Here is a 115343-nt window from a genome sequence, read left to right on the forward strand (position 1 = left end):
ATATCGTAAACTTCTACGTAGTATTGGTCTTTTGGCTCTGTTATTTCAACTCTTAGTTCTACATCTTTTATATTATTCTCTTCTGGTATAACTTCTTTTGGACCTGTTGATATGGATATCTCTATTTGAGAATCCTTGGCAACTCTTGTACCGGCAGCTATTGACTGGCTCATTACTAGACCTTGTTGGGTGTTATCGCTATTGTTGTAGTTGACATTTGCAACAGTTAGACCTGCTTGGTTTAAAATAGCTCTAGCATCTTTTTCAGTGTAACCTAGGACATTTGGAACCTCAATAGTTTCAACTCTGCCATCCGGGCCTGTACTTACTGTAACGTCTATTTCACTTCCAGCTTGAAGTTTACTATAAGATCTTGGATCTTGACTTATGATTAAGTCCTTATCTACATTGTCGCTTTTTTGTGTCATAGTACGACCGAGTCTAAGACCAGCTTCTTTTAGGACTTCTTCAGCCTGGGCTATGGTCATATTTCTAAGGTCTGGAACTTCGACTTCTCTGCCCTTACTTATGACTAGGTTTACTTGACTTCCCCTATCAACCTTGGTATTTGGGCTTGGGTCTTGGCTCATTACCTTGCCAATTTCGTACTCATCACTTTCTTCTGTTAGTGAAATGTTTGCCTTAAGACCTCTTCTCTCAAGTTCATTTATTGCTTGAGATTGGTTGAGGTTTAATACCGTTGGTACTTCTATTTGCTTGCTGCTAGTCCTATTTCTTAAAAAATATACAGCTGATAATAGGACTAAAGCTATAAGTAGAAGTGGCCAAAGTTTTTTAGCCTTTTTATCCTTTTTAGAAGATTTTTCCTTGTCAGGATTTGAAATATAAACTGCTTCTTTTTCCTTTTCCTCTTCTTCTTGTTCATAGTTTTGCTGGTAAACTTTGCTAGTCACATTATCTTTTGGAACAACAATAGGAATCGGGGCAGTTTCTGTAAGATCTTCTTCGTCATAAATATAGTTTTCATCTTCCAATGCATCTATCAGTTCTCTAGCATTTAAAAATCTTTCTGAGGCTTCCTTTTTGAGAAGCTTCATTATTATATAATTCAAGTGATCTGATAAATCTGGATTAAGTTCTTTGGCACTAGTTGGTTCATCTTGTATATGCATAAGCGCTATGCCTACAGAATTGTCAGCATCAAATGGCACCTTTCCAGTAGCCATCTCATACATTACAGCTCCTAGAGAATAAAGGTCGCTCTTCTCGTCAACTATATTACCCTTGGCTTGTTCAGGTGAAATGTAATGCACTGTACCAAGTATTGAACTAGTGTATGTTATAGTAGCATTTGATGAAACTCTTGCTATACCAAAATCTGTAACCTTCAATAGACCATAATTATCAATTAGAATGTTTTGGGGCTTAATATCCCTATGGATTATCCCAGCATTGTGGGCCATCCTAAGAGCTTTAGCTATTTGAACAGAATAATCTATTATTTCTTGGTTAGAAAGTTTGCCCTTTGATAAAATCAAGTCTTTAAGGGTTTGACCTTCTACATATTCCATTACTATGTAATATATTCTCTGTCCCTTGTATAAGTCCTCGCCTATATCAAAGACATTTACAATATTTACATGAGATAATTTGGCAGCAGATTGGGCTTCGTTATTAAATTTTTTGAGAAATTCACTATCTTCTGCGTATTGGTCTTTTAGAACTTTGATAGCTACAAATCGGTCTAGAAGTCTATCCTTGGCCTTGTAAACTTTGGCCATACCTCCTACGCCTATTTGCTCTATAATTTCATACCTTTCGTCTAAAACTAATTTTTCCATAACCACCCTCTTAGATCTTAACAGTAGTAACCGTCACATTGTCTCGGCCACCCTTATCAATTGCCTTATCCACTAAGTTCATTGAAATATCAAAAACATCATCATAATTTTTGATTACTTCAACAATATCCTTAGGCTCTAGCTCGTTGGTAAGCCCATCCGTTACTAATAAGATTATGTCGTCTTTCTCATATGCTAGAGATTTATTATCTGGCATAATATCAGAGCTAACACCAACAGCCCTTGTGACTGCAGCCTTATTGGCAAAGTGATTTGCTTCTTCTTCGTTAAGGGCACCACTATCTATAAGTTCATTTATAAGTGAGTGGTCTTTGGTTAGCTGGTTAAGCTCACAAGCTCTGTATAAGTAAATCCTAGAATCACCAACATGGGCGATGTGTAGGCTGTTTTCTATATAGTCGATGCAAAGGCAAACTATGGTCGTGCCCATTTTCTCATTTTTTTCTGTGGCCAACTTATAAACTTCATTATTGGCATAGAGTATTGCCTTTTCTTGAAAATCAACGATACTTTCAAAGTCTTCAACTTTAGAATTCTCTATAAAATCTGTAAATGATGTGCATGCCAGGCTACTTGCTAGCTCTCCATCGCTGTGGCCACCCATACCATCGGCAACCACAAAAAAATCGTAATTTTCTATAGAAATATTTCCGTAGGAATCTTCATTTGTTTTTCTAACCTTTCCAATATTGGAAATTGTACTAAATTTCATTATTACCTCGCGTAGTTATTCCTTAATTGTCCACAGCTAGCATCTATATCTTGGCCCATAGAATATCTAACTGTGGCATTTAGCCCATTTCTTGTAAGTTTTTCCTTAAAATCATTTATAATCTTATTTGTCGTCTTCCCATGCTTAAATTCTTCGATTGGGTTTAGTGGGATAAGATTAATATGTATATTTTTACCCATTAGAAGCTTTTTTAGATTATCGATATCGCTATCAAGGTTGTTGACACCATCTATTACAACATATTCAAAAGAAACTCTTCTTTTGGTCTTATCTAGATAGTAGTCAGTTGCTTTAATTAGTCCCTTTATATCATACTTCTTAGCAACAGGCATATATTTTTTTCTTTTCTCATCTGTTGCATAGTGAAGACTAACAGCAAGATTTATATCAAGGCCAGAATCAGCAAGGTCATATATTTTTGGAGTCAATCCAGATGTAGACAATGTGATAGATCTATGAGATAGATTTCTACCATTTTCATCTGTTATAATTTCTAAAAACTTTGTAATATTCTTATAATTATCAAGTGGCTCGCCAATACCCATTATTACAATATTGTTGATATCTCCATTTAATCTTTCAAGTGTGTAAACTTCTTCTATTAATTCTGAAGCAGTCATATGTCTTTCTAGACCATTTTTGGTGGAAGCACAGAAAGTACATCCCATCCTACAACCAACTTGTGATGAGATGCATATAGTTTTTCTATCCTTATAGTCCATGAAAACTGCTTCAATTATATTGCCATCTTTAAGTTCAAACAAATATTTTTTAGTCGAATCAATCTTTGATTCAAAAGTTTTTAATAAACTAACCTTATCGATTTCAAATTCATTTGATAAACTTTCTCTCATATCCTTAGAAAGATCAGTCATTTGACTAAAATCATTGACTTTATTTACGTGAATTTGCCTAAAAACCTGTTTGGCTCTAAACTTTTGATAGCCTTTTTCTAGGAAAATATCTTCTAATTCTTTAATTGTCTTGTCATTTATACTTTGTTTCATATTATATCTTCTTAAATTTACTTATAAAAAATCCGTCAGTTTCATCCTCAAAGTTTACATATTCTATATAATCTTTGCCATCTATAGGTATTAATTCAAGGTCGTTCATAGACCTTAAGTATTCAAAATTCTCTATATTTTCAATGTTACCTATGGTGCAAGTAGAGTATAGGAGCTTTCCATCAGTCCTTAAGTATTTGACTGCATTAGCTAAAATATCTCTTTGAAGTTTTGCTAGGATTTTTATATCTTCTATACTTCTATTATAACGTATTTCTGCTTTTCTTCCCATAACCCCAAGGCCCGAACAAGGTGCATCAACTAGGACATAATCAAAGGCATCTATATACCTATCTTGAAAAATAGTCGCATCAAATGATCTAAGCTCGATATTTTTTAGTCCCAGCCTATCAATATTTTCTTTGATTAAGGGAAGTTTTTGTTCTAATAGGTCGTTGGCTATGATCTTTCCATCATTTTCAATGTATTCACCTATATATGAGGTCTTTGTACCTGGCGCTGCACATAAGTCTAAAATCTTTGCACCTTTTTTAGGATCTAGTACCTCTATAGTTTTCATAGAAGATTCTTGTTGGATGGTAAAAAGTCCATTTTTAAAATCTATACTTTCAGCTAATCCAGCTGGATTTAAGACTCTTAAAGCATTTTTAGAAATTTTCCCATCTTCTATTTGGTATCCAAGAGCTTTTAGCTTTTCTGTTAATTCTTTCTTGTTTGTTTTTAGATTATTTACCCTAATAGAAATAACTTGTTCACTATTTATATATCTTAAAAATTTTTTAGTATAGTCCATGCCATAGTTTTGATAAATATAATTTGTAAGTTCTACTGGCAAGGAATATCTGATGGATAGGGCTTTTATGTCATCTCTTTCATATATAGTTGCAATTTCTTTTTCGTCTCTTATAAAATTTCTCAAAATCGCATTTACAAAACCCTTTGATCTCTTATCTACACTCTTAGTTAGATTAACCAGTTCGTTAACCACAGCATAGTCCTTTTTTTCTAGGAAATGAATATTATAGACTCCCATCTCTAGGATTATTAGAATTTTGGGGTTGATTTTTTTTAGCCTTATATTCGAAAGCTTCCTAATCATATAATCTAGGTAAAGCTTATTTTCTAATACTCCATAGATAATTTTTGTTGCTAAAGGTAGATTATCAGTCTCTTTTGCAAAAAAATTTATCTCTTCGTTTGATTTGCAATCCTGGTATAGGACTTTATAGAGAATATTTAAAGGTATTTCAAATTCATTCATCAAAGAGTAATTCCTTTTTCAAAGTCATTGCCCATCAAGAATGCTTTTGTTTCCATGGCTTTTTTGCCAGGGAATTGAAGTTTGTTTATCTTTATGGCAGAATCTCCTGTTCCAATGATAATGCCTTTTTTGCTATCTGCTTGGTAGACAAATCCAGGATTTGGATCATAAGAATCGATGATTTCTGCTTCTAAAACTTTTACATTTTTATCCTCATAGGCAAAATAAGCTGTAGGATAATCTATCAAGGCTCTGATTTGATTATAAATCTTAATGCTATCATCATTCCAATCGATCTTGCCCATTTCTTTGGTGATTTTTTTGGTAAATGTAGCTTCACTATGGTCTTGTTTGATTCTATTTTTATAAAGCTCATCAAAGTTAATAAGTGTATCTCTTATAGCCCTGGATCCATATTCTGACATTTTTTCTTCTAGAGAATAATAGTTGTCATTCATATCTACATCTACTATCTCTTGCATTAATATATCTCCACTGTCCATGCCTTTTTCAATTAGCATAGTTGTTGGAGATGTTTCTTTCTCTCCATTTAGCAAAGTGAACTGCATAGGAGCTGCTCCCCTATATTTTGGTAGGATTGAAGGGTGAAGGTTTATTATCCTGTCTTTATATCTTTCTAATAATACACCACCTATAAATTGGCCAAATGCAACTACAACTATAAAATCTATTTCAAGTTTTTCTAGTTGATTTACAAATTCTTCGGTATTTACAGAATCTGGAGTTACTACGTCTATGCCATGGTCTGTGGCATATTTTTTGATCTCTGTAGGTGTTACCTTATTTCTTGATCTCTTCTTATCTTTGGCAGTTACTACTAGTTTTACATCAAAATTTTCATCATTATAAAGAATATCCAAAGTCTGCACAGCAAACTTTGGAGTTCCCATAAAACATATATTAAGCATTTTCAACGTCGTATTTAACCTCATCTATATACTTATCCCTAAATAAAATACCATCTAAGTGGTCTATTTCGTGGGAAAGTACTACTGCTGGAAAGCCGTGAGCATCCCAGATTTTTTCATTACCATCTTCGTCTAAGTATTTTACTTTGACATGCTCCGGTCTTTTAACTGTTCCATTAAATTCTGGTATTGAAAGACATCCTTCAACGCCAATTTGCTCTCCATCTGCTTCTATTATCTCTGGATTTACAAGTTTAACTAGACCAGTTTCTTCATCACGTGGATCTACAACTATCACGCGTTTTAATATACCAACTTGAGGTGCAGCAAGGCCTACGCCGTCAGCCACATACATGGTCTCTGCCATATCATCAAGTAGTACTTTGATTCTATCTGTAATTTGAGGGACCTTTTTAGAAATTTTTCTAAGTATTGGGTCTCCTTCAATTCTAATATTTCTAATTGCCATAGACTCTCCTTTGCCTATATTTTACTTTTTGACCTTGATTTTTCAATTTTCATCAAAGTCAATGGAATATATCTGACTTATACCATCATCGTCAATTGTAATTCCATGAATCTTTTCTGCCAATTGCATGGTTGTTTGCCTGTGGGTTATCATGATAAACTGAGAATTTTCTGATAGTAATTTCAAATACTCTATATATCTTTTGATATTTGTCTCATCAAGAGCTGCATCTATCTCATCTAGTATTGCAAACGGTGCTGGATTGGTCTCAAATATTGCAAACAAAAGAGCAACTGCAGTAAGGGCCTTTTCTCCTCCAGATAATAGTGATATAGATTTGAAAGACTTGGAAGGTGGTCTTGCAATGATATCAACACCTGCAAGTAGCTCATCATCACTGTCAAGCTTTAGCCTAGCTTCGCCACCAATGAAAAGGGTTTGGAATATCCTTTGAAATTTTTCATTGATTATTTCAAAGTTCTTTTTGAATTCCTCTTTCATCTCTACTTCAAGAGATTCTATCATTTTGATGATATTATCCTTTGACTCCTTCAAGTCATTAAGTTGCTTATTGGTAAATTCAAATTCTTCTTTTATCTCTTGGTATTCTTTTAGTGAGTCTAATGTAAAATAGCCTATGTTATTTATGGATTTTTGTAAATTTACCATGTCATTTTTATTAGGGGATATGATTTCTCTATCCTTATAGCTTTCTTCAAGTTCGCCAATTGTTTTTGTTATAAAGGGCTCAATCTCATCACTTAGATTTTGATAATCTTTTTTGTATCCTTCAAGGCTATAGTCAAGTTTGACTTTATCTAGGTTGATTTTTGAAATCTCTTCTTCGATTTTTTTCAAATCTTTGATTAGACTCTGATTTTCACTTTCTATTTCTTTTAGCTTTGCTTGCCCTTTGCTTAAACTGATATTAATTTCATCAATCTCTATTTTTGACTTTTTGATGCTTTCTATATAGGAATTATTTTCTTTTTTTATTTTTTCAATCAAGGATATATTCTCTGTCTTTGATTTAGCCTCATATTTTTGACTATAGACCAAGTTGCTAAGCTCATCTTTAAGTTTTCCTATAGAATTTGTTAGCATATTGATATCACGGCTGTTGCTTTCAAGGGAATTTTTATCTGTTGCAAGTACTAAAGACAGATCACTTTTCTTTGTTTCAAGCGCCTTAAGCTCTTCTTCTAAATCCGCAATATTTAGCTTGTTAAGTTTTTCTTTTAATGCGTCAATATCAAGGTCTTCTATTTTTTCAAGACTTGATGATAATTTACTCTCAAGGTCAGTTTTTTGAGTTGATAGGTTTTCTATCTTATAAGTGAGATTTGTTATATTTGCCTTTGTCTCGCTTATTTTTTCTTGGTTCTGAGCCAAAGCTTGATTTGAATTAGATATATTTGCCTTTGTATAATCTAAATTTTTATATAAGTTCTTTAGGGCCTTGTCCAAGTTTATAGACTTAGCACGGAGATTTTGGATATTAATTTTGCTTTCCTCTAGTTTTTGCCTACGATTTAAAATTCCTGTATTTGATTTTTTGTTTTTATTGGAACCTGCAGCCATAGATCCCCAACTATTTATTACATCCAAATCTAGGGTTATAATCCTAAAACCTGTGATTTTCTTGGAAAGACTTATAGCCTGGTCTATATCTTTTACTACAACAGTTGATCCAAGGAAGTGATTTATTATATTTTTCAGATTTTTGTCATAAGAAACTAGCTCATAGGCCATGGCTATGACTTCAGCCTCATTGGGCTTATTTTTTCTATAGGACTTTATGGAATCAATTGGTAGAAAAGTTATCCTACCTAGATGATTTTTGTTGACAAATTTTATTAGATCTCTTGTTTCATCCTTAGTTCTAGTTACTATGTTTTGTAGGGCACTTCCTATCAAATTGTCTATTATTTCTTCATATCCTTTATTAATTGTAATAAGATTTGCTAGTGTATCTTCATAAAGATGGGATAGGTGCTTGGTTTTGTTCAAAAAATCACTTACTGAATAAAAATATCCCTCATTTCTTTCAATCAAGTTTTTCTTAAACTTATATTCGTTAATGGCTGTCTTTAGTTCGATATTATTCTTTGCAATATCATTTTCTATAGCCTTGATAGCCATAGAATCTTTTTTTAAATCATCGTTTAACTTTTCTATAGTAGATCTTAGTTTTAAGTTTTCGTCTAGTAAACTTTCCTTATCTTTATTATGAGCATCCAATTCTTTTGCTATTAGCTCTATTTCGCTCTCAATTTGATATAGTTTTTCCTTCTTTTCTTTATCTTCCTGGCTACGTTTTTGCTCCAAGATTTCCCTAGTTTTGCTTGTGATCTCATAGTCATAGATAATCTTATCTAGCTTTTCTTTTTCTTCTCTTCTCTTTGCTAAGCTAGTAGACTTTTCATCAATCAATTTGTTAATGTCAAGAATTTGCTTTTCATTATCAGCAATTTTTGTTTTCAGGTCACTTATTAGGGCATTTTTCTCATCTAAATTCTTATTTTCCAAATCTAGATCAGCTTTCAAAGCTTGAGACTTCTTGTCGTTTTGGCCTAGATTCAATCTGACCCTGTCCAAATCTTTTTGGGTGTAGTCTAGCTTTTGTTTGTTTAAATCTAGATTGTTTTTTGAGGACTCCACCTTTCTTTCTAGAGTCCTTAGCTTTGTTTGGTAAGCTTCAATGTCAGAAGTCAATTCTTTATATTCTATTTCAAAAGGTTGGCTTTTTTTGCTTAATCCCGCAAGCCTTTGAGATTTTTCTTTATGAAGATCAGAAATTTCAGCAATTTTATTGTTTGTCTGATCTATTTTTTCAATTAATTTTTGAGATTTGTTTTTGAAGTAAGAATAGGATTTGAAATCCAAATCACTAGTTAATTCTTGCCATTTTTGGTAGTTTGCTGCTTGATTTTTAAGTTTTTCTAAGTCCTTGGACTTATATTCCCACTCGTATTCAATAACTTCCAAGTCTTCAGTAACCCTATCAAGCTTTTTTACTGCCTCATCTCTCCTGTACTTGTGTTTTGATATACCACTAGCTTCTTCAAATATGGCGCGTCTTTCTAGGTTTGATGAAGATATAATCTCGTCAATCCTACCTTGGCCAATGAGGGTATAGCCTTCTTTACCTATACCTGTATCAAGAAATAGTTCTCTGATATCTTTTAGCCTAACTTTCTTGCCATTGATCTTGTATTCATTTTCACCATCTCTAAAAATTCTTCTAGTAATCACAACTTTTTCATAGTCGATATCTAGACTATGGTCTTTGTTGGAAAAAGTAAGATTGACTTCAGCTAAATTTAGGGGGCTCTTCTTCTCCCCACCCTGGTAAATGACATCATTCATCTTGCCACCACGAAGGGATTTGGCTGATTGCTCACCCAAGACCCACCTTATGGCATCGGAAATGTTTGACTTGCCCGATCCATTTGGTCCAACTATGGCAGTTATTTGATTATCAAATTTTATTGTAGTTTTGTTTGCAAAGGACTTAAATCCCTTAAGTTCAATACTTTCTAATCTAATAGTAAATCACCACCGTAGTTTTTTTCCACATAATTTTTAATAAATAAATCGAGATCAAAATCAATCTTCCTGTCCTCATAAAGAATATATTGGTCTTTGGAAGAGTTAAATTTGATTTTGATTTTGTACTTATCATAAAAATACTTTTTATTTGACTTATTATTTCCCGCTGTCAAAGAAATATTCCTATCATTTGTAAAGATAGTCAATTCATCTTGCAATTGTTCATTACAAATAATTTCTTCAAGATAAGTCCTATAAATATTTGCTTCCACAAGCTGTCTGAAAGCCGGATGAAAAGGTCCTCCTATTACATCCCTGCCTTCGTTTATATTTTCTGTAGGCTGTAGACCAATTCTTATAATATCTATATCCTTATACATATAAAGCATGGCAATCTCACTTGATATTTCGATTGCCTCATCTAGGTCTAAAGGTTTATAAATACCAGCTTCATATAGATTAGCCAGCTTAGTATCCTTTATAACTAGGGTAGGATAAATCCTTACCATATCAGGTCCTATTTTTATAGACTCTATTGCCGTATTTATCATCTTTTCTTTAGTATCAGCGAAAAGGCCTGGCATTATTTGATGACCTAGTTTTATTCCATAGGATTTTATTAAACGAGATGCTTTCTCGCTTGCACTTACACTATGGCCACGTTCATTGGCATCTAGGACATCTTGGCTTAAGGATTGGATGCCAAGCTCAACAATGTCTACTCCGTAATCTTTTAGTGTATCAAGAATGAAATTATTTATATAATCAGGTCTAGTTGAAAGTCTGATTCTATCAATAATTCCCTTCTCCTTGTATTCTTTTGCTATTTTTAAGTATCCAGTCATTACATCATAATCAAGTCCTGTAAATGATCCACCAAAAAAAGCAATTTCTTTTATATTGTCATTTGCTGGAAAATAGGCTAGATTTTTTTCTATCTCAGAAATGACCTTAGATGGTTCCATCTTGTCCTTATAATTTGTGATTTTCACTTGGTTACAAAATGCACAATCGTGCGGGCAACCCAAAAACGGTATAAATATTGGAATAATATATTCTTTCTTAGCCATTTTTTATCATCTCATAAGCATTCTTTGCAGCATCTTGTTCGGCTTTTTTCTTGTTTTTACCCATACCTGTTGCAAGGGTTCTCTTTCCCTCTATAACAGCCATGGTAAATAGCTTGTCATGCTCTGGACCTTCTTCTTTTATGAGTGTATATTTTAAAATCTTCTTGCCATGGGAATTGTAATACTCTTGTAGCCTAGTCTTATAATCGTTGAAAAGTGAATCATCTTCTATGATCTCAAGGGCTTCAACTTTGAAATGTTCAACCAAGAAGTCGTACAAAAACTCATATCCAGCATCAAGGTAAATTGCAGCGCAAACTGCTTCAAAAGTGTCAGCTTTTACGTGCTTTTTTAATTTACCACCCTGCTTTTTTTCTCCTTTGCCAAAGTTTAAAAAGCTAGTCAAATCATACTTTTCGCTTGCCTTAGAAAAAGAATCTGTACACACTAATCTTGACCTGGTCTTGGTTAGCCAGCCTTCTGGCTTATTGTTGTAATTTTTGAACAAAATCTCGCTTACAACCATATCTAAGACACTATCTCCCAAGAACTCAAGTCTTTCATTGCTTTTTGCACCCTTTTTAGCTTCATTTATAAAGGATGAATGAGTAAAGGCTACATCGATCAACTTTTTATCATTGAAAGTGTAGCCAATCCTGTCTTCAAATTCTTTTATTTGAGCAAGTCTAATATTGCTTAGTCCCATTAATTTTTGCTTTCTATTAGTTCAGCGATATCGCCTAGGGTTTCAATCTCGTCTAGCTCATCTTCTTCAAATTCTATTTCAAATTTTTCTTCTATAAGCATGATAAAATCGAGCATATCGATTGAATCAATGTCTAAATCAGATAATTTGGTAGTCATTTCCATTTCGCTAAAGTCAATATCAAGATTTTCATTGGCTAGAGCTATTAGTTCATCTCTAATCATTTTATTTCTCCTTCGATTTTTTCAATTGTATTTCTTTCTATATAATTCATTAATCCTAAAATAGCATTGGAAAATGCAAGTTCATTAGTATTTCCATGTGCCTTATATACATAAGACTTTACCCCAAGAAGTGGAGCTCCTCCAACTTCGTCGGATGAAAATTTGTTGGTCATAGCTTTAAGGTCATTTTTTAATAAGGCTCCAGCAATTTTATTCTTTGTGGACTTGTAGATAGTTGACTTTATTTGGGAGCCCATAAGCTTTAATACTCCTTCAGCTGTTTTTATGGCTATATTTCCATCAAAACCATCTGCAAGAAGTATGTTTACCTTGCCAGTAAATAAGTCTCTTGATTCTACATTGCCTACAAAGTTTAATTTGCTCTCCTTTAATAGAGCATATGTTTCTTTAGAAAGCTTATTTCCCTTATGCTCTTCTACCCCAACATTTAAAAGACCAATACTTGGATTTGCTATTCCCATTGTATTTTCAAGGTATATCGAACCCATTAGGGCAAATTCGTATAGGTATTCTGCCTTGCAATCCATATTTGCCCCTGTATCCATTAGTAGGCAAATATTGTCATTTATTGATGGAATATTTGCCGCAAGGCAGGCTCTTTTGATTCCCTCTATCCTTCCTGCTAGGAAAAGTCCTCCAGCAAGCAAGGCTCCAGTTGATCCTGCGGATACTAGTCCATGGTAGCCCTCTTCTTTTGATTTCTCATAAGCGAGCACAATGGAAGCGTCCTTTTTCCTTCTAATGGCCCTTACTGGGTCCTCATCATTTGATATGAAACTATCAGTAGGAATTATTTCATAATCAGAAATCCTACCATCAATATTTTCTTTTATTTCTTTTTCATTACCCACAAAGACAGGTGTGAAGTTTCTTTTTTCTTTTGCAAGAATTGTTCCATCAACTATTACATTGCTTCCAGAATCTGCTCCATAGGTGTCAATTAGTATTCTCATATATCCTCTTTTGGGTATAAAAAAAGATAGTGCAAAAACACTACCTTAATTAGCATCAATTATTGCTTTGCCTTTGTATTCTCCACAGTTTGGGCAAACTCTGTGTTGAAGTTTTGGCTCGTGGCAATTTGGACACTCAACGTAATTTGATCTATTCAAAGTATAAGCTGAGGCTCTTCTTTTGTTTTTTCTTGTTTTTGATGTTCTTCTCTTTGGTACTGCCATCCTTACACCTCCTCTTATCAGTTTTAGCAATCTTTAATATTATATATTGAGTGCTCTTCATTGTCAAGAGAATTATTTAACTAAATTTTTAGTATCTCTTGCGATCATTAGCTCTTCATTTGTAGCTATAACCATAATCTTAACTTTTGAATCATCTGTTGAAATCACGTGTTCTCCGCCACGTACATTGTTCTTTTCAGGGTCTATTTTGATTCCGAATTGTTCAAAACCTTTTAGGATATCTTCTCTCATTTCGATTGAGTTTTCACCTATACCACCAGTAAATACAATAGCATCAACTTTTTCAATTTCTGCCATGTAGCCTGCTATATATCTTTTTGCTCTTGTAGCAAACATATCAAGGGCAAACTTAGCTCTCTCATTGCCTTCTTTAGCTGCATCTTCTAGGTCTCTAAAGTCTGAGCTTACTCCTGATACTCCAAGTACACCTGATTGTTTGTTTAGGATATTGTTCATGTCACTTGGAGAAACTCCATCTTTTTCTTCGATGTATGTTACTACAGCTGGGTCTAGATCTCCTGATCTTGTTCCCATTACAAGTCCTTCAAGTGGTGTAAGCCCCATTGTTGTATCAAAAGATTTACCTTCTTTTACTGCTGTAATTGATGAACCATTTCCTAGGTGAGCTGAGATGATATTTGTCTCTTCTAATGGTTTTTCAAGTAATTCTGCTGCTCTATTTGTAATGTAATTGTGACTTGTTCCGTGGAATCCATATTTTCTGATGCCATCTTCTTCATAGTATTTGTAGTCAATACCGTAAAGATATGTTTTTGCTGGCATAGTTTGGTGGAAAGCTGTATCAAATACTGCTACATTTGGTACATTTGGTAGAAGTTCTTCACAAGCTTTTAGGCCCATAAGGTTAGCTGGGTTGTGAAGTGGTGCAAATTTTGCAGAATCTTCGATGATAGCTTTTACTTCATCATTGATAAGTGCTGATTTTGTAGCTTTTTCTCCACCGTGAACAAATCTATGTCCTACAGCATCGATTTCATCTAGGCTTTCAATAACACCATTTTCGCTATCTACTAGGGCATCAAAAACATGTCCTACAGCTTCTGTATGGTTTGCCATTGGTTCTTCGATGATATATTTATCACCATCTTTTTTTTGAACTAGACGGCTTCCTTCGATTCCAATTCTTTCAACAAGTCCTTGTACTAATACGTCTTCATTTTCCATGTCAAATAGTTGATATTTTAGTGAAGATGATCCACAGTTAATTACTAAAATTTTCATTTTGGCTCCTTTTATTTTTAGTTTCTATAAGTATTATACCAAATAAGTACTTTTTACAAAGCTAATATGTATGTCTTATTTCAATTCTTAGACGATTTTTGTCAAATTCTTCATCATTTCCATCTTTTTTATCAAAAACTTTTATATATATTTCACTATCAGCCTTTGATTCACCAACACTTACCCTATTTAAAAATATCAAATAAAGTCCATTTATTTCTTTTCTAGCTCTGTTTCCGATTCTAGAGATATGGATATTGTATTTTTTATCCTTGTAGGTATATGGTAGGCTTTCTAAGCTTTCTGTTTTGATCTCATCATTTGTTATTCCTTCATTATTTTTCTTTTTTTCTTGATCATCATAATGTTTTAAAATAATCTTAGCTACTTGATCACTATTTTCTTCCATAAAAGAATTCATTATAGATTCAGCCAAATATTGAGCTTGTTTTTTCTCATACAAGCCCTTGGCATAGGAAGCCGAATTTTTCTGCTGGTTATAGATATAGGTGATGGTCAAGGAGATAATAAATAAAACTATAAGAGTATAAACTGAGATAAATGCCTTTTTCATAATCTATTTCCCAAGTAAATCTTACTTTCGTATCTAAACTTTTGGCTATTTTCATTAATTATTATATGTATGATATTTCCTTCTTCATAGGTGATCTTTGCAGATTGGCATTTAGAAATTTTTGATGGCGAATGATTTCTTCCATTCTGGCTGATAAGATTAGTATCACTTGTAGCAGCTGAAATATTATTCATGTATACCACAAGCTCACCACTGTCATCAGCATTTTGCCTAAAATCAAATACATATGTATCAAATTTATTCCCTTCATTAGGATTTTTGACATAGGCAACAAAGTTTGTTACTTCGTTTGGTTTGTCTAATAGGTCGATTTTATAGGCACTTCTTACAATATTGTCCACAAATAGGCAGGCATAGGAATATTCCTTATAATCAAGCTCATCTTCGTAGGATTTTTGGGTCAAATTTATAGATATAGAAAAAATTGAAGATACAACAAGTATTAGCACTGAAATTATGGCAAGGCTTGCAAGGATTTCAATTAGTGTAAAACCACGTTTTTTCATTTATAACCTCTATAACTTCAAGTTCAAAATTCTCATAATTTACCCTTATATAATCTAAATTATCACTATAACTTTGCCTATAAATAGAAATATCATAGCCATTGATGTATTTAACCTTTGATCCATACGGACTATCCATTATAGACTTTTCCTCTTCGATAGCAGCCTGGAGGGCATATACTATCTTTGCTTGATCTTTAAATTTCTTAGAATTTTCATTGAGTTTACTTAATGCTGGCAGTAAAAACATAGCTATAAGGGCTAATAATCCTAAGGCGATAATAGTTTCAATTAGAGTAAATCCTGATTTTTTATTTTTTGTACCTAACATAACCCAGACCAACCCTTACTCTTAATTCAACAAGCTTATCGTCATCAGCGCTTTCAGGCACTTCAATTTTTACTTTATCAACTTCTTTAATTTCTACTTTTCCAGCATAAGACACCGTTCCACTTTTAGTGAATCTAATTTCACTTTTTGGCATATTATGATAAGAAAAATAAATATTATCTAGATTTCTTCTTATTGGTGCTTTAGTAGAAGAAGTAGAGGCCCCAACAATGTAATAGTAATGCTTGCCAAAATTCAATATATATTCTTCCCCGGTACTTATAGCCTTCATCTTGGCATAATCACAATCATTAATAAGTGTCTGCAATTCGATATTTGCCTTGAAATTGTCGATTATATTAAATCTTGTAATTGCAATTGCACTTACTATAGAAATTATTACCAGAACAGCCACCAATTCTATTAGGGTAAATCCACGTTTTTTCATATAGGATATCCTCTAAATAAGACTATAAGCAAAAAGGCCATAAAAATAAAAATACAAAATGGTATTTCAATTTTTACGGACTTATGTTTTAAGAATACAAAAACACCATAGATTGCACCAATCCATATTGATATTAGTACAAACCGTCCAATATACTCATTTTCTATAAAGAGGAATAAGGCAAGATAGAAATATATATCCCCATCGCCAATTCCTTTCTTGGAGATTAAATATATTAGTAAATAGCTTATGGAAAATCCCAGTATTATGTAGAAAAATTTTATATCAAATCCAATTGACATATACCTATAAATAATTCCCATTATAGCTAGTATGGCAACTTGATTCATGTAGATATCATAGGTCTTTAAATCTATCAAGGCTATAATAAGGGCAAACATCAGTCCCGAAAAAATCAAAATAGATCCTAGAATATTAGTAAAATCAAAAATCACTACTAGTAATATACCTAAGATAAGTTCTACCATAAAAGATTCTATCGGGATTTTGCTTTTACAATACCTGCACTTGCCTCTCAAAAATATGTAAGATATTATCGGAAATAAATCTACTGCTTTTAATTTATGACCACAAGAATCGCAATGGCTTGGTGGATAAACTATGCTTTCTCCTCTGATAGTTCTTAGAACTACAAGATTTGCAAAGGAAGCAAAAATACTTCCTATTGCAAATATCAACATATAATAGAAAAACATTTATTTTCTATTATCTTTTTCTTCTATAATTTGTTCTGGAGTAACTGTAATACTACCATCTTTAGTTATCGTCACTTTATAACCTGTGCCCTCATTAAATAAACCTTCCGGTACTTTAGGCCAGTTTTGAACGTAATCTTTTGCTTCATCAGCTTTTTCCCAAGTTTCACTCTCTGTTTTAAGCCCATCAGCTAGCCTCATAGTAGCAGCTGATTCTAGCATATGTACGTTGGCATTGTGAGCGGCCACTGCAGCTTGATGTTTTGATTGTTGGTACTTTGGTACAGCTATGGCAAGAAGTATGCCAATAATTGCAATAACTATGACAAGTTCAATTAACGTAAAACCTTTTTTCTTTTTATTTTTCATATAAGCTCCTTTTTATATTGTATTCACTGAGTCAAATATTGGTATGGCAATTGAAAAAACTACAAATCCAACTATGATACTCATAAAAATAATCATAATTGGTTCTGCAAGATTTGCTATTCTCTTTAATTTATATATGTAATCGTTGGCATAATATTGGCTTGATCTTTTCAAGGCCTCTAGCAAATTTCCACTATCCTCCCCTATCTTAATCATTGATTTAAAAAGCGGACTAAAATCTTTTTTATCTTCAATACTGTTTGATAGAGTCATACCACAATCTAGGTCTTTGATGATTTTATCTATTTCATCCTTTACATATGTATTTTTAAATGATTCTTTGACTAGCCTTAGCGAGTCATTTATTTCAATATCGCCAGATCTTAGTATAAAAAGCAAGGATGATATTTGGTATTCTAACTTCTCCTGCCTAAGATTTCTAAAGGGAAAGTGTTTATAATGAAACTTATCTATCTTATAAGCAAGATCCTTATCTCTTTTTAGTATTAGTATAGAAAGTACTATAAATATGATGAAAAGCAGAATTATAAATCCATAGTTATTAATAAATTCACTCATAGCTAATAATATTTTCGTAGTAGTTGGTAGACTTTGGCCACTTTCTGCAAAAAGATTTTGAAATGTTGGCAAAACGAAGTTTAAAATTAGTACAACTATCAAAATCGTCATAAAAAAAAGTATCACAGGATAGGTCAAAGCTTCTTTGATAGTGGACTTATTCTTATCTTCCTCGCCAATATAAGCTGAAAGGTCATCCAAAATCTCAGAAAACTTGCCACTTTTATCCCCACTTTTTATAAAGGCTATAATCATAGGATTAAAATATTTTTCATTATTAGTAAAGGCCTCATATATGGATAAGCCCCTATCTAAGTCTAGATTCACATTTGCCAAGGCTTTGGTAATGTTCTTGTCAATTTTCTGATTTTCAATGATTTTTAAACTGGTATCAATTGATATACCAGAATTTAGCAACAATGATAATTGTTTTAAAAACAAGGACATAACCCTGCTGTTAACTTTTTGAGGGATAATGTCCTTGTTTAATATATCTTTTATTTTATTAAGATCATTCACTTTTTATACAGATAATAACTCTTGGTTTTTCTTATCAGAGATTTCTTCTAGTAATTTGATATTTTTATCTGTAATATTTTGAAGCTCTTCTTCTAGTGAAAATCTATCGTCTTCTGTAATATCTCCAGATTTTTCTGCTTTTTTAACTTCATCCATTGCATCGCGTCTTTTGTTTCTTACAGCTATTTTGGCTTCCTCTGCATACTTGTCAACTTCTTTGGTATATTCTTTACGTCTTTCTTCTGTAAGTGCTGGGAAAGGAAGTCTTATCACTTCACCATCATTTTGTGGAGTGATTCCAATATTAGCTTTCAAAATAGCATTTTCTATTGGGCCAATATTGTTCCTATCCCATGGTTTGATAGCTAAAAGTCTAGCTTCTGGGATAGAAATAGTTGCAGCTTGATTGATTGGTGTTTCAGTTCCATAATATGAAAATGTAATACCATCCAAAATAGATTCGCTTGCACGACCTGCCTTAATATTTGCTATTCTTGTCTCAAAAGATTCAACAGCTTGCTTCATTTCTTTATTAGCTGTATTTTTAATCTGATCGTAATTCATTAAAATTTCTCCTTTACAATTGTACCTATATCTTCTTCCTCGGTAAAAATCTTTACCATATTTTTAGGATCATCTATGCCAAATGCTATAAGTGGCATACTATTATCCATAGCAAGGCTTGATGCAGTTGTATCCATAATTTTTATTTCTTGTTGGAGGATTTCTTTATAGGTTAGCCTATCGTATTTGATGGCATCGTCATAAACATTTGGATCCTTGTCATAAATTGCATCAGTACCAGTCTTACCTAGAAGTATTACATCGGCATCTATCTCAAGAGCTCGTAAACTTGCAGTAGTATCAGTTGAAAAATATGGTAGACCTGTTCCAGCTGAAAAGATAACAACCCTTCCCTTTTCCAAATGTCTAATAGCACGTCTTCTAATATATGGTTCTGCAACTTCTTTCATATCTATGGCAGTCATAAGACGAGTATCAAGTCCCATTTCTTCAAGAGAACCCTGAATCCTAAGACCATTCATAACTGTTCCAAGCATTCCAATATTATCAGAGCTTGCCCTATCGATAGTAGTACCAGATCTTCCCCTCCAGAAGTTTCCACCACCAACTACAATTGCTATTTCAACACCTAGTAAATGTAGTTTTTTGATCGATTGGCAAATATCTTCAATAACTTTATCATCAAAGCCAAAGCCCCTATCACCTGCTAGGGCTTCACCACTTAGTTTTAATACAACTCTTTTAAATTTTTGCAAAACATCCTCCTATTAATATAAATTATAACCTATTTTGAAAATTTTTAACAGAGTAAAAGATAAATTATTTTATTATATCTTAAATTATTATTAAAATTCATATGATTTATTTAAGATTTTCAATATTACTAATGGTCCATTTTTATTTAACCAAAATATACTATATGCTATAATTATATTGCCTATTAATTAATAGGTGAAAGGTGGTGATTAAACTTGTTTACTTCCATCTTGGAAAATTTTATTTTTCCCTTGCTAGTAGGAATAATATTAATTGCAATAAGCAACTATCATTCCAAAAACAAGTAAAACAAGAAAAAGACAGTAGTGGCAGCTACTGTCTTTTTTGTGGTAATTTACCATTGTTTACTTCCTATTCTTGATAAATATCAAGAGCTTTTTTAGACCAAGAGGTGGCTTCTCTTAAAATCATTATATTACAATAAACTTATTTTTCAATTAGTATAAAACAAAATAATAAAAAAAGTAACCATTGAAAACCAACGATTACTTTCACATTATGGTGCGGGATAAAGGACTTGAACCTTCACGAGAAATTCTCACTAGATCCTAAGTCTAGCGCGTCTGCCAATTCCGCCAATCCCGCATGGGGTGAGTAGTGAGATTCGAACTCACGGCCTCCTGGGCCACAACCAGGTGTCTTAACCAACTGGACCATACCCACCAGGTCATTACCCTATCTAGTATACACTATATAAAATATATGTCAAGTATTTATTAAAAATATTTAACAATAGTTTTACTAACAAAAGGCCTTAATATTTAACTGCAAAATATATTATATAATCTTATTTCTTATGTGTCAAGTTTTATATAAGATTTTTTGTTTAAATGTAATTTAAACTTTTAGTAGTAAAATAAATCTAGAGGTGAGATAATGAAAAATAAGAAAACATTACTTAAAATTTTTGCAATAGTTATAGCTATAGCTATGGTTGCACCAATCATATATAATGCTTATATGTCAATAGCCAGCATATGATTATTGAAAAAATAGATTATTCAGATAAATACAATCTAATAGTCCTAACCATTGCTGGTGAAGAATTTTCTTTGACTTATGATTTTTTTAATGACTTGAATTTATCTTTAGAAGATGAGGTCGATTTTGATACATATAAAGAAATTTTAAAAGAAAATCAATACAATATGGCCAAAAATTTTGCACTAGCAAAAATATCCTATAGTCAAAAAACTTCTTTTGAGCTTATTAAGTTATTAAGAGATAATGATTATGATGAAGATGCTATTAGTAAGACTATAGAATTTTTAGAATCTTACAATTTGATAGATGACAGTGCATATGTAAAATCTTTTATCAATGATAAAAATAATATTTCAAAATGGTCAAAAAATAAAATTCGCTATGCCCTAAGGTCAAGGAAAATCGATAATCATCTTATAGAAACTTATATATCGGATATATCTGATGACGAAGAATACCAAAAAGCCTATGATTTTGCAATTAAAAAATCACGTGGCAAGAATGACTATTATACTAAAGAAAAAGTTTATAGGTACCTTGCTTCAAAGGCTTTTGATTACGATATTATTTCAAGGGTCATAGGAGAAATTTTCATATGACTTATGGATATGTTTATATCTTAAGATGTAAAGACGATTCTTTATACACTGGTTGGTGCATAGATCTTGAAAAAAGGCTAGCTCTTCATAATTCTGGTAAGGGTGCCAAGTACACCAGATCAAAAAGGCCATGTAAGCTTGTTTATTATGAGGAGATTAGTAATAAGTCTGAGGCTTTAAAAAGGGAAATAGCTATAAAAAAATTAACAAAATCAAAAAAAGAGGACTTGGTTCGAAGTTTTAATAAATCATAACTTCAAACAAGTCCTTTTTATTATTTTCTAAAGCTCATTTTTAATTTTTCAAAAAATCCTAATTTTGCTATTGCAACGGCATTGCCATTAATTAAATTTTCTATAACATCCTTGAAATACTGTCCATTTTTTACTGTTCCTAAAAACCTAGCAGATTTTGCATCTATAGCTTGCTTATCATTTCTGATATCATAATCATCACTTGCTTTGTTTATAAAAAATGTATCAGCAGTAAATGTACTATTTACTTGATTTTGGTTTATTATTTCTACAGTCGTTTTTTCATTTAGAAAGTCTGGATTTACTTCATCTAAGATTACATAATCATATGAGATTTCGGATAAAAGTTTATTTAAATCCTCTCTTGTTAAATCATATTTATCTTCCAAAAGCGGGCTTATTATAAAGTCTAGATTATCAGTTTCATGGACTATAATTTTATCTAGAGTTGCCAAAGAAGAGAAATAATCAGCTAAATCATAGGTAATCATCCCATCTTTCTGAAAGAAATCTTCAATATTAGAATTAGCATTTCTTTTGGCCTGAACTAATAACACCTTGCCGTTTTTTTGTAGGTATTCGGCAAGATTTACTGCAAAATCAGTTTTACCTATTCCATTTTCACCTTTTATAACGTATGCTTTCATATCCCCCCCTTATTATCATCAAGATTTTCCATATTTTGGTTGTTGCCATTAATCTCGTTTGTAATATCGGTAATATTATTATCTAAGTTTTCAATCAAATTCCCGCCTTGGTCTGGGACGTTATCGCCAAACTGAGCAGTATCTACATTATCTGTGCTTTCATTTTGATTTGATGAGTAAACATTCAAATCAAAATATTTGGCCACTATATCTCTCATTATAGGAGATACATTGTAAGAAGTATCACCTTGGGTTAGAATGATACTTATTGCTATTTCTGGATCATCATATGGTGCAAATCCTACCATCCATGCATAGGAATCATATCCTACACCATCAGCGTTTTTACCCTCTACTTCTGCAGTACCAGTCTTGATACCTATTTCTACTGGAAGTTCACTTAGTATCTTGTTGTTTTGTGCTACAAGTAAGGCTCCATATTTGATATCTTCTAGGTATTTTCTATCTTTTAATTCTATCCTTGTTCCCTCAGTGACATTATCAAATAAAACATCTCCTGAATCGTGATTAGTTACCTTATCTACAAGGGTGAATTTATTTAGATATCCTCCGTTTGTAAGCGTAGCTATGGCCCTATTCATTTGAAGTGGAGTATAGGCATTCTGACCTTGGCCTATAACGATATTTAACATATCTGTTATGTCCCACTCAGCTTGATTTAGGTAGGTGTATTTGATTGTATCGGCAAGTCCTGCTCTCTCCCCTTCAAGGATAAGTTCAGGGTCGTAGCCTCTTTCATCTAGGAACTCTATAATCTTATTTCGATTCCATTCTTTTGGAGCATCTGTGAAGTTTACTATGTCTAGAACATCATTTTCAAATTCGCTTCTTGATTTTTTGACTTCATCTTTTAGGTGAAGAGGAAGATTTTCATCAAGATATGATTTTAGCATGGTCCTTGTTATCTGAATTTTCTTATCAATTGATGGAATATTTCCAGAAGATTCTTTTGGTATATTTATTTCTACACCTGTTACTTGGTCTAGACCAAGTTTTTCCGCCGCAATTCTAATATCATTTAGTTCAAGCTTGGTTCCTATTGACTTACCATCTCTAGGGTTTTCACCTAGGGCTAGAACGTAGAAATAGAAGTTATTAGAATCTCTTATGGCTCCATACAAGTTTTCCTCACCTTGGGTGATTCCATATTCTGTCCATGCAAGGTTGTTAAATCGTCTGTTTCCAATTTCTATATATCCATAGTCAGTGATTACCGCTTGAGGATCTAGGCCATTTTCCAAGGCGGCAAGAGCTGTTACAAGTTTGAAGGTGGACCCTGGAACAACCGCACTTTGACTTGCAATATTAAGCATAGGTCTTGGTACTAGTGGTCCACTATCTTCTGGGACTTGTAAGCTTTCCCAATCCGATTGGGAAATACCCGTTGAAAATAGGTTTGGATCGTAATCTGGCAAACTTGCCATAGCCAAAACTTCACCAGTTTTGACATTAGATACTACTACTGCCCCACTTTGGGCATATGCTGCTCGCCTTAGTGGTCTAAATACTCCATATTCTGATTGGTAGTCTGTTCCTTCTCTAATAGCCTTTAAAACTCCTGCAAGAGACTTTTCGGCTTGTTGTTGAAGATCAGCATCAATGGATAAGTATAGGTCATCACCTGGTTCGGATGGTGATTGGGATATGGTTTGTTTTCTATTGCCTGCTGAGTCAACAGTCACTAGGCTCTTGCCATTTTTGCCCTTTAGGTTATCTTGATAGGACTCTTCTATACCAGTTTTGCCTATGATTTCATCTCTCAAATAGTCTCTTTTTTTGACATATTTGTCCATTTCTTCTTCTGTTGCAATTGGTCCCATGTAGCCTAAGATATGACTTGCTAGGTATCTATTTGGATATGACCTTATTGGAATAGTATTTACATCTATGCCAGATGTTGCTTTGATATTTTCTTCGATCTTTAATACGGTTGATTCGTCGATATTATATACCAAGCTTATAGGCCTATAGCCAAAGTTTCCTTGTCTGTTAACTTGGTTGTCAATAGTAAGGACACCTACAGCTTCTAGATCTGAGAATTTTTCCAAACCATTGATCTTCTTAAGATAATTTAGTATTTCTTTGGGATCTTTTTCTTTGTTCAAAACTTCAACAATTTTTTTTCTAGAATTAACTTTATCTTTTGCTGCATAATAAGTGTAGAAATTATCTTTTTCTATATTAAAGGTATAATCCCAATCTTTAGGGTCATCTTCACTTACATCTATGTTTGGATAAATATTTTTTCTTGTATTGGCATTTTGAGCCATATATTTTATATCTTCTGATAGTATGAGTGGTTTTAATAGTCCATGTTCATCTGCAAGCCTTGCCAGTTCATCTACTGGGGAACCAGCTTGTGCATTTCTAAATTTAACATTTACCGTATAGAGATTCCTATCATCTTCCGTTTCTGTTATAACCTCAGTATCAAAGTTTGCATAAATACCCTTATTTTCTAGCTCTTGGATTAGGATATCTGCAGGTATTACATAAGCCCCGTCGTCTTTTACTATAGCTTGGGTCAAAACGTCCTTGATTGTAGAGGATTTTACTATCTCATAGAAATCGTCACTAGGAGATGTTTTAAGGTTAATCTCAGGATAAGCTTTGGAAAGTTTTGCCTTTTTTTCAATTAACTCCTCATCAGCTTTTATAGCATAATCTTTTAGGGTCAAACTACCTAATAGGTCTCTTTCCTTTAATATATTATAGGCAAGAATTCTCGCATTTGAGTTTTCAAGTATGGATAATAAAACAGATTTGTCATTGCCAACAGCTCTTACTACTACATCTATAGGGTTTTCATCTATAGAATAACCAGAAGCCTTTAATTTTTCTTCAGAATTTTCCTTAAAAGTAACTTCTAAGTTTCCCTCTTTTTGGCTTACGTGAACTGGTATATCAATACCACGTTTTTTTAAGGCTAAAAGGGCTGTCTTTATTGTTTCATATTCTATATTCTCATCCTTAAGTGTGGATGTTAGAAATTCGTAGATTAAATCGTTGTCGATAAGAGTTGATACAACAAGTTCATTAGGCATTTGCCCTAAGATAAAATAGTCTTCATTTCTCTTGTAGGCAAAAGAATTTAGCTTTATCGCAAAGCCATCAGTGTAGTTTACTCCATCTTCTTCTAGGATATCTACTAGCTTTGATAGGCTATCAATCCTATCTTCATCATCAAGCTTTAGTAGCTGGTCCTTGTAAATCTGTACAGCAAAAGCAGGTACACTTGTTGCTAAAACTTTGCCATTTCTATCATAGATATTTCCACGGCTAGCAATCTCGTCTACCTCTTTTACTTTTCTATTATCTGATAAGTCTCTGTAATAATCTCCTTGGCTAATCATAACTGTGTATAGCCTTGCTACAATAGCTATTAGGGCGATTACTACTAGGACTTCGATAAGTATTAATCGTCTTTCTTTTTGTTTTCTCACTTAAAGACCACCCCTACATCCTATATGTTGGTAAATACATAACTTTTTTTACTAGATTTATATAAATTAAGTAAATCAATGAATTTAGTAAGGCTTCAACAAGCAATGGTATTGGTAAATATGTAGCCAATGTAGTTTTGCTCGTAAAGATATAGTAAATCAAATTAATCAAAAAGAAATTAAATATACTAGCAAAAAATGTTGATATGGCTCCACTTGGCTTATCTTTACTAATATTCATAAGATTACTTGAAACAAAAGATCCTATCAAAAAATATGACAAGGCTCTCACACCAATAAAGCTAGTAAATAAAAAGTCTTCAACAAGGCCAATAATCAAAGCACCAAATCCACCGACCTTATATCCTAATATTTGAGATATTGCTACTATAGCTGGGATAATGATGTTGATATTTGCACCAAATATATTTATCTTAGAAAAAATGGTGGTTTGTATGATAAATGATATAAGTAAAATCAAAAATGTTTTAAATTTATTCATTTATTCCTCCATCTTCTTTATCTTCTGTATTCGCTTGGTCAGATTTATATTCGTTGTTGCCACTTAATACCAAAACCCTATATAGGTGGTTAAAGTCTACTGGTGAATCTATGGTTATATTTTTCCTAAGTGAATCTTGACTCATTGAAACATTTGAAATTGTCCCAATGTAGATGCCATATGGATAGACTCCTCCTAAACCTGATGTCAAAAGTACATCTGAGTTTTTAGCTCCGCTATCAACATCTAGCATATAACCTTGGATAGTTTTTGATGTAAACTTATCTATAACTCCATAGTCATTGCTTCTAGCATTGATAAATGAAACGTCATTTGCTTCATTATTTATAGTTACTACTCTTGATGTATTTTCAAAGACTTCAGTAACCTTGCCAACAAGGCCTGTATAATAGTCACTTTCTCCTATAGCTTGAAGGATAATATCATTCTTTTTGACTCCATCTTTTTTGCCCTTATCGATGGTAAAATTGGATGTCATTGAGTTTAAGTCTGTATTTACAACACTTGCCTTCAAGTATTGATTACCAGAAGAACTTATTGCGTCTCTTTCTTCTTTTAGGAATTCTTCCTTGTTTATAATGGTATTTAGCCTAGCATTTTCTATTTCAAGGGCCTTATTTTCTGCTTCTAACTTTTCAACTTGGCTTCTAGTTTCTCTTGATCCAACAGTCCTTTCAACTTGGCCCATAATCTCTGACGATATGGAATAAGTTACTTTTTCTATTGGCTTGAAGATTGTATTTGCCAAGTTTGACCCAGCACCAGATATGGTATCGTTTTGGGATGAAATCATTATTAGCAAAACTAATATACCTATAGTTATTAAAAAAGATTTGTTGTTTTTCTTTACTCTTTTATAGACCATTTTTACCTACTTACGATATTTCAAAAATCTATCAGGTTCTTCTAGGATTTTTCCTGCTCCAAGTATTGCATCAGAACCAGGATTTTCCGATATGTAAGAAGAAATCTTAAGCTTGGCTTCTATATATTCTCTGATTCCCTTAAGATTTGCAAAGCCACCAGACAAATAGAATCCATCTCTTCTAATATCTCCTGTTAGCTCTGGCGGAGTCTTTTCTAAAACTTCATAGATCATATTCATTACTTCATCAGCATAAGAAATCACAGCCTCAACTAGGTCACGACTTTTTGCTTCTACTGTCTTTGGGCTTGCTGAAATCATATCCCTGCCATCAACATCCATTGACAAATCTCCATCTTTGATTCTAAGACTTAGGATATTATTTTTGATATTTTCAGCAGTATTTTTTCCAATATCTAACTTCTTATTTTTCTTAAACAAATCAATAATGGCCTCATCTATATAGTCTCCTCCCTTTTTAAGAGAAGCATTGGTCACTATGCCATTTAAGGAAAGGACAGATACTTCTGTAGTACCAGCTCCCATACTAACCATAAGTATGGCTCTAGGATCGTCTGGAGATAGGCCCATGCCAAAGGCTTGAGCTAAGGTTTGTGGGGCTAAAATTATTTCCCTACTACCAGCATGCAAGGCTGCATCTTCTATAGCTCTAGTCTCTATATCAGTAATCCCATCTGGTATTGAAATAACAACCTTTGGTTGGATAAGGCTCATTCCAGGATTGATTTTATCAAAAAAATAATTTAACATAGCTTCAGTTAAGTTAAAATCAGTTATAACACCATTAACTATTGGTTTTACAACATGAATATTAGATGGAGTTTTACCAAGCATTTCCTTAGCTTCGTTTCCTACAGCCAAAACTTTTGTAGAGTTCTCATCTAATACCATCAAGGAAGGCTCAGTTAAAACCAAACCTTCATTTTTTTTGTATACTGAAACATTGCTTGTTCCTAAATCAATTGCAAAATCATTTGCAATCATCCTAAATTTCATTTATTATTTGCTCCTATATGTCATTCTCTTTTTTAAAACTATAATAATCATTTTCTCCTATTATTATATGGTCAAGAACATTAATATCTAATAAATTGCCAGCATCTACAAGTCTTCTGGTAATATTGTAATCTTCTTCCGAAGGCCTTGGATTTCCACTTGGATGGTTGTGGGCAAAAATTATAGATTTTGCAGATTTTTTGATAGCTGGTCTAAATGCTTCCCTTGGGTGGACAAGAGATGCATCCAAGGTCCCCTTAGTTATTAGTTCTTTAGATATTATAACATTTTTTGTATCAAGAAGGATAGCATAAAAGAACTCATTTTTCTTATCAGCTAGCTCTTCTTTAAGAAAATTGTATATATCTTCGCTTTTTTCTATCTTTGTTATAGATCTTTGATTGACTCTTTTGGCTATTCTCTTGCCAAATTTTAAGGATGCGACAATTTTGCTGGCCTTGGCAGATTTTATTCCATTTATCTTAGTAAGTTCATTTACCTCTATGTCGTATAGTTCCTGGTAGGAAAAATTTGCTAGTATTTCTCTTGCTAGTTCTATGGCGTTTTTTTCTTTAGTTCCAGTAGATAATATTATGGCCAAGAGTTCTTCATCACTTAGCGAATCTGAACTTTCTTTGATTAACTTTTCCCTCGGCCTGTCAGATAAATCAAAATCTTTAATTGTCTTTCTCATTATTTATGTCTCCAAGATTTAATTTCTTCATATGGCTAGTCACGTAATTTACGCTTAGTCCAACAAAAAAGCTTGTGAAAACCCCCATTATTACAAGGGCTGGAAAATATATAATCATCTTTACATTGCCCATAAATACCATAGCAACTAGTATCTGTCCAAGGTTGTGGAAAAATGCACCAATCTCACTTATACCTATAAAACTTGCAACTTTTGATAGGTATTTTAGAGAGATTGCCATAGCTATGGCTGATAAGATTGCTCCTGCTAAAGAATAGAAGAAGGCAGAAACTGATCCTGTTATTAGCATCAAAAGAAAGGATTTTAAAACCCCTACTATTAGTGCTGATTTAAAACCGTACATATATAGGGTGATTAAAATAATCATATTTGAAAAACCTAGCTTAGCCCCCGGTATTGGAACTGGCAGTGGAATCATATGCTCAAGCAAAGATATAGCTAGAGCCATAGCTGTAAGCAAGGCTATATTTGTTACATTTCTTATATCTTTCATCGGTTTACCCTATCTATACTATCGTCTTCTTTTGACTTATCTATTACTTCTACATAAACTCTATTTGGCAAGCATATGATTGTTTCACCATCAACATTAATCTCCCTCATATGAACGCAAATTTGATCCCTACAATTTGCTTCTTTCATAAAGGCCTTGCCATCTTTGATGATAACCTTGTTATACTTACCATCACCATCTAGCACTATCTCTTTATCAACATCAAGCGGGTATTCTCCCACAAGTTTTGAATTCTGTTCTATCCTAATATACTGGCCTTTTTCCTTGCTATTAAAGCTTTGAAAATACATAGCCAATAAGAAACTTAATATTAATAATCCTAGGGATATAAAAATATCTCCTTTTTTAATTTTCATATAAATACCTCATTATATGAGTTTACATTTTATATAATTTAATGTCAATTTTAAGTCCTATACGAAGGCAAAAAAATAAACCGGATAACCGGCTTATTTTTGCTAATTAATTAAAAACTTCAATACATTTGTTTGGACACTTTTCTGCTGCTGCTTTTAATAATTCTATGTCCAAATCTGGATTGATATTTTCTACTGATAAGTTTTTCTTCATTTCAAAAGCTTCAGGATAAGTTTTGGCGCAAAGTGTACAAGCAATACATGCTTTGTCACATTTTTTCCTAGCGTCCTTACCTTTTTCTTGGTTTGAACATAAAACTACAGCTTTTTGATCATATGGTACAAGGGTTATGATGTCTTTTGGGCATGCTTTCACACACTTACCACATGCTACACATTTATCACGGTCTACTTTGGCAACTCCATTATGTACATGGATTGCATCAAATGGACATACATTTTCACAAGTTCCACAACCAAGGCAGCCAAAGTTACATTCTTTTTTACCACCAAATAAAGCTATTTGAGCTCTACAATCGGTAAGTCCAGAATATTCAAACATATCTTTTGCACTGTCGCAGTCACCATTACATTTTACAACGGCAACTTGTCTGTTGTCACTTCCTGTAGCTTCCACTCCCATTGCACTTGCTACCAAGCTTGTTGTGGAAGGTCCACCTATTACACAGGCATTTACAGGAGCTTCACCTTTTGCTATAGCTGCTGCACATCCATCACATCCTGGATAACCACAGGCACCACAGTTGGCACCTGGTAAGGCATTTCTTACGGCTTCTTCTGTAACAGAAGTTTCTACTTTAAATTTTGTACTTATCAGTCCAAGAGCAGTAGCAAATAAAAATCCTAAGCCCCCTAGAACTACAACTGGTAATAATATCTCATTCATAAATGACTCCTATAATCCTGCAAAGCCCATAAATGCTATTGACATAAGTCCTAGAGTAATAAGACTCATTGGCGCACCCTTAAAGGCTTCTGGAGTATCATTTTCGGCAATTCTTTCTCTTATGTATGATAGAATCATCATGGCTAGCATAAATCCTAATGATGCTGCTAGGGCATAAACAATAGTTTGAAGCAAATCATATTGGTTTGTAATTGTTTTTATAGCTACGCCTAGTACTACACAGTTAGTTGTAATAAGCGGTAAGAACACACCCAACGCTCCATATAAGCTAGGCATATTTTTCTTCATTACAGCCTCTACTGATTGTACTAAAGATGCTATAACTAAGATAAATACTACAGTTTGTAGATACTCAATATTTAGTGGTTCTAGTAAGTAATATTGGATAAACCAAGTTACTATAGAAGCTAAAGTTATTACAAATATTACAGCAAAACTCATACCACGAGCTGTTTCAACTTTACCGGTTACCCCTAAAGTAGGACAAATTCCTAAGAATTGTCCCAATACATAGTTTGATACAAATATTGCACCAATTATTATTGATATTAAATCTGACATATACACTCCTATTTAGCTAAAGCAGCTTTACGTTCTTTTTTGTTAGTATAAGCTGCATATGCTGCAAATAATATACCTAGTACTATAAATGATGATGCTGGTTGTTGCAAGAATCCAATTGTGTAATCTGATGGAATAATAGTTTTTCCTAAAACTGTTCCTGCTCCTAATAATTCTCTAAAAAACGCTAGCACAGATATTGCTAATGTATATCCCAATCCTTGACCTAATCCATCAACAATAGATGCTACAGGACCATTTTTTGAAGCAAATCCTTCTGCACGAGCAAGGATTACACAGTTTACTACAATTAGTGGAACAAATATACCTAAAGACTTATATAAAGAAGGTACATATGCCCTAAGTACTAACTGAACTATAGTTACAAAGCCTGCAATAATTACGATAAATGATGGAATTCTAATTTCATCTTTTATAAAGTTTCTAAGTAAAGATACTACAAGATTACTCATCACTAATACAAATATAACTGATAATCCCATACCAATAGCATTTTGTAAAGTTGATGAAACCCCTAGTACTGAACACATTCCAACTAATTGGACAAATACTGGATTATTTTTAAATATACCATCGGAAAATACCTTACCTAGGTTTACTTTCTGTTTTCTTTTACTATCTACCTTTGTATTTTCGTCTACAAGAGGTCTGTCTATTTGTTGTTCCATAATAACTCCTACTCTAGACTAGCTAGTACTTCCCTAGCATCGTTAATTCCTTTTACAATAGTTTGAGTTGAATATGTTGCTCCAGAAATACCTACTATTTCATTTTCACCACCAGCTTCTGAATAGCCAACTTCATTATCCATATTTACTCCAACCATTCCCTCTTTAAAGAAATCTTGTTCCATTTCAGCACCAAATCCTGGTGACTCTGAGTGGGCTAATGGAGCAAATCCTGTTATATTATGGTCTGGATCAACACCGATTAGATATTCGATATCCCCTCCATAACCACCAGGAGAATTGATTTGGAATACATATCCTTCCCCATCAGCTGTAATGGCTTTATAAACATTTTCTACTGTTTCTGGTTTATCCACTTCTAATTCTTCATATGAATCTGCAGGATACACTACAGATAGAGATTTTTTTAATTCTTGTGCTTGATTTTCTGCAACTACTGGAGCTGTCAGACTATTTGTAAATGCAAGAGCTAGTGCTACTACTGCTGTTATAACAAATAATCTTAAACCTAATTTTAAATTATTCATTTGCTACTCCTTTTTGTTTGCTATAATCCACACCAAATACCTTTGGCATAGTATATTTTTCAATTATTGGTACTACAAGGTTTGCAAGTAAGATTGAATAGCTTACCCCTTCTGGATATCCACCAAAGGCTCTAATAACAGCTGTGATAAGTCCTGCTAGTGCTGCATATATTATTTGTCCCTTTGGAGTAACAGGGCTTGTAGTGTAGTCAGTTAACATGAAAAATCCACCAAGTAATAGACCACCAGATAAAATATCTTTTAAAATATTATCAAATCCTGTAAATAGTCCGGATAAAATTGTAGCGGTTGCTATGTAAATAAGTGGCATTTTGAAGCTTACTACTCTTCTTATTAATAGGTAAATAAAACCTATAATTAGTGCAAGTGCTGATACCTCACCAAGTGACCCTGGTATATTTCCTAAAAATAAGTCCATAAGAGAATATGCATTTGGATCAGAAAGTGGTGTTGCAGCAGATACTGATGCAATGTCACTAACGTGTTTTAGTGTTGCTACTCTTTGTGGTGGAACGAAATTGCTCATATTGCTTGACCATGAAGCTAGCAAAAATGCTCTAGCTGCTAGAGCTGGGTTTACAATGTTTTGTCCAAGTCCACCAAAGGCCATTTTAACTACAACAATTGCAAATATTGCGCCGATTACTATTTGCCAAACTGGTAGAGTAAATGGAACGTTGTAGGCAAGCAAAATCCCTGTTACAACTGCTGATAGGTCATGTATTGTGTTTTCTTTCCTTCTTGCTTTGTTAAATATAGTTTCTGCTAATACGCAAGTTAAAACTGAAGCTAGAATCAATACTAAGGACCTATATCCAAAGTAATAAAATGCTGCAATTCCCGCTGGAATAAGGGCAATTATTACATCTAGCATTTCTTTTCTAACATTTCGATTACTTCTCACATGTGGAGAAGATGTAACTAATAGTTTTTTTGTATCTTCCATATATCTCCTCCTATTTACCTGCTTGTCTTATTTGTCTCTTACCAAATCTAATTGCTTCTACAAGAGGTCTCTTTGATGGGCAAATATAAGAACATGATCCACATTCTATGCAATCCATAATTCTTAGTTCTTCTGCCTTGTCAAATTTCTCTTTTAGTGAATACTTATGAATATATAGAGGTAGTAGGTTTACTGGACATACTTCTACACATCTTGAACATCTGATACATGGTTCTGTAACTGGTGGAATTGCTTCCTCTGTTGTTTGAACTAGTATACAGTTAGTTGCTTTTTCTATTGGTAAGTCTGTCTTTGGTTGGGCAATACCCATCATTGGTCCACCATTTATAAGTTTTCCAATTTCTCCCTTGCTACCACCTGCCGCTTCTAGGGCAAAATCAAATGGAGTACCAATTTTAACAAGCATATTTGTAGGATTAGCAACATTGTGACCTGTAACTGTCATAACTCTTTCAATTAGAGGCTTGTCATAATAAATAGCTTCGTAAACTGCATTAACAGTTGATACGTTAGAAACTATTACTCCTGCATCCATTGGAAGACCACCTGATGGAACTACTCTATTTAGAGTTGCATCAATTAATCTCTTTTCGTCACCTTGAGGGTATTTTGTAGCAAGTTTTACTACTTTTAATTTTGGCATATTAGTTGCATTATTTGCATAATCCTTAAGATAATCTGCTATAACTTCATAAGCCTTTGCCTTATTATCTTCAATTGCTATGATTCCCTCTTTAGCTCCAGCCGCTGTTACTAAGAGCTCTAGACCTTTTACTATTGCTTCTGGTCTATTTTTTAATATGTAATCATCACAGGTAACATATGGTTCGCATTCTGCACCATTTACTATAACTGTGTCTACAGCTTTTGCCGGTGTGTATTTGATATGTGTTGGGAATGCTGCTCCACCCATGCCAACTATTCCAGCTTCTTTTATCTTAGCTACTATTTCTTCTTTTTGTAAGCTAATATTCTCATTTAATATGTACTCTTTTTCTTGATCATATCCCTCAGTATCAATCACTACTGCTTGTGAATTTTTACCTGAGGCAGTTTGGATATCGATGATATCGCTTACAACACCTGCTACTGATGAGTGGATATTTGCTGAGAAATTACCAACAGCCTGGCCGATTAAATCGCCAATTGCCACTTCATCTTTTTTGTTAACCAAACATTTGCTTGGGGCACCTATGTGTTGAGTCAATGGAATTACCACAGTTTTTGGCACTTCTAGTTTTAATAAATCACTATTTTCAGATAGTTCTTTAAACTCATCTATATGTACACCCTTTTTAAATGTTAAAACATCTTGGGCCATAAAAATCTCCTTTTTATTTTCTTTCATTAACTATTATAAATTAGTTTTAACTATTGAGCAACTAATTAGGCAATATCATCTATAATATTGCCCAAAAAAACCATAAAATTATTGTAAGCTAGCTGCCCTAAATCTGACAATTCTAAATTTGATGGAAGTCCATCTTTGTAAAAAGTCTTGTAAACTTCATAATTTGCCATAACTTTTGTCACATATTGTCTAGTTTCATCGAAAGGTATCTTTGAGATATCTGGATTTTCTTTATCAAGAATTCCTTGATCTATCCATTTGTCGACATTTCCTACCCCACCATTGTAGGCTGCAAGGGCTAATTCCTTATTGTTGTAATAATTATATAGGAAGTTGTAATAGCCAACACCAAGTTTTAAGTTATAATCAATGTCATTTAGCTTATCTGGATAGTAGTCTTCTCCTATCACTTCTGCTGAGTGTTTGGCAGTTTCATCTAATAACTGCATCAAACCCTTGGCTCCTTGGTGGCTTTGTGCATCATTATCAAAATCTGACTCAACTTTTATAATAGAAGCTGTCAGCAATGGATCGACATTGTATTTATTTGAATACTCATTTATCTGATCTTGGTAATTTATCTGAGTCCTAGATGTTTGGTAAGCAATTACCCCATAGCTTATTGCCACTAGGGTAAGGATTGTCAGAAGAATAAATCCTAAGACTTTTCCTATAAATTTTAAAACTTTCATAATAAATCCTTTTTTTCCAAAACAATTTTTAATTCTTTAATCAAATCTGCTACAGAACCGCTGTTGTCAAAAACTACATCGCTTTGCTCTTGCATTTGAATTTGCTCTTTTTGTTTTTCTATCTTTTCTTTGGCATAGGATGAATCTATATTATCTCGATCCATCAGTCTTTCTACTTGGGTATCATGTTTTGCAGTAACAAGCCAAACTTCATCACAAGCAAATTTCTCTTTCATTTGAAAATATAGAGGAATTTCTACAAATACCACTTTTTCATCCAGGCTATCAATAGCTTTTTCTAGCTCGTTAATAATGTTTTTGTGAGTTAATTGATTTAATTCCAATAATTTATCTTCATCAGAAAAAATAATTTTTGCTAATTTTTTCTTATCTAAATTCTCACCAATAAATGCATCATCAAAAGAAGGTGAGTTTTTGATAGCTTGATAATTCCTACCACCAACTTCTAGTAATTTCCTATTGATTTCATCAGCGGATAGGACTGTAAAACCCAAATCGGTTAATAAGCTTGATAAGGTAGACTTGCCAGAGGCTATAGTTCCTGTGATTACTATTTTACTTGGATTCATACATACTTTCTCCAGTATCTATATCAACTAAAAGTGGTACAGAAAGTTTTGCCGCTGATTCCATTGACTCTCGTAATATTTCTATAGCTTGGTCTTTATCATCAAGACTTGATTCAAGAATAATCTCATCATGAATTTGTAGGATAATTCTAGCATCAAGACCAGATTTTTTGAGATTCTCGTAAGTTTTGATCATGGCTATTTTTATGATATCTGCTGCTGTCCCTTGGATTGGAGTATTTAAGGCAACCCTCTCTCCAAAGCTTCTTACATTGAAGTTTCTTGACGAAATCTCCGGTATATACCTTCTCCTGTGAAATAGGGTTTCAGTATAGCCCTCTTCTCTTGCTTCCTTGATGATATTTTCCATATATTTTTTGATATTTGGATAACTCGCCTTGTAGTTTTCTATATAATCTTTGGCTACTTTTCTAGGAATATTTAAGTTTTGGGAAAGACCGTAGTCACTTATGCCATAAATTATCCCAAAGTTTACAGCCTTGGCATTGTATCTTTGAACTTTAGTAACCTCATCAAGCGGCGTATCAAAAACTTCTGACGCTGTCTTTGTGTGTATATCTACTCCATTTATGAAGGCATCTATCATATTTTGATCTTCTGATAGGGAGGCTAGAATCCTAAGCTCGATTTGCGAATAGTCAGCATCTATCAAAATCATTCCTGGACTTGCCTTGAAGGCCTTTCTAATTTTTCTGCCCTCTTCAGTCCTTATAGGTAGATTTTGAAGATTTGGCTCAGTTGATGAAAGTCTGCCAGTCGATGCAATATTTTGCCTAAAAGTAGATCTTATCCTGCCATCTTCATCTATAGAGTTTTCAAGGCCTTCGATATAGGTTGAACGAAGTTTGTACATTTCCCTATATTGTTCGATTTTTGGGATTATTTGGTGCTTATCCCTAAGTTTCTCTAGCACTGATGCATCAGTAGAAAATCCTGTTTTAGTTTTCTTGATAACAGGTAAGTCCAAATCAGTAAACAATACTTCTCCTAGCTGCTTGGTAGAATTTATATTAAATTCAGAGCCTGCTAGTTCATATATCTCCGTGGTAAGCTTATCGATAATTTCATCTATTTCAGCTTTTAAAGCTTCTAAGACCTCTCTATCTGTCACAAATCCAGCAATTTCCATCTCTGATAAAACCTTGGATAATTTAATTTCTATATCCTCATAAAGGTCATACATTTGATAATCTTTAAGTTCATCAATCAGCTTATTCTTAGTATTTTCCAATGTGTATAGGACAGATCCTAGGTAGTTATTCAAAGCGTCCTGGTCGATATCCCCATATGATTTGGTTTTTGCTCCCTTTCCTATGAGATCAACCGTACTTATAACTTCGTAATCAGAATAAGCTTGGCTTAAGGTTTTTACATCATAAGATGACCTAGAAGGATCTATCAGATAATGCATGAGCATTAGGTCATGGTAAGGTAATTCCATATTTATGCCGATTTTGTCAAGCAAAACTATATCTTCTTTGATATCAAATGAATTTTTTATTATCTCTCCATCTGCAAATATTTCTCTAAAAGCATCAACAAAATCTTTATCTGGATCTACAATAAATGTTTTGGAATCTTTTGTCTTTATAGCAATCTTATAAATATTTGAGTGGATGTAGTTATCCCCATCATATATGGACTTAAAAGTAAATTCTTTGGCACTTTCTATCTTATCAACTAAAGCTTTTAAGTCATTTGTAGTATCTATGTCAAAAGATTTTTCTTCTACTTGTGTGTCAGTATTTTTATCTAAGTTCTCGATAAATTTATTAAAGTTATACTTAGAAAATTTTTCTCTTAGATTTTTCTCATCAACTTGACCTAATTTCAAAGCATCTAATTCAATATCAACCGGAGCATTTGTAACTATGGTTCCGATTTTCTTGCTCATATAGGCAATATGCTCACTGTCGATTAGGTTTTGCTTAGTCTTTTTGCCAGAAATTTCATCTATATGTTCGTAAAGACCCTCTATTGACCCATAGTCTTTTATAAATCCTATAGCTTTTTTAGGACCGATTCCATCAACGCCTGGTATATTATCTGACTTATCTCCCTCAAGTCCCTTAACATCTATAAGTTGTTTTGGACTTAGACCAAATTCTTCTTTAATGGTAAATACATTGTATTCGACCATATCTGAAATACCCTTTTTAGTGAGGTAAACAGTAATATTATCATCAACCAATTGTAGATAGTCCCTATCTCCAGTTATTATTACAACTTCATAGCCTGCTTCTTGACCCACCTTAGCATAGGTACCGACTATATCATCAGCTTCGTAACCATCAAGGTCAGTATATTGTACCCCCATTGAATCAAGGATATCTTTTAGAATTCCAAATTGATAAGAAAGTTCTGATGGCATCTTATCTCTAGTCGCCTTGTAATCTTTAAATTCGTCATGACGGAAAGTTTTCCCAGATCTGTCAAAAGCAACAAGTACTGAATCTGGTTTATAAGTATCAAAGGCATTTTGGTACATGGTCAAAAATCCATAGACACCATTAGTCATGACCCCATCATTATTTGTAAGATTGGGCAGAGCAAAAAAAGCCCTAAATATTAAACTTGATCCATCAATTAACATTAGTGTTTTTGTCATAAGAACTCCTTAGTAATAGTATAACTCATATGGTTGATATTTTAAAGATTGCATTAAAAAAAGCCCATAATCTACTGATTATGAGCTTAGTTTTTTTGTTTTGCACTCCATTATCCGGACGGGCCTTGTGCTCTCGCACAACCATTCCGTGGTGGGTCCTCTTTCGGCCGGACGGGCCTACTATAATTGTGCCTTCGGCAGTTTTTAGGTCCTCACTTCGTTGCGGCTTTTCGTGCCTGTTGGGCACGACCCCTCTTTGCGCCGGGGAGGCGTGTTGTGGTGCCGGTGGTGGGACTCGAACCCACACGCCCTGGTGGACAACAGAGTTTGAGTCTGTCTCGTCTGCCAATTCCAACACACCGGCAAAATGGTTACTAAAATAGTATACCATATTTTATTTACCTTGTAAATGGTGTTTTTTATAATAATCTGAAAAATAAAACTTCATAGAAAATATTCCTATTATTATGCCAAGTATTATTCCAGCTATTACATCTGATGGGAAGTGGACGTGTAGGTATAGCCTACTAAATGAGATAAAAATAGCTAGGATTAATGTAAATCTCTTGAGCAATTTTGATTTGCCCATAAATAATATTATCGTAACAAATGTGGCAGCATATGAGCTGTGGCCAGATGGAAATGAGGCATTGCCTACTTTTGGTATTAGTAATTCTAGTCCTTTTACATATTCATAGGGTCTTGTTCTATTGACTACATTTTTTAAACCCAAGTTTATGATTATTAAGTTACCTATAAAGGCAATTATCATTATTTGGGCCATTTTTTTGTATTCCTTTGTTGATAGGAATACTATTATTAAACATATCCAAATTATGGCTGCATTTCCTAGAGAAGATATGGCAACCATAAATTCATCTAGGAATGGATTTCTAATACTTTGTATAGCATCTAATATAGAAAGTTCAAAACTTGTAAAAGAATTCATTCTAATTTCCCTTATCTATAGTCTCAACAGTCATGTCATAGGCTTGTTGGATTCTCGATCTTTGGTAGTCATTGACTTGGTCATAGTATTTTCCACCATCTAGGAAATCTTCTGCCATATGACTTTGAACACTTGTTCCATAATCATTATGATTTACACCTACCCAAATTGGGTGAGCTTCAATATTTTCAATAGATGTAGATCCATTTTTAGGATCTTTGGTCAAATCTATTTCATAGCTTACTGATTGTTCAGTCCTAATGTCATTGTTGTTTTCAAGATTTTGGAAACTTATGAAATTGCCTAGAGCGTAGGCTATAAAGCCAGTCCTACCATCACTAGCTTCGTAGTATTCGTACGGCTCAACAACGTGTGGGTGATTACCTATGACAAGGTCAGCTCCCCATTCAATCATATTTCTGCCTAATTCTACTTGGTCGCTACTTGGATCAGAATGATATTCTATGCCCCAATGTGGATATACTATTACAAAATCAGCACCATTAGCCTTTGCCTCTTTGATATCGGATTTTATTTCTTCTGGGTGAAGGTAGTTTAGTTCTGCTATTTCTTCTCTAACTTGAACTAGGTCAACTAGGCCATTTGCCCCATAAGTATAGGCTAAAAAGGCTAATTTTATCCCATTGACATTTTTATACAAAATCCTACTTTGGCCAGATTTTTTTGAGCCTACATGGTCAATTCCCAATTCATCCATAGCTTCAATTGTTGTAAATAATCCTTCAACTTCTGTGTCAAGTGAGTGGTTGTTGGCTGTAGTCAGTACATCAAAGCCTGCATCTTTAATGGCTGATAGATATTCTTTTGGCGCATTAAATCTTGGAAAGCCAGCATATGCTAGATTTGGATTGGTTGTTGTTTCATAATTACCTATGGAAATATCTGCATCGCTAATATAATCACTGACATATGAAAAGGAATCTGAGAAATCATAGGTCCCACCACCCTTGTTGTAGGCATATTGAATTTGTGCAAGGTGAGCCATTATATCCCCAAAAGTTTTGATTTTAACTGTATTTAGTTTCTGATCTTCTAGCTCTTCTTGATTAGCTTCTGTTGCTTTTTTATCAACTTCCTGTCCATTTTCTTCTGTTACCTGCTCACTTTGACTACTTTCATCAACGCTTTCATCACTTTGGCTTTGGTTGATATTTTCAATCAAGTCAGCTGTTCTAACTACTTCTTTATCACTAGTAGGACGAGCTTCTTTGTTAGAACAAGCTACCAAAAAAACACTAAGAAATAATACACTAAAAATTTTTCTATTTATTTTCACTAAATGCTCCTATTATTTAAATATTATAATTATACTATATTCTATAGTATTTTACGCTTTAAGGGTATAAGTATCTAATGTACGGAGGAATTTATGACATTTACTGATACTTTAGGTGTAGAAATACATGAAATAAATGAGCAAAATTTGGAGATGAGAATCCCCTTTAAAGATGAATATAAAAATGAACTAGGAGCTGTTCATGGAGCTATAATTATGGCTCTTGCTGATATTGCAACTGGTATTTTAGCCAATCAATTAAAATATACTGCCCCGACTCAAAGTTCATATACTAATTTTTTAAGGCCAATTTTGGATACCAAATATATTTATGCCAAATCTGAAATTATTAAAAGAGGAAAAAGAACTGTTACTGTAGATTGCAAGATATGGTCCGATGATACAAAACTCGCTGCTGTAAATAGGTCAGAATATACCATAGTTGATAATATAGATAGGAAACCATCCAAACTTACAGAAAGTTTAAAATCAGGTAATTATAAAAGATATTAAAAAAAACTTACAGCTGCACAGAAAAGGAAAATGAGTATATAAAGTCTGAAAACAAAATGGATGCCACCTACAAAATATAGGTTAGCATCCACTACAACTAATTAATTAAATATTGTGTCCAGTTTTATGTGTAAACTTCAAATTTTGGAAGCTTCTATAAATTATTAAACTGTTCCCATCAATTTTAATACAATATTTGCAATAACAGCTGAGCCTATATAAGTTCCTAATAGGGCACATAATGTTATTACTACTATTTTTAGACCTTGTTTTTTGAATGAATCTAATTCTTTTGCTGATGAAATTCCAGCATATGCCAAAATTGGTGTACAAAGTGGCAATAAATCTAGATGAGTCATAGCTTCATTGAAAGGTGCTGCCACTGGTGAAATTCCAGGAATTGATGCGAAAGATGCTAAAAATGCTATATATAGAATTGTTGGTAAATTTATGTGAACTTTTTGAAGTAAAAGATCCAAAATTAAACCAATTACAGTAATACCAAATAACCAAAGCATTCCAACTAAAACATCTGCCATAGTTGAATCTGATCCCATTCTAATACTTGAAACGTAAAGACCAGCTATAGAAATTACTGCTGTTATACATAAAACTCCTAAATATTTTGAAAGAGTTTTTCCAAAGCCTAAATTTGCTTCTTTTTCATCCTTTTTTTCAATATGACGAGTTGGAGCAAGAGCAGCTTTTTCTGCTTCATATTTTTCTTTTCCTTTACAAATTTTATATAGCCATTCTGCTATAGGAATTCCTAAGAAAAATGCAACATAAACAGTATCAACTGCTGATAAAACTTGACTTGTAGCACCATATCCCATTAAAGCTTGTTCTTTTTCTGGAAAAGCTTCAATAATTGGAGCAATAGCTCCACTCATCATAGATGCAGATCCAGTTCCTGCAGCCATAGATAATGATTCAGGACTAAACCATGGTATATTTACAAAAATTGATGAAATTATAGAAAATGCAATTGTTCCAAGAAGTGTTCCTGTTATGTATGAACCCATAACTCCACGACCTTCTGGAGAATCTAATCCATATAAATTTGCAACAATTCCAAGTCCTTCTTCTCTAGAAATAGAAAAACCAGAACCAATAGCTGTTCTATCCATTTTAAATACAAAAACTGCAATTGGAATAGAAATAAAAATTGTACCAAGGTTACCAAATTCTTGTAAGATTAAAGCAGGTCCTGCCTTAATAACAGTAGAAATATTTGGTCCAATAGCTGTTGCCATAAAAGCAATCAAGAACAAACAAGAAATGCTGACATATTCACCAGCTCTTGCCATATCACGTTCTGAAATAGAACTTTTACTTAGTCTACGAGCTACAAAAATTCCAATAATAAGTGCGTAGATCATTGGTAGAAGCTTAAATTTAACAATTCCAAGATCAAATGGAATAATTCCAATAGCTTCTGCTGCAATAACTACTAATAAAATAATAATATGTAGTCTCATATTGATATGTACCCTCTTTACTGGACAAACCAGTAAGGAGGGTATTTTTATGAAATATAGTTATGAATTCAAAAAAGAATGCGTACAATTGTATAGAGAAGGTAAATGGCCTGATACACCTGAAGGAGCTAAAGAAAAAAACTTTCATGATTCAATTAGAACATGGTTTAAGTTAGAAGAACTTCATGGACCAGAAATTTTAAAACACGGAAATAATATTAATTGGACTGCTGATGAGAAATTAGAAATGATATCTAAAGTGTTAGCTGGAAATTCCATAAAATCTATAGCAATCGAAAATGGAATCAATGATGGACAACTTTATTCATGGGTTAACAAGTATAAAAATTATGGATATAATGGTCTTGTGAATAAAAAGAAAGGCCGTAAATCTAAAAATACAAGTATGAAAAATAATAATAACCATAAAGCAAAAGAACTTAATGAATCTGAAAGAGAAGAACTAATAAAACTTAGAGCAGAAAATGAATATATAAAAGCAGAAAACGAAATAATAAAAAAAGAGATCGCCTTGAGAGAAGAACGTTACGCTGCGCAACTCAAGGCGAAAAAGCAGCGATTGTCAAAGAACTCAAAGAAGAAGGATACAGACTAAAATATCTTTTAAAAGCTATTGATATGCCAAGATCAACATACTATTTTGAAATAAACAAAGTTGATAATATAAAGATTAAGAATAGTCATATTGCAGATAAAATAACTCAAATATTTAACTTACACAAAGGAAGATATGGAGTAAGAAGAGTATATATGGATCTGATAAATCAAGGTTATGTCATAAATCATAAAAGAGTTCAAAGAATAATGCATGAGCTAAAACTATTTGGAAAAAGATCTAAGGAAAAATATCACTCATATAAGGGGAAGGTAGGTAAAGTAGCTGATAATATAATAAATAGAGATTTCAAGGCAGATAGACCTCTACAAAAATGGACTACTGATGTGTCAGAATTTAAATTCTCTTGGGGTAAGTGCTACATATCTCCAATACTTGATATGTATACCAATGAGATTATTTCTTACGACCTATCCTTAAGTCCCAACTTAAATCAGATATCAAATATGTTAGAAAAAGCATTTAATAAATTTCCAAAACTAGATAACTTAATTCTACATTCAGATCAAGGTTGGCAATACCAACATGAATATTATGTAAATGAGCTTAAAAGACATGGTATAAGACAATCCATGTCAAGAAAAGGGAATTGCTATGATAACTCCATAATGGAAACATTCTTTGGAAGGCTAAAAAATGAAGTTTATTATGGATATGAAAAGAGCTATAGCTCTTTTGAAGAATTTTCAAAAGTAATAGAGGAATATATTTACTATTACAACAACGAAAGGATTCAATCAAAAACAAAATGGATGCCGCCTACAAAATATAGGTTAGCATCCACTAATAATTAATTAAATATTGTGTCCAGTTTTATGGGTACACATCATATCCGTAAGAATACTTTTCTTTTTCATTTTTACCTCCTTATGTAATTAACAGAAAAGGCAAATGAACAAACCTTTTCTTGAAACCGATTTGTCACTTTAATTTGTAAAAATCAAGCTTACAAACCGTCCAATGAATAGATTAGCATCAATAATGTTATTTGTCAATAAAGTAAAAAGAAATATTTTTATCATTCATTTATAAAAATTCTTAGAAATTGATTAATATACTTTAATCTGTTTTAATTATTTCAAAATAATTATAGAAATTATAATTTCTACTTATCTATTATAGATTTTTATTAAAATATTTATTAAAAAATATCATTTATTTTTTTCTAAATAAGAATTCTTCATATGTAAAATTCATGAGCTAAGAACTCTTTATAAGTATATAATTTGGTAAATAAATTAAATATGTATTCTAAAATAACTAAAAGACGGAGAAACTTCCTTTGGATCTGAAGTTATTAATAAGATTAATAAATTTAAAAAAATGAGTTAAGTAATAATTGGAAACAGGTATGATAATTTTCTATATTATTTCATAGATAAATTTTATACCAGAAATATTTTCAAAAGAGATTAAAAAAACATCTAGAATTAGACTAGATGTTTTCTTTTATATACTTCAAAGCATCACGTTTTCCCTTGCTATTAGTTATTAGAAAAACTCCTATAGCAAAGAGTAATATAAGAAATGAGTTAAAGTATTTTATATATTCTTCTTGGATTATCGTATTGCTTTTGAATAAAAAATAAAAGCTTAGGCTTAATATGATTATTAAAATCCCAATAATTAAATCACGTCTAAAAATCTTATTAACCTCTATAGATCTATCATCCACATAGTCATAAGCTGCAACTGTGTACTTTGTCTTATTTTTATGCTTAAGTGAGCTGATTTTATAATTGCTTACTACTATCATCAATAAGCCAAGAGCTGCAATAATTATAGTAGATATGTATTTATTTTCTGCTTGTTGACTTTCAATAATAAGCAAAGGTATGAATGATATAATAACTAATAAAATTCCTATAGATAAAAATAATGTTGCAAGATTATAATTTTTGATAAATTTTTTCGCTACACTTGTATCCTTATAATTTGAAATATCTGTCATAATAACTCCTTTAAGGAGATTATACCCCAGCTTCTATGATTTATAGATCTTTCTTAAAATATTTATACTAAAACATAATAAAGAATATAAAAAACTTCCCAATCTTTTTGAGACTAGGAAGTTTGTAATCCATTATTCTATTTTTGCTCCTGCTGGTATTCTATTGCTTACCATTAGAACATTTAGACCTTCTTCACCATTTTGTTCATGGATTGCTGATAGAATCATACCGTTAGATTCTTCTCCCATCATAGCTCTTGGTGGAAGATTTACTATAGCTACAAGGTTTTTGCCTATTAATTCTTCTGGATTGTAATATTGTTTGATACCAGATAGGATAATTCTATCTTCTCCACTACCATCATCCAAAGTGAATTTTAATAGTTTCTTTGATTTTGGTACTTCTTCACAATTTTTAACTTTAACTACTCTAAAGTCACAAGCAGCAAAATTATCAAAGTCTATGTCATCATAGAATTCTTCTGTTTTCACACCTGTGAAATCTATAACTTCTTCTTCGTGATCAATAGTTTGAACACTTGCTTCTTTGTTTTCAACAGCGTTTTTGCCTGTTGGTTTCATTGTTGGGAAAATCCTCTCTGCCTTAGATAATTGTCTAAATCTCTATAAAAGTCTATTTTATGGTACTTCTCCATTTACGACAATTTGCTAACTCTCTATAAGTGCCTATAGATTTCTAGCAAATTGTCGTAAATTTGTCGTAAGCTGTCGTAAATTCTAAAATATAAATTTCATCGCTTTTTCAAATTCTCCCATCTGTTCTATCTTAAAATCTTCTGTTGCATCTACATATATATCCATTGTTGTACTAATATCAGAATGACCTAGAATAGACTGCATTGCTTTTGTATTTATATTTTGTTCATTAAGCCTTGTAGTAAAGGTGTGTCTGAAAATGTGATTGCTTAAATGTGGAACTAGTAGAATATCATTAGAGTTCGATTTATTTTTATCCATTATACTTAAATTGCAATCTCTAACAATTCTTCTTAAAGCTTTATTAAGTGTTCCATTATTGTGAACCTTTCCGAATCTGTTTAAAAATACAAAGTCTTTAAATCCATCGATTGAATCACAACATTTGATTCCAAAAGTCTTTTGTAACTCTCTTTCCATAAGAAAAGCATCTTTTACTTTTTGAACCATAGGAATACTTCGCTTACCTGATTCTGTCTTCGGTGTATTAATAGCATATCTATTGTTTAATCCTTTACCTTTACTATAATATACCAAAGTCCTATTTACATTTATAAGACCATTATCAAAATCTAGATCGTCCCATTGCAATCCTGTAACTTCTCCAACTCTCATTCCTGTCCAAAGCATAACAATGAATATTGGATACCATTTTTTATATTCATCACTATTAGATAAATATTCTTCAAATAGCACCTGTTCTTCTATTGTCATGGCTTTTTTCTTCGGAGATTCATTTCGATAAGCTACTTTCAATTCCTTCAAAGCATTGTCAGATGGATTAAACCTTATATATTCGTCATCCACTGCTAATTCTAATACCTGATGTAAGACAGTATGGACACAATCTATGGTAGAAACCATCAATCCCTGATCTTCCTTTAATCTGTTATAAAAACTTCTAACATCAGATCTTTTAATATCAGATAGTTTAATGCGACCAAAAGTCGGTTCGACAAATTGTTTATACATATAGATGTAATTTTTAAAGGTATTATCTTTTAAACCTCTTTTTACCTTTGTCCATAGCTTAAAAGTATCATTTACAGATAAGCTACTTCCTTCGTTGTTGATTCCATCTATAGTATTGCGTAAAATATCTAATTCCTTTTCTCTTAATTCTTTTAGAGATTTCGCATAGATAGATTTTCTACGACCTATTTTGTCTTGCCACTTAAATTCATAAGTGCCATTTGATCTTTGATATTCACCGTCTTTTAAAACAACCCCTTTACTATCTTTGCGTCTTTTTACCATAAAAATTCTCCTTTTTTGATAAAAGAACACGCTATAATTATTATACCGCATTAAGCGTGTTTTATATATAGTTTTAGATTAGATAGAGAACTGTCTATTTAAATATTCTTCCATTAACTTTTTCTTAATAAGACGCTTACTACCATTAAATAATACAAAATCGCAATCATTTTCATCCGTTAATTGTCTAACTTTATCTTGACCAATATTAAAATATTCAGATGCTTCTTTTAATGTTAGAAATGCTTTCTCAGAAACACGAACACCTTTTATATTTTCGTTAATCATAAATCCTCCAAATAATATATTTAAAATATTTATTTTAATATTTTTAAAGTTTTTTGACATTGACAAGTGCCTTGGATTAGCAACATAGGAATCTCACCTCCGCCTCTGTTCAGGATGAGCCGGCTTCAACCTTAGAAGTATCATTATCCTCATTTTCTTCATAGCGAATAGGGTATCCCTCCCTATATTCAAACTCTTACTTATCGCTCCCTTTCTTCTTACCTTGCTTTAAGCTTAGCAGTACTTGTTTTGCCGAATTATTCAGCAGAAAGATCTTGGCGGATAGGTTATTACGCTCCAAAAATGATTAATGTCTTGTCTTGGTCTATTCAATTGTTAAGGTTCAAATATCATTTAGATTTCTTTTAAAGTAGAAAGAGGACAAAACTCCCCTCACTTTATAAAGGAAAATTTGCCCTCTTTGGTAACCAGAAATTATATTTCTTCTATAAGTTTCTTTAGTTTTTCTAAAATCTTATCTCGCCTTTTTATTAAAGCAGGATGTGATATATTTTGAGTCTTCGCTACTGCACGAAGTGTTTCATCATTGAAATATAATCTTTCAATTATTTCCCGTTCCTCCTCATTTAACTTTGACATAGCATTTCTTAGTGCTTCAATCATCATTTGTGTTGCGACAACTTTTTCTACATCAACATTTTTATCTTCTAGATTATTTTCAAAATTCCCATCGTGATTTAGAGACGAAAAAAATAGCAAGTGGTTTTTCTTGTCCACCTGCTCTAAATATTTTTCGTGTTCTCTTTCTTGCCAGTAGACTTTGTATATCTGCTCACTTACTTTGATTTTTTGCCCACCGACATAAAGGTAATATTCTTTTGTCATTTATGTTTCCTCCATTCTTTTTTGTCTTTATGTTTTCAGACAAAAAAAGGAGGACTCCTGCTCTTGGGCATGGTTAGTCCTCTAGAATGAAAGAAACTCTTTCTAATAGTAATTGTATTTAATTTTTTAACTGAGTTATCTAACTTGTAAATAGCGTAAACCAAAGAAAAAAGGTAAATGTACTTTAATTATATTTATTTGCATATTTCCCTCCATTCTTTTAAATAAACCCACTTATTATTCATTACTTGAATTTTTCAAACTAATTTTATCCATCCTATTTAATTCCCCAAACATCATTACTACACCAGCTATTATCATAATTAAATCAACAAGGGGTTCTGCAAACCATACTGCTTTGACTCCAAATATCATTGGTAAAATAATCATGGCAGGTACGAATAAAAATAACTGTCTTAGCATTACTATTATGCCGGCTTTTTTAGCGTTTCCTATTGATTGGAAGAATGTTATAGTCATTACCATTACTCCATATAGGATAAAGATAGAATAAAATAATCTAAAGTTCCCTATCCCTTGAGTTATAATACTTTCTTCTACTCCAAATAAGGAAAGTATATTCTTTGAAAACGCTAATGCTGGTATCCAAAATATTGATGCAAGAACGAGAGTAATGCCAATATCGATAAAAATCAAAAACAGAAACTTTATCAAGAAAAGAAGTTTAGAGATAAGGAAAAAATTTCTTTTTTATTTCTTCATCGGACTTAATCTTATGAATTTTAACGACTTTACTCTTTTTCAGGAAGTAGTGCAGCGTTACAACCGCCTGAAAAAACTGTGCTGTAATCGTTGCAATGGCAGCACCTTCAATGGCGTATTCACCCATAACTGTCATTAAAATCGGATCAAGAATTATATTCAGTAAAGCTCCAAGTCCCATTATCATCATGGCTTTTTTCATTAGACCTTCGCCACGCATAACCATGTTTGCGGACTGCGTAAAATTTACGAAGAGGGAACCGATAAAGATTACTCTTAGGTATCTGATACCATAAGCTTTGATCTCACCTGTTGCTCCGACCATATCTAAAAAATGTGACGCAAGTAGTATTCCGCCAACCGTTATGATTGCCGAAAACAAAATCACCCAGAAAATAAGGTTGCCCATAATTTTATCTACGGTTTTCTGATCTCCTTTACCAATCGCTCGTGATAAAACAGATGCAGAACCTACACCAAGAAGTGTAGACACCCCGCTGTTAAAAAAAGTAAGTGGCATCGCAACGCCGCAGGCAGTCATTGCAGTTTGCCCTATGATTTTCCCGGCAAATATTCCGTCCATTAACGGATATAATCCAATCACTATCATTCCAATTACTGCTGGAATAGATAGCTGAAAGAGTAAATCTATAGGTCTTTTATTTAGTAACTATTCTTTCATATCTTGTTTCATTTACAGAATTCTCCTTTTTATATTTTTAAATACAGCTAGTTGTCAGATTAAAAAAGATGCTATTTTTTCAATATTATTTTCATTAATATCACCATGACATTTAATCTTCCCATTACTAATAAACAAGATTTCATCAGCTAATTCCGATATAAACTCCAAATCATGGCTTATTACTAACACTACATTATCCCTATTTGCATAGTCTCTTAAAAGTTTGCAGACATTCATCATATTTGTATAATCCATTCCACTTGTCGGTTCATCTGCAATAAATATTTTTCTGCTAGATGCTATTCCTGCCGCAATCGAAACTCTTTGCTTTTCTCCACCTGATAAAGACTGTGGATGCTCATCTTTTTTGTTTAATAAATTGAGATTAAATAATAGATTATCAGTTTTTTTAAATTCATTATTTAACTCAATCTCTTCATGAACACTTGATGTAAAAAGCTGTGAATTAACATTTTGAAAAACTAAATATGAGCTTCTCAATCTATCTTTGCTTGAAATTTTTGTGTTTTTCCAAAAGACCTCATCCTCTTTTGTTTTTAATAATCCAGCTAAACTTTTTACAAAAGTCGACTTTCCTGCACCATTTTTACCAACCAAAAAATAAATTCTACCTGAATATAATTTCAAATTCTCAATATTTATAATTTCTTTTTTCTTAACTACATATCGAAGCTTTTTTATTTCTAACATTTCATTTGAGATGTGTTTTTTTATATTCTGATGTTCTTTAATGTTTGAAAGACATCTTAAGTTAAGCGATTTTCTCTCTTCATCACTTAAATTGTAAAACTCTTTTCCTGTGTAGTTTCTAGAAATTCTACCGTCCTCAATAATGCTTACTGTATCAACTATGCCCTTAAGATAGTTCAAACGGTGTTCACTAATTAAAATTGTCTTATGTAATTCTTTTAACTTTTTTAATATCTCTTTTACTTTTATGATATTTGTCAAATCCAAATTACTTGTTGGTTCATCAAGTACAATAACATCAGAATCCATCATCATAGTACTTGCTAAAGACAAAATCTGCTTTTCACCACCTGAAAGTTCGAATACATTTCTATTCAAAAGATGCTTTATGTCTAGAACTTCTACAACCTTGTTTAATATCTTCTCCATATCATCTATTCGATAGCCTAAATTCTCTAACGGGAATAATAATTCTGATGTTGAATTATCTGTAAAAAATTGAGTTTTGGGATTTTGGTAAACGGATGATACCGCGCTAATTAATTCTCTGACTGTCATATCCGATATATTCTTATTTTTTATAAAAACTTCCCCAGATTTTTCACCTTCAAATAAATTATCTATAATGCCATTTACCATTCTAATTATGCTCGTTTTCCCAGAACCACTCTTTCCAGCTAAAAGATGTACTTCTCCCTTATTTATCACCAAATTAATCGGACCAATTTTATTCTTATTTGGATAAGTAAAAACAGATTTTTTAAATTCAATCATTCTTTTATCTCCTTATCAATAAAAATATAAAAAATATCAAATAAATGAAAATAAGCACATCGCTCTTAGTAAGCTGTGTTGAAAAATATCTTTCCTTTTTGCCATCCAAGCTAATCCCCTTGCTGAATGCTGCTTGCGATAATTCTTCCCCTATGTTTGAAGTTGAAAAAAGAAGTGGTACTAAAAGATATTCAAGCGTTAACTGTGGTGTTTTCAGAGATTTTAATCCAATTTCTATTCCTCTAATTTTCATTGCATTTTTTATATTACTGTACTCATCATTTAACGCTGGCATATACCTAAACATAACTATCAAAGGAATAATTATAGTTTTTGGAATTTTGAGTTTTTCCAAGCTAGCCATCACAGAGCTTATATTGGTAGATAAAATAACATAATATCCAATGCTAAATGGAATCAATAACCTTCTAACAATGAGTGCCCAAGTATGAAACACTTGAGCAACTCCTAACATATTCCTTGTAAAATAATATATTCCTGTTAACACGATAAATCCGAATATTGCTTTTACACAATACTTCCATTTACGAATGCTGAAAAAGAGCAAAAGAATCATTACCATGTTTAATATTTCAAGTTTTGTTGTAAAAAAAATTGTTAGCGTACTTGTGTAAAAAAGTAAAAGTCCAAATTTTGTACCTGTACTCAATTTAAATTTTTTCATTAGTCAATTCCAAATTTTTTAAAATGCTTACTTAATACCTTTGCTCCTATTTGGCCTCCAATTATTGCTCCAATGATTACACTTGCGTAAAGAATAAATAATGACCACAAAGGTAAGCTAGTAATAGCATTCGCATAGGTTTCACCCATCACCCCTACTGTCATTTTATAATATATATCTTTAGCTAAAAAAATCAGCAAAAAAGTATTCATTGACGCCAAGGAAATACATATATGAGATAACTTCATTCCTTTAATCGACTTAAACCCAACTTTCCAACGTACTAGTTCAGCTAACAAAGAACAAATTAAATAATTTATGATAGTTATAGGTGGCATCCCCATGATTAATAGAATAATGCTAGGTAACATTGTAAAAATAAAAGTTAACCATTTCTTAGGGCATTTTGCCATAAAAAACATGGTAACAATCCCACCCACTATTGCATAGCAAAACGGATATGCTAGATATGTGACTACAAGTGCTCCCAATGGCATTCCTACTATCCAGCTTAGTATAAAATACAAACTGGAAAAAACACCTGTCATAATCAAGTCTTTTAATGTAATTTTATTTGATTCCATAATATCCCCCCTTAATTTATTAACTTCCAACTTTCAGATATATTTTTCGCTTCAATTAAGTCTTTATAAAGACCTCCATATTCCATAAGCGTTTTATGATCTCCTCTTTCCTCTATATTTCCTTTATTTAACACTAAGATTTGATCAGCATTTCTAATGGTTTTAAGTCTATGGGCTATCATAATAACAGTCTTATTTTTTGTTAATGATTCTATTGCTTCTTTAAGTTTATCTTCATTTTCTGGGTCTATATTTGCTGTTGCTTCATCAAAGATAATTATATCTGCATCTTTTAGCATGGCTCTTGCTATGGAGATTCTTTGTTTTTCTCCGCCTGATAGACTTGCTCCACCTTCTCCGATGATAGTGTTATATCCTTCTGGTAAAGCTTCTATAAATTCATGACATCTTGCTTTTTTTGCAGCCTCAACCACCTCATCGTGACTTGCATCTTGTTTTCCAAATTTTATATTGTTTTCAATTGTATCTTCAAATAGATATACATCTTGAAATACCATGGAAATAGAATTCATAAGATTTTCTATCTTATAATCCTTAATATTTTTTCCACCTATTAAAATTTCGCCAGATTTTACATCCCAAAATCTTGCAATAAGATTACAAAATGTTGTCTTACCAGATCCAGATGGTCCAACAATAGCAGTCATAGTATTTTCTTTTATCTCTGCTGATACATTTTTTAAAATTGGTCTATCATCATAGGAAAATGATACATTTTTAAAGACTATGTTGTGATTTTTTATTGGCTCTGTAATACTTCCTTCTTTCATATCTTCCATATCATTTACATAAGAATAAGAATCTATTGCATTCTCAACCATTCTTAGCATTGCAATAGCAGATCCAGATGTAATAAGTCCGTCAAATATTACAAAACTTGCTATAAGTATCATAATAGTATTGACTATTTGACCATTTTCAACAAAATATAATTTTATTGAAATAAACAACATCAAACAAATTGTTATAGCTATTATTATTTTAGCTAATAAACTATATGGCATTATAGTTTTTTCTAAATCAAAAGAATATTTACTTGCACCATCAAAGCTTTTATCAAGTTTTTTATTGTTACTTCCTCTTAGATTGTATGATTTTATAATTTGCATTCCTTGCAATGTTGATAAGACTTCTTTGGTAAGTGATACCTGAATCTCATGAATCTTGTCTGCATTTTTAATAGACCTTTTTTGCATACGAGCAATAATCATTAAAAATACAATAGAACCAACTATTGCTACAAGACCTACCTTATAAGAAAACAAAAATAAGGATAAGATAAAAACAATAGCATTAAGCATGCCACCGAAAACCATAATACACAAAGTTGGAACCCAAGTCTCTACATTATCTAAGTTAGTAGTCGCAATAGTTGTTAAATTTCCTAAACTTAAACTTGAGAAGAATCCCATGGGAACTTTTTTTATTTTTTCACCTAATTCAATTCTCTTGTGTCCAGCCATAAAATATCCGGCATGTGTTTGTTTGAGCATAGAAGAATTTTTTGAAATAATTACTCCTGCTATACTAATTAATAAAAATAAACTTGATATTCCTATTGTTTTGATGCTTATATCCTTGTTTACTATCCCAAAAATCGCATAATAAATGGCTGCAAATTGTAGAGCATTAAAAATAGAACCGAAAAAATTAGCAAAGATTGATTTTTTTAGATACACTTGTTCTTCAATAGAAAAATTCCATATTTTTTTAAAAACACTAAGCATTTTCTTCTCCTTTCAAGGCAGTTTCCCAAAGATTGTGATAATCTTTTGATTCCTTCAAAAGCTCTTCATGACTTCCTTTACATGCAAGTTCTCCATTTTTAATTACAAATATATTATCTACATCTGTTATTGTCTTTAAACGATGGGCAATTATAATTAGAGTTTTCCCTTTGACCAGTTCTGATATTGCATCTTGAATCAAGGCTTCATTTTCAGGATCGATATAAGAGGTAGCCTCGTCTAAAATAACTATTGGAGCATTCTTTATCATAGCTCTTGCAATTGATATTCTTTGCCTTTCTCCTCCAGATAAATGTTTACCGGCTTCTCCTACTCTCGTATCATATCCATCTGACAGCTTCATTATAAAATCATGGCAGGCTGCTTTCTTACATACTTCAATTATTTCCTCATCACTAGCATTTTTATTTCCTATTCTGATGTTATCTTTAATTGACATATCAAAAAGAAAATTATCTTGTGCTACATAGGAAATAACAGTAGATAACTTTTCAAGGGACATATCTTTAATATTTACATTTCCTATACTTATAGAACCACTATCTACATCCCAAAATCCTGAAATTAGTTTTGCAATAGTCGACTTTCCCGAACCCGATTCGCCTACTAAAGCATTCACACTTCCTTCTTCTATATTTATATTTATATTGTTTAGGACTTGCTTATCTTTTTCATAAGAAAAATCTACGTTTTTTATCTCTATATTATAATTTTTTATATCCAAATTTTCATTTTTATGAGATAATTCTCTCGCAGAAAGTATATTTTTAATCTCTTCGAAAATAGTTGACATTCTTCCAATATCATCTTCAAAAGTCATTACTCTCATAATATTTTGGATAGTCCCAAAAGAAAGGATTATCAATGTTAAAAATACACCACCATCTAGTGAACCATTCATACAGAAATATAAACCAAATGGTATAATTGTCAAAATACCAACTGGAGCAATAGACATACTTATCGCATAGTCTCTTGTATTTTCTCCCATCCAATCATAATAGTAATTTGCCTTTTTATACACATTGTCCCTGTATTTTCTATAAGATTTTTCGCCTTGATTAAATGTTTTAATAACCTCTATTCCATTTATATATTCAACCACGGAATTATTCATATCTTGGCCAATTTTAACTGCTTGTGGAAACTTTACCTTCATTCTTTTCATCGGCCCTGTCATAAAAAATCCACCAATAACTAATGGAATTAAAGATATTAAACTTAGTCTATAATCTAAAATTAACATGTAAACAAATAATATTATAGGTCCTACTAAATTAGCTGTCATCTCAGGTATCATATGAGCCAATGTTGTTTCAGTATTATCAACTTGATTTACAATTATGTCTTTTAACTTACCAGTAGATTCATTCAATATATCTCCTAATGGCATATTAAATAATTTTTCCATAAGGCTTTTTCTTATATCTCGTATTATTTTATAGGCTGTTTTATGAGAAATCATTGTTGACAAAAACATAAACACTTCTTTGATTATAAGACATGAAAGTATCAAGAAAATTTTATTTATATAGTAATAAAAATCTTGGCTACCATCAATTAATGATATAATCATCTTACTTAGAATAATATATACAAAAAGATTTGAAATTACTCCAAGTATTGCAAACAAGACAGAAATAAAATATGGTGCTTTATTTCTCTTAATGTATTTTTTTAATAGATCCATAAATTTAACTCCTTTCGTCATCTTTTTTCATAACATTTGTAAAATAAGTCCCTATCACTTCAGTTAGATATTTCTTATTTTTTACAAAATTCTCACGTGCATTCAAAATTTCGCAAGCCATCAATCCAGAATTCATAATATTAATCATAAATTCAAATGTTTCATCAGAAGGTAACTCGTTAAACAAAGTAGAAAACAATTCTCTAAATACTTGTATGGACTCTTTTTTTATTTTCACATATAGTTTTTTCAGATCATCATTTTCTTTTAACTCACATAAAAACATAACATAAAGCTTTACATAATCATTATCTGCAAGTATCTTGTCTATAATCATTCTTGAAAACAACTGTGGACTTAATATTAATCCTTCATCATAACTTGATTTTTGAACAATATCTTTTCTATTTAAATTACCTTCCATCATAATGTCGTATAAGATTTCATGCGTAGAACCATAATGATGATACAAGCCACCTCTAGAAAGCCCAGTAGCTTCCATAATGTCATTCATAACTGTATTTCTAAATCCCTTATCCAAAAAGACTTTAATAGCTGCTTGTCTAATCTGCTTTTTTCTTTCATCAGCTTCCATTTTCATTTCATAAATAACCTCCAAACCGACACTCTTGTCGGTATTATTGTATCAGAACTGATAATCATTGTCAATAGCTTCGCTTATACTTCTTTATTAATTTCTTTAAATGCGGTATAATTGGTTATAACTTAATAAACGCTTGACGCTTATAACTTTAATAGCAAGCACAGTAAGTGAGTACCCACTTACGAAAAATTGATGAAGCAGAACCTTTATGGACTGCTTCTTTTTTTATCAATTTTACCTTGTTAGGGAGAACCCTAAGACCCCAATATTTTATGATAAGGAGATATACTATGGATAATAGAAAAAGAAATAATCAGCTTAAAATATATTTAACAGATGAAGAAAAAGAAATCTTTGAAAAGAAAATGAAACTTGCTAATTGCAAAACTATGTCCCACTTTCTTAGAAAATGTGTATTGGAAAAAGAGATTTATGTTGTAGATTTAGAACCATTTAGAAACCTACAATGGCTACTTTCAAATGCAACAAATAACATAAACCAGATTGCAAAAGCAACTAATACAACTGGTGTTATTTACAAAAATGAAATTGAATCAATGAATAAGCAGATAGAAAAATTATCAATAGAAATATGGAAGATCCATTCTCTACTTCTTAATAAATCAAAAGAAAGTTCTGGTGATTAGTATGGCAATTACAAAAATACATCCTATAAAATCAACTCTAAATTTGGCAATAGATTATATAACTAAGAGTGAAAAAACTGATGAAAAAGTCTTGGTTTCTTCATTCAAATGTCATCCATCAACTGCCCATATTCAATTTATGAAAACACGAGAAGATAATGATACGAAAGGTACAGTTTTGGCTAGACATTTAATCCAATCTTTTCTACCAGGAGAGGTTGATCCTATAAAAGCTCACGAAATAGGAATGGAATTATGCAAGAAAATTTTAAAAGAAGATTATGAATTTGTTCTTGCAACTCACATAGATAGAGGACATATCCATAACCATATTATTTTTAATAATGTTAATTACAAGACTGGTAAATGCTACCAATCTAACAAAAAAACTTACCATAAAATCAGGTATCAAAGTGACGAATTATGTAAAGAAAATAAGCTTTCAGTCATTGATGAATATTATGAAGCTTACAAAAGAAAATATAAAACTGCTGGTAAATCTTGGTACGAATATGACCAAAACAAGAAAGGAAATTCTTGGAAATCTAAATTGCAATTTGATATAGACAGAATGATTAATAAATCTAAATCTTGGGAAGAATTTTTAGATAATATGAAATCTATTGATTATGAAATTAAGTTTGGTAAACACATTGCTTTTCGTCATAAAGATAAGCAAAGATTTACAAGAGCTAAGACTATCGGAGAAGATTATACTGAGGAAAAAATCAAAGAAAGAATAGATTTAGCAATTAAAAATAAAGCTAATCTTATTAAAAAACGTGTAGGAAATGTTATTGATTTATCTACTAATAAAAAAGCTCAATCCTCTAAAGGTTATGAAGTTTGGGCAAGAAAATATAATATCAAAACAATGGCTGATTCAATAATTAAATTAAGAGAGCAAGGAATTAATTCCATTACACAACTCGATGATCTAATCAAAAAATCTGCTGATGATAGACAAAACTTGTTAGATAAAATAAAGAAGATTGAAACTGAAATGAAGAGTTTATCTCAAGATATGGAAAATATAAATACTATAAATAAGTATCGTGAAATATATAAATACCACAAGAAAAATCCTGAAGATAAACAATTTGCAGAAGAATATTATAGTGAACTTTCCGTCTATAAAATAGCTGCTCAAAACATACTAAAGAACTATAAAAAGCTACCCAACACAAAAGAAATACTATCAAACCTAGATAAATTGCAAGAAAAAAAGAACACCCTTATGCAAGAGTATTCTTTGAATAAAGAACAATTTTCTGACCTTGTTCAGTATAGGAAAAACTATGAAAATTATTATGGGAAGGAGGTGGAGAGGTAGCTTCTCTCCATCATCATTTATTACCAAGTTGATGGTTTATGTTCTATTCCATACTCAATTAAATCTTCAATATTATCTTTAATATCGCTATAAACATTTTTGCTTGATAAGTATACAGAATCAAAACATTTAACATATTTTGAAAGTTTTTCACCTTCTAATGTTAAATAATCAAAAGGATTGTTGCCCTTATCATCTTGCTCTCCCAATGCATTCTCCAACTTGTGGATATAAATTCCAACAATACCTTTGTTTAACTCGTACGCTTTTTTTATTTCATAATTTATCCATTTTCTATTTGCTGTTTCTTCTCCAATCAAGACAACTAAACATGAACGCTTGTTTAACTGTTCATCAATCCATTCTTTAATTTTGCTTTCAGTTTTTTCTTTTACTTCCTCCCAGTCATTATCTGAAAAGGTAGAACTACTGTCTACTTTCCCCATGTTGCGAACCTGTCCTGCCCTCCAATTATCATTGTCGTAATGAAAGCTAAAAAACACCTGTCTTTTTGCCATTTAAAACTCCTCCTTATTTAATATTTTAACTGCTTGCACTATGTTTTTAATAGACATATCTATATCGCCATCGCATTGTTTATTTGCCTGTTCAATTGCACTTATTATATTTTCATCTGAAATTTCTTGAGTTGTTTTATTATATATTTCTTTAGCTGCCCCACCAGTATGTTCAATAGGCAAACATACTAATCCATGCTTTTTACATAACTCAAATTCATCCATCACTCCATGTGCAATATCTTCTGTTTCTTTATTTCCAAAAATGAATATAGCGATACCACAATTTTCAATCATCTGCTCTCTATTTTCTATATATAGCTTATCTAAATCAATATCTAATGAACTATTTTGAGGAAAAGGCATAAGCGTTAAAAAATCATTTATTTTGGACTTATGAGCCAAACAATAATCTGCAACTCCATTTAATACAAATTCACCGACACCTTTACCATATCCATTCACAATATGATAACCATTTTTTGATAGTTCAAAAGATAGTTTATGAATAAAATTTTCTCCAATTTCCTGAGAATAAGTCGAATAGGAGTACGCACTACCCGATATAAATATTGTTTTCCTTCTAAATCTATCAACAAGAGTACTTAATATTTCAGTGATTTCATCATATTTATTTACTAAACATGTAAAAATACCATATCTATTTAGATCTTCAATTTGTAGCTCCTGTCTTGCTTTTTTGTATTCATAATCCTCATCGGTATCTTGGATCCTTTTCATAATACAATAATGTTTTCTTGTATTCTTTTCATCTAGCAATACCCTTAATCTTCCAATTACATAGTTAAAGTTTGGATCTTCAAAACTAAATCCTAAAAATAGAAATGTCTCGGTAAGCAAATCTCCCTCTAAAACTTCTCTGAATAACTTTCTTTTGTTATATCCAAATTCTTCATAATCACTTCTTGTAAGTACTGCATCTTCAGGAGTTTCTACATCTCCGTGTAGTTTATAAACGATTGCATCAAAATCATGATTTGTACCTCTTAATTGCTCATCTGTTGTTTTTACATAAGGCTTTTTCATATTATCTTCTAAAGCTTTTTCAATTAACTTATCATAATTAGTCGTCCAAAAAGTGGAAATCGGTAACTGTGATAATAGTTTATGATTATCAGTAGGTTTTAGTAATTGAGAAAATTGCACTTTGATCAAGTCATCTATTGATGTTCTCTTCTTTGAATTAGCATAATACTGAGCTAAGCTAACCAAATCATTTTCTTTTTCAACATTTAACCCAATTTCTTTTGCAGGCTCTCTTAGAAGTTCTTTCCAACTACAAAATCCAGCAGGAATTGATAATCCTGCTCCAATAAAAGCTCCCAATTCATCACTTTTAATGGCTTTTTCAATTTCTCTAATCAAATCTTTTTTAGATACTTCACCTTTAATAATAAACACCTCCCCTTATTTTCTCGATCCTAAAAACTTATCTTCATTCATTTGAATTTTCCTTTATCCAATATAAATTAGCTTCCAGCAAATTTACAATATCTTCATCTGTTTCATAACATGTTAAATTTATCTTTTTTATAAGTTTACTATCAATAATTCTCTGAATTAGTGCCGCAGAAAGGATTCCAGAGCCAGCTCCTGGATCAAGAATAGATATTTCATCTCTTTTAATATTTAAGTCAATTAAAGATGCCATAAATTTTGCTGTTTCTTTACTCGTAAAAAACTGTCCTATTCTTTTTCGAGTTTCTTTAGATGCGATCTTAATATATTCATTTGTCTTATCTAAAACATAATCAATCATTTTCATCTTTAACTAACTCCATAATTTCGCAAAGATTACAATTTAATCCTTCACATATTCTTAACAATACGTCAGTTGTAATATTCTCCCCATTTTTCATTTTATAAAATGTACTTCTACTAATATTTGTTTTTTCCATTAATTCTGTGTTATTTAAATCTAGGTCAATCATTTTTTTAAATAGCTTTTTATAGCTGATTTTTAACATGACTATCTCTCCATTCATGAATTCTATATCAATTATATTATAGCATAAATCTTCACTTTTTTCATAATATTATTCACTTTTCTAAAACACAAATACAAAAAAATAAAGGCAGTCCGAAGACTGCCGATACTTATCTCTCATCTCTTTAATTATAGAAAGTAAATAAAGAATTTCCCTAAGATATGGAAAATATAAATACTGTAATAAGCATCGTGAAATGTATAAATACCATACGAAAAATCCTTAAGATAAATCTGTAATGAATACCAATGTTTCTGAATATCTTTTAATTTAAATAATCTTACAGTCCTATATACATGTTTAACAAACTCTATTTTACAATTCGAAAATCTCATCTGCAACTTCGTTCAAAAACTCAATGTCATGGGAAACAATAAAAATTATTTTATCTTTATTTCTATATTTTTTAATCAGTTCGGATATTTTTATCATATTAGCATAATCCATCCCACTAGTTGGCTCATCATAGTAAATAAAAGTAGAGTCTTTACACATTATGGACGCTATTGCAAGTCTTTGCTTTTGTCCTCCTGATAAGCTCATTGGGTGTCTTTCTATAAATTCGTCCAGGCCTAAATCTTTTAATATGATTTTTGCCTCTTCTTCATCAAAATTCTTTACACCTAGGCTAAGCTCTTTGAATACTTCATCTGTAAATAATTGATGATTTACGTCTTGCATAACAAGTGAAGAGTTTTTGAGTCTTTCTTTTTTAGATAGTTTCTCACCTTTAAAATAAATTTCTTCTTTTGATTTTTTCTCAAGGCCAATTAAGCATCTCAAAAGCGTTGACTTTCCTCGTCCATTGGATCCTATTATGCCATAAATTTTTCCAAGCTTAAATGAGATGTCTTTTATACTTAAACACTCATTAGCAGTAAATTTGTAGCTAAGATTTTTTATCTGATATTCTCCACCGTCTTTTAAATAAGGAACTTCTAATTTGCTTAATTCTTTATCCCTTAAACTTAAAGCGTTCAATTCATTTTTATCAAACTTTATAAATTCACTTCTTGTATAAGTTTTTTTAAGTTTACACTTATCTATCAAAAATACACGATCAACTATGTCCATCAAATAATAAATTCTATGCTCTGATACAATTATGCTTATGCCTTTTTCTTTCAGTATTTTAAGCATTTGTGTCAAAACACTTATGCTTTTAATATCCAAATTTGATGAAGGCTCATCCATAACTATAATCTTTGTGCCCGCTATATAAGAAGCAGCAATGCAAAGAATTTGTTTTTCACCGCCGGATAGATTAAATATATTTCTGTTCAAAAGATTTTTTATCGGGAATATTTCAAGCATATCACTTAAACGCTTGCCCATCTCTTCTCTTGCAAGTCCAATATTTTCTAAATAAAACAATAATTCTAATGTCGTATTAACATTAAAGAAATATGTCTTAGGATTTTGAAAAACAGTTGAGACAAGCATTGAGATTTGATAAAGCTCCAACTCTTTTATATTTTTACCATCAATAATTATTTCGCCCTTTGTTTTTGCGTTATCATACCTTACAGCTAGTCCGTTGATAGAATTTATTAAAGATGACTTACCGCTTCCGCTTTTTCCTGTAAATAGCACACACTCTCCCTCGGATATGGATAGTGATATATCGTCCAATATATGTTCTTTTCCATAATCAAGACTTAAATTTTTTATTTTTACCATATTAAGCCTCCCACAATAAGTCCAGCAACTGCGAAAACATAAACAAAATCAATTAGCTGTATCTTTACACTGATATATCTGGTCTTGGCAATTGGATTTTCTATTGCCTTTGTTTCTGCTGCTTTTGCAATGTCATCTGCAATGTTTGAAGATATAATTAGTAGTGGTACTGAAACATATTCAAGATATTTGATTGGGTTTTTAAAATTTATACCTCTTACTCTCATAGCCATTTTGATGTTTTTCTTCTCTTCTTTAAAAGATGGAAAGAACCTAAACATAACCGCAACAGGTATGGAAAGATTTTTTGAAATTTTAAGCTTATCCATTGATGAAATTATTGCACCTACATCAGAGGTTTTTATCATGAAGCTTGCTGCCATAAATGGCAATAAAAACATTCTGAAGATAATAAATAAGCTTAAAAACATCTTAATTATTGGATTTATATTAGATAGCACCATAAAATTAGGTAAAGCATATAATATTGCACATAAAAGTATCCATTTGAAAAGTGTTTTTTTGTATCCATTCAAATAAAATAAAATACCAATAATACAAGCAATTGCTAGCTCAAAACGGATGTTTAAGCTATGCACAACAGTTAAGCCTGTAAGAAATACGACTAATAACTTACTTATTGGGTTGAGATTAAAGGGAGAATTCGAAGAAAAGCTAGGCATTATACAATGCCTGCTTTTTCAAAGTGTTTTTTCAATAGAGCCTTTCCTATATATGCCCCAATAATTCCTCCTAGGAAAGCACCTAAGGCTACTAAAGCCATGTGAGGATAAGTTATTAGATTTTCCAATGCATCAACATAATCTTTTCCCATCACCATAAATAATTCAATATATTTTTCTTTAGCTAAAAGCATTTGCATTAATGATCCACAAATCCACGTACAAAATACTGCATAAGAAAGCATATTATATTTAAATGAATTATAATTACCAATCTTTCTAATTAATTCTGCAACCATCATTACTATCAATGAAAATAATGGCAATACATAAGTATGTCCCATAGCAAACATCACAAGTGGTGATATCATGCCGAGAATAAATAGTGCCCATGGTTTTTGAACCTTAGTCATAAATAACATAACTACAGTCCCTGCGATTATTCCCAAAACTGTTGGGTATATTAAAAACAATATTGGGACCATACCCATCATACCAACACCAAACATCAAGGCGAAATAAATTACGGCAAAAACACCGATGCTTACTAAATCTTTTACTTTTAATTTTTTATTATCCATTTATTCCTCCTAATAAATAAATTCTTCTGCCATTTTTGTCTTTTCTATTAAATTTTTGTAAACTTTTGATTTTTGTAAAAGCTCTTCATGCTTACCTTCGCTTTCTACTTTTCCGTTTTCAAGAACCACTATCTTGTCAGCATTTTCTATGGATTTCATTCTGTGTGAAATGATAACAACAGTTTTATCTTTAACTAAATTATTTAAGGACTCTTGAATCTTTTTCTCGTTGTCAACGTCAAGGCTTGCTACTATCTCATCTAAAATCAATATCGGTGCATCTTTTAAGAAGGCTCTGGCTATTGATAATCTTTGTCTTTCTCCTCCTGATAGTTCAGCTCCGTTCTCACCAATAACTGTATCGAAACCCTTATCCATCTTTTCTATAAAATCTGTACAGTTTGCAAGTTTTGCTGCTCTTTTAACCTCTTCGTCACTTGCATCTTGCTTACCAAGTCTAATATTTTCCATAACGCTTTGATTAAAGAGAACCACATCTTGGAAAACTATTGAGACCTTATCAAAAAGAGATTCTGTTGATATTTCTTTTATATTTTTGCCATCGATTAGGATTTGTCCCTTGTCATAATCATAAAGTCTTGATATAAGTTTCAAGATAGTTGTTTTACCACATCCGCTTGCACCTACCAAAGCAGTAACCTCTCCCTGCTTAGCTTTAAAACTTACACCATTTAAAACTTTTGCGTCTTTATTGTAAGCAAACTCAACATCTTTTAGATCAATATCAAATTTTTTTAAGCTATAGTCATCGCCTTCTTGTAAATCTTGATTTTGAATTTCTTTTAATCTTTCAATTTTTGGCGTTAAATAAAATATTTCCATCAAGCCCGCTTTAGATGCATCTAAAGCGTCTTTTATCTTCATAGCAGCTAGTAAATATCCTATAAGGTAGAGAGAATTTATCTCTTTATTAATAATTAGATTTACGCCGACAAATATCACAACAGCAAGAGATATAAAGCTAAATATTGAAGATATAGACAAAGTTAAAATTGTAGTTACTTCGTACTTTAAGTGTACTCTCTCACTATCTTCCATTTTTTTATATAAATCATCTTTAATATCCTTCGATAAATTATATGCTTTAATCTCCATTTGCATTTCGATATTTTCTTGAAAGCTTTCTGAGTTTTTTCTTAAGACATCATAATGTCTATTCTGTCTATTAACCTGATATTTTTTAGATAAAGGTATAAATATAAAGCTTAAAATAGATGGAATAATTACAGCTAAACCCATCTTGACATTGCCCGCTAGCATCATTACAGACATTAATGGGAAAAACAGTACCATGCCGCCCACCTTTGGTATTGCGTGGCTCATTGCATGCTCTATGCCTGCAATATCAGCCATGATTGTTTGTGAAATGTCGGAAATGTCATGTTTAGAAAAGTAAGATAGAGGTAATTTTGATAAATTCTCCGCTGTCCTTATTCTTAAATCTGCACTTTCTTGATAGGTTGTGTTATATAATTTATCGTATTCGATAGAAAGCAAAATATACATTGCTATCAAAGTCAAAACTGAGAATACTATATAAAAGCCATTGCTTTTGCCCATATTTTCCAAAACTTCCTGAGCAAAAATCATAAGTAATATGGCAGGAAGCATGTTTATACAATAAACGAAAAATGTAGCCAGTGTTGCTTTACTTAAATTTCTTGCTCCTTTATCTGTAAGAGCAAATCTTTTTTTATAAAACTCTTTCATTTGAAACCCTCCATTCATTCGCACTGTTAAACATCTCTTGCAGGCTCTTATACCTTGTATCTTTTGACATTAATTCTTTGTCAGACCCTCTTTCTATAATTTTTCCACTATCCATAACAATAATTTCATCAAGGTCTTTAATTGTAGATAGTCTGTGTGCAATCATGATAACTGTTTTATCCTTCATAAGATTTTTGAAAGCTTTTTGCAATTCAAACTCGTTATCTGGGTCAATAGATGCTGATGCTTCATCCATAATAATAATTTTGGAATCCTTTAAAATTGCTCTAGCAATTGCAATTCTTTGTTTTTCTCCACCGGATAAATAAACACCTTTTGAGCCTATGATTGTATTTTCTCTTTCTGGGAATTTGTCTAATATTAAATCACATCCTGCTAATTTTAAGGCTCTCATAACGTCATCTTTCGTCGCATCTTTATTAGCTAAAGCAACATTATCATAAATGCTCTTCTTGAATAATTTTGAATCTTGAAAAACAAAGGAAACGGCTTTAATTAAGGCTTCATCAGAATATTCACTTATTGCTATCCCGCCTATCTTTATGCTTCCTTCATTAACATTGTAAAAACCTGATATAAGTTTTGCTACTGTTGATTTGCCTGATCCAGATGAACCGACAAGTGCGTAGGACTTTCCTTCTTCTAAATTAAAGGATAAATTTTCAATGACAGCTTTATCATTATAAGCAAAGCTTACATTGTCAAAGTCTATATTATAGTTTTTAAAATTATTGACATTACCATGCACTAATTTGTCTTTTTGCATATCTTCGTAAAGCGCCTCTAAAGTATCTACTGCATAATTCCCTTGAGAAATATACATGGAGTACCACATTATTCTCGTGAATGAAACAAAGAGAACTCCTGATAAAAATATAATCATGATAAGCTCAAGTAAAATCACCTTTGCGCTACCTAAGCTTGTCATAAAATAAACTATAGGAATAATTAAAATTGCAATCAGTCCAAAAAATAACCATTGATATAAAACATAAGGCTTTTTACAAGATAGGGAATAATCATAAGCATACTTTGAGTAATCTTTTATCGCCTTATAAAAGCTTTTAAAAGACTCTACATTTGCTTTAAATATTTTTACAACTTGCATTCCTCTCACATACTCAACAGTTTCAGCACTTAGTTTAGATAGGGCCTCTTGGCATATCTTCATAAATTCTTGCTCGCCCATCATCGCCCCTAAAATTAAGCCGCCAATTATAGTAAGAGCAAGCAAAGTTATACCAACCCTTATACTTACTATAAAGCCAAGTACAAGGACAAGTACGGGTGTAACTATTGCCTGAGTGCTATCTGGAATCATGTGAGCTACAACCTGATGAGTTTGTGCTGCATTATCATCTATGATCTTTCTTATCTGACCAGAGGGATTTAAGTCAAAGAACCTAAAACTTGCTTTCTCTAAGCCATCAATCCCCCTCTTTCTTAAATTTGTTTCAAGCCTAAATCCCAATATATGTGAAAACAGTCCTGAGACAAAATAAAATATCGCTCCACTTGTTAGTGTAATAACAGATTTTAATGCTATGCTCTCTGCACCAGATAAATTTGAATTAATTATTAACCTATCTAAAAATTTGTAGATTAAGTAATATCCATATACCGTAAGCACAGCAGATATAGCAGAAAAAACTATAGCTAAAACCCCAAGATATTTTTTATCCTGTACATAAGCAAATAGTTTTTTGTAAATCTTCATAATCATATCTCCTTTCTTTGATATTCCTTTTAGATATAAATTTGCTTTATTGATAATTACTATCATTGCTTTTCTATTATACATCTGTTATAATGACTAATACAATAGTTTTGAATTAATAAGGCTAATTGGAATATTGTCTAAAAGGGATAGGCGCATTATGACATATTATGATTTTGTAAAAGAATATATGAAGGTAGATGAATGTAAAAACAATAAGAAGTATTCAAGTGCAGGGCACACTTTTTGTTGGAAAAAAGAGGATTTAACCTATGCAGAAGGGCTTTATTGGTTTTATGAGGGAGATGGATTTATTATTGATATCCATAATTTTTATATCAGAGAAGAAATAATTCAAAATAATACTTATAGTATGGCAGATTATGTTTCAATATACACAAGCTACATTGTCAGCGCAAACGGCGAGAGATTTAGTCCTTATCAAACACTTACTGCAAACTCATTATGTACTTTTGACTTTGACAATATAAAAGACGATTTTGTTTTTTTATTACACGAGAATTGTTGTTATCTTGCTGTTTCCATTGTTTTTAAAAAAGAGCTAATAGAAAAACATTTAGCATCTATTAACATTCATCCAGAATCATTTTATTCAGCTTTACTTCAACCGAATCAAATAATTCTTACTAAATCCTTAGAAAAAGTAGCAATGGAAATTTTAAATTGTAAGATGGACCCTCCTGCTGCTGATTTTTTCTTTAAAGCTAAGGCAAATGAGTGGATAAGTATAGTGATAGACACATACTTAAATAGAAAAAAATATAAAATTGAATCTGATGATAATAAAGCACTTGAAGATGTAGCCAGATTTTTAGATAATCATTTCGCCATGAATGTAAATCAGGAAACTCTCGAAAAAATATCTAAAATGAGCGGAACAAAATTAAAAAATTTGTTCAAAGAAAAATATGGTCAAAGCATTACAGAATACACCCAAAGAAAAAGAATGAATGTAGCTGAAACTCTTCTCTTAAATACCAAACTACCTATAAAGGAAATAGCTGAATCTGTTGGATACGCATCCCATAGCAAATTTTCCATTTATTACAAAAGATACAAGGGAAAACTTCCAAGTGAAGTCCGTAATTTAGTTTGCAAGGAGCACAAGTTAAAATGCGATTATTGTGATTAAGTATTTTTTTACAAGCAATATTTTTGTATGAGTTTAAGTGGATATGCATATATGACCTAAATAAATTAGATTAAAAAAATGAGCAAAAAAAATAAAGGCAGTCCGAAGACTGCCGATATTTATCTCTCTGTTCCTTTGCTATGTTCTTTCTTATTTGACTTAGCTTTATCATCTGCCTTAAAGCTTTTTATTTGCCCTAATATGGACTTTTTATCCTTGTCTTGACTCTTTGCTCGTTCTTTTGCTTTTAAGAGTTTAGAAGACAAAATACGGACATTCTTATGATCCTTCCCGTTGTTGTCAATGCTTGTTTTTACTTGACCAAATATTTTAACAAAATCTCCTTGTTTTAGGTTATCTAAATCTTTTATCTTATCTCCATAAGCTGAGCAATTGGTATAAACTTTATTTCCATCTTCATCTTTTGAAACAATTGAAAAATTACTTACCTTGAACTTTTCTCCATTAGCATTTTCTCTTTCAAGATTTTCTACTTCGCCAACTATATTACCCACGAGATTTATGAGGTCGTCTTTTTCTTCAAGTTCATTGGTATTTTCAACAATCTTACCTTGTTCTTTCATATCATCAATCATATAGTCAAAGTCATCACTTAGTAGACCTGTTGTGTCATTGTTCATATATAAAACATAGACTTCTTCAAGTGCCTTTTCATCAGTAACACCTTTTTCTATACTCACAAGTGCTTTTATAAAGTCCTTGTAGTTATCATTCATCATTTCTTCTAAGTTTTCTCTAATATCTTTATATTCCATATTTTCCTCCTTGTACTAAATAAGGAGAGCCTTTCCCCCTCCTCTATCTTTCTTGTCCTTTTTCACTTTTTACTTGATTTTTATCTTTTTCTTCTTCTGATTTAAATTTTGATATTTGTCCCAATATTGATGGCTTCTCTTCCCTTGCGTGAAGATTATCCTCTACATCATAAGTTGATTCAAAGTAATCACTATCTTTAAAATCATTGTCATACCTATCTGGTATTCCATCATTATCAAGATCTTTTGCTAGTGGATCATAGAAGTTTCCATCATTATCTATTTCTAAGCCTAAAGCTTGTTTTAAATCTTCTTCATCAACTGATACCAGATCATCAAAACTTGACATCTTTATGACTTCGGTCATATCTTTAATGGCTTGTGAGTTAGATATATCTTCTTCTACAAAAGATTCTGTTCTAATAGCTACATCATCTACATACTGAGTCCATGTTTTTTCTTCCAAATTTACCTCATATTGGATAGAGTGCTTACCATCAGGTGTTTCTGTATAGGCAAGTCCTATATGGCTTAAATCAGGATATAGCTTGTCAAAGTCTTCATAGCTATTAGATTCCGAAAACTCATAGTTAGAATAATCTACTATCGCCCTCTTTAAATCTTCTAATAGTGGTGATTGGTTTTCTAATTCTTCTACTTCTCCCATATCTAAAAGTTTATTAATCTCAGCTAATCTTAGTGTCTTATCCCTTAACTCATCTGCTTTTTCAAATGGTTTAGTTAATTCTACTTTGGCATTTTCTAAAGATTCTTTATAGTTTTCAAGGTTTTGATTTAACTTCTCAAGTCTTGAAGGTATTTTTTCAATGGCATTATCGAGCCTTGTTATATTACCATCAGTAGAGTTTGAAAACTCTCCAAAGTATTCTGCTTTTCCTAGAAGTTTAAAGGTGTGAGCATTAGTCATAAAGTTATATGAAACTTGTAAGTCTAAATTCCTATATTTACCAATAACCTTACTATCATTTATCTTTACCTTTTTTATTTCTTCTAATAGCTTCTCTCCAGCCTCTTTCTTATCTAAAATCTTATTTGCACCAAGACTTATTGAAGTAAATTTGCTATCTCCTTCTCCTAATTTCTCAACATTTGCAATATCTTCTTTAACTTCTTGTATTTCCATTTCAGTTTTTAAAATACTTTGAGGATAAATTTTATTTACCTTATCTTCAAGCTTATATTTATTAGACTTGTAGTTTGCTTCAAGCATTTTTAATTTTGTAACTTCGTTATCTAAATCCATTTTTTCTTTAATTAGAGGATTCCCCGTAGCTAGAGCCTTAATTTCTGAATAAGATAGGCTTGCTTCATCAACATCTTCTGCAACACGCACAGGTGTCTTGCTTGTCATAATTTGAGAAATGAATTTTTGCTTATTCTCTATTGTCTGCCATAAATAAGCATCGAAGGTATTCTCAGTTACATATCTAAATATATTTACCTTATCATTTTCATTACCTTGACGAACAATTCTACCACTTCTTTGCTCTAGGTCAGATGGTCTCCAAGGGACGTCTAAATCATGTAAGGCTATTAGTTTATTTTGTACATTTGTACCTGCTCCCATTTTTTGTGTAGAGCCTAATAATACTCTTACTTCTCCTCTTCTTACCTTGGAGAATAGTTCATCTTTTTGTTTGTCTGTATCTGCTTCGTGGATAAAGGCTATTTCTTCTTTAGGTATTCCCATATTCACTAGCTTATTTCTAATATCATCATAAATATTAAATTCTCCATCTCCTTTTGGTGTGGACATATCCGAAAATACTAATTGAGTCGATGAATCTTCTTTTGTCTTATCCCAGATTGAAAAGATATTTTTAACACATACATTTACCTTTGAATTAGGATCATCTGGAAGTAATGGATTTATTAATCTTTGGTCAAGGGCAAGTTTTTTACCATCATTTGTAATCTTTAGCATGTTATCTTCTGTTGGTTCGACTTGGTTGTTTCTAACTGCGTCTGCTCTTTCTGAAATAGCTTCTAATATTTCTTTTTGTTCCTCAGTAGGTTTTGTTTTAATAACTTCAAAATTTGCTTCTGGCACTGGCAAATTTAACATATCTGAAGTCTTTATATCTGCTACTTCTTTAAACATGCTCATCAGTTCTGGCAAGTTATAAAACTTTGAAAATCTTGTCTTTTGCCTATATCCAGTGCCTTCTGGAGATAATTCAAATGTGTTTTCTGTTTCTCCAAAAGTAGAAGCCCAGGCATCAAAATGTTCTAATCCTCTTGTTTTTAAATCGTCATATTGAAGGTATCTTTGCATTGTATAAAGCTCTGTCATTGAATTTGATATTGGTGTACCAGTAGCAAATACAACTCCCTTACCATCTGTCATTTCATCCATATACCTACATTTCATATACATATCCGAAGACTTAAAGGCTTCACTCTGACCGATACCCGCAACATTTCTCATCTTTGTATGCAAAAATAGGTTTTTGTAATTATGAGCTTCGTCTATAAATAACTTATCTACTCCTAGCTCTTCAAAGGTTATTACATCATCTTTTTTAAAATCATCATTTAGTTTTTCCAGTCTTACCAAAAGCTTCTTCTTTGTCTTTTCCAGTTGTTTTACTGTGAAATTTTCCCCTCTATTTCTTTTATTCTCATCAATAAAGGAAACTATATCGTCTATTTGGTCTTGTATATGTCTAACTTGGTATTCCTTAGACATTGGTATTTTTTCAAATTGAGAGTGTCCTATGATGACTGCGTCATATTCTCCTGTTGCAATCCTTCCAATAAATCTTTTTCTATTTTTCGGTTGAAAGTCTTTTTTATCGGCCACCATAATGTTTGCTGACGGATATAATTGCATAAACTCCCTACCAATTTGAGTAGTTAGATGGTTAGGAACTACAAATAATGATTTACTTGCAAGTCCTAACTTTTTAGATTCCATAGCAGAAGCTACCATTTCAAAAGTTTTTCCTGCTCCTACTACATGGGCAAGTAGTGTATTTCCACCATAAAGAGTTCTTGCTATGGCGTTTTTTTGATGCTCTCGAAGTCTGATTTCTGTATTCATTCCATCAAAAGTTAAGTTAGAACCATCAAATTCTCTATTTCTAATTGAGTTAAATTTTTCATTATAAATTTTTTCTAACCTATATCTTCTATCAGGATCTTCAAATATCCAATTCTTAAATTCTTCTTTAATCAGTTCTTGCTTCTGACTTGCAAGCATAGTTTCTTTTTTGTTTAATACAGAAGTCTTAGACCCATCATCATTTATTACTTGATCAAATACCTTTGTATCTTTTAGATTAAGAGCATTTTCAATTAGCTTATAGGCATTCACTCTACTTGTACCATAAGTCATGTTAGCAAGGTCATTAGTCGAGTCAACACTTTTACCTTCAATATTCCATTCACTTGTATGTGGCGAAAACCTAACATTTATATTCCACCTATCATAACCTGGCGTTTTTAAAAGATTAAAAGTAAAGTCTTCTAAATCTTTTTGAGGTATCCAAGTTGCTCCTAACCTTACATTTATATCAGAAGCAGTGAGTTCTTCAGGCATAACTTCTTGTAATTTTTCTCTTTGATATTTGAGCTTGCCTAACTCGTTTAATAATGTATCTTTCTTTTCAGAAGGTGCTAAATCTATTACATTTTCAATTTCTCCTATATATGAATTGAGATAACCAATCTTTTCTCTAATATTGCCACTTAGATACTCATCAGCCGATACATATGAAAAGTGAAAGGGATCGTCATTATTAAAGTTTTCAAAGGGCATTCTGTTATTTATTAGGTCTGTGTCCTTAATATCTAAAAAAATCTCGCCCTCAAGCTCACCAATTAAAGTATCGCTATCTTTATTAGTGATAGATTCCATATATTCAAAATCTACATATCCTTTTTGTGAAACTGATAAAACTAAAGCTTCAAGAGAAGTATCTACATGGTCTACTACCTTTGCCTTTGTTATTGTTCTTTTTGAGAATATATCACTCTTAGCTTTGAAATTATCCTCATCATCAAGTATTTCTATTGATGAAACCAAAGAAAAGTTTGAGTCTTCCTTTAAGGCTCTAGTGTTTGATAAGGAATTAATAAAGCCATGTTTCTTTGAAAAGTTATCATAGACCTCATTTAACTTTGCTTGTGACTCTTCTATTTCTTCGTCTGAAAAATCGTCCTTTTGCTTTTCTATTACATCTTTTAAAGCATTCATTACATCAAGATAATCTTTTATCTTTTCTTTATTTTTATCTGATATATTCTGCTTAATTAATACTGAGTTTTCTCTTAGGTAGACTTCTTCATCAATGATGGTATAGGAAAAATTCTTAACATCATCTGTTGCTGGAAGACTTAATTCTTCATCTTCCAATAGCTCGACTTCTTCATATTTTGAATTTGAAGATATTTCCTTACTTGCAAGATCCATTAAATCCTTTAGATTTTCGTCTTCTTTTTCATCACAAGTAATTGTATTTCCAAATCTTCCAGATACTTCTTTCATATCCCCTAATACCATTTGAGGATTATCTACAAAGTATTTATTATAGGTCAAACCCTTTTTATCAGTTGATAGGTGTATCCAATCATCATCTCTTTCTATAACTGAATCTCTCTTCTTTAAGAAAATAATATCTGAAGTAACTTCTGTACCAGCAAGTCCTTTAAATGTTGTATTAGGTAGCCTCATAGCTCCTAAAAATTCACATCTTGCATTAATATATTTTCTAACAGATTCATCTTTTTTATCCATAGTTCCAGATGAAGTTATGAAGGCGATAATTCCTCCATTTCTTACCTTATCTATTGACTTTGCAAAAAAATAATCGTGAATCAGAAAGTTATTTCTGTTATATTCACGATCGTTAACTTTAAAATCTCCAAAGGGAACATTCCCAATTACTAAATCAAAGAAATTGTTTGAGAAGTTTGTTTCTTCAAAGCCTTTAATTTGAATGTTAGCTTCAGGATAAAGTTCTTTTACTATTCTTCCGCTTAGACTATCTTTTTCTACTCCATAGACTTTAGAGTTTCGTATTTCACTTGGCATATTACCAATGAAATTACCAACTCCTGCAGACGGTTCAAGGATATTCCCAGTCTTGAATCCCATATCTGTTAGAATCTTATATATTCCATCCATTACCTCTCTAGGTGTATAAAATGATGTTAGAGTAGACTCTTTAGCATTCAAATACTCTTCATTTGTTAGATTTTCTTTTAAAATATTTCTTGATTCTAGCCATTGACCTCCTTTTTCTTCATCAAAAACATCGGAAAGACCTCCCCAACCTAAATAGTCAGCAAGATAGGCTTGTTCATATTCTCTTGGACTCCTATTTTCATTTTCAAGTCTTTTGAGCATTTTAATAGCTTTGATATTTTTATCTAGTCTTTCTGATGGTGTAAGGTATTCTGAGTAGATATGATTTTTTAAGTCATAATTTCTAGCAAAACTTAGCCTTTCCTTATTAGGTTCATAGCCTAGATTTTTTAAATCCTCTTTACCCCTCAATAAGTTTTCGGCTGCTTCCCTAGGCACATTGTATCTATCCATCATTTGGTCAATTTCTGGATTGTAGTTATCAATAAAGCTTTCTTGTTCTACTTGTCTTTCAATTTGTTTTTCATGCTCAGATAATTTGTATATCTCATAATTTCCACTATCTAAAAGGTCATCAATCTTTCTACTTTCTTCAAATGTTTCACCCTTATATAAGGGGATTTCTTCCCCATTAACTTCCACCTTAGTTCCTGTTTCAATTAAGTTAATTCCATCAAAGATATCCTCATCTTCTAAAATAAATTCCTTACCAACCTTTACTGCTAGTTTTTCTGATGTTTGACTTAGATTTTCAAAGATTTCTTCAAGGTATGAATCGTTTCTATATGGAATTACTTCCGAACCCCTAATCATGCCTCCCATATATTCCATATTATCTCTGATAGTGACAGTTTTAAGTCCTCCACTTAGTTCATCAAAATCTGTAATAGTAAAGTCCTTATCTTTATATCTAACCTGATCACCTATCTTAAATTTAGGTTCTATCTTTTCCTTAATTTCTTCTTGTGAAGCTTTTTCCTCACTTAGTGCAACTTGTTCTTCTAAATATGAAAATTCACGCTCATTTACTTCTTCACCATCACCAAGGTCAATCCTATAATGCTCTACAACTTCGCCGTCTACATAGTGGTCAAAATAGAATTTGAAATATCCGATATAATCATCAGTCATTTCTCCAAATTCATTTTCTCCATAAGTTTGATTATGGTCTTTAACATCAATATCCTTTTGTCTTAGGACATTTATTAATTCTTTGGTTACTATCTGCCCACTATAATCGGGAACTAATTCGTGGTTTTCATTAAATTCTATAATCCAATAATCTTTTCTATTTTCAGTGTTTTTGCCATCAAAAAAAGAAGCTTCATCAGCTTCCTTTTCTTGGCTTATTTCATTTTCTAAGCTTCCACGTATTCCTTGATTGCCATCTTTTTCACTGTTGCCATCAAGTTGTTCATCTGTCCTTGGTATTCCTCTGGATTCTCTCTCATTATCTTCTCTGTCAATCCTTGAGCTTTCATCATTTTGACTTTCTCTCTCTTGATAAAGTCCACTGCCTGATTCTGAATTTCCTTCAGATGATTCAAAAGTGTTTTCTCCTCGTACATTTTCTGAAGTTTCTTCCAGTTCTCCATGTCCTCGCTCCCTACTAGGTAAGACAGTCTTAGAACTGCGTATGTTGGATTCGGAAATTTCTCCATAAATTCCAGATCCTTCTCCATCATGTCCAAGGTTTTCTCTTCGATCTTCATCGCTATTTCTTCTGTCGCTTCCATCTGTGAAAACTCGTCCATCTCTAATTCTTGACCTATCATCTCGTCTATATAAATCATTTTGACCTCCTCTATCTTCATTTATATTTTCTATATCTCTATTATAGTCGGCAGCGGCTCTTTCTGTCAGCAGCCTAGCTCGATCCATTTCCTTAGATTTTTCTATTGTGCTATCTATAATATCTTCACTAACCCTTGATATTACAAGACCTATCTGTTCTAAAGAAATTGTATTAATCCTAGAAAAATTATTTTTTAAATTTTCCATATCCATAGGGTAGACTGTATTAAACCTATTAGCTACTGCACAGGATATTGAGTCCCTCATAAACTTTTCAAAGCTAAGTCTATCCTCTATATCTATTCTCAAATCAGCAAGAGCCAAGTTAATGTATTCATCTCCATAAATTCGACTTAAAGAAAATATATTTTCATTAAGTGAATCACTCGCTTCAAATGAAGAAGCATTTATTATTTCTTTTAAAGCCTCATTATGGTTTTCGTGATCAAACTGCCATAAGCTAACCCCATTAATATTCCTATCCATTGATGTGGTCTGACTAATATCAAAAATGTATGAAACTCTTTGATTTATATCACTTCCAACTAAAATTGGAATACCCTTCTCTCCTCTCATAACAACTCTGCCAAAATATTTCTTCCACATATCAAAAGTCGCACAAGCTCTAGCTTCAGGTTCTTTGTTGTATATACTTAGTTGGCTGAAAAAATCATATTTCTGATTATTGCCTATAACCTTTAAGAGTTTTAAATATTCTTTTTCATCTTGCAAAACTTCATACTTTATAGCTTCTTGTATATTCTTAAAATCATTTACTTGCATTTCCTACCTCCTTTTTAGTGCAATAAAAAAGACGATAGATTATTACTTCTACCGTCTTATTACAGTTACTCATTAAATAAATTTTGTTAAATCTAAATGACTATACTTTCTACTTTCTTTTATAGGTGGAGTATCATATACATAATTAATGAATTGATTCCATGATAACATCTTTGTGTTTTCAAAGACTTCATTTATAACTTCAATTTCGCTAACCTCTAAGCCGTCATAGTGTATTAATTCTTTATCATGTTTAGGTCTTACTATATATTTAATAGTACCAAAATTTGAAAATGTACTTTGAATACTAACTGTCTTATCTTCATCAGCCTCATCAAGCACATCGGATACGTATGGACCATAATGATCGAAATACCATGAAATTTCCGTCATTTGCTTCCCATATTTTTTTGTATATTCCCAATCTATTAAATAGACTAATTTGGTTATTCTCGTTTTTGTTAAATCATCTCCGTAAGGATAATTCTTAACAATATATAGTAAAACATTTCTTAATTTAGTTTTCATAAGACTCATCCTCCTTCAACTTATTACTTATTTCCAGTATCGTAATTAAATGTGGTATTACTAGTTTTTCTAGTTTAAAATTAATTTCTTCAGCTTCAATGTTAAATCTCGAATTCATAGTTTCAATCACTAGAACCCCAACATTTTCCATTCCAGTTCCAGTTATTATCCTTGTAAAGTAGCATCTACTCTTCATATTTAAACTTTTTATACTTTTTTTACTCATACCAGTTTCTTGATTAACCACTCTAACATATCCGTTAATATTTGTTTCTGAGTCAGGGAGTTCTTGTCTATGAAAATATGGCTTTCCATTTCTATTTCCAACACATTTAAATATATATCCTTTATTACCATATTCTCTTCCACTTTTTTCAATATATAGAGGATTTTCGCTATATCTACCAATAATTTTAAAATCATCTTTTTTCATTACATATAAAGATATTCTATCACTATTTTTAAGCTCCATATATTTTGACACAACTCTTAAAAAATCATCTGGTACACTTTCCAATATATCCCCTAGGTTTACAGCTATATCAGTAAGTTTATTTATCTCTTCCTTATACTTTTTCTCTTTTTCTCTATATTTTTTCTCATTAGTATTTATTTCAATAAGTTCCTTTATCTCAAAAAATTCGTTTATTGTAAATAATACTATAAGACTTGCAATACTAATTCCAATATGCTTATTGAATATTTCTAGACAATACGGGTGCATCAGTGCAAAAGGAATTATAAAAAGAATCAACTTAAAAGATGATTTTATTTTATTGTCTTTTACATATCCCCACCACAATAATAATTTAGATTTTAATGAGTTTTCTTCTTTTTTATCCAGCACCAACTTACCTCTTAATGTTATTTACTACAATTATACCATATATTTGCATTAAATAATCATATTTACTTCGTCTATAATAACCATTAAGACATCAACCACAATAGAGTTGCCGGCCTGCTTATATAATTTACTTGATGTGCAATTTTTTCTTCTTGGATGTACTTTCTCTAATTTGTCTATATCACTATCATTAAAACCCATGAGTCTTAAACATTCTCTTTCTGTTAAATACCTATATTTTCCATTCCCTATATCGATTATTCCAGAATTAGGAACTCTCATCTGTTTTGTGGAAATAGTATAAGAAAAATCTTTAATCACTTTTAGTCGCCCTCTAAAACTGTTATCTATACCTTTATTTAAAAATTTCAGCATATAAGGTTGGGTCATTGTATAAAGTTCACTTACATCCTTTTCTAAAAATTCACTTAGTGGTCTTGTTTCTTTCCTCTCCAATTTATTAAAAGAAAAGTTATTTGCTCCTAGACATGAAACAACAAATATCCTCTCCCTTTGTTGAGGTATCCCAAAGTCCATTGCATTTAAAATTTCATACTTACTTTCATATCCAAGGTCTTCTAACTCCTTTAGATAAATAAAAAAGGAGTCCCTCATATTTCTATCAAGGACTCCCTTTACATTTTCCCAAATTATCCATTTAGGTTTTTCTTTCATTTCTTTTATTATTCTAATTGTTTCAAATAGTAAGCTTGATCTAGTTCCTGAATTCTTAACTCCTCCTTGCTTTTTTCCTATTCTTGAAAAGTCTTGGCATGGACTACCATGCATAACTAAGTCTATCTTTTCATTAGGAGCTTTATATCCTACTACTGATTTTGGCTTATAGTCTTCTCCATAAAGTGCGTTGTATGATTTAACACAAGCCTTATCTATTTCTACATAATCAACAACTTCATAAGGTATCTTCAAATTAATAAAAGCCTTTCTAATAGCACCTATGCCACCGAAAAGCTCCAATATTTTTACCTTATTCATTTAGATTATTCTTGTACCTATCTACAAGCTCCCTTATACTATCTTCTATTTCTCTTAAAAAGTCTTCTTTATCAACTTCGCCAAAGCTAATCTTTGCAAGTTTCATTTCCCATTCAGATGTTGTTTCTGCTGATTTAAACTTATCCTCTACAATCGATACAAGCCTATTGCCTTTTTCTGTTACAAGTAAGTTTTTCTTATCTCTTCTTATAAGATCCTTATGAATAAGATTTTCAATAATTCCTGCTCTTGTAGCTGGTGTTCCTAAGCCTTTTCTTTCTACTTCTATGTCTTTATCCAAGGATTCTACTCCTGCACTCTCCATAGCCTTTAAAAGTGTATCTTCATTATAATGGCTTGGAGCTTTTGTAAATTTCTCAGATATATTTTTAGAAGTTAGCTTAATTTTATCTCCAGTCTTTACATCTGGTAATTCATTTTCTTGTCTTTCCTTTCCATAAGTCTTTAGATACTTGGTATAACCTTCATCTATTACCGTCTTGCCACTTGCATTAAAGTTAAATTTATCATATTCATATCTGATTTTTCTACTAGATTCCTTTAAGTTATCCGAACATGAAGCAAGTAATTTATTCTTAATTAGATTATAGATTTTGCTTTCTTTATCAGATATATCTTTAGCTTTTCCAATACCTGATATAGTAGGAATAATTGCATAGTGGTCTGTAACCTTAGATGAATTAAAAATAGACTTAAAGTTTGACTCATTAACCTTAAAATCATCTTCAAGTCCTTCTAATAATTCTTTCATAGTATTAACCATATCATCTGTTAAATACCTGCTATCTGTTCTTGGATATGTGATTAGCTTTTTTTCATACAGACCTTGTGCTAGATTTAAAGTGTCATTTGCTGAATACCCAAAATATTTATTTGCTTCTCTTTGTAAGGTAGTGAGATCATAAGGCTTATCTGGTTTTGTGCTTATATCTTTATCTTCTACATCTGTAATAACTATTTCATCTTCTAGCAAGTTTAATAGTTGTTCTGCAACTTCAAATTCATCAATCCTATCAGATACAAGTTTCAATCCTTCATAAGATAGGTCAACTGTATAATATTTTTGCTTCCTAAATAGGTTTATTTCACTATCTCTTTTAGCTATTAAATATAGGGTTGGTGTTTGTACTCTACCAACTGAATATGTTTCCTTGTAAATGCAAGAATAAAGCCTACTTAAATTCATTCCCACCAGCCAATCTGCAATGGCTCTTGCACTTGCTGTTCTATATAAGTCTTCAAAGTTTTCTCCGTTTTTAAGATTTCTAAAGCCATCTTCAATAGCTTTGTTTTCCATTGAAGATATCCAAAGTCTTTGAATCTTCTTTTTACATTTAGCTTGATTATATACAAGCCTAAAAATAAGTTCTCCCTCTCTTCCAGCATCACAAGCATTTATTACTGTATCGATGTTCTTATCGTTTAAAATTTTCTTTAAAATTCCATATTGTTTTTTAGTGCTTTTAGATACTTCATAAATATATTCTTCTGGAATTATAGGAAGAGTGTCTATTGTCCATTTCTTCCATTTTTCGTCTATCTTATCTGGACTTGCCATTTGAATTAAATGACCTACACACCAAGAAACAATGTATCCATTCCCCTCATAATATCCGTTTTTTCTTGTTCTTGCTCCAATTACTTTTGCAATTGTAACTGCTACACTTGGCTTTTCTGCTATTACTAACTTCATTAATACCTCCATAAATTAAAAAAAGAGCGAAAGATTTCTCTCTCGCTCAAAGTATTTCTCCCGAATATCGTATTATTTTCGGGAGAATTTTATTTTCTTTTTTAATTTTATTTGTTTACTTTCCAATATCCATCTTTAGCACTACCTATATACTCGATTGTTTTTTCATCTGTGAGAATTTTTAAATCTCTTTCTATCGTGCTTACAGACACCAATAATATATGAGATAATTCAATTGTTGTTATGTTTGAATTTTCTTTCATAAGTTTCACTATCTTATTTCGTCTATCTTTTGGTTTTAACTTTTTACCGTCATTTTGACCTTCATTTTCACCCTCATTTTGCCCCTCACTTTGACCGTCATTTTGGGTGACATTTTGAGTGTCATAATTTAAATTCTTTAGAATTGTAGTAAATGAAGATTCTGTTGACTTAAAGACTGGTTTTAAATTTTCTTTATAATTTTCTTCTGTTTCATAAGCTTCTATTATTTTTCTAAGTCCAGATCCTCTCCTTTCCATCAAATCCATTCTAGCAAATACATCCGCTATAATTGGGTTTCTTCTTGTAGAAGATACATTTAATGGATCTAGATCTTGAACAAAAGTTCCATCATACATTCCTCCAGGAGAATATATTTCTAGTCTGTCATCATAGATATCTACATGGACTTCACTTCCTATCACAGAATAATCTCTGTGGATTAATGCGTTTACTAGAGCTTCTTGGACTGCTCTTTCAGGATATTCAGGATATTCTATTCTATAAACTGGACCTTTTTTCCACATCTTTTTAGAATTTCTCTTCACAAAGTCTAAAGAAGCTTTTAAAAGATAAATTATATTTCCTTCAAATTCTATATCATCTAAGGCATCCATTCTCCCATTAGCTTTAGTAAGCCCATTCCACCTAGTACAAAATACCCTTGACTGATAAACTTGATAGTTATCTGCAAATAAAGCTCCTGCTATGGTTAGATTTCCCTCATCATTTACAAGTCCGAAAGATTTCAAATCTTTTTCTTCAAAATCTTTTCCCGTTCTTTCTTTGTACTCGATTTTAAGTTCCTTAAAACTTACATCTTCAATTTTTTTCTTTGACTGAAGTGAATCGTAACTTATATGTTCTCCCTTTAAAGACAAATTAAAAAGATCAATTCGACTTGCAGGGACACTTTGATTTCCTACTCTTTTATAAGCAGTTCTGCTTCCTCCATCAACTACAAAATATGGTGTATTCTTCCCAGCAAATACACTTAAAATCAATATAACTTTTCCATCAAGCTCCTTGATTTCCATATCAAATTCTGGATTCGGATCCATTTTAATTTTTATGATTTCAGAAATATTTTCAGAAACTTCTTGATAGTCACTAAGTCCAAGAATTGTGTTATCTTCTTTTACTCCAAATATTAGTTTCCCACCTCTACCATTAGCAAAAGCTGATACGGACTTTAACCAAGACTTTGGTTTGTTCTTTTCTAATTTTTCTTTTTTATCATATAGATTCGTTTCTCCAAGATAGTCTTTTAAGTCCAAAGTATCCCTCCTCTCTGGCAAACATTATACTTAATTATACCATATTTTTGTATTGTTTATTCGATGATAGGACTTGAGATTTATAATAGTTCATCATCTTCATCTAAAAATTCTTCATGACTTTCTTCATTGTCAGATTCATCTTCTGACTCACTAATATAATCCTCATCATCTTCTTCAAAGTCTTCCAACATTTTATCTTCCTTAGCTTTGACTACTTTAAAATAATATCCTGCTCCTATAACTCCTCCAATTACAAGTGCAACAATTAGAAATGAACCTATTCCACTTTTCTTTTCTTCTTTTACTGGAACAGTCTTAGGTTCTTCTTTTTTTACTTCTTCTTTCTTAGGCTCTTCAACCTTTATAGTATTTTTATCTTCTGATTCAATCATATTAAGTAGGTCTTGCTCTCCTACTTCTGTCAATAGCCTTACATTATCTTGATTTGATGAGTGATCCACTATTAGGTGCATAGTTTTTCCACTTTTAGTTTGAAATGTTAAAAATTGTCTTACATCTACTGGATTTTCTTTATCTTTTTCTGTATCTCCACTTGGTGTAATATCTTTTCCATTCCTATCTACATTTTCAATTACTGAACCTCTTGCCTTATTTTCTTGTGTCGCAAGATTATTTACTGCCTTTGTATTACCACCTTTTACAAGTGGGGTTTTCTTTGGAGGATTATTTGAAGGCTTATTTGCTTCACTTGTATTTCCTGGTATTCTTGGAACATCTTGATAAGGAATCTCTTCTTTTGATGGTGTAAAAACATCATCTTTCAACATTTTTTCAAATTCTTCTTTTTGTGGTTCATATATTGATTCACTTTGATTTTCTATTTGCCCTTCATTTGTCATCGCAAATGTAGTTGCTGGTACTGTAAATGTAAAAAGGAGTAACGCTATGGCTACTCCTCGTTTAATGCTCTTATTCATTTTTCTATCCTTTCTTATTTTACATTTTTAAATACATAGACTGCTTTTCTAGTATTGTCCCATTCTATTGTTTGGTTTTTGCCATCTTTGATATCTCCATGACTTGCTCCAAAATCTTTAGCAATATTTGAAATTGAAGCATGAATTCTTCCGTTTATAATCACTGGCTTAACATCTGAATTGTAGACCTTTCCATCTGAATCTTTCATAACACCAGTATCAATATTTAGTCTTAATGTCTTTTTAGCTAAGATATTATTCTCTTTGTTTGAGAAAATAGCTTCACGAGTAGAGTTGTCATACTCAACATTAAAACCTAGAGTATAAGCGATATATCTTACTGGAATCATAGTTCTTCCTTGATCCACATAAGTTTTTACGTCCATATAGACTGTTGTCTTACCATCTTTGTTGATAATGTTATAGAAGTTTTTGTCTACTTGGAAAACTGCAAATTCTTTTTCATCTTTAACTTGTTTTTTACCTTGTTGTTCCTCTTGCTTTTTCATCTTGTTAAGATCAAATTGATTTAGGATGTTCTTATCATCAGCTTTCAAAAGTTCGTCCCATTTTTTATCTTGAGATTTCTTATCTTCTTTCTTCTCTTTGTTTTCTTTTTGATGTTTTAGAAGTTCATCTAATTTTTTAGATAAGTCTTGATTTAGATTTTTATCTTTTTCATCTTTAGCTTGCTTTTCAAGTTTTTCTTTAGATTTTTTATTTGCTTCCTCGATTAACTTCTTTGCTTCTTCAATTTTCTTATCTAATTCTTCTTTTAGCTTTTTAATTTCTTCTTCAGAAGCTTTTTGTTTTTCTTCTAGTCCTTTAATCTTATCTTCTAATTCTTTTTTTGTATTTTCAGAAGATTCTTTTAAACTATCAATAGCCTTTTGAAGCTCTTCAATTTTCTTAAAGCATTCTGACTTAGAATTTTCTGTCTCTTTCTTTTTAGACTCTAAGTCTTTTATCTTAGTATCTTTTTCATTAAGAGCTTTTTCTAAGTCCTTAATTTTATTATCTTTATCCTCAATTTCTTTAGTCTTCTTTGCAAGTTCTCCTTCTAAAGACTTGAGCTTTTCTTGCATTTCTTTGACTTTATTTTCGTTTTTATCAGTCTTTTCTTTCTCAGCTTCTAACTCCCATTTTGTAGATGAATAATCTTCTTTTAGTTTTGCATTTTCATCTTGTAATCTTTTTAATTCATCTTTAAGCTGAGTAATCTCTGCTATTAGTTCATCATTATTGGAGTTTTTAAGATTCTCAATTTCTTTATTCAATTGAGCAATCTTATTATCTTTATCTCTAATCTCTTCTTCTAACTTAGATTTTTCTTGTTTTAAGTTCTCTCCATTATCTTTGCAAGATTCTAGCTTTTCCTTTAATTCATCTATCTTTGATTGGTCTTCTTGTTTCTTATCATTTAAGTCTTTGATCTGATTTTCTAAATCATTAATATTACTTATAGAACTTTCTATCACTTTTTTACTACCATCTGTATCATCAGCTTTAGCTAGTACATTAGTAGTTGAAGTTGATGTTAAAACTAATAAAAGAGCCATAAAAAAGGCTCTTAGTCTGTTCGTATTAAATTTCTTCATTATGAATATTCTCCTTTTCTTTTAATTTTTCTTCTCTTTTTCTATCATTGATTTTCTCCATTAATTCTTCCAAGCTAATATTGTTACTCCTAAGAGTTACAATTATTTCTTCATTTTCAACTTGTATTTCTTCGTCGCAAATTTCCTTGTATTTTGCATTTAAATCTTTTAACTTCTCTTCTATTTTTTTCTTTTTGTTTCTAATACTTATAAGTTTTCTGTTCACATAATATCTCCCTTCTATCTTGGTCTTCCAAAACCATAAAAGTGTGATTTCCAATATTTTGAATTTATTGATGTGTATTGAATTGGATCTCCTGCGTGAATCATCATTCCGTTACCTGCGTATATTCCTACGTGAGATATTGGTGTTCCACTGTTATATGTTGAGTGGAAAAATATAATATCTCCAGGTTGAGCTTCACTTGGACTTACTGGATTACAATAGTCTTTGTATATTCTCCATGCAGTTGTTCTTGGCATTCTCTTTACACCAGACTTTGTAAATGACCAACATACAAAACCAGAGCAGTCAAAGTTAGATGGTCCACTTGCTCCAAACACATATCTTTTGTCTATATGTTTTTCTGCTTCATTAAAAAGAGCCTTGGCAGTAGCCGAATCAAAAGCAAGACCAGGATTTCCAAAGTTTGGATTATCTACTATTTCTCCTAAGTCCCCATTACCTGATCCAAAAACATCTCCCATATTCCCCTTAGCCTCAAGAAGAGCTTCATAATGAACTATATTGTCTGGATAATCTTTAAATATTTCCCTAACAACTTCATCCATTTCTTTTTTCTTTAAAGTTACAATTAACTTTTTATATTCGTACTCTTCTTTTTCATAGCTAGTATAAGGATTGCCACGACTATCATATCTAGTTCTTGCTACTGTTCTTGTTCTAATTTCAATTTCTTCCTTAAAATCAAGCTTATACATCTTATCGAAAAGTTCTTTTAAAATTCCTTTTACATCAGATGCTGATTTTACTTCTCCACATCTTGAAGTTATATAGGATAAAAGTTCATGGGTGTTATGACCAATTTCTCCTTCTTTGTTTATGATATATTCGTCATATCCAGGGTGACTTGTCTTTACACTTTCGATTTGTGATTGTAGGTCATACTCCATTGATGAAAATTCTTGATTAACTTCACTTAGAACTGTGTCTTGTGATAGGTATGTTGTTGTCATTACTGAGTTTACTGAATTGCTTAGTCCACTCATACCAACACTTCCGCCACCAATCATGATTGATAGCATAAGACCTAGTCCTATTACTAGAAATAAAACCATCTTGCTTTTTCTTACGATTAGCTCTTTAGAAGCCTTACCTAAACTTAAAATAGCTTTTTTAACCCTATCTACAAGTCTTGTTTCGTGCTTTTTAGCTATCATGCTCTTCATTTGCTTTCTCTGGTAAAACTTCTTAAATCTATTTTTCTTTATATAGGCGTCTGACTTTTTTAAATCTTCCAAGCCACTTTTAAACTCCAACTTGCTTTTTCTCTTTCTTATTTTCTTATCTAGTTTAGATAGCTTTTTTAAGGACTTTTTCTTTTTGTCTAGCTTATACTTCCTTATTCCATGCTGAAGTTTAGAGCTTACATTAGCGGTCTTTTCTCCAGATTCTACACCAGTATTGTCAGATCCTGAACTTAAATAATCTCTCACTAATTCTGATGACTTAGCTCCAGATAATAAAACCCCAGAGGATAGACTTCCTTTAGTTTTATTCTTTAAGATATTATCCTTTAGCTTACTTTTAGACTTTTCAAGCTCTCCAATCTTTTTGTCTGAGATAAAATCTTTAACATCTTGTGCTTTCTTAGAATCTTTCGTTGTAACTTTCTTAGATTCATTTTTTAAGTCATCGATTTTCTTTCTAGTAAATTTATCACTCTCATAATTTTTTCTCTTGTAGTAGGTCTTCTTTTTATTAACTTTCTTTTGTTCTGAAGGTTTAAGGCTTGTTTCCTTTTCATCTTTTATAAATTCAAGATTATTGTCTTTAAACTCAGGGTTATCAAAAGTTTTATCTGTATCAACTTCGCTTAGCTTATTTTCTTTATCTATCTCTTTAGAAATTTTTTCCTTATCTCTAAACTTCTTTTCTTGATAAAGCTTTTGCTTTTTATCGATATTAGCATTATTCTCGTTCTTACTTACTTCATCTTTAACAAGCTTTTCTTTTCTATATATTCTCTTACTTTTCTTTGCTTCGATAGGTTTATCTTCACTTGTGTGGATTCGCTTAGACTCTCTCTCGTTAATTTTGTCTTGGAATTTATCCTTACTATGGATAAGTTTATCTTCGTAATTTTTAAGAACTTGTCTTTTACTTGATGCCTTCTTATTGCTTATTACTTCAGAGTTAGCTGAAATATCATCTGTTGTTAATTTATTAGAATTAATATTTCTACTGTTTACACTATCAAAATTTACCTTTTTGAAGTCTACATCTAAGTCTTCATCAAGTTTAAAGCTTTCATCTGTCCTTATTTCAAGATTAGTTTGTTTTGTTTCTTCAGCCTTATTCTTATTATCTAAAACTTCTTTTCTAATTCTTTCCTTGTTTTTAGACTTCTGAAAATCTTTTAGTTTATCTTGTTTTTGATCTTTAGCTAATACATTCTCATGAATAAGTTTAGATTCTTTTTCTGAAATTTTATCTCCGAACCTATCCTTACTCTTAATAATCTTGTTAGTATAATCATCTGAATGAACAAGTTTACTATCCATATTCTTTTCAGGAGCGTCCCTATTTCGTATAATTTTCTTTTGAAAATCTTTTTTTAGTTTTTTATCCATATCACACCTACTTAGTTTCTTCTGGTTTTGTTGTCATTAGCTTATATAGCATGGTGTCTTTAGGGAATTTATCTATAAAGGGAACAATAGTATTTCCGAAGAATAATAGTCCCTCACCTGCATTTGAATTAGTAATATAGTTTAACTGATAAGGCGATATTTTTAATTTCTTAGCAAGAATATCTCTATCTCCAGATGCTTGATTTAACATTAGAACAAAGTCTGTATTATCAAAGATATTTTCAATTTCCTGACTTGTTAAAAGGTCTTTTACGTTTTGAGTTATACCTGTTGGGATACCTCCCCATTTTCTAAATCTTTTCCAGATTTCTACTGAATATGAAGCAGTTTGTGGATCTTTTAATAAAAGGTGGAACTCATCTATATAGTATCTTGTAGACTTGCTTCCTCTATTTAGGGAAACCTTGTTCCAAACCTGGTCTTGAATTACAAGCATACCTATTTTTTTAAGTTGTGTTCCTAGCTCTTTTATATCAAAACAGAGCAGTTGCCTATTTAGGTCAACATTTGACCTATTATTAAAGACATTAAGACTTCCTTTAACATAAATTTCCATTTCTGTTGCGAGTTTTCTACCAACTCCCTCTTCTTGAGAAAGGAGCATATCGTATAAATCTCCTAATATTGGCATATTTTCTGGCTTAGGGTCTTCAAAATATTTTTGGTATATCTTTGGTAAGCATCTATCTATAACAGATTTTTCTGCAGCAGTAAGACCAGATCCTCCTACTACAAGTTCAAGCATAGACATTATGAAGTTTGCCTTATCCTTTAAAGGTGCGTCCCCATCTCCATAGTTCATATTAATATCTAATGGATTTAGGTAGTCCTTTGACTTTGCCGAAACTTTAATAACTTCTCCATTAAATTGTTTTACAAGGTTTGAATACTCGCCTTCAGGATCACAAATAATTACATCATCATCTGTTACGAGAATTGCATTTGCCATCTCTCTCTTTGCCGAGAAAGATTTACCAGAACCTGGTGTACCTAATATTAGTCCGTTAGGGTTCTTTAGTTTCTTCCTATCTGCCATAATCAAGTTTTGGCTAAGGGCATTTAAGCCATAATACAAGGAATTTGCCGAATCAATAAATAGCTCTTCTGTTGTAAAAGGCATAAATACTGCCGTTGATGATGAGGTTAAAAATCTTTTTATTTCAACTTGATTAACTCCTATAGGTAAGACAGAAACAAGTCCCTGTTCTTGTTGATGAGATAATCTTTTTACCTGACAATTATGTCTGTTAGCAATTGATGATATTTGAGCAATGGTATTTTCTAATTTTTGATTAGTCCTAGCAAAATTCATCATTACTATGGTAACTACAAAGAGCCTTTCATCTCTATTTTGTAAGTCAGATAACATGGACTTAACATCAGCTCCAAAAGTATTTATATCTGAAGGGATAATATCCATATCATATCCAGCACGAACTGCTTTCTTTTGTTCTTCAATTTTCATTCTGTCCAGGTCTGTGTTCTTTCTCTTAATGAGTTTAATAGCTTCTGCTTGTTCAACTACATCTATATGAAAAGCTACATAAATATTGTCATCAATATCTAAAAACTCAGATAACATTCTGTCTGATAACTCACTTGCAAGTATTTGAAAATGACTTGTCGCCCCAATGAATTTCCCAAATTTAAAATTGTTTGCTGGTGCAAAATTAAAGATATTGGGAGTTATATGTGATTTTGTAGACTCTTTCTTCTTCAAATCTTTATATGAAAAATCAAAGCTCTTATCTGGATTTAACATATCGTGAACAAGTCTTAGTCTTTCTTCGCCATCAAGGCTCTCTGCTCTTACTCCCATAGATTTAAAGTTAGATAAAATATCTACTTCAAGTCTATTTAACTTTGCTCTTGCTTGCTCTAAGTTATCGGCTTCTGTGGTAAAGGTTATATACTTCATCTTTTTAAGTCCGTTATTGCCCTTTGCAAGTTGAAGCTTTAACATCTCCCTAAACTCTTTTCTTACATCGTCATAGAAATCTCCCTTATCAGCAATTTTAATTGCATCTTGTAGGTCTCTATTTCTTCCTAATTGATTTACATACGAAAGTTCGATGTGTACACTTGGATCAAAAGAATTTAAAAAGTTGGCAAATTGGTTAAAGATTAAATCTCTATCTTCTTCCAATGCCAACTGGTAATTTATATCTTGAAATGAAATTGTCTTTGAATAATTTTTTTCATCTAACTGGCAAATGCCCTCTGATAACATTCTTATATATGGAATTGTATCCTCAACTGTAAATCTCTTTTTCTCTTTCTTTAAAAGAACACTTAGAAGACTATTTTTTGGATCTTTCTTTGTTTTTAGCCTTCTTACTTCCTTTCGGTCTTTTTTTAATTGTTTTTCCCTTAGATTTAAGTCGCTGATTTGCTTTTTTCTTTGCTTCAAGGTATGCCTCCTTTCTTATTCTCTTAGTTGGTTGATAAAACTTATGAAGATAGAAAAATTTAAAATATTTTTCAAAAGTTAAAGTATCTTTTTCATATAAGGTTATAAAAAAGATTGGCAGGGTTACTATTAGCATTACAATGATTGAAACATCATTAGGTAGATATTTCTTCATAAATAAATAGGTTGGTATGCCAATTAGTCCTGCCACAGAAAAACCTATAAGTTGTCTTTTAGTTAAGTTAAAGGCAACCTTTGTTTTAATCTTGTCCAAATCTTTTGGTATTGGTACATACGCCATTTTAATCTCCCTCTACTTCTTCTTTGGAAAGTTCAAGTATATGGTCATAATTAGATGTTGTTTCCTCTTCTAGGTAGCTAATTCTTTCTTCTAATTCTTCTTGTTTTTCTTAATTTCTGTCATTGTATTCTCCTTGATACATAACAAATTCATTGTGACATCTACCGAGTCTATTTATTCTTTTCTTTAAGTTTCTAATCTCTTCATTTCTTTTTTTCTCTTTTAAGATCTCATAAGTTCCTCCCAATAAAATTCCAAGTCCCAATAAAGCACAATTTTTCTTTTTTAACATTTATTCCTCCTAGTGCGTATTCATAATAATTTTCGCAACTGTTCCACTCTTAAACATCATAAGTCCAAGTAGTAGAGCATATCCTAATATACTAAACAAGCTTGCGTGAATATCTGTAATCTGTACCGTTCTTATTAAAACGGTGTAGATACCTAAACATACCATCAAAAACAAACCTTGTAGTCCCAAGGCAAAAAGTCCCTTGATATAATTTGTTCCAATCTGACCCCATTCTTTATTTCCCATAGTAGCAAATGGTATGGATGATACTGATGAGTAGACATATATTTCAAACATACGCCCATATACTATTAAGGTAATAGTTAAAGATATACATTGAATTGCAATCCTTACAAGGCTTGTTTCAACTAATATCATTATTAATGCACCAACATCTTTTTCTTTTAATGTATCAACCATAGCAACTATTTGATCTCCTGAAACAGTGGCAGAAGTAGTGATTACCCCTGCCGCTTTGTTTACAAGATTTTGTGCCACATCAAAGACTGCCATTGAAAATTCAAAGGCATGGCTTGCAAGGTAGACTGCTATAAACATCTTTATAATGTATTTGAAAAACTCAAAAGTATCTGTATCGTGCATATTATTCTTTTGCATAACCATATTTATGAGTTCAATACATAAAACTGCTGTTATGATAAGACCTGCTATTGGAACAATCACATTATCATTAATGTTTTTTATAAAGTTATATACTTCTCCATTCCAACCCATAGGTGTTTTACCAACATCAGTTGCAATAACTCCTACCTTGTCATTTATATCTAAGAACATGGACTCAAGATTTGCTTTGATACCTCCGAGTAGCATATCCTTAAAAAATTCAGTTAGCTTGTCAAAGATACCAAACATAGACTTTCTCCTAATTTAAAACATTTGCAAGTAGTGGAATTAATTTAATACCGATTAGTACAATTCCTCCACCAGCCATAAGCTGCTTAATACCTTGAGATTTAGCACCAGGGTTATCATTACCATAACCTTCCATTAAGTTAATAACTCCCCATGCTCCTAAACCTGCACCAATTGCAGTTACAAGTGTTTTTAAAACTCCAACTCCAGCTGTAAAAAATTCCATATTATTCCTCCTCGTTTTCTTTCTTATTTTCTATTTTGTTTAGTGATTTAACTATAAAATTCTTGTAGACCTTATCTCCTTTTTTGTTTTCTTTGAAATATCCAAAGACATGGATCAGATCTCCTTTTTCAAATTCTTTTGCAATTTCTACCTTTTCTCCATATACTGAGCAATTTGTATATTCTTTGCCTTTTCCATATTTTTTTACAAGAGCAAAATTAGCTACTTGAACACTTTCTCCATCTTTTTCAAATTCTGAAAATTCAGCTTCCTTAACTAAATTTGCATTAATATTTATCATTTCTCTATCCATTAATTTCTTCTCCTTAATCTATAAATTTCAATTAAAAAAGCGACTGGATCTATTTATTTCCAATCGCTATACATTATTCCTTATTAAATTGTTCTAAGTAGGAGCTCTTATCCTTAACATCTTAACCTCCTAATTTTGAGTATAAAAAAAGCAGTAAACTTTATAATTACTGCTTTAATAAAATATCCTATATTATTAATCATTAAATGAACAATCTCGACAAATACCACCTACATCTTCTCGCCTATCCTTAAATCCCTTTCCACATTTAGAGCAAATAAATGCATAATCATTATTGTAATTCTCCTCTTCTAAATAAGAGTCATCGTAGTCTTCTTCATTTTTGTTTATAGAATCTTGATCTATCTGAATTTCAATTATTTCAATATCTGTATATTCTTTATCATTATTAATATAAAAAGAATCTTCTTCGATATCATCTTTATTAATTAATCTTGTGACATTAACTATGACACTTCCACTAAATTCTTGTTCTATTGGTGGTGATTGTATGACTTCTTTTGTATCATCATCACGTCCCCAATAATCAAAGGATACACAACTTAAATTTATTAAATATTCTAGCTCATAAGTTATACTAACAATCTCGTCTGTAAACTCTTCATAAGTATCTAATATCTCATTGAATTCACAATTATTTATATCTAATTCTTCAATACCCTCACTTCCAATAACATACGATTCTAGATAATAATAGTTGTTATTATAAATACTGTCAACTATATCATTAGAAATATCTTGTTTTACTCTTTCTACATATGACACATCTTTTCTATTTAAATCTACATAAACATTAAAATCATATCTATCATATACTTTTGAAGCGAAATTCTGAAACATTCCTGTTGTTAAAAATTCAATATTTACATTTGGATTTTTTTCTTTAAATTCACTTAATAATTTATCGTGAACTACTAAATTATCTTGACTATCCTTACTCCACCAGTCTTCTTTTATATCATTCGTAATAAAAATAATATCTTTTACTGATTTTTCAACTGGTAAATCTAATATCTCTTTCCAAACAAATAAATCTCCAAATTTTTCAACTCCATCTTTATTAATGTCCTCATATCCAGGCGGAATTTTATATTTATACCTAAGTTCACCCTCTCTAATAATTTTTAATTGTTCACTAAACCTTATCCTATTACCTATCCTATTATTTTTTTCTAAATATGAAATAAGATTATCTATATCTTTAATTATTTCAGGAGAATCTGTTGTTATTTCATCATATTCAATACCAACACTATTTTTATAAGATTTGATTATTTGTTTTAATTCAACTAACTTGTTATTTAAATCATTCTCCAAATTTTTTCTTCCAAAATAATTATATTTAGATGATTTAATCAAGACACTCTCTAAATTTTTTTGACTCCTTTCAATTACTCTTAGTAAATCTTTTTCAAAATTTTGATACTTTTTTTTCAATTGTCCGAATACGCTATATTTATTTTTATTAAATTCTTTATACACTTGATTCGGAATCCATATTAAATCCTTACACTCCTTGAAAATTTCTAATATGTTTTTGCTACTGTATAATGAATATCGAGCTAAGTCAAGTATTACATTTGTATCTAATACTATTATAGAGGTTTTTCTATTTATTATTTTTTTAAATTTTTCATAATTCAATTAAAGCACCAACCTTATTATTTAATTACATTCACAAAATTATTAAGTTTTTTCCATTTTCTAATCTTAGTCCTAAATGTTCCAAATGGTGCTACTGTATTTACATGGATAAATTTATATACTTCCCAAGTTGCAGTTTTTGTTGCTTCATCTGCCCATTTTCTCATATGTGGTTTAAATAATTCTTCCTCTGTAAGATTATCTATCAAAGAGTAAATATCTTCTATATTCTGTGATAGTTGTTCTTTTAATTCCTTTAACGATTTATGAGCATAGGTATCTGTAAACCATTGATACAATTCTCCAAGTTGATTCCACTTAAATTTGTCAGATGGCGTTTTAACCTCAATTCCCTTTTTTTCATCTTCTTCCCATTTCAAAACTAAAGTTGTCCAACCTACTTGATAGGCAAGATTTTCAGCTGGTGTCCTATCAACTTGATCTACTCTTTTATCTTTTAATTCTTCTGGGATATTATCAAACTCTGAAATATATTTTCCAAAAGTTTTCTTTATCTCATTTTTTAATTCTTCCTTACTTTCATAAGACCTCATATGCCTACCTCCATGGTTTATATAGATATTATACCAAAAATATTTTTATCCTAGGCTTAATTCATAATCTTGTAATCAAACTGTTCCTGTTTATTTTTATTTTATCTCTATTTGTTAAATACTCTTCCACATCAAACAAGTTTTTCTTATCATAATCTTCCAACAACTTGTAATTCTTATGCTTTGTAATATCGAATTTATCAGATAGAAAAGGTCTTACTCCTCTTAACTGATAAATACACTTACCGCCATCCATTACAGTTATTTCATCTTGACTCATAAGTTCCTTGCCAGTTTTTTGGTAATTTAGACCAAAAGATTTTTGATTGGATCTTGTTTCTGATGTGTTATATAGGTCTATGGTTTCTTTTCCTAAGGTTTCAGATAATTCTTTTACTGTTGTTTTTTCTTTTCCTCCTAAAAAGAGTGTAGAGTCGCAGTTACCAACTATTGTATCTGCATGGTCTTTATAGATTGCTTTTAATTGAGATTGTGCTTGCAGTATTATGCTTGCCGATATTTCTCTTGAACGAATTGTTGCAATCAATTTTTCAAATTTAGGAATTAATCCTATATTTGCAAACTCATCAAGTAGACACCTAACATGAACTGGAAGTCTTCCACCATACACATCATCTGCCTTATCACATAGAAGATTAAATAGTTGAGAATACATTATTGAAACTACAAAGTTAAAGGTATCATCTGTATCTGATATTATTACGAATAAAGCAGTTTTTCTATCTCCAATTTTATCAAGTTCTAATTCATCTTCACTCATTAGTTCTCTAAGTTCTCTTATATCAAAAGGTGCAAGTCTTGCTCCGCATGATATTAAAATTGATTTTGCAGTTTTTCCTGCTGCCAGTTTATATTTCTTATATTGCTTGACTGCAAAATGACTTGGATCTTTCTTTTCAAGAGCTTCAAAGAGCCTATCAATTGGGTTCATATAGGTTTCGTCATCTTCTCTAACTTCACTTGCGTCAATCATATCCAAAAGAGTCTTAAAGTTCTTTTCTTCTTCTGGTGCTTCATAATATATATAACCGATAAGGGCAGTGTAATAGAGCTTTTCAGCTTTTACCCAGAAATCTTCTCCTGCCTTTTCTCCATCTCCCTTGGTGTTAGCAATTATGGTTTGAACAAGCTTTAAAATATCTTTTTCACTTCTCAAATAGGCAAATGGATTGTATTTCATGGATTTTTTAAAGTTTATTGTATTTAAAATCTTTATGTCATATCCATTTTCATAGAGCATTTTTCCACATTCTAACACGAGTGTGCCTTTTGGAAAGATTTGTCAAGGACATAAACAAAATTTCTTTGACAAATTTATATCTTCTCTGTTTCTCTCTTGATTAGCTTTAGTATTTTATCCTTGTATGTTTCCCCTGTACCTTGCTTAAAATGTAGGTTTACAGTATATTTTGTCTTTCCAATATCCATTATCAACTGTTTATGTGGTGGTACTTGTATTTTTCTTTTTTCTTCTTCCATGTATCCTCCTTTCCATTTTTAGGCAAATAAAAAACAGTAAACCTTTTTTGATTTACTGCTTTCGTGTTAGCTTTTATTGACTTGTTAGTTTAGCAAGCTAAAAATATCCTACCTGCAATACTCTTTTATCTTATCTGCATATTCAGTCGAAAGATTCTTTGAATAAATTTTTTCATTTTTTGAATTTCTGACTTCTTTCCAAAGAATAGAGGCTACTTTTAATTTGTTCGAATATTTGCAACTATTTTTGTCTGCACAGAAATCCTTTAAAAATTGGTTCCATTGACAAACTGAATTATCATACTTCGCATAATTTGATTTTCCATAATAAACTTTTAGCATATCTTGAATTGTAAAACTCAAATCATTTTCTCTTTTTACTTTTCTCCAAGCAGTAGCCATATCAGCAGTAAATTTAAATGGCGAAACATCTGTTAAAATTGAGAAATACTCTCTGAAATGTGTGTTAAAGGAGAACCCGCATTCAAGTAATGGAGTATCTAAGGTAATAGTTTCTACTTGTTTCTTTTCATTTTTTATTGATGACTTTTTAATCAAATCACCCTTAAAGTACTGCTCAATAATATAATTGAGTTCCTGTTTTGTACCTCTGTATTCTAATCCTAATGACTTGTATATCCGTGAAAGTTCTTCACGATACCAATAGTATTTATTAAACTCATCAAACGATGTAATTTTGTCAAACTCAGGTCTACTTTCTATCAATATTCTATCTCCTAAAACCAATTTGCTTTTTCATCTCTAAATAATGGTGTTTCACTCTCTTTGTAAGGATTGTAGTTGTTACAATTACAACCAAACTCTTTCAATGCTTTTATCTTATTATCGGCTGTCCAAACAATCAAAGAGATACCGTCAAATTCTTCAACTTTCCCCTCATTCATTTTATTTTTGAAGTGCCATTCTACAATAGTTTGATTATCCTTATGAAAAAATTGCTTTATATCCCACGCAAGAACTTTTCCTCTTGTATTCCACTCATTAAACCAGTGCTTTACTGTTTGCAGATTTTCATACTTAGGACACCAACTCTCAATATAAATCACATCATCTGAAAAAATATCATCTATTCCTAAGTCTTTTTGTGTAAGCCACATATCAAACCATAAACTGTAAATGTCAACCGAAAATTGGTCCACAGTTATTATCGAAAAGTGGTCCACATATAGTAAAGATATTGACCACACTTGTCCTTTCCCCTAGGGGAAAGACTTTTTACATATATTTCATATATTCTTTGACCACTCCATTGTATCTTCCATCCTATAAGATTTTTCTCTAGACATATCCATAATATGGGCCCTATGAGCAAGTCTATCTACTATAGCCCCAGTAAGCATAGGATCTTTAAAAACTTCCTCCCATCTTTCAAAGTTTAAATTCGTTGTTAAAATTATCGAACCCTTATCATTTCTAGATGATAATAGGTTAAAAAGAATCTCACAGCCTATCTTATCAAAGGAAACATAACCTAGCTCATCTAAGATCACCAAGTCATATTTTTCAAATTTCTTCTTGTAGTTAGTAATTTGATTTTTACTCATAGCCTCCTGTAGTTCTATCACAAGGTTAGGAACAGAGGTAAATAGTACATTCTTTCCAGCAATACATGCCTTAATACCTAAGGCAGTTGCATAATGAGTTTTACCACAACCAGGTGTTCCTATCATGATTATGTTTTCTTTGTTATCTATGAATTTTAGTGTTTCAAGATATTCAAATTTTTTGTTTAGTTCTAAAGAATATTTTGTTTTATCAAAGTCTTCTAAGAATTTCTTGTTGATAAATTTGGCATTTCTTATTCTTCTTGCTATGCCGTTGTTTTTCCTTCTTTCTACCTCTCTTTCTAAGAAAAGTTTTAAGAATTCTTCGTTAGATAAGTTTAGATTTGATGATTCTTCTATTAAATCCTCATATGACTCTCTTAGATAAGAGAGCTTAAGTATGTTAGAAGCTTCTTTAATATTCATCTTAGCCTCCAATTACAAGGCAGTCATAGGAGGCAACTATTTTTCTTGCCTTTATTTCTATGTCAGCTTCTTTTTTATCGGTTTTCACTATATCTAATACATCAAGTTCTTTCTTAGTGTTAGAATAGTTATTTAAGATATCAACTATTTGATCAATATCCTTATCTTTGTTAAGCTCTACTAATTCTATGAACTTCTTTGGGTTAGAGGTAAAGTATTTATCGAAGATGTTTTTTAAATCAGGATGACTTTTTAAGGCGAGAGAATTACGAATTGCACCTGGTTTGCGTGCTAATGATTTTAGGTAATGAGTGATGTCAATGCTATATTCATTAGCACCATCTTTTCTTTTATGAACGGCTAGAAGTTTATCATTTACATATATTTTAATTTCCCTAGCATAAGCTCTAACAAGAACAGTTTTTCCTACCATGTAATCTGGTAGTGAATACTTGTTTTTATCAACTTGTATTAAAGAATACTTATCTACCTTAGCAAAAGATACTTTTGATAGTTCATAAGTAGGTCTTAGGACTAGAAGGTGTTTCTTTTCCTCATTAATCTTAGAGTCCTTATTTAACTGGATAAGTTTAGAATTTAAGTACTCTTGTGCTTGATCAATTGAATCAAACTCGTATTTTTCACAAAAAGCATTCTTTCTAATTATCCTAACACTTCCTTCAACATGACCTTTTTCATTTCCTGAAAAACAATTGGTTACATTGACTGAAAAGCCATAGTAGTTGGCAAACTCTATTAATCTTGGGTTAAGTTCTTTTTCATTTCTACCTATGAACTTACTAACAACATTTCTCATATTATCATAGACTATTTCTCTATACATTCCTCCAATCATATTAAAAAATCTTACTTGTGAATCAAAGAATACATCTTGATTTTGACTTGTGTATAGATAAGCCCATCTAAAATTAGATGCTGGGGAACTCATAACAGCCATATTTAAACTAACAAGTTTGCCATCGATTACAAGCTTAAGTTCACCAAAGTCATATTCTAACCTATCAGCAAAATCATATACTTGCTTAATGAAGCATTCTTTAGAAGCTTCTCTTTTCTTTCTAACATAAACTGCTATTGAAGGATAAGATATATCAAAACCCTTATCAACAATCATCTTATGAATCTGAACAACGCTTAAAGCTTGCTTATGATTACCCAAGATAGAATCCTTTCTTTTCTCACTTTCTAAAATCTGATCAAGATACTCATCTACTTCTTTTGTATATTTGATCTTCTTTCTATTAGAAGAATCGTAGGAAGGCGCCTTGGCAATTTCTTCTTGAACTAATGCTCTATCTAAATTAGGATTATCTAAATTCTTAACATCTTCCTGGTACTTATTCCAATATTTAGCTACAGTCTTCCTATTAATCTTAAGTATTCTAGATACTTCTCTATTTGAATATCCTTGATTTTTAAGTCTTATTATTGCATTCTTATCCATTAATTTAATCACCTCACATACCTCCGTACCTATACTTTACATACGGAGTACAAACTAAAACAAGTGGACCATTTTTCGATTAGAATTAATCGATTATTGGACCACTTTTAGTTTATCATTTACATAAACGAATGATTTTCTCTCTTTCATCCATGAATTTAAACACCTCCAAAATCAAATACTTATTTGATATTATACCATTTTTTCACTCAATTTTATAGGTCTAACTCGTTCCTCTTTACCTGTGTTAGTCCTCTGTTTTCTTGTAGTAATTTCTCTATACAGCTTCTAACACTTTCAGCTTGTTTAACTTCCTCTCGTATTTCTAATATTTGATTGTATAGGCTCTTTTTCTCTTTCTTCAAAGTGCTAGCCTCTGATTTCCACTTGGATATATTTAAGGTCTTACTTTCACCTAAATGCTCTTTCAGATATTTCTTGGCACTCTCAAATAGAATAATCTCTGCAGTATGCTCATTATAAAAATCTTCCTGTTTGCTTTTCTTTAATTTGGTATAGGCTTTGTAGATATCTTTATGTTTCAAATATTTCTCGGCTTGGTCGATAAGCTGTGTTTTATCATCAATTCTTTTTTCAATGTCTTTGATAGCTTTTGTGGTCTTGTAATTCTTATCTCTTAAAGTAACTATGCTTTCTTTCAGTTCAGATATGGAAGTGATGTTTTTATCTTTAAGAAGCTGATAACTCTCAATATATTTCTCTAAGTCTGCATTATTGCTATCTGCGTTTTGATTGATAAGATTTTCAAAAATGGATAGTAGATTTTCTTTTGGTGGGATGGTGGATTTTATGTTTTCTGTTTCTGCTGTTTCTTCTTTTCCAATTCCTCTTATCCAATTTAACAAGGCTTTTATTCTTCTTGAGATTTCTCTTAAAATCGCATTTTGATGTTTGATTTCTCGGTTAATATTTCCTCTGTCTGTAGCTATGCCTTTCTTCTCCATTTGTGTTGCTGATTCTCCTAAATGAATGGTCGGTATTTGCTCTATTCCTTGTCTTTGATAGGAACGATGGTCTACTTTTTCCTGTATGCTGTTTTCTTCAAGATATTTGTTTGTAATGTCTGCCCATGCTTTTCGCCACTCTTCCGCTTTTTCTTGCTCATTCCAATCGGTTGTATTGATTTTTCTTGTTTTGTAATTGCCGTTTTTGAGTTTTATCTTTTCTCCGTTTTTATCAAGGATATATTCTTTTTTTGATTTTGCTCCCCATGTTTTATCTTCGTTTAACGGTCGCATGGTAAGTAAGATATGTGCGTGTGGATTTCCGTCATTTTTATCGTGCAAAGCAACATCGGCACACATACCGACTTTCACAAAATTTTCTTTTACATATTTCCTTACAAGCTCTATCTGTTTTTCTCTACTCAGTTCTTTGGGTAAGGCAATTTCGATTTCTCTTGCAAGCTGTGAGTTTTTACTTTTTTCTATTTTCTCAACACTGTTCCACAAGACAGAACGACTTGCAAATTCCTGTGGTGCATTTCGTGGCAATAAAATTTCGGTATGGGCTATTCCGCCTTTCCTTGTAAAGTCGTGGACTATGCCATCATATTCATTTTTTATCTTTTCGCCACTGCGATAGGAAGCTGCCGCAACTGCACTTTTCCCTTTGCCTCTTGATATAATCTTTATACTGAGATGATATATCGCCATAGCTAAAAACCCCCTTTCGTTTTTCTGATACTTTTATGTGGCGATGGATAAGACTTCCTAAAAAAATCGGATAGTTTTTTATCCGATTTCTTTTTGGAAGTACACACGGGGTAGGAAATTTATTTCCGTAGGGGAGTGTAGCTCCCCTGTATCAGCGTTGGCTGATGTGCTCTCTGCAAGAGCCTTCGGAGAACGCACACACCCTTTAGGGTGTATAAGTGCGCCCTTGTAAACAAGGGACTATTCCTATGTGTCGCTTTCTTCCTCTTGGTTTTCTGTATTTTGATTTTCGCTTTGTTCTCTGCTCTCTATAATTTTCTTGATTTTTTGATTTACTAACTCTTTTATATTCGGAAATGTGATTAGCTGATAGAATTCATCTTTGGTAAAATCTTTACTTTCGGTGAAGATACTTTCAAAGACTCCTCCTTTTTCATAAAGGCGTCTATCTCTCTTTTTTCTCTCTTCCTGTTTCTGCTGACTGATGAGTTTCTTTCTTTTGTTTTGTAACTGCTTGATTTCTTCTTCTGCCATTAAAATTTTTTCATCTATATTTTTCATTTTCTGTTTTCCTTTCTTCTTAATTTTGAGCAAGAAAAAAACAGTAAACCTTTTTTGATTTACTGTTCTGTGTTAGTTTTTATTAAATTATCAATTAGTTAAAAATTGATTAACCAGTTTTATCCACTCTAATGGTAAATACGCTGATAAATATCCATGATTATAACCTTTAGCTTCGTAGAGAATACAATCAGGATGCATTTTTTGAAATAGTTTAGCTGATTCCTTAACACAACGCATTTCTTTCTCGCCATAAATATATAGAACCTGTGCTTTGCTTTCTGTAATACTTTCTTTCAATCTATACTTTCCCATATATGTTTTATACATTTTCACTAATGTTTTCATTGGTAATCTTGGCATATCTTCCATATAATAATTTTCTATCTCTTCCGGATAAGCCATATTAGGATAAATTTTTTTCATCAAACTTAATTGAATTTTGCTGGCTGATTTACTAAACATAAGTTTTCCAAATATTTTTACAACAATCGTACTAATTCGTGATAAATTTGGCTGAGGAATACAAATACTACCATCTATTATTGCTTTCTGAGCTATATCACTATTTAGCGATAATAACTCAATGGCAATTTGACCTCCCAAAGAAACACCTCCCACAGCAAACAATTTTCCATCGCAATTGTTTTTTATATAGTCCATAATTTGATGTGCGGAATTTTCAGTTGAAATATACTCTTTTTGATATTCTTCTCCATGACCATCAAGTGTTGGTAAAATTACATGATATTTATCGGATAATATACGAGCTTGTCGAAGATAATTCCACCAGGAATTACCTCCGCCGTGTATTAATAATATATGTGGAAATTTTTTATCACCAAATTCATGAAATATCATATTCCAAAACCTCTAAATTTAAACTTTTTTTGTTTATATTATTTAATATTATACCATTTTTAAGCCATTTTTTCTATATCAGCTTTCTGTGGCACTTGACAGTTGCCTATAAAGTTAAAGTACACATCAACTTGTTGTTTTCTGTCTTTCCCTTTTCTTCCTCCTGTTGCTTCGTGGACTACAACTTTTTCTATATACTCATTTATCATTGGTACTGTCAGTTCTTCAATATCTGTATATTTTTCTATCATTTTTAAGAATTTATCGGTGTCAACTTTTCTCTGATGATAGCTTTCTATTTCATTTTCAAAATACTGTATTTGTTTTTCCAAGTCTTGTTGCTCTGTATCATAGGTATTAAATAATCTGTCAAAATGTTTTACGGGAATTTTTCCAAGTGCGTGGTCTTCATACAGTTTTGTAATAAGGGTTGTTAGTTCTGCATTTCTTGATGACAGTTTTTCTAACTTCTCTTTATCTCCTTGATACTTTTCTTCTCTTTTTTCATCGGATAATTTGTTCATCACTTTTAGGAATTCTTGCTTTTCTTCTTTGGCAAAGTCTGTGATTTCTTTGATTGATTTTAGGAGAATTTCATTTACTGTTTTTACTTTGATGTAGTGCATACTGCAAGTGCCTTTTCTATGTCTGTAATGTTGACATACAAAAGAGTAATCACTATCGTATTTCTTTTCTTTATGTTCTGCCGGCTCTCTGTAGCTTAATTTACCTCCACAATCTGAACAGATTAAAAGCCCTGTAAATGGGTGTGAGGTTGTCCCGTACTTCGGACTTCTTCTTACTGTTTTTCTTAGCCTTTGGGCGTTATTCCATGTTTCTTCATCAATGATGGCTTCATGGGTATTTTTGAAGATAATGAGTTCATCTTCTTTTGCCTTTCTGCGTTTCTTAGTTTTGTAATCAACGCATATTGTTTTACCAAGAACAGTATGACCCATATATTCTCTTTTTTCTAAGATATAGCCTATTGTGGTCGGTGTCCAAAAATACGGGTCTTCTATTCCTCTTTTCTTAGAACTATGGTTATTTTCAGGATAATGTATTTCTGCATAGGCTGATGGAATAAGGACTTTATCTTTGGTTAGTATATCTGCTATCTGTGTTACTCCATATCCCTCTATAACAAGATGGTAAATGCGTTTTACGACCTTTGCACTCTCTTTATCGACAAGTAACTGCTGTTTGTTCTTAGGGTTTCTATAATAGCCGTATGGAACGCTTGGAGATACTCTTTTACCTTCTTCCATTCTTGCTCTGAAGATAGACTGTATTTTTCTTGAGGTATCTCTTGCATACCATTCATTCATAATATTTAGAAATGGGGTAAAGTCGCTTTCTGCTTGTTTTTCGCTATCTATTCCGTTATTGATGGCAATAAATCTTACACCCTTTTCTTTGAAAAGTATTTCGGTATAAAAACCTACTTTGAGATAATCTCTACCAAACCTACTCATATCTTTTACTATCACAGTAGATACTTTGTTTTCTTCTACTGCTTTTATCATCTTTTGAAATCCCTCTCTATCAAAGGTTGTTCCGCTTACTCCATCATCAGTATAGTGATAAATATTTATAAAGCCGTTTCTTTTGGCATAGCTTTCAAGTAGCTGCTTTTGATTGGTGATGGAATTACTTTCTCCTTGCATTTCATCATCACGACTTAAACGCTCATAAAGGGCTGTTTGTCCTGTTCTTTTCGTATTTGACATGAGAATTACCTCCTTTCCAAGTTTTATTATTTTCTCTGTCCCTATGAGGTTAATCCTTTAGGGTCTGTTACTACATAGGAAGAGTGCATTTGCATTAGATTTGGCTTTACATAAAATCTTGTCTTTCCTGATCCAGAACCTCCTATTACTAATACATTTTTATTCCTAGCGTATTTAGGATCTTTAGGTCTTGAGTTCATTGTAAGTCTTTCAGTATTAGTTATAAGAACATTGTTTTCAAACTTAGGGTCAATATATGGAGCAATATCCTTGCTTTCTCCCCATCTTGCAGATCCATACTCTTTACCTTGCCTATATTTCTTTTTGTTTTTTCCTTTGCTATAAACAATTAGCTTAACAAGACCAGCAACTGAAATACCTATTAACAAGTCCCTTGGATTAAAGCTTGGTATATAAGATAAAGTTCCTATATCAGAAATTCCCACCATTATTCTATCAATAATATCTCCTCCAACATAAGAATTGATATGCTTAGAAAAGATATTTCCAATGTAGCAAAATGATAAATAAGGAATGTTTGATAATATAAATTTCTTTGGGTTGTCTATTTTAATTAAGTTTTTAATATCAGAAAGAATGGCTTCTAATATCTTATTCATCGTAGAAACCTTCACTATCTAATAAAATTAGTAGGTAGTGCCTTCCTTTTGGTGTTATAAATGTTTGTATGCCTACAAGTGTACCTAGTGAATCAACCCATTCTTTAACTTCAAAATATCCCTTGTTCTTATCTGCATAAGGTAAGAGTTTCTTTTTCTTATCTCTATAAATTAATCCTTTATCCATTAAAAAGCTTATAAATTGATTTTGTGGTATTCCTAACTCTTTGGCAGTATTTCTAAAGTTTGTAAGTAGGTTATAATCTACTAATTTGTCATAATAATCTGCCTTTGGTCTTAATTCTTCAATCTCTTCTTCTCTTTCGGCAATAATTCTATTGGCTACCAGAATTGCATCTGCAAATAACTCTTCATTAGTTTTCTTTTCTTGACCAGCTATATATCCTCCGTTTTTTCTAATACTAGGTAAGACTTCTCTAGTTACCCAAGCTTTGAATATTTTTGCTTGTGGTAGTTTTGATGAGAGGATAAGTGAATACAATCCTGACTCATTAATTATTGAAATATTCTGTATTCCTCCAGGGGTGTTCCATTTCGTTACACCCTTATCTTCCTCATCTACATGGTCATAAACAGCTTTTCTTGGATTGACATATCCTAACATAGTTGCTACTTCATTTGCTATAAAGAAAAACTCACCGTCTTTTTCTATAACAGTGAGTTTCCCAAAATCCCTATTTTCAAATGTTTTTAAATTACTTATCATAAGCTTTGCTCCTTATGTTTATTTTTAACTTTATCTTTGCTAATTGTGTCCTTAGCCATATTTTTAAACTTATTTATAGTCTTCGTTATTGAATCTTTTCTATCGGCCTTTCTTTCAGAAGCCTTAACTGCTTTTTTAAAGGCGTGTTCCATTACCTTTATATCCTTAGATTGAAAAAACACAGAGTGGTTACCAGTTTCCTTATCTTTCATAACAGAAAACTTCACTCCGTGTTTATTTAAAATTTTCTTTAATTCTTTTAACTCAGGATCTTTTAGATTAATTTCTTCTAACTGTCCCTGTTTAACCATATCTTTTAGTTTTACTTCTTCTCCGTTATTTTTTATTACATTTTTCAAGCCTCCTTGTTCTTCTATTTGCTTGTGTACTTTCTTTAAAGCATCAAGAATTGCTTTACTTGTTGCTTTTGCAAGCCTTACTTCAAGATTAAGACTCGACCTAGATACTTCTTCATTAATCATCTATTCCACCTCCATATAAAAGTAACTCTTTGTATTTTCTTAACTTCTCTTGTTGAATTTTTCTTCTAAAATCTTCTCCCGTAACTTTAACTGGTATTGTCATTTCAAGTATTCTTGAATATATCCTCTGATACTCAAGTTCAATATTAGGATTTTGAATAATTTCCAATGATAAGTTTGTAGTAAAAATTGTCGGCCTACCCTTTAAGTATCTTGAGTTTATAATGTTATATACTTGTTCTCTTGCGTAAGATGTGTCCCTTTCAATTCCAAGGTCATCTAATATTAACAAGGGAATATTTGATAGGTTATCTATAATTTCATTTGAATCTAACTTAAATGCTGATTTTTGTATTTGGTTTATTACCTGAGATAAATTCATAATCTTAACTTTAACTTGTTCTCTTTCAATTAATTCATTTGCAATAGAACAAGCAAGATAAGTTTTTCCACTACCAACATCTCCATAAAATAACAGTCCAACATTGTCTTTCTTCATTTGTTCAAAACTTTTAGCGTAATTAAAGGCAACCTTGTAGGCTTGACCTTTTTCATTTAAGAATTTCTCAAAAGTATATTGGTGCTGGAGCGGCGATGAGAAGCAATCTCTTTTCAATGATGATATTCTCGTTAATATTTCTCTTTCTGCATTTTCCTTATCTCTCTTTATTTCACATTCACATTTAATTCTGGGAATAAACTTTGTAAAGCCAAGGTCAAGTAATTCTCCATCTACTCTTTTACCACATACCTTGCAATAGATATGTCCATTTCTTTCAATATCATTTTCTCTTAATACAAAATCTTTTAAGTTTTTCATAAACTCTCCCCTATATCGTAATTCATTTTTCTTATTGATTTGTCATTAATGCTTTTCGCCTGATCATTAAGATACCAATTGATTATTGTTGCCTTGTGATCTTGATACACTCTGTTATTTGCTTTCATATATGACGACAACCTATCAATGTATTCATTAATTCTACTTCCTAACTCATTTGTTAAGTCCTTATATTCTTCATCAGTCAAAAATATATTTTTATATATTCCATAAGGTTTTTGCCCTTTACTAAAATCATTATTTCTTAACTCATTATTACTAATATTGTTATAGTTACCTTCCGATTTTCGAAAATCTTGACTTTCGATATTCGAATCTCTTGAATTTCGATTATCGAACTTCTGGAATTTTGTTTTTCGAACTTCTTGATTTTTTAATTCCATATTATTAAATATGCTCATAAAGTCTTTAACATAAATTCTATTAGGCTTTCCCAGTCCTTGTCTTTTCTTTTCAATCAGTCCTATTCCTGATTTAATATCAAGTTCAGCTATTAATTTATTTGCTTTTTCACTGGCACAATTAAATTGATCTTTTATACTTTCAATTGTGTAGTAAATAAAGACTTTTCCATCTTCATCTATCCAGCCATTTTTATATGAAAGACCCATTCGATTAAGCATATATGAATACAAAACTTTAGCTTCAATAGAAATGCTCTCGAAAATCTCATCTTCCATTAATACCATAGGTAACCTAATGAAGTTATACATCTCAGATTGCCTATTATAAAAATAATCAAAATTCATTCCTACCTCCTCTCTTTAAAATAAAAAAAGACGACAGAATTATTGCTTTCTATCGTCTACGGTTGTCTTATATTTATTTTTCTTCAAATTGATTTTATTGTATAGTTTAATAATTCTAATAATCCAATAACATATATACCTAATTTAGGTAATCCAAATGGACTAAATAAAAATGCTAATATTAGTGCTTCAATTACAATTTGCTTGTCTCCTTGAAAAATGCTAGCTATTCCAATTATAAAAATCAAAGTAGAAACTACGCTTAACAACGCAGTACTCAAACTTAATATGAAGGTTAAAAAAGCTATGAGCAAACTCAACACTAATCTTATCGGTAATAAAATTATTCTAATTATCCATCTCATACATACTCCTAAAAATTAAACTGGGATTCATAACAAACCCCAGTTTCATAATTAGCGTGTCCTTTAATATAATTTTGATCCTGCTGGAATATTATCATCCAGCATTATTAAGTTAAGTTTTTCTTCACCGTCATACTCACAAATTGCAGATATAATCATACCTTCTGAGTCGATTCCCATCATCTTACGAGGAGGAAGATTACAAATTGCAAGTAGTGTCTTTCCAATTAAGCTCTCTGCGCTGTAATATTCCTTAATACCAGATAAAATAACTCTTTCTTTTTCAGAACCATCATCTAATGTAAATTTCAAAAGTTTTTTTGACTTATGAACTTCTTCGCAGTTTTTAACCTTTACAACTCTAAAATCAGATTTTGAGAAAGTTTCAAAGTCTACCATATCTTCAAATAATGGTTCAACTTTCACTTTTGAAAGGTCAATTTCTTCTGTCGTAAGTTTGTCGTAAGTTTCGTAAGTTTCTTTTGACAAACCCCCATTTTCTGCCTTTTCTAAGCCTATTGGCTTCATTGTTGGGAATAGCAATACGTCACGGATTGAATGTTGGCCTGTAAGAAGCATTATAACTCTATCTATGCCTATACCTAGACCACCTGTTGGAGGAAGTCCTACTTCTAGAGCATTTACAAAGTCATAATCCATCATTTGAGCTTCATCGTCACCTTTTTCACGTTTTGCTACTTGAGCTTCAAATCTTTCCCTTTGGTCAGCTGCATCGTTTAGTTCTGAAAAGGCATTTGCAACTTCTTTTCCGTTGATGAAGGCTTCAAACCTATAGGTTAGTGATTTGTCGTCATTTTTTCTTTTTGCTAGTGGTGAAATTTCCACTGGATAATCAATGATAAATGTTGGTTGGATAAGTTTTTCTTCTACAAATTCTTCAAAGAATTCTGCAATAATTTCGCCACGGCTTTCTTTCACTTCAACATTCTTATCTTTAGCTATAGCAACTGCATCTTCATAGCTAGTAATCTCGTTAAAGTCTATGCCTGTTTCTTCTTTGATGGCATCTATCATTGGAAGTCTTCTCCATGGTGCCTTTAGTTCAATTTCATTGCCATCATATTCGATACTTGTTTTGCCAAGTACGTTTGTAGCGACAGTTTCTACCAAATGTTCAGTAATTTCCATCATATCATCGTAGTCACCATATGCTTGGTATAGTTCCATTGCTGTATATTCTGGGTTATGGGTTGCATCCATTCCTTCGTTTCTGAACATCCTTCCCATTTCATATACCTTGTCAAATCCACCAACGATTAGTCTTTTTAGGTAAAGTTCGTTTGCAATTCTTAGATACATATCAATGTCTAAGGTATTGTGGTGGGTGATAAATGGACGAGCTGTAGCTCCACCTGCTATTGTGTTTAATATAGGTGTTTCAACTTCCAAAAATCCTCTATTGTCCAAGAATTTTCTGATTTCGGAAATAATTTTGCTTCTTAGAACAAAAACTTCTTTTACTTCAGGATTTACTATAAGATCAAGATATCTTTGTCTGTAACGAAGGTCTGGGTCTTTTAGGCCGTGCCATTTTTCTGGAAGCATTTGTAAAGACTTGGTTAGTAGCTGTGGTGTGTGTGTTTCTATTGATATTTCACCTTGGTTAGTTTTGAAAACTTCACCTTCTACTCCAACTATATCACCAATATCGTATTTTTTAACTTCTTTGAACTCATCGCCAATTACATTTTTGCGGTTTACAATTTGTATGATTCCACTTTCATCTTGGATATCCATAAAGCTCATATTACCATGACCACGTTTAGCCATAATACGACCAGCTATTCTTGCTGATTTGCCCTCAAATTCGTCAAAATTATCTTTGATTTCTTTTGATGGTGTACGGTCTTTGAAATTGACAATTTCATGAGGGTCCTTGCCATTTGCTTTTAATTCTTCTAGCTTTTCCCTCTTAATTCGTAGCATTTCATTTAAATCTTGATCTGTCATTTTCTCTCCTTTTTAATTGATGCCTTTTACTGTGAAGTACATTTTTCCATTTGGTGTTACAACTTCAACCCTGTCATCTACTTTCTTACCCAATAGTGCTGCACCAACTGGTGATTCGTTTGAAATAAATCCTTTTACTGGATCACTTTCTGCAGTACCTACGATTTTGTAGTCTAATGTTTCATCAAACTCTTCATCAAAAACTGTTACAGTATTGCCCACTCCTACTACATCAGAGTTTAGGTCAACTTCTATAGTTTTTGCATTTCTAATCATATCTTCAACTTTTGCTATACGACTTTCAACTTCACCTTGTTCATTTTTAGCTTCGTCGTAGTCAGCATTTTCTGATAAGTCTCCAAAAGATCTTGCTATTTTGATTTTTTCTGCTATTTCTGGTCTTCTCTTTGTTTTAAGATATTCCAATTCATCTTCTAGCTTTTCTAGGTACTCTTTTGATAAAATTACTTCTTTATTCTCTGTCATTTTCTTCCTCTAAAACATCCTTATATTCATCTAACAAACTAAATATTTCTTCTTTAGTTTTTAGTGTATTTACTTTTTCTCTAATTTTTGTAGCGTTTGGAAGGCCCTTTATGTACCATCCAACATGCTTTCTCATTTGATTTACTACTAATCTTTCATCCTTATATAGCAAGGAGAGCTCGTATTGTTCTCTTATTTGATCAACTATATCACTTGGACTGACTTTTTGGTATGATCCCTTTGCCAGGTAATCTTTAATATATTTAAACAAGAATGGATTTCCCATGGCTCCTCTAGCAAGCATTACTCCATCAGCCTTTGTGACATCCATTATATTGATAAAATCTTCTACTGTAAAGACATCGCCATTTGCTATTACTGGTATAGACAAATTTTCTTTTAATATTCTTATATCTTCCCAGCTAGCCTTGCCTTGGTAGTGTTGATCTCGTGTCCTTGCATGTAGTATGACATAATCAATGCCGTTAGATTCACAAATTTTACCAACTTCTAGGTAGTTCTTGTGATTATCGTCTACTCCAGTTCTAAACTTAACATTTATTATCTTGTCAGTTGATTTTCTTAAAATTTTTGTTATTTTATCTACTTGGTCTAGGTCTTTCATCAGAGCAGAACCTTCACCATTTTTAAAGATCTTTGGTGCTGGACAGCCCATATTAAAACTTATTTCTTTTACATTTTCTTGTGGATTTATCTTTTCTTTTACTGCCTTTTCAATTCTTTCTAGGTCCCTACCAAAAATTTGTATATTGGCATGTTTTTCCTTATCAGAAATAAACATTATCTCGTCAGTTTGTTTATTATCAAAGGCCATGGCGTTTACACTAACCATTTCAGTAAAAGTTTTGTCTGCTCCATATTTTTCGCAAATAATGCGAAAAGCAGCATCTGTTACCCCTGCAAGGGGAGCTAGCATTATTTCTTTATTTCTTGTTTCGCTCATAAATAATTCTTAGACCATCTAGCATCAAATCAGGCTCGATGATATTAATATATTTTGATTCTACAGAAATAAGCTCAGAATATCCACCAGTTGCAATAACATTTATATCAGTATTTAAATAATACTTACTGCGTAGCTCTTTCATAATTTGTTCAATCAGACCGTCAATCATTGATATATAACCAAAAACTATACCAGCATTCATACTTTCTGTTGTATTCGTAGCAATGGCACTCTTTGGTTCTCTTAGCTCAATTTTTGGTAATTGGGCTGTTGATCCAAACAAACCATCTTGGGCAATCTTTATACCCGGTGCAATCGAACCACCAAGGTATGCTCCATCTTCGGTAATGACATCAAAGGTTATAGCTGTCCCCATATCCACTATGATAGATGGGCCGCCATATTTGTTATAAACTGCAACAGAATCAACAATCCTATCAGCCCCAACTTCTCTTGGAGAGTCATAGTCAATAGTTATTCCTGTATCAGTTTTATAATCAACTATTAAAGCCTCTCTGCCAAAAAGTTTTTTATTGCAAGACTGCCAATTGTACATTATATCTGGCACAACTGAAGAAATAATTGTATCTTCTATCTTGTCCTTATCAACATTGTGAACGCCGAACATATTAAAAAGGGTAGCTACCAATTCATCGCTAGTACGCTTTAAATTTGTAGCCACTCTATACCTAAATAATAATTCATCTTTATCAAATACACCTAGAACTGTATTTGTATTTCCTATATCTACTACAAGTAACATCTTTTCTCCTTAGAGTAAATCACTAAATTTAACTCTAATATAATACGACAAAATCTGATAAAATCAAGCTATTTATTTAGTTTATATTTTCTAATTAGATTATTAATAGCTTCTATATCTTCTTTTTTTACTTTTACAATCTCATTTGAACTTTGATTATCTTTTTTAATTTGTAAAACAAGATCTGAACTTTCCTTATCAAAGCCCCATTTTTTAAGCTCTTTGTAGTTATAAAAATTAGAATTTGCTAGTATGCCATTTTCCCCAATATACATCTTGTTTTTTGAGTATAGGCCAAATATTAGAGCAAGAACAATCATAACTCCTGCAGTTGCCATACTAGTTTTCTCATTTAATTTAAATCCTTGGTAAAAATTAATAATGCCTGTAACTAACAAAACTATCAATAAAGCTATTTCTAATTTTGAAATTTCTCTACCAAATTCATCAAAATTACCATTTAATAGCGACTTATTCTTTTTTGTTCTAAAAATCCTATATGCAAAAAATAAAATAATTGCCACATATAAAATCAAAATAAACATATCCATATTTCCATTCATAATAAAACCTCCTTAAATAAAAAAGGGCCAACAGCCCTAATCTTGCTCGTTTTCATATACAGATCTTTTTAGTACACCAATATATGGGATATTTCTCATTAATTGATTATAATCCAAACCGTAGCCAACTACAAATTCATTTGGTATTTTAAATCCATACCAATCAGCCTTGATATCTACAAGGCGTCTTTCTGGTTTGTCTAGAAGAGTTACAATTTTGATATCTTTAGGATCTCTTTTTGATAAGTTATTTTTTAAGTTTAGCAGAGTGTGGCCAGTATCTATGATATCCTCAACCAAAAGAACACTCTTATCCTTGATATCTGTATCCAAATCTTTTAATATCTTGACATTGCCAGTTGAAGTAGTTCCCTCATATGAAGAAACTGACATAAATTCAATAACCGTATCAACTTTTACATACTTTGCAAGCTCAGACATAAACATAACTGAACCTTTTAGTATACCAACCATTATCAAAGGCCCTTGGCAGTCCGCATAATACTCGTTTATTATCTTTGCAAGTTGCTTGGTACGAATATTAATACTCTCTTCATCTATCAAAACTTTTTCTATCATTGAATTTGTATCGCTAATCATTAGTAACCTCTATTTTCACTATTTTTTTACTATTTTGATCCACCTTAGCATCTTCTGCCAATCTATTGGAAAGTACCCAAATTATTGTTCCTTCTGATATTATAAGTGGTATTGTATCTCTGTCTATTTTATCAATTTTTTCATCAATAAAAAAATCTTTTAACTTTTTACTATGACCAAAACCAAGAGGTTTGAACTTATCCCCATTCTTTCGAGTTCTAATCTCTAGGGGAAAGCTTAGTTTATCATAGTCAAAATATCCTATAGCTTTTGATTTATCTGAAACTTTATCGACAAGCTTAGCTGATATAATATATCCATTGAAAGATTTTTCCTCTCCCAAAGATAAATATATTTTTTCATCTGATGATGAGTTAGCCTTTAACTTTCTTAGATCGTACGACTTGTAAGATTTTGAAAATTCCAAATCGTCTTTTATAATTTTTTTGCCATTGGAAAGATTTGTTAGATTTATAAAATCACTAATATTACTTTTGCTAAAATCCTTAGTTGACCCATTCAAATCCTCAATTGCATATCTTAATATCCTCGCTTGATAAGGGTAAGATAAACTTTCAAATACTCCTTTATCAAAACTAATTTGATCATTTGAAGTACTCTTTATAGTGTCTTTGCTAAGATTTTTTATATTAGCATCTATAATTTCCAAATCATTTTTTACCAAATCAGAAAGTGAAAATATACTATCCTTAAGCCTTGGATTAATTTCTTCCATTCTTGGTATTATTTCATTTCTTACATAATTTCTAGTGTAATCATTGGAAAAATTTGTTTGGTCAAGGGCGTAGGAAATCATATTTTCATTAAGATAGGCTAAAATTTCCTTTTTTTCAAAAGTTAAAATAGGCCTTATAATATCATCCGAACTAAAATCCATACCTGCGAGGCCATCTAGGCCCGTACCTCTGATCATTCTCATAAGGACAGTCTCTGCTTGATCGTCCTTATTGTGGGCAACAGCAATTTTTACTTGGTCAAATTCTTTTGCTATCTCCCTGAAAAATTCATACCTGAGCCTTCTGCCTGCATCTTCTGATGATATTTTTTTCTCCCTTGCAAAATCATCCATGCTAGCCTTTTTGACTCTCACATCAAGCTTGAGCTCTTTACCTGTTTCTATGACTAGATTTTCATCATTAATAGCTTCTTTTCTATGTAGATGGTTGAGATGGGCAAGGATTATATTAAGATTATATTCTTCTTTTATTTGATTTAATAAATAAATTAAAAACTGACTATCCGGCCCTCCACTTGCTCCTACTATTATGCTATCGCCATTTTCTATAAGATTATGTGAAATTATATTATCTTTAAATCTAGTTAGGATTGTCATTATTCTCTTCGTTATTCTCTACATTCTGAGGATTTTCATCACTAGCATTTTCATCATTTTCTTCAGATTCTTTTTTTACCATGCCTAGCCTTTCTTTGGCTACCTTTTCCTTAAATTCATCTGTATTTCTTATATCATAGTCATCTTCAAGGCTAGTGATTTCTTCGTCTAGTTCTTGCATCTTCTTTTTATTTGAAGTCATTTCTT

At 31.6% G+C, this 115343-nt stretch carries 109 protein-coding genes, 3 tRNA genes and 5 pseudogenes (2 of these 117 running past the window's edge); 8 read left to right on the top strand and 109 right to left on the bottom strand.

The features are described from left to right. The 24 genes from pknB to BQ7474_RS05925 all read right to left on the bottom strand — a co-directional run. Window positions 1–1802, bottom strand: the 5' portion of a protein-coding gene (gene pknB / locus BQ7474_RS05810) for a Stk1 family PASTA domain-containing Ser/Thr kinase (protein ID WP_073998020.1). Its footprint begins 166 nt before the window's first position; only the first 1802 of its 1968 coding nucleotides appear in the window; the start codon lies at window positions 1800–1802; its stop codon lies beyond the left edge, outside the window. 10 nt (window positions 1803–1812) lie between these two features. Next, window positions 1813–2535 carry a Stp1/IreP family PP2C-type Ser/Thr phosphatase gene (locus tag BQ7474_RS05815; RefSeq protein ID WP_073998021.1) on the bottom strand — a complete coding sequence of 241 codons (723 nt, stop codon included), beginning with the start codon at window positions 2533–2535 and terminating at the stop codon, window positions 1813–1815. A 2-nt stretch (window positions 2536–2537) separates the two neighbouring features. Next, window positions 2538–3563, bottom strand: a complete 1026-nt coding sequence (rlmN, locus tag BQ7474_RS05820; protein WP_073998022.1) for a dual-specificity RNA methyltransferase RlmN — start codon at window positions 3561–3563, stop codon at window positions 2538–2540. Window position 3564: 1 nt separating this feature from the next. Continuing rightward, on the bottom strand, window positions 3565–4845 hold the full coding sequence (rsmB, locus tag BQ7474_RS05825; RefSeq protein WP_073998023.1) for a 16S rRNA (cytosine(967)-C(5))-methyltransferase RsmB: 1281 nt from the start codon (window positions 4843–4845) through the stop codon (window positions 3565–3567). Beyond that, entirely contained in the window at window positions 4845–5774 is a 930-nt protein-coding gene (fmt, locus tag BQ7474_RS05830) for a methionyl-tRNA formyltransferase (RefSeq protein WP_073998808.1), read from the bottom strand. Before fmt ends, rsmB begins: the two co-directional genes overlap by 1 nt. After that, window positions 5767–6243: a peptide deformylase gene (def, locus tag BQ7474_RS05835; protein ID WP_073998024.1), complete on the bottom strand. Its 477-nt coding sequence runs from the start codon at window positions 6241–6243 to the stop codon at window positions 5767–5769. The genes fmt and def overlap by 8 nt, the downstream gene beginning before the upstream one ends. A gap of 42 nt (window positions 6244–6285) precedes the next feature. Then, window positions 6286–9792 (bottom strand): chromosome segregation protein SMC, encoded by a 3507-nt coding sequence (smc, locus tag BQ7474_RS05840; protein ID WP_073998025.1) that lies wholly within the window; start codon window positions 9790–9792, stop codon window positions 6286–6288. Then, window positions 9783–10865, bottom strand: coding sequence for an elongator complex protein 3 (locus BQ7474_RS05845; RefSeq protein WP_073998026.1), 1083 nt, complete (start codon window positions 10863–10865; stop codon window positions 9783–9785). Before BQ7474_RS05845 ends, smc begins: the two co-directional genes overlap by 10 nt. Beyond that, the gene (gene rnc, locus BQ7474_RS05850; RefSeq protein WP_073998027.1) at window positions 10858–11571 is read right to left on the bottom strand and encodes a ribonuclease III; all 714 of its coding nucleotides are present in this window, start codon (window positions 11569–11571) and stop codon (window positions 10858–10860) included. Before rnc ends, BQ7474_RS05845 begins: the two co-directional genes overlap by 8 nt. After that, entirely contained in the window at window positions 11571–11795 is a 225-nt protein-coding gene (locus BQ7474_RS05855; protein ID WP_044565512.1) for a phosphopantetheine-binding protein, read from the bottom strand. The genes rnc and BQ7474_RS05855 overlap by 1 nt, the downstream gene beginning before the upstream one ends. Next, window positions 11792–12769, bottom strand: coding sequence for a phosphate acyltransferase PlsX (plsX, locus tag BQ7474_RS05860; RefSeq protein WP_073998028.1), 978 nt, complete (start codon window positions 12767–12769; stop codon window positions 11792–11794). The genes BQ7474_RS05855 and plsX overlap by 4 nt, the downstream gene beginning before the upstream one ends. A 45-nt stretch (window positions 12770–12814) precedes the next feature. Beyond that, on the bottom strand, window positions 12815–12994 hold the full coding sequence (rpmF, locus tag BQ7474_RS05865; RefSeq protein WP_073998029.1) for a 50S ribosomal protein L32: 180 nt from the start codon (window positions 12992–12994) through the stop codon (window positions 12815–12817). 72 nt (window positions 12995–13066) lie between these two features. After that, complete coding sequence (locus tag BQ7474_RS05870) at window positions 13067–14257, bottom strand: acetate/propionate family kinase (protein ID WP_073998030.1); 1191 nt, start codon at window positions 14255–14257, stop codon at window positions 13067–13069. Between the two features lie 61 nt (window positions 14258–14318). Beyond that, window positions 14319–14831: a hypothetical protein gene (locus BQ7474_RS05875; RefSeq protein ID WP_073998031.1), complete on the bottom strand. Its 513-nt coding sequence runs from the start codon at window positions 14829–14831 to the stop codon at window positions 14319–14321. After that, on the bottom strand, window positions 14828–15358 hold the full coding sequence (locus BQ7474_RS05880) for a prepilin-type N-terminal cleavage/methylation domain-containing protein (RefSeq protein ID WP_073998032.1): 531 nt from the start codon (window positions 15356–15358) through the stop codon (window positions 14828–14830). The genes BQ7474_RS05875 and BQ7474_RS05880 overlap by 4 nt, the downstream gene beginning before the upstream one ends. Beyond that, entirely contained in the window at window positions 15330–15689 is a 360-nt protein-coding gene (comGE, locus tag BQ7474_RS05885) for a competence type IV pilus minor pilin ComGE (RefSeq protein ID WP_073998033.1), read from the bottom strand. Before comGE ends, BQ7474_RS05880 begins: the two co-directional genes overlap by 29 nt. Beyond that, a complete protein-coding gene (locus BQ7474_RS05890; protein WP_073998034.1) occupies window positions 15670–16137 on the bottom strand; it encodes a prepilin-type N-terminal cleavage/methylation domain-containing protein in 468 nt (155 codons plus the stop codon). The genes comGE and BQ7474_RS05890 overlap by 20 nt, the downstream gene beginning before the upstream one ends. Beyond that, window positions 16134–16853 carry a prepilin peptidase gene (locus BQ7474_RS05895; RefSeq protein ID WP_235821483.1) on the bottom strand — a complete coding sequence of 240 codons (720 nt, stop codon included), beginning with the start codon at window positions 16851–16853 and terminating at the stop codon, window positions 16134–16136. The genes BQ7474_RS05890 and BQ7474_RS05895 overlap by 4 nt, the downstream gene beginning before the upstream one ends. Beyond that, window positions 16854–17222, bottom strand: a complete 369-nt coding sequence (locus BQ7474_RS11000) for a prepilin-type N-terminal cleavage/methylation domain-containing protein (RefSeq protein ID WP_073998035.1) — start codon at window positions 17220–17222, stop codon at window positions 16854–16856. 12 nt (window positions 17223–17234) lie between these two features. After that, the gene (locus BQ7474_RS05905; protein WP_073998036.1) at window positions 17235–18320 is read right to left on the bottom strand and encodes a type II secretion system F family protein; all 1086 of its coding nucleotides are present in this window, start codon (window positions 18318–18320) and stop codon (window positions 17235–17237) included. A 3-nt stretch (window positions 18321–18323) separates the two neighbouring features. Further along, complete coding sequence (frr, locus tag BQ7474_RS05910; protein WP_073998037.1) at window positions 18324–18884, bottom strand: ribosome recycling factor; 561 nt, start codon at window positions 18882–18884, stop codon at window positions 18324–18326. Beyond that, a complete protein-coding gene (pyrH, locus tag BQ7474_RS05915; RefSeq protein ID WP_073998038.1) occupies window positions 18884–19600 on the bottom strand; it encodes a UMP kinase in 717 nt (238 codons plus the stop codon). Before pyrH ends, frr begins: the two co-directional genes overlap by 1 nt. 521 nt (window positions 19601–20121) lie before the next feature. Beyond that, window positions 20122–20207: transfer RNA gene (locus BQ7474_RS05920), tRNA-Leu, on the bottom strand. A gap of 1 nt (window position 20208) precedes the next feature. After that, window positions 20209–20285, bottom strand: a tRNA-His gene (locus BQ7474_RS05925). A gap of 314 nt (window positions 20286–20599) precedes the next feature. Between BQ7474_RS05925 and BQ7474_RS05930 the strand changes: the two genes are divergently transcribed. Both BQ7474_RS05930 and BQ7474_RS05935 read left to right on the top strand, forming a co-directional pair. After that, complete coding sequence (locus BQ7474_RS05930) at window positions 20600–21205, top strand: regulatory protein RecX (RefSeq protein ID WP_073998039.1); 606 nt, start codon at window positions 20600–20602, stop codon at window positions 21203–21205. Next, a complete protein-coding gene (locus BQ7474_RS05935; RefSeq protein WP_073998040.1) occupies window positions 21202–21459 on the top strand; it encodes a GIY-YIG nuclease family protein in 258 nt (85 codons plus the stop codon). The genes BQ7474_RS05930 and BQ7474_RS05935 overlap by 4 nt, the downstream gene beginning before the upstream one ends. Window positions 21460–21479: 20 nt before the next feature. Here BQ7474_RS05935 and BQ7474_RS05940 read toward each other — a convergent pair whose 3' ends face one another. The 20 genes from BQ7474_RS05940 to BQ7474_RS06040 form a co-directional block, all read right to left on the bottom strand. Further along, window positions 21480–22106: a P-loop NTPase family protein gene (locus BQ7474_RS05940; RefSeq protein ID WP_073998041.1), complete on the bottom strand. Its 627-nt coding sequence runs from the start codon at window positions 22104–22106 to the stop codon at window positions 21480–21482. Next, complete coding sequence (locus tag BQ7474_RS05945; protein WP_073998042.1) at window positions 22103–25570, bottom strand: penicillin-binding transpeptidase domain-containing protein; 3468 nt, start codon at window positions 25568–25570, stop codon at window positions 22103–22105. The genes BQ7474_RS05940 and BQ7474_RS05945 overlap by 4 nt, the downstream gene beginning before the upstream one ends. 13 nt (window positions 25571–25583) lie before the next feature. Continuing rightward, window positions 25584–26072: a rod shape-determining protein MreD gene (gene mreD, locus BQ7474_RS05950; RefSeq protein WP_073998043.1), complete on the bottom strand. Its 489-nt coding sequence runs from the start codon at window positions 26070–26072 to the stop codon at window positions 25584–25586. Beyond that, window positions 26065–26958, bottom strand: a complete 894-nt coding sequence (gene mreC, locus BQ7474_RS05955; protein WP_073998044.1) for a rod shape-determining protein MreC — start codon at window positions 26956–26958, stop codon at window positions 26065–26067. Before mreC ends, mreD begins: the two co-directional genes overlap by 8 nt. A 6-nt stretch (window positions 26959–26964) precedes the next feature. Then, a complete protein-coding gene (gene mreB, locus BQ7474_RS05960; RefSeq protein WP_073998045.1) occupies window positions 26965–27975 on the bottom strand; it encodes a rod shape-determining protein in 1011 nt (336 codons plus the stop codon). 13 nt (window positions 27976–27988) lie between these two features. Next, on the bottom strand, window positions 27989–28669 hold the full coding sequence (gene radC, locus BQ7474_RS05965; RefSeq protein WP_073998046.1) for a RadC family protein: 681 nt from the start codon (window positions 28667–28669) through the stop codon (window positions 27989–27991). Next, a complete protein-coding gene (locus tag BQ7474_RS05970; protein WP_073998047.1) occupies window positions 28653–29183 on the bottom strand; it encodes a Gx transporter family protein in 531 nt (176 codons plus the stop codon). The genes radC and BQ7474_RS05970 overlap by 17 nt, the downstream gene beginning before the upstream one ends. Then, the gene (locus BQ7474_RS05975; protein ID WP_073998048.1) at window positions 29180–29560 is read right to left on the bottom strand and encodes a NusG domain II-containing protein; all 381 of its coding nucleotides are present in this window, start codon (window positions 29558–29560) and stop codon (window positions 29180–29182) included. The genes BQ7474_RS05970 and BQ7474_RS05975 overlap by 4 nt, the downstream gene beginning before the upstream one ends. A 106-nt stretch (window positions 29561–29666) precedes the next feature. After that, a complete protein-coding gene (locus BQ7474_RS05980) occupies window positions 29667–30467 on the bottom strand; it encodes an RnfABCDGE type electron transport complex subunit B (RefSeq protein WP_073998049.1) in 801 nt (266 codons plus the stop codon). 9 nt (window positions 30468–30476) lie between these two features. Further along, window positions 30477–31049 carry an electron transport complex protein RnfA gene (locus BQ7474_RS05985; RefSeq protein WP_073998050.1) on the bottom strand — a complete coding sequence of 191 codons (573 nt, stop codon included), beginning with the start codon at window positions 31047–31049 and terminating at the stop codon, window positions 30477–30479. Window positions 31050–31057: 8 nt separating this feature from the next. After that, window positions 31058–31738, bottom strand: a complete 681-nt coding sequence (gene rsxE / locus BQ7474_RS05990; RefSeq protein ID WP_073998051.1) for an electron transport complex subunit RsxE — start codon at window positions 31736–31738, stop codon at window positions 31058–31060. A gap of 8 nt (window positions 31739–31746) precedes the next feature. Continuing rightward, a complete protein-coding gene (locus tag BQ7474_RS05995) occupies window positions 31747–32286 on the bottom strand; it encodes an RnfABCDGE type electron transport complex subunit G (protein ID WP_073998052.1) in 540 nt (179 codons plus the stop codon). Continuing rightward, window positions 32279–33253, bottom strand: a complete 975-nt coding sequence (locus BQ7474_RS06000) for an RnfABCDGE type electron transport complex subunit D (RefSeq protein ID WP_073998053.1) — start codon at window positions 33251–33253, stop codon at window positions 32279–32281. The genes BQ7474_RS05995 and BQ7474_RS06000 overlap by 8 nt, the downstream gene beginning before the upstream one ends. Before the next feature lie 10 nt (window positions 33254–33263). Next, entirely contained in the window at window positions 33264–34595 is a 1332-nt protein-coding gene (rsxC, locus tag BQ7474_RS06005) for an electron transport complex subunit RsxC (RefSeq protein WP_073998054.1), read from the bottom strand. A 65-nt stretch (window positions 34596–34660) separates the two neighbouring features. After that, window positions 34661–35317 carry a lytic transglycosylase domain-containing protein gene (locus BQ7474_RS06010; protein ID WP_073998055.1) on the bottom strand — a complete coding sequence of 219 codons (657 nt, stop codon included), beginning with the start codon at window positions 35315–35317 and terminating at the stop codon, window positions 34661–34663. Beyond that, a complete protein-coding gene (gene coaE, locus BQ7474_RS06015; protein WP_073998056.1) occupies window positions 35314–35907 on the bottom strand; it encodes a dephospho-CoA kinase in 594 nt (197 codons plus the stop codon). The genes BQ7474_RS06010 and coaE overlap by 4 nt, the downstream gene beginning before the upstream one ends. Further along, entirely contained in the window at window positions 35894–38536 is a 2643-nt protein-coding gene (gene polA, locus BQ7474_RS06020) for a DNA polymerase I (protein WP_073998057.1), read from the bottom strand. Before polA ends, coaE begins: the two co-directional genes overlap by 14 nt. A gap of 277 nt (window positions 38537–38813) precedes the next feature. Further along, window positions 38814–38900 (bottom strand) — tRNA-Leu (locus BQ7474_RS06030). 30 nt (window positions 38901–38930) lie between these two features. Beyond that, a complete protein-coding gene (locus BQ7474_RS06035) occupies window positions 38931–39485 on the bottom strand; it encodes a phosphatase PAP2 family protein (RefSeq protein WP_073998059.1) in 555 nt (184 codons plus the stop codon). A gap of 1 nt (window position 39486) precedes the next feature. Further along, a complete protein-coding gene (locus BQ7474_RS06040) occupies window positions 39487–40782 on the bottom strand; it encodes a CapA family protein (protein ID WP_073998060.1) in 1296 nt (431 codons plus the stop codon). A gap of 93 nt (window positions 40783–40875) precedes the next feature. Here BQ7474_RS06040 and BQ7474_RS06045 point away from each other — a divergent pair, with 93 nt between their 5' ends. Next, the gene (locus BQ7474_RS06045) at window positions 40876–41295 is read left to right on the top strand and encodes a PaaI family thioesterase (protein WP_073998061.1); all 420 of its coding nucleotides are present in this window, start codon (window positions 40876–40878) and stop codon (window positions 41293–41295) included. Window positions 41296–41459: 164 nt separating this feature from the next. Here the strand turns inward: BQ7474_RS06045 and BQ7474_RS06050 are convergent, their stop codons facing one another. Then, window positions 41460–42776, bottom strand: coding sequence for a DUF3100 domain-containing protein (locus BQ7474_RS06050; RefSeq protein ID WP_073998062.1), 1317 nt, complete (start codon window positions 42774–42776; stop codon window positions 41460–41462). 49 nt (window positions 42777–42825) lie between these two features. Between BQ7474_RS06050 and BQ7474_RS06055 the strand changes: the two genes are divergently transcribed. Continuing rightward, window positions 42826–43392, top strand: a complete 567-nt coding sequence (locus BQ7474_RS06055; protein ID WP_073997051.1) for a helix-turn-helix domain-containing protein — start codon at window positions 42826–42828, stop codon at window positions 43390–43392. After that, the gene (locus BQ7474_RS06060) at window positions 43356–44207 is read left to right on the top strand and encodes an IS3 family transposase (RefSeq protein ID WP_073997485.1); all 852 of its coding nucleotides are present in this window, start codon (window positions 43356–43358) and stop codon (window positions 44205–44207) included. Before BQ7474_RS06055 ends, BQ7474_RS06060 begins: the two co-directional genes overlap by 37 nt. 641 nt (window positions 44208–44848) lie before the next feature. On the opposite strand, the gene BQ7474_RS06065 is transcribed toward BQ7474_RS06060, so the two are convergent. The 12 genes and pseudogenes from BQ7474_RS06065 to BQ7474_RS06120 form a co-directional block, all read right to left on the bottom strand. Beyond that, complete coding sequence (locus tag BQ7474_RS06065) at window positions 44849–45364, bottom strand: cysteine-rich outer membrane protein (protein ID WP_073998063.1); 516 nt, start codon at window positions 45362–45364, stop codon at window positions 44849–44851. Between the two features lie 132 nt (window positions 45365–45496). Then, window positions 45497–45946, bottom strand: a complete 450-nt coding sequence (gene metG / locus BQ7474_RS06070) for a methionine--tRNA ligase subunit beta (protein ID WP_073998064.1) — start codon at window positions 45944–45946, stop codon at window positions 45497–45499. Between the two features lie 156 nt (window positions 45947–46102). Beyond that, entirely contained in the window at window positions 46103–47338 is a 1236-nt protein-coding gene (locus BQ7474_RS06075) for a tyrosine-type recombinase/integrase (protein ID WP_073998065.1), read from the bottom strand. A gap of 78 nt (window positions 47339–47416) precedes the next feature. After that, the gene (locus BQ7474_RS06080) at window positions 47417–47626 is read right to left on the bottom strand and encodes an excisionase (protein ID WP_009345237.1); all 210 of its coding nucleotides are present in this window, start codon (window positions 47624–47626) and stop codon (window positions 47417–47419) included. Window positions 47627–48061: 435 nt separating this feature from the next. After that, window positions 48062–48472: a sigma factor-like helix-turn-helix DNA-binding protein gene (locus tag BQ7474_RS06085; RefSeq protein WP_073998066.1), complete on the bottom strand. Its 411-nt coding sequence runs from the start codon at window positions 48470–48472 to the stop codon at window positions 48062–48064. Window positions 48473–48709: 237 nt separating this feature from the next. Further along, a pseudogene (locus BQ7474_RS06090) lies at window positions 48710–49847 on the bottom strand (MATE family efflux transporter). Between the two features lie 84 nt (window positions 49848–49931). After that, entirely contained in the window at window positions 49932–51365 is a 1434-nt protein-coding gene (locus tag BQ7474_RS06095; RefSeq protein WP_073998067.1) for an ABC transporter ATP-binding protein, read from the bottom strand. A 4-nt stretch (window positions 51366–51369) separates the two neighbouring features. Next, window positions 51370–52050, bottom strand: coding sequence for an energy-coupling factor transporter transmembrane component T (locus tag BQ7474_RS06100; RefSeq protein ID WP_060929925.1), 681 nt, complete (start codon window positions 52048–52050; stop codon window positions 51370–51372). Next, window positions 52050–52634, bottom strand: a complete 585-nt coding sequence (locus BQ7474_RS06105) for an MptD family putative ECF transporter S component (RefSeq protein ID WP_000445469.1) — start codon at window positions 52632–52634, stop codon at window positions 52050–52052. Before BQ7474_RS06105 ends, BQ7474_RS06100 begins: the two co-directional genes overlap by 1 nt. 11 nt (window positions 52635–52645) lie before the next feature. Beyond that, window positions 52646–54382, bottom strand: coding sequence for an ABC transporter ATP-binding protein (locus BQ7474_RS06110; protein ID WP_073998068.1), 1737 nt, complete (start codon window positions 54380–54382; stop codon window positions 52646–52648). Continuing rightward, window positions 54375–56093 carry an ABC transporter ATP-binding protein gene (locus tag BQ7474_RS06115; RefSeq protein WP_073998069.1) on the bottom strand — a complete coding sequence of 573 codons (1719 nt, stop codon included), beginning with the start codon at window positions 56091–56093 and terminating at the stop codon, window positions 54375–54377. Before BQ7474_RS06115 ends, BQ7474_RS06110 begins: the two co-directional genes overlap by 8 nt. Before the next feature lie 4 nt (window positions 56094–56097). Next, a complete protein-coding gene (locus BQ7474_RS06120) occupies window positions 56098–56694 on the bottom strand; it encodes a TetR/AcrR family transcriptional regulator (RefSeq protein ID WP_073998070.1) in 597 nt (198 codons plus the stop codon). Window positions 56695–56987: 293 nt separating this feature from the next. Here BQ7474_RS06120 and BQ7474_RS06125 point away from each other — a divergent pair, with 293 nt between their 5' ends. Together BQ7474_RS06125 and BQ7474_RS06130 are read left to right on the top strand one after the other, a co-directional pair. Next, window positions 56988–57344 (top strand): plasmid mobilization protein, encoded by a 357-nt coding sequence (locus BQ7474_RS06125; protein WP_073998071.1) that lies wholly within the window; start codon window positions 56988–56990, stop codon window positions 57342–57344. Window position 57345: 1 nt separating this feature from the next. Then, a complete protein-coding gene (locus BQ7474_RS06130) occupies window positions 57346–58677 on the top strand; it encodes a relaxase/mobilization nuclease domain-containing protein (protein ID WP_073998072.1) in 1332 nt (443 codons plus the stop codon). 20 nt (window positions 58678–58697) lie between these two features. On the opposite strand, the gene BQ7474_RS06135 is transcribed toward BQ7474_RS06130, so the two are convergent. The 9 genes from BQ7474_RS06135 to BQ7474_RS06175 form a co-directional block, all read right to left on the bottom strand. Next, entirely contained in the window at window positions 58698–59195 is a 498-nt protein-coding gene (locus tag BQ7474_RS06135) for a TIR domain-containing protein (RefSeq protein ID WP_005399333.1), read from the bottom strand. After that, window positions 59196–60617 carry an SIR2 family protein gene (locus BQ7474_RS06140; protein ID WP_073998073.1) on the bottom strand — a complete coding sequence of 474 codons (1422 nt, stop codon included), beginning with the start codon at window positions 60615–60617 and terminating at the stop codon, window positions 59196–59198. A gap of 34 nt (window positions 60618–60651) precedes the next feature. After that, on the bottom strand, window positions 60652–60981 hold the full coding sequence (locus BQ7474_RS06145) for an N-6 DNA methylase (protein WP_005399335.1): 330 nt from the start codon (window positions 60979–60981) through the stop codon (window positions 60652–60654). Further along, window positions 60968–61183, bottom strand: a complete 216-nt coding sequence (locus BQ7474_RS06150; protein ID WP_005399336.1) for a helix-turn-helix domain-containing protein — start codon at window positions 61181–61183, stop codon at window positions 60968–60970. The genes BQ7474_RS06145 and BQ7474_RS06150 overlap by 14 nt, the downstream gene beginning before the upstream one ends. Before the next feature lie 336 nt (window positions 61184–61519). Next, on the bottom strand, window positions 61520–62884 hold the full coding sequence (locus tag BQ7474_RS06155) for an ABC transporter ATP-binding protein (protein WP_073998074.1): 1365 nt from the start codon (window positions 62882–62884) through the stop codon (window positions 61520–61522). Further along, window positions 62878–63567, bottom strand: a complete 690-nt coding sequence (locus BQ7474_RS06160; RefSeq protein WP_073998075.1) for an energy-coupling factor transporter transmembrane component T family protein — start codon at window positions 63565–63567, stop codon at window positions 62878–62880. The genes BQ7474_RS06155 and BQ7474_RS06160 overlap by 7 nt, the downstream gene beginning before the upstream one ends. After that, the gene (locus BQ7474_RS06165; RefSeq protein WP_073998076.1) at window positions 63567–64148 is read right to left on the bottom strand and encodes an MptD family putative ECF transporter S component; all 582 of its coding nucleotides are present in this window, start codon (window positions 64146–64148) and stop codon (window positions 63567–63569) included. Before BQ7474_RS06165 ends, BQ7474_RS06160 begins: the two co-directional genes overlap by 1 nt. 9 nt (window positions 64149–64157) lie before the next feature. Beyond that, window positions 64158–65879, bottom strand: a complete 1722-nt coding sequence (locus BQ7474_RS06170) for an ABC transporter ATP-binding protein (protein WP_005399340.1) — start codon at window positions 65877–65879, stop codon at window positions 64158–64160. After that, window positions 65863–67617 (bottom strand): ABC transporter ATP-binding protein, encoded by a 1755-nt coding sequence (locus tag BQ7474_RS06175; RefSeq protein ID WP_073998810.1) that lies wholly within the window; start codon window positions 67615–67617, stop codon window positions 65863–65865. Before BQ7474_RS06175 ends, BQ7474_RS06170 begins: the two co-directional genes overlap by 17 nt. A gap of 160 nt (window positions 67618–67777) precedes the next feature. Between BQ7474_RS06175 and BQ7474_RS06180 the strand changes: the two genes are divergently transcribed. Further along, window positions 67778–68770: a helix-turn-helix domain-containing protein gene (locus tag BQ7474_RS06180; protein WP_073998077.1), complete on the top strand. Its 993-nt coding sequence runs from the start codon at window positions 67778–67780 to the stop codon at window positions 68768–68770. Window positions 68771–68889: 119 nt separating this feature from the next. Here the strand turns inward: BQ7474_RS06180 and BQ7474_RS06185 are convergent, their stop codons facing one another. The 43 genes and pseudogenes from BQ7474_RS06185 to BQ7474_RS06395 all read right to left on the bottom strand — a co-directional run. Further along, on the bottom strand, window positions 68890–69546 hold the full coding sequence (locus tag BQ7474_RS06185) for a DNA-binding protein (protein ID WP_073998078.1): 657 nt from the start codon (window positions 69544–69546) through the stop codon (window positions 68890–68892). Between the two features lie 43 nt (window positions 69547–69589). Beyond that, window positions 69590–75433, bottom strand: a pseudogene (locus tag BQ7474_RS06190) (helicase-related protein); the annotation flags it as partial. Window positions 75434–77305: 1872 nt separating this feature from the next. After that, window positions 77306–77761, bottom strand: a complete 456-nt coding sequence (locus tag BQ7474_RS06195; protein ID WP_073998080.1) for a Panacea domain-containing protein — start codon at window positions 77759–77761, stop codon at window positions 77306–77308. Next, the gene (locus BQ7474_RS06200; protein WP_143179987.1) at window positions 77751–78608 is read right to left on the bottom strand and encodes a hypothetical protein; all 858 of its coding nucleotides are present in this window, start codon (window positions 78606–78608) and stop codon (window positions 77751–77753) included. The genes BQ7474_RS06195 and BQ7474_RS06200 overlap by 11 nt, the downstream gene beginning before the upstream one ends. Window positions 78609–78656: 48 nt before the next feature. Further along, window positions 78657–79604: a DNA cytosine methyltransferase gene (locus tag BQ7474_RS06205; protein WP_073998082.1), complete on the bottom strand. Its 948-nt coding sequence runs from the start codon at window positions 79602–79604 to the stop codon at window positions 78657–78659. Beyond that, on the bottom strand, window positions 79597–81318 hold the full coding sequence (locus BQ7474_RS06210) for a DNA topoisomerase 3 (protein ID WP_073998083.1): 1722 nt from the start codon (window positions 81316–81318) through the stop codon (window positions 79597–79599). The genes BQ7474_RS06205 and BQ7474_RS06210 overlap by 8 nt, the downstream gene beginning before the upstream one ends. Before the next feature lie 107 nt (window positions 81319–81425). After that, window positions 81426–82856: an AlbA family DNA-binding domain-containing protein gene (locus BQ7474_RS06215; RefSeq protein WP_073998084.1), complete on the bottom strand. Its 1431-nt coding sequence runs from the start codon at window positions 82854–82856 to the stop codon at window positions 81426–81428. Window positions 82857–82936: 80 nt separating this feature from the next. Then, window positions 82937–83797, bottom strand: coding sequence for a CD1107 family mobile element protein (locus BQ7474_RS06220; protein ID WP_073998085.1), 861 nt, complete (start codon window positions 83795–83797; stop codon window positions 82937–82939). A 14-nt stretch (window positions 83798–83811) separates the two neighbouring features. Then, complete coding sequence (locus tag BQ7474_RS06225) at window positions 83812–85395, bottom strand: stalk domain-containing protein (protein ID WP_073998086.1); 1584 nt, start codon at window positions 85393–85395, stop codon at window positions 83812–83814. Then, complete coding sequence (locus BQ7474_RS06230; RefSeq protein WP_073998087.1) at window positions 85382–85621, bottom strand: hypothetical protein; 240 nt, start codon at window positions 85619–85621, stop codon at window positions 85382–85384. Before BQ7474_RS06230 ends, BQ7474_RS06225 begins: the two co-directional genes overlap by 14 nt. Before the next feature lie 14 nt (window positions 85622–85635). Beyond that, complete coding sequence (locus BQ7474_RS06235; RefSeq protein WP_073998088.1) at window positions 85636–88209, bottom strand: CD1108 family mobile element protein; 2574 nt, start codon at window positions 88207–88209, stop codon at window positions 85636–85638. A gap of 7 nt (window positions 88210–88216) precedes the next feature. Beyond that, window positions 88217–90640 carry a VirB4-like conjugal transfer ATPase, CD1110 family gene (locus BQ7474_RS06240; protein ID WP_082187894.1) on the bottom strand — a complete coding sequence of 808 codons (2424 nt, stop codon included), beginning with the start codon at window positions 90638–90640 and terminating at the stop codon, window positions 88217–88219. After that, a complete protein-coding gene (locus tag BQ7474_RS06245) occupies window positions 90531–90941 on the bottom strand; it encodes a PrgI family protein (protein WP_002838526.1) in 411 nt (136 codons plus the stop codon). The genes BQ7474_RS06240 and BQ7474_RS06245 overlap by 110 nt, the downstream gene beginning before the upstream one ends. A gap of 1 nt (window position 90942) precedes the next feature. Continuing rightward, a pseudogene (locus BQ7474_RS06250) lies at window positions 90943–91233 on the bottom strand (hypothetical protein). A 9-nt stretch (window positions 91234–91242) separates the two neighbouring features. Next, window positions 91243–92106: a VirB6/TrbL-like conjugal transfer protein, CD1112 family gene (locus BQ7474_RS06255; protein ID WP_073998089.1), complete on the bottom strand. Its 864-nt coding sequence runs from the start codon at window positions 92104–92106 to the stop codon at window positions 91243–91245. Between the two features lie 10 nt (window positions 92107–92116). Further along, window positions 92117–92332, bottom strand: coding sequence for a Maff2 family mobile element protein (locus tag BQ7474_RS06260; protein ID WP_012797151.1), 216 nt, complete (start codon window positions 92330–92332; stop codon window positions 92117–92119). Window position 92333: 1 nt separating this feature from the next. Next, on the bottom strand, window positions 92334–92645 hold the full coding sequence (locus tag BQ7474_RS06265; protein ID WP_000373440.1) for a single-stranded DNA-binding protein: 312 nt from the start codon (window positions 92643–92645) through the stop codon (window positions 92334–92336). 195 nt (window positions 92646–92840) lie between these two features. Further along, entirely contained in the window at window positions 92841–94310 is a 1470-nt protein-coding gene (locus tag BQ7474_RS06270; protein ID WP_001105422.1) for a PIN-like domain-containing protein, read from the bottom strand. Between the two features lie 17 nt (window positions 94311–94327). Next, window positions 94328–94864 carry a ClbS/DfsB family four-helix bundle protein gene (locus BQ7474_RS06275; protein ID WP_001258251.1) on the bottom strand — a complete coding sequence of 179 codons (537 nt, stop codon included), beginning with the start codon at window positions 94862–94864 and terminating at the stop codon, window positions 94328–94330. A gap of 61 nt (window positions 94865–94925) precedes the next feature. Continuing rightward, window positions 94926–96158 (bottom strand): annotated as a pseudogene (locus tag BQ7474_RS06280) (VirD4-like conjugal transfer protein, CD1115 family); the annotation flags it as partial. A 41-nt stretch (window positions 96159–96199) separates the two neighbouring features. Further along, complete coding sequence (locus BQ7474_RS06285) at window positions 96200–96364, bottom strand: transposon-encoded TnpW family protein (protein ID WP_019118571.1); 165 nt, start codon at window positions 96362–96364, stop codon at window positions 96200–96202. Between the two features lie 108 nt (window positions 96365–96472). After that, window positions 96473–97090, bottom strand: a complete 618-nt coding sequence (locus BQ7474_RS06290; RefSeq protein ID WP_073998090.1) for an SAP domain-containing protein — start codon at window positions 97088–97090, stop codon at window positions 96473–96475. Window positions 97091–97101: 11 nt separating this feature from the next. Then, window positions 97102–97482, bottom strand: coding sequence for a nuclear transport factor 2 family protein (locus BQ7474_RS06295; protein WP_143179988.1), 381 nt, complete (start codon window positions 97480–97482; stop codon window positions 97102–97104). A 129-nt stretch (window positions 97483–97611) separates the two neighbouring features. After that, the gene (istB, locus tag BQ7474_RS06300) at window positions 97612–98355 is read right to left on the bottom strand and encodes an IS21-like element helper ATPase IstB (protein ID WP_073998005.1); all 744 of its coding nucleotides are present in this window, start codon (window positions 98353–98355) and stop codon (window positions 97612–97614) included. A 1-nt stretch (window position 98356) separates the two neighbouring features. Continuing rightward, the gene (gene istA / locus BQ7474_RS06305; protein WP_073998006.1) at window positions 98357–99820 is read right to left on the bottom strand and encodes an IS21 family transposase; all 1464 of its coding nucleotides are present in this window, start codon (window positions 99818–99820) and stop codon (window positions 98357–98359) included. A 215-nt stretch (window positions 99821–100035) separates the two neighbouring features. Further along, window positions 100036–101496, bottom strand: a complete 1461-nt coding sequence (mobQ, locus tag BQ7474_RS06310; protein WP_023056488.1) for a MobQ family relaxase — start codon at window positions 101494–101496, stop codon at window positions 100036–100038. 246 nt (window positions 101497–101742) lie between these two features. Beyond that, window positions 101743–102057 carry a DUF3847 domain-containing protein gene (locus BQ7474_RS06315; protein ID WP_023056517.1) on the bottom strand — a complete coding sequence of 105 codons (315 nt, stop codon included), beginning with the start codon at window positions 102055–102057 and terminating at the stop codon, window positions 101743–101745. 90 nt (window positions 102058–102147) lie between these two features. After that, window positions 102148–102918 (bottom strand): alpha/beta hydrolase, encoded by a 771-nt coding sequence (locus BQ7474_RS06320; RefSeq protein WP_035112201.1) that lies wholly within the window; start codon window positions 102916–102918, stop codon window positions 102148–102150. Between the two features lie 59 nt (window positions 102919–102977). Then, on the bottom strand, window positions 102978–104648 hold the full coding sequence (locus BQ7474_RS06325) for a recombinase family protein (RefSeq protein WP_073998091.1): 1671 nt from the start codon (window positions 104646–104648) through the stop codon (window positions 102978–102980). Window positions 104649–104701: 53 nt separating this feature from the next. Continuing rightward, window positions 104702–105268, bottom strand: a pseudogene (locus tag BQ7474_RS06330) (type IV secretory system conjugative DNA transfer family protein); the annotation flags it as partial. Next, the gene (locus BQ7474_RS06335; RefSeq protein ID WP_073998093.1) at window positions 105261–105995 is read right to left on the bottom strand and encodes a phage antirepressor KilAC domain-containing protein; all 735 of its coding nucleotides are present in this window, start codon (window positions 105993–105995) and stop codon (window positions 105261–105263) included. The gene BQ7474_RS06335 and the pseudogene BQ7474_RS06330, both read right to left, overlap by 8 nt. Then, on the bottom strand, window positions 105992–106477 hold the full coding sequence (locus BQ7474_RS06340) for a PcfB family protein (protein ID WP_073998094.1): 486 nt from the start codon (window positions 106475–106477) through the stop codon (window positions 105992–105994). Before BQ7474_RS06340 ends, BQ7474_RS06335 begins: the two co-directional genes overlap by 4 nt. Next, window positions 106470–107297: an ATP-binding protein gene (locus tag BQ7474_RS06345; protein WP_073998095.1), complete on the bottom strand. Its 828-nt coding sequence runs from the start codon at window positions 107295–107297 to the stop codon at window positions 106470–106472. The genes BQ7474_RS06340 and BQ7474_RS06345 overlap by 8 nt, the downstream gene beginning before the upstream one ends. Then, the gene (locus tag BQ7474_RS06350; protein WP_050265722.1) at window positions 107294–108067 is read right to left on the bottom strand and encodes a replication initiator protein A; all 774 of its coding nucleotides are present in this window, start codon (window positions 108065–108067) and stop codon (window positions 107294–107296) included. The genes BQ7474_RS06345 and BQ7474_RS06350 overlap by 4 nt, the downstream gene beginning before the upstream one ends. Window positions 108068–108150: 83 nt before the next feature. Then, on the bottom strand, window positions 108151–108432 hold the full coding sequence (locus BQ7474_RS06355) for a CD1845 family protein (RefSeq protein ID WP_001267200.1): 282 nt from the start codon (window positions 108430–108432) through the stop codon (window positions 108151–108153). Window positions 108433–108495: 63 nt separating this feature from the next. Further along, window positions 108496–110403, bottom strand: a complete 1908-nt coding sequence (gene lysS / locus BQ7474_RS06360; protein WP_073998096.1) for a lysine--tRNA ligase — start codon at window positions 110401–110403, stop codon at window positions 108496–108498. A 12-nt stretch (window positions 110404–110415) separates the two neighbouring features. After that, window positions 110416–110889, bottom strand: coding sequence for a transcription elongation factor GreA (gene greA / locus BQ7474_RS06365; protein ID WP_044565470.1), 474 nt, complete (start codon window positions 110887–110889; stop codon window positions 110416–110418). After that, the gene (gene dusB / locus BQ7474_RS06370; protein WP_073998097.1) at window positions 110876–111853 is read right to left on the bottom strand and encodes a tRNA dihydrouridine synthase DusB; all 978 of its coding nucleotides are present in this window, start codon (window positions 111851–111853) and stop codon (window positions 110876–110878) included. The genes greA and dusB overlap by 14 nt, the downstream gene beginning before the upstream one ends. Then, window positions 111834–112619, bottom strand: coding sequence for a type III pantothenate kinase (locus BQ7474_RS06375; RefSeq protein WP_073998098.1), 786 nt, complete (start codon window positions 112617–112619; stop codon window positions 111834–111836). Before BQ7474_RS06375 ends, dusB begins: the two co-directional genes overlap by 20 nt. 68 nt (window positions 112620–112687) lie before the next feature. Next, window positions 112688–113182, bottom strand: coding sequence for a DUF5673 domain-containing protein (locus BQ7474_RS06380; protein WP_073998099.1), 495 nt, complete (start codon window positions 113180–113182; stop codon window positions 112688–112690). A 36-nt stretch (window positions 113183–113218) separates the two neighbouring features. Further along, complete coding sequence (gene hpt / locus BQ7474_RS06385; RefSeq protein WP_073998100.1) at window positions 113219–113782, bottom strand: hypoxanthine phosphoribosyltransferase; 564 nt, start codon at window positions 113780–113782, stop codon at window positions 113219–113221. Further along, window positions 113775–115136: a tRNA lysidine(34) synthetase TilS gene (gene tilS / locus BQ7474_RS06390; RefSeq protein WP_073998101.1), complete on the bottom strand. Its 1362-nt coding sequence runs from the start codon at window positions 115134–115136 to the stop codon at window positions 113775–113777. Before tilS ends, hpt begins: the two co-directional genes overlap by 8 nt. After that, window positions 115120–115343: the 3' portion of an FtsB family cell division protein gene (locus BQ7474_RS06395; protein WP_073998102.1), read on the bottom strand. It continues 145 nt past the right edge of the window; only the last 224 of its 369 coding nucleotides appear in the window; its start codon lies off the right edge, out of view; the stop codon is at window positions 115120–115122. Before BQ7474_RS06395 ends, tilS begins: the two co-directional genes overlap by 17 nt.

This window comes from Anaerococcus urinomassiliensis (assembly GCF_900128425.1).
Lineage (GTDB): Bacteria > Bacillota > Clostridia > Tissierellales > Peptoniphilaceae > Anaerococcus > Anaerococcus urinomassiliensis.

What these genes read in the sequence shown, in the direction of transcription:
- BQ7474_RS06085 (WP_073998066.1), bottom strand. Translation starts at nt 48,472, where the DNA reads ATGACAAAAGAATATTACCTTTATGTCGGTGGGCAAAAAATCAAAGTA.
- BQ7474_RS06355 (WP_001267200.1), bottom strand. Translation starts at nt 108,432, where the DNA reads ATGAGATGGATAATTAGAATAATTTTATTACCGATAAGATTAGTGTTG.
- BQ7474_RS05890 (WP_073998034.1), bottom strand. Translation starts at nt 16,137, where the DNA reads ATGAAAAAACGTGGATTTACCCTAATAGAATTGGTGGCTGTTCTGGTA.
- BQ7474_RS05880 (WP_073998032.1), bottom strand. Translation starts at nt 15,358, where the DNA reads ATGAAAAAACGTGGTTTTACACTAATTGAAATCCTTGCAAGCCTTGCC.
- BQ7474_RS06320 (WP_035112201.1), bottom strand. Translation starts at nt 102,918, where the DNA reads ATGATATTTCATGAATTTGGTGATAAAAAATTTCCACATATATTATTA.
- BQ7474_RS06150 (WP_005399336.1), bottom strand. Translation starts at nt 61,183, where the DNA reads ATGTTAAAAATCAGCTATAAAAAGCTATTTAAAAAAATGATTGACCTA.
- BQ7474_RS06180 (WP_073998077.1), top strand. Translation starts at nt 67,778, where the DNA reads ATGACATATTATGATTTTGTAAAAGAATATATGAAGGTAGATGAATGT.
- BQ7474_RS05855 (WP_044565512.1), bottom strand. Translation starts at nt 11,795, where the DNA reads ATGATTAGAGATGAACTAATAGCTCTAGCCAATGAAAATCTTGATATT.
- BQ7474_RS06095 (WP_073998067.1), bottom strand. Translation starts at nt 51,365, where the DNA reads ATGATTGAATTTAAAAAATCTGTTTTTACTTATCCAAATAAGAATAAA.
- BQ7474_RS06100 (WP_060929925.1), bottom strand. Translation starts at nt 52,050, where the DNA reads ATGAAAAAATTTAAATTGAGTACAGGTACAAAATTTGGACTTTTACTT.
- rnc (WP_073998027.1), bottom strand. Translation starts at nt 11,571, where the DNA reads ATGGGACTAAGCAATATTAGACTTGCTCAAATAAAAGAATTTGAAGAC.
- BQ7474_RS05875 (WP_073998031.1), bottom strand. Translation starts at nt 14,831, where the DNA reads ATGAAAAAGGCATTTATCTCAGTTTATACTCTTATAGTTTTATTTATT.
- rsxE (WP_073998051.1), bottom strand. Translation starts at nt 31,738, where the DNA reads ATGGAACAACAAATAGACAGACCTCTTGTAGACGAAAATACAAAGGTA.
- BQ7474_RS06295 (WP_143179988.1), bottom strand. Translation starts at nt 97,482, where the DNA reads ATGTGGCTTACACAAAAAGACTTAGGAATAGATGATATTTTTTCAGAT.
- BQ7474_RS06170 (WP_005399340.1), bottom strand. Translation starts at nt 65,879, where the DNA reads ATGAAAGAGTTTTATAAAAAAAGATTTGCTCTTACAGATAAAGGAGCA.
- BQ7474_RS06145 (WP_005399335.1), bottom strand. Translation starts at nt 60,981, where the DNA reads ATGAAAATGATTGATTATGTTTTAGATAAGACAAATGAATATATTAAG.
- BQ7474_RS05815 (WP_073998021.1), bottom strand. Translation starts at nt 2,535, where the DNA reads ATGAAATTTAGTACAATTTCCAATATTGGAAAGGTTAGAAAAACAAAT.
- BQ7474_RS06075 (WP_073998065.1), bottom strand. Translation starts at nt 47,338, where the DNA reads ATGGTAAAAAGACGCAAAGATAGTAAAGGGGTTGTTTTAAAAGACGGT.
- BQ7474_RS06185 (WP_073998078.1), bottom strand. Translation starts at nt 69,546, where the DNA reads ATGGAATATAAAGATATTAGAGAAAACTTAGAAGAAATGATGAATGAT.
- BQ7474_RS06155 (WP_073998074.1), bottom strand. Translation starts at nt 62,884, where the DNA reads ATGGTAAAAATAAAAAATTTAAGTCTTGATTATGGAAAAGAACATATA.
- hpt (WP_073998100.1), bottom strand. Translation starts at nt 113,782, where the DNA reads ATGATTAGCGATACAAATTCAATGATAGAAAAAGTTTTGATAGATGAA.
- BQ7474_RS05870 (WP_073998030.1), bottom strand. Translation starts at nt 14,257, where the DNA reads ATGAAAATTTTAGTAATTAACTGTGGATCATCTTCACTAAAATATCAA.
- BQ7474_RS05895 (WP_235821483.1), bottom strand. Translation starts at nt 16,853, where the DNA reads ATGTTTTTCTATTATATGTTGATATTTGCAATAGGAAGTATTTTTGCT.
- metG (WP_073998064.1), bottom strand. Translation starts at nt 45,946, where the DNA reads ATGAAACCAACAGGCAAAAACGCTGTTGAAAACAAAGAAGCAAGTGTT.
- radC (WP_073998046.1), bottom strand. Translation starts at nt 28,669, where the DNA reads ATGAGAAAGACAATTAAAGATTTTGATTTATCTGACAGGCCGAGGGAA.
- rsmB (WP_073998023.1), bottom strand. Translation starts at nt 4,845, where the DNA reads ATGAATGAATTTGAAATACCTTTAAATATTCTCTATAAAGTCCTATAC.
- BQ7474_RS05975 (WP_073998048.1), bottom strand. Translation starts at nt 29,560, where the DNA reads ATGAAAATTAAAAAAGGAGATATTTTTATATCCCTAGGATTATTAATA.
- BQ7474_RS06380 (WP_073998099.1), bottom strand. Translation starts at nt 113,182, where the DNA reads ATGAATGGAAATATGGATATGTTTATTTTGATTTTATATGTGGCAATT.
- mreD (WP_073998043.1), bottom strand. Translation starts at nt 26,072, where the DNA reads ATGAATAAATTTAAAACATTTTTGATTTTACTTATATCATTTATCATA.
- coaE (WP_073998056.1), bottom strand. Translation starts at nt 35,907, where the DNA reads ATGAATCCAAGTAAAATAGTAATCACAGGAACTATAGCCTCTGGCAAG.
- istA (WP_073998006.1), bottom strand. Translation starts at nt 99,820, where the DNA reads ATGGATAAGAATGCAATAATAAGACTTAAAAATCAAGGATATTCAAAT.
- rsxC (WP_073998054.1), bottom strand. Translation starts at nt 34,595, where the DNA reads ATGGCCCAAGATGTTTTAACATTTAAAAAGGGTGTACATATAGATGAG.
- BQ7474_RS06130 (WP_073998072.1), top strand. Translation starts at nt 57,346, where the DNA reads ATGGCAATTACAAAAATACATCCTATAAAATCAACTCTAAATTTGGCA.
- BQ7474_RS05970 (WP_073998047.1), bottom strand. Translation starts at nt 29,183, where the DNA reads ATGAAAGATATAAGAAATGTAACAAATATAGCCTTGCTTACAGCTATG.
- BQ7474_RS06275 (WP_001258251.1), bottom strand. Translation starts at nt 94,864, where the DNA reads ATGAGGTCTTATGAAAGTAAGGAAGAATTAAAAAATGAGATAAAGAAA.
- BQ7474_RS06235 (WP_073998088.1), bottom strand. Translation starts at nt 88,209, where the DNA reads ATGGATAAAAAACTAAAAAAAGATTTTCAAAAGAAAATTATACGAAAT.
- BQ7474_RS11000 (WP_073998035.1), bottom strand. Translation starts at nt 17,222, where the DNA reads ATGAAAAATAAAAAGAAAAAAGGTTTTACGTTAATTGAACTTGTCATA.
- istB (WP_073998005.1), bottom strand. Translation starts at nt 98,355, where the DNA reads ATGAATATTAAAGAAGCTTCTAACATACTTAAGCTCTCTTATCTAAGA.
- BQ7474_RS05985 (WP_073998050.1), bottom strand. Translation starts at nt 31,049, where the DNA reads ATGTCAGATTTAATATCAATAATAATTGGTGCAATATTTGTATCAAAC.
- BQ7474_RS06135 (WP_005399333.1), bottom strand. Translation starts at nt 59,195, where the DNA reads ATGGCAAAAAGACAGGTGTTTTTTAGCTTTCATTACGACAATGATAAT.
- BQ7474_RS06245 (WP_002838526.1), bottom strand. Translation starts at nt 90,941, where the DNA reads ATGGCGTATGTACCAATACCAAAAGATTTGGACAAGATTAAAACAAAG.
- rlmN (WP_073998022.1), bottom strand. Translation starts at nt 3,563, where the DNA reads ATGAAACAAAGTATAAATGACAAGACAATTAAAGAATTAGAAGATATT.
- BQ7474_RS06315 (WP_023056517.1), bottom strand. Translation starts at nt 102,057, where the DNA reads ATGAAAAATATAGATGAAAAAATTTTAATGGCAGAAGAAGAAATCAAG.
- BQ7474_RS05935 (WP_073998040.1), top strand. Translation starts at nt 21,202, where the DNA reads ATGACTTATGGATATGTTTATATCTTAAGATGTAAAGACGATTCTTTA.
- frr (WP_073998037.1), bottom strand. Translation starts at nt 18,884, where the DNA reads ATGAATTACGATCAGATTAAAAATACAGCTAATAAAGAAATGAAGCAA.
- BQ7474_RS06210 (WP_073998083.1), bottom strand. Translation starts at nt 81,318, where the DNA reads ATGAAGTTAGTAATAGCAGAAAAGCCAAGTGTAGCAGTTACAATTGCA.
- BQ7474_RS06115 (WP_073998069.1), bottom strand. Translation starts at nt 56,093, where the DNA reads ATGGATCTATTAAAAAAATACATTAAGAGAAATAAAGCACCATATTTT.
- comGE (WP_073998033.1), bottom strand. Translation starts at nt 15,689, where the DNA reads ATGTTAGGTACAAAAAATAAAAAATCAGGATTTACTCTAATTGAAACT.
- BQ7474_RS06220 (WP_073998085.1), bottom strand. Translation starts at nt 83,797, where the DNA reads ATGAATAAGAGCATTAAACGAGGAGTAGCCATAGCGTTACTCCTTTTT.
- BQ7474_RS06125 (WP_073998071.1), top strand. Translation starts at nt 56,988, where the DNA reads ATGGATAATAGAAAAAGAAATAATCAGCTTAAAATATATTTAACAGAT.
- BQ7474_RS06175 (WP_073998810.1), bottom strand. Translation starts at nt 67,617, where the DNA reads ATGAAGATTTACAAAAAACTATTTGCTTATGTACAGGATAAAAAATAT.
- BQ7474_RS05980 (WP_073998049.1), bottom strand. Translation starts at nt 30,467, where the DNA reads ATGAATGAGATATTATTACCAGTTGTAGTTCTAGGGGGCTTAGGATTT.
- tilS (WP_073998101.1), bottom strand. Translation starts at nt 115,136, where the DNA reads ATGACAATCCTAACTAGATTTAAAGATAATATAATTTCACATAATCTT.
- BQ7474_RS06265 (WP_000373440.1), bottom strand. Translation starts at nt 92,645, where the DNA reads ATGGATAGAGAAATGATAAATATTAATGCAAATTTAGTTAAGGAAGCT.
- BQ7474_RS06205 (WP_073998082.1), bottom strand. Translation starts at nt 79,604, where the DNA reads ATGAATAAGGTAAAAATATTGGAGCTTTTCGGTGGCATAGGTGCTATT.
- BQ7474_RS06045 (WP_073998061.1), top strand. Translation starts at nt 40,876, where the DNA reads ATGACATTTACTGATACTTTAGGTGTAGAAATACATGAAATAAATGAG.
- BQ7474_RS05930 (WP_073998039.1), top strand. Translation starts at nt 20,600, where the DNA reads ATGATTATTGAAAAAATAGATTATTCAGATAAATACAATCTAATAGTC.
- rpmF (WP_073998029.1), bottom strand. Translation starts at nt 12,994, where the DNA reads ATGGCAGTACCAAAGAGAAGAACATCAAAAACAAGAAAAAACAAAAGA.
- mreC (WP_073998044.1), bottom strand. Translation starts at nt 26,958, where the DNA reads ATGGTCTATAAAAGAGTAAAGAAAAACAACAAATCTTTTTTAATAACT.
- BQ7474_RS06110 (WP_073998068.1), bottom strand. Translation starts at nt 54,382, where the DNA reads ATGCTTAGTGTTTTTAAAAAAATATGGAATTTTTCTATTGAAGAACAA.
- mreB (WP_073998045.1), bottom strand. Translation starts at nt 27,975, where the DNA reads ATGAAATTTAGGATGATTGCAAATGATTTTGCAATTGATTTAGGAACA.
- BQ7474_RS06195 (WP_073998080.1), bottom strand. Translation starts at nt 77,761, where the DNA reads ATGAAAACTAAATTAAGAAATGTTTTACTATATATTGTTAAGAATTAT.
- polA (WP_073998057.1), bottom strand. Translation starts at nt 38,536, where the DNA reads ATGACAAAAACACTAATGTTAATTGATGGATCAAGTTTAATATTTAGG.
- greA (WP_044565470.1), bottom strand. Translation starts at nt 110,889, where the DNA reads ATGACAGAGAATAAAGAAGTAATTTTATCAAAAGAGTACCTAGAAAAG.
- BQ7474_RS06055 (WP_073997051.1), top strand. Translation starts at nt 42,826, where the DNA reads ATGAAATATAGTTATGAATTCAAAAAAGAATGCGTACAATTGTATAGA.
- def (WP_073998024.1), bottom strand. Translation starts at nt 6,243, where the DNA reads ATGGCAATTAGAAATATTAGAATTGAAGGAGACCCAATACTTAGAAAA.
- BQ7474_RS05845 (WP_073998026.1), bottom strand. Translation starts at nt 10,865, where the DNA reads ATGGCTAAGAAAGAATATATTATTCCAATATTTATACCGTTTTTGGGT.
- fmt (WP_073998808.1), bottom strand. Translation starts at nt 5,774, where the DNA reads ATGCTTAATATATGTTTTATGGGAACTCCAAAGTTTGCTGTGCAGACT.
- dusB (WP_073998097.1), bottom strand. Translation starts at nt 111,853, where the DNA reads ATGAGCGAAACAAGAAATAAAGAAATAATGCTAGCTCCCCTTGCAGGG.
- BQ7474_RS06340 (WP_073998094.1), bottom strand. Translation starts at nt 106,477, where the DNA reads ATGATTAATGAAGAAGTATCTAGGTCGAGTCTTAATCTTGAAGTAAGG.
- BQ7474_RS06350 (WP_050265722.1), bottom strand. Translation starts at nt 108,067, where the DNA reads ATGAATTTTGATTATTTTTATAATAGGCAATCTGAGATGTATAACTTC.
- BQ7474_RS06105 (WP_000445469.1), bottom strand. Translation starts at nt 52,634, where the DNA reads ATGGAATCAAATAAAATTACATTAAAAGACTTGATTATGACAGGTGTT.
- BQ7474_RS06000 (WP_073998053.1), bottom strand. Translation starts at nt 33,253, where the DNA reads ATGGAAGATACAAAAAAACTATTAGTTACATCTTCTCCACATGTGAGA.
- BQ7474_RS06375 (WP_073998098.1), bottom strand. Translation starts at nt 112,619, where the DNA reads ATGTTACTTGTAGTAGATATAGGAAATACAAATACAGTTCTAGGTGTA.
- BQ7474_RS06080 (WP_009345237.1), bottom strand. Translation starts at nt 47,626, where the DNA reads ATGATTAACGAAAATATAAAAGGTGTTCGTGTTTCTGAGAAAGCATTT.
- BQ7474_RS06065 (WP_073998063.1), bottom strand. Translation starts at nt 45,364, where the DNA reads ATGACAGATATTTCAAATTATAAGGATACAAGTGTAGCGAAAAAATTT.
- BQ7474_RS05995 (WP_073998052.1), bottom strand. Translation starts at nt 32,286, where the DNA reads ATGAATAATTTAAAATTAGGTTTAAGATTATTTGTTATAACAGCAGTA.
- BQ7474_RS06165 (WP_073998076.1), bottom strand. Translation starts at nt 64,148, where the DNA reads ATGGATAATAAAAAATTAAAAGTAAAAGATTTAGTAAGCATCGGTGTT.
- BQ7474_RS06285 (WP_019118571.1), bottom strand. Translation starts at nt 96,364, where the DNA reads ATGGAAGAAGAAAAAAGAAAAATACAAGTACCACCACATAAACAGTTG.
- BQ7474_RS06050 (WP_073998062.1), bottom strand. Translation starts at nt 42,776, where the DNA reads ATGAGACTACATATTATTATTTTATTAGTAGTTATTGCAGCAGAAGCT.
- BQ7474_RS06260 (WP_012797151.1), bottom strand. Translation starts at nt 92,332, where the DNA reads ATGGAATTTTTTACAGCTGGAGTTGGAGTTTTAAAAACACTTGTAACT.
- BQ7474_RS05940 (WP_073998041.1), bottom strand. Translation starts at nt 22,106, where the DNA reads ATGAAAGCATACGTTATAAAAGGTGAAAATGGAATAGGTAAAACTGAT.
- BQ7474_RS06325 (WP_073998091.1), bottom strand. Translation starts at nt 104,648, where the DNA reads ATGTCAAATACGAAAAGAACAGGACAAACAGCCCTTTATGAGCGTTTA.
- BQ7474_RS06335 (WP_073998093.1), bottom strand. Translation starts at nt 105,995, where the DNA reads ATGATAAGTAATTTAAAAACATTTGAAAATAGGGATTTTGGGAAACTC.
- BQ7474_RS06345 (WP_073998095.1), bottom strand. Translation starts at nt 107,297, where the DNA reads ATGAAAAACTTAAAAGATTTTGTATTAAGAGAAAATGATATTGAAAGA.
- plsX (WP_073998028.1), bottom strand. Translation starts at nt 12,769, where the DNA reads ATGAGAATACTAATTGACACCTATGGAGCAGATTCTGGAAGCAATGTA.
- BQ7474_RS06120 (WP_073998070.1), bottom strand. Translation starts at nt 56,694, where the DNA reads ATGAAAATGGAAGCTGATGAAAGAAAAAAGCAGATTAGACAAGCAGCT.
- BQ7474_RS06035 (WP_073998059.1), bottom strand. Translation starts at nt 39,485, where the DNA reads ATGAATTCTTTTACAAGTTTTGAACTTTCTATATTAGATGCTATACAA.
- lysS (WP_073998096.1), bottom strand. Translation starts at nt 110,403, where the DNA reads ATGACAGATCAAGATTTAAATGAAATGCTACGAATTAAGAGGGAAAAG.
- BQ7474_RS06010 (WP_073998055.1), bottom strand. Translation starts at nt 35,317, where the DNA reads ATGAAAGTTTTAAAATTTATAGGAAAAGTCTTAGGATTTATTCTTCTG.
- BQ7474_RS06255 (WP_073998089.1), bottom strand. Translation starts at nt 92,106, where the DNA reads ATGTTTGGTATCTTTGACAAGCTAACTGAATTTTTTAAGGATATGCTA.
- BQ7474_RS06225 (WP_073998086.1), bottom strand. Translation starts at nt 85,395, where the DNA reads ATGAAGAAATTTAATACGAACAGACTAAGAGCCTTTTTTATGGCTCTT.
- mobQ (WP_023056488.1), bottom strand. Translation starts at nt 101,496, where the DNA reads ATGGCGATATATCATCTCAGTATAAAGATTATATCAAGAGGCAAAGGG.
- BQ7474_RS06160 (WP_073998075.1), bottom strand. Translation starts at nt 63,567, where the DNA reads ATGCCTAGCTTTTCTTCGAATTCTCCCTTTAATCTCAACCCAATAAGT.